The 115,343-nt window shown below is 36.0% G+C and carries 112 protein-coding genes and 2 tRNA genes (1 of these 114 running past the window's edge); 41 read left to right on the top strand and 73 right to left on the bottom strand.

Annotated elements, in window-relative coordinates; translation table 11 throughout:
* On the bottom strand, positions 1–550 hold the 5' portion of the coding sequence (gene dprA / locus PKC21_04550) for a DNA-processing protein DprA (protein HMR24608.1). 530 nt of this gene lie to the left of the window's left edge; 550 of the gene's 1,080 nt are visible here — the first part of the coding sequence; it begins with the start codon at positions 548–550; its stop codon lies off the left edge, out of view.
* 128 nt (positions 551–678) lie between these two features.
* Between dprA and PKC21_04545 the strand changes: the two genes are divergently transcribed.
* On the top strand, positions 679–1,563 hold the full coding sequence (locus PKC21_04545) for a hypothetical protein (GenBank protein HMR24607.1): 885 nt from the start codon (positions 679–681) through the stop codon (positions 1,561–1,563).
* A 13-nt stretch (positions 1,564–1,576) separates the two neighbouring features.
* Here PKC21_04545 and PKC21_04540 read toward each other — a convergent pair whose 3' ends face one another.
* The 6 genes from PKC21_04540 to PKC21_04515 form a co-directional block, all read right to left on the bottom strand.
* Complete coding sequence (locus tag PKC21_04540) at positions 1,577–2,809, bottom strand: LysM peptidoglycan-binding domain-containing protein (GenBank protein HMR24606.1); 1,233 nt, start codon at positions 2,807–2,809, stop codon at positions 1,577–1,579.
* Between the two features lie 41 nt (positions 2,810–2,850).
* Positions 2,851–3,645 (bottom strand): tol-pal system protein YbgF, encoded by a 795-nt coding sequence (gene ybgF, locus PKC21_04535; GenBank protein ID HMR24605.1) that lies wholly within the window; start codon positions 3,643–3,645, stop codon positions 2,851–2,853.
* A 14-nt stretch (positions 3,646–3,659) separates the two neighbouring features.
* Positions 3,660–3,926, bottom strand: a complete 267-nt coding sequence (locus PKC21_04530) for a hypothetical protein (GenBank protein HMR24604.1) — start codon at positions 3,924–3,926, stop codon at positions 3,660–3,662.
* Positions 3,927–3,944: 18 nt separating this feature from the next.
* On the bottom strand, positions 3,945–4,544 hold the full coding sequence (locus PKC21_04525) for an HNH endonuclease (GenBank protein HMR24603.1): 600 nt from the start codon (positions 4,542–4,544) through the stop codon (positions 3,945–3,947).
* A gap of 98 nt (positions 4,545–4,642) precedes the next feature.
* Positions 4,643–5,104, bottom strand: a complete 462-nt coding sequence (locus PKC21_04520) for a hypothetical protein (protein ID HMR24602.1) — start codon at positions 5,102–5,104, stop codon at positions 4,643–4,645.
* A complete protein-coding gene (locus tag PKC21_04515; GenBank protein ID HMR24601.1) occupies positions 5,094–5,924 on the bottom strand; it encodes a TIGR02147 family protein in 831 nt (276 codons plus the stop codon). Before PKC21_04515 ends, PKC21_04520 begins: the two co-directional genes overlap by 11 nt.
* Before the next feature lie 177 nt (positions 5,925–6,101).
* Here PKC21_04515 and PKC21_04510 point away from each other — a divergent pair, with 177 nt between their 5' ends.
* Both PKC21_04510 and PKC21_04505 read left to right on the top strand, forming a co-directional pair.
* A complete protein-coding gene (locus tag PKC21_04510) occupies positions 6,102–6,596 on the top strand; it encodes a hypothetical protein (protein ID HMR24600.1) in 495 nt (164 codons plus the stop codon).
* 128 nt (positions 6,597–6,724) lie between these two features.
* Entirely contained in the window at positions 6,725–7,312 is a 588-nt protein-coding gene (locus tag PKC21_04505) for a hypothetical protein (protein ID HMR24599.1), read from the top strand.
* Positions 7,313–7,394: 82 nt separating this feature from the next.
* Here the strand turns inward: PKC21_04505 and meaB are convergent, their stop codons facing one another.
* Complete coding sequence (gene meaB / locus PKC21_04500) at positions 7,395–8,324, bottom strand: methylmalonyl Co-A mutase-associated GTPase MeaB (GenBank protein HMR24598.1); 930 nt, start codon at positions 8,322–8,324, stop codon at positions 7,395–7,397.
* Positions 8,309–9,067 carry a phosphoribosylformylglycinamidine synthase I gene (gene purQ / locus PKC21_04495; GenBank protein HMR24597.1) on the bottom strand — a complete coding sequence of 253 codons (759 nt, stop codon included), beginning with the start codon at positions 9,065–9,067 and terminating at the stop codon, positions 8,309–8,311. The genes meaB and purQ overlap by 16 nt, the downstream gene beginning before the upstream one ends.
* 26 nt (positions 9,068–9,093) lie before the next feature.
* Here purQ and coaE point away from each other — a divergent pair, with 26 nt between their 5' ends.
* Positions 9,094–9,675 (top strand): dephospho-CoA kinase, encoded by a 582-nt coding sequence (coaE, locus tag PKC21_04490; GenBank protein HMR24596.1) that lies wholly within the window; start codon positions 9,094–9,096, stop codon positions 9,673–9,675.
* Positions 9,676–9,876: 201 nt separating this feature from the next.
* Complete coding sequence (locus tag PKC21_04485) at positions 9,877–11,106, top strand: hypothetical protein (protein HMR24595.1); 1,230 nt, start codon at positions 9,877–9,879, stop codon at positions 11,104–11,106.
* 80 nt (positions 11,107–11,186) lie between these two features.
* Here the strand turns inward: PKC21_04485 and PKC21_04480 are convergent, their stop codons facing one another.
* From PKC21_04480 to PKC21_04450, 7 genes are all read right to left on the bottom strand, one after another.
* Entirely contained in the window at positions 11,187–11,486 is a 300-nt protein-coding gene (locus PKC21_04480; protein ID HMR24594.1) for a hypothetical protein, read from the bottom strand.
* Positions 11,483–12,865: a sigma 54-interacting transcriptional regulator gene (locus PKC21_04475; protein ID HMR24593.1), complete on the bottom strand. Its 1,383-nt coding sequence runs from the start codon at positions 12,863–12,865 to the stop codon at positions 11,483–11,485. The genes PKC21_04480 and PKC21_04475 overlap by 4 nt, the downstream gene beginning before the upstream one ends.
* Before the next feature lie 72 nt (positions 12,866–12,937).
* Complete coding sequence (locus PKC21_04470) at positions 12,938–13,333, bottom strand: PilZ domain-containing protein (protein HMR24592.1); 396 nt, start codon at positions 13,331–13,333, stop codon at positions 12,938–12,940.
* Between the two features lie 86 nt (positions 13,334–13,419).
* On the bottom strand, positions 13,420–14,544 hold the full coding sequence (locus tag PKC21_04465) for a peptidoglycan DD-metalloendopeptidase family protein (protein ID HMR24591.1): 1,125 nt from the start codon (positions 14,542–14,544) through the stop codon (positions 13,420–13,422).
* Positions 14,541–15,434 carry a permease-like cell division protein FtsX gene (locus PKC21_04460; protein ID HMR24590.1) on the bottom strand — a complete coding sequence of 298 codons (894 nt, stop codon included), beginning with the start codon at positions 15,432–15,434 and terminating at the stop codon, positions 14,541–14,543. Before PKC21_04460 ends, PKC21_04465 begins: the two co-directional genes overlap by 4 nt.
* A complete protein-coding gene (gene ftsE / locus PKC21_04455) occupies positions 15,431–16,087 on the bottom strand; it encodes a cell division ATP-binding protein FtsE (protein HMR24589.1) in 657 nt (218 codons plus the stop codon). Before ftsE ends, PKC21_04460 begins: the two co-directional genes overlap by 4 nt.
* A 199-nt stretch (positions 16,088–16,286) precedes the next feature.
* Positions 16,287–16,559: a hypothetical protein gene (locus PKC21_04450; GenBank protein HMR24588.1), complete on the bottom strand. Its 273-nt coding sequence runs from the start codon at positions 16,557–16,559 to the stop codon at positions 16,287–16,289.
* Between the two features lie 134 nt (positions 16,560–16,693).
* Here PKC21_04450 and tolQ point away from each other — a divergent pair, with 134 nt between their 5' ends.
* The 4 genes from tolQ to PKC21_04430 are packed head-to-tail and all read left to right on the top strand — an operon-like array spanning position 16,694 to position 19,901.
* A complete protein-coding gene (gene tolQ / locus PKC21_04445; GenBank protein ID HMR24587.1) occupies positions 16,694–17,377 on the top strand; it encodes a protein TolQ in 684 nt (227 codons plus the stop codon).
* Positions 17,378–17,383: 6 nt separating this feature from the next.
* On the top strand, positions 17,384–17,806 hold the full coding sequence (locus PKC21_04440) for a biopolymer transporter ExbD (GenBank protein ID HMR24586.1): 423 nt from the start codon (positions 17,384–17,386) through the stop codon (positions 17,804–17,806).
* Positions 17,807–17,814: 8 nt separating this feature from the next.
* The gene (locus PKC21_04435) at positions 17,815–18,555 is read left to right on the top strand and encodes a TonB family protein (protein ID HMR24585.1); all 741 of its coding nucleotides are present in this window, start codon (positions 17,815–17,817) and stop codon (positions 18,553–18,555) included.
* Positions 18,556–18,575: 20 nt separating this feature from the next.
* A complete protein-coding gene (locus PKC21_04430) occupies positions 18,576–19,901 on the top strand; it encodes a hypothetical protein (GenBank protein ID HMR24584.1) in 1,326 nt (441 codons plus the stop codon).
* Between the two features lie 30 nt (positions 19,902–19,931).
* On the opposite strand, the gene PKC21_04425 is transcribed toward PKC21_04430, so the two are convergent.
* Positions 19,932–21,158 (bottom strand): Nramp family divalent metal transporter, encoded by a 1,227-nt coding sequence (locus PKC21_04425; protein HMR24583.1) that lies wholly within the window; start codon positions 21,156–21,158, stop codon positions 19,932–19,934.
* Between the two features lie 203 nt (positions 21,159–21,361).
* Between PKC21_04425 and PKC21_04420 the strand changes: the two genes are divergently transcribed.
* Positions 21,362–22,306, top strand: a complete 945-nt coding sequence (locus tag PKC21_04420; protein ID HMR24582.1) for a hypothetical protein — start codon at positions 21,362–21,364, stop codon at positions 22,304–22,306.
* On the opposite strand, the gene PKC21_04415 is transcribed toward PKC21_04420, so the two are convergent.
* A complete protein-coding gene (locus PKC21_04415) occupies positions 22,294–23,022 on the bottom strand; it encodes a hypothetical protein (GenBank protein HMR24581.1) in 729 nt (242 codons plus the stop codon). The two genes, PKC21_04420 and PKC21_04415, sit on opposite strands and share 13 nt — an antisense overlap.
* A 46-nt stretch (positions 23,023–23,068) precedes the next feature.
* Here PKC21_04415 and PKC21_04410 point away from each other — a divergent pair, with 46 nt between their 5' ends.
* The gene (locus tag PKC21_04410; protein HMR24580.1) at positions 23,069–23,725 is read left to right on the top strand and encodes a hypothetical protein; all 657 of its coding nucleotides are present in this window, start codon (positions 23,069–23,071) and stop codon (positions 23,723–23,725) included.
* A 47-nt stretch (positions 23,726–23,772) separates the two neighbouring features.
* Here PKC21_04410 and dxs read toward each other — a convergent pair whose 3' ends face one another.
* Positions 23,773–25,767, bottom strand: a complete 1,995-nt coding sequence (dxs, locus tag PKC21_04405) for a 1-deoxy-D-xylulose-5-phosphate synthase (GenBank protein HMR24579.1) — start codon at positions 25,765–25,767, stop codon at positions 23,773–23,775.
* A gap of 46 nt (positions 25,768–25,813) precedes the next feature.
* On the opposite strand from dxs, the gene PKC21_04400 reads away from it, so the two are divergent.
* Positions 25,814–26,050 carry a hypothetical protein gene (locus PKC21_04400; GenBank protein HMR24578.1) on the top strand — a complete coding sequence of 79 codons (237 nt, stop codon included), beginning with the start codon at positions 25,814–25,816 and terminating at the stop codon, positions 26,048–26,050.
* Between the two features lie 119 nt (positions 26,051–26,169).
* Here the strand turns inward: PKC21_04400 and PKC21_04395 are convergent, their stop codons facing one another.
* From PKC21_04395 to PKC21_04385, 3 genes are all read right to left on the bottom strand, one after another.
* Positions 26,170–26,826: a hypothetical protein gene (locus PKC21_04395; GenBank protein ID HMR24577.1), complete on the bottom strand. Its 657-nt coding sequence runs from the start codon at positions 26,824–26,826 to the stop codon at positions 26,170–26,172.
* Positions 26,827–27,017: 191 nt separating this feature from the next.
* The gene (locus tag PKC21_04390; GenBank protein ID HMR24576.1) at positions 27,018–27,656 is read right to left on the bottom strand and encodes a LysE family translocator; all 639 of its coding nucleotides are present in this window, start codon (positions 27,654–27,656) and stop codon (positions 27,018–27,020) included.
* The gene (locus PKC21_04385; GenBank protein ID HMR24575.1) at positions 27,649–28,923 is read right to left on the bottom strand and encodes an NCS2 family permease; all 1,275 of its coding nucleotides are present in this window, start codon (positions 28,921–28,923) and stop codon (positions 27,649–27,651) included. The genes PKC21_04390 and PKC21_04385 overlap by 8 nt, the downstream gene beginning before the upstream one ends.
* Before the next feature lie 89 nt (positions 28,924–29,012).
* Here PKC21_04385 and PKC21_04380 point away from each other — a divergent pair, with 89 nt between their 5' ends.
* The 7 genes from PKC21_04380 to PKC21_04350 all read left to right on the top strand — a co-directional run bounded on the left by PKC21_04380 (position 29,013) and on the right by PKC21_04350 (position 32,685).
* Positions 29,013–29,312 (top strand): hypothetical protein, encoded by a 300-nt coding sequence (locus PKC21_04380; GenBank protein HMR24574.1) that lies wholly within the window; start codon positions 29,013–29,015, stop codon positions 29,310–29,312.
* Positions 29,313–29,525: 213 nt separating this feature from the next.
* Positions 29,526–29,602: transfer RNA gene (locus tag PKC21_04375), tRNA-Arg, on the top strand.
* A gap of 132 nt (positions 29,603–29,734) precedes the next feature.
* A tRNA-Leu gene (locus PKC21_04370) sits at positions 29,735–29,819 on the top strand.
* Positions 29,820–29,952: 133 nt separating this feature from the next.
* Positions 29,953–30,222 carry a hypothetical protein gene (locus PKC21_04365; protein ID HMR24573.1) on the top strand — a complete coding sequence of 90 codons (270 nt, stop codon included), beginning with the start codon at positions 29,953–29,955 and terminating at the stop codon, positions 30,220–30,222.
* Between the two features lie 303 nt (positions 30,223–30,525).
* On the top strand, positions 30,526–31,071 hold the full coding sequence (locus PKC21_04360) for a hypothetical protein (protein ID HMR24572.1): 546 nt from the start codon (positions 30,526–30,528) through the stop codon (positions 31,069–31,071).
* Positions 31,072–31,175: 104 nt separating this feature from the next.
* Entirely contained in the window at positions 31,176–31,544 is a 369-nt protein-coding gene (locus tag PKC21_04355) for a hypothetical protein (protein ID HMR24571.1), read from the top strand.
* Positions 31,545–31,578: 34 nt separating this feature from the next.
* Complete coding sequence (locus PKC21_04350) at positions 31,579–32,685, top strand: endonuclease/exonuclease/phosphatase family protein (protein HMR24570.1); 1,107 nt, start codon at positions 31,579–31,581, stop codon at positions 32,683–32,685.
* Positions 32,686–32,934: 249 nt separating this feature from the next.
* Here PKC21_04350 and PKC21_04345 read toward each other — a convergent pair whose 3' ends face one another.
* From PKC21_04345 to PKC21_04260, 18 genes are all read right to left on the bottom strand, one after another.
* Complete coding sequence (locus tag PKC21_04345) at positions 32,935–33,327, bottom strand: cytochrome C oxidase subunit IV family protein (GenBank protein HMR24569.1); 393 nt, start codon at positions 33,325–33,327, stop codon at positions 32,935–32,937.
* A 15-nt stretch (positions 33,328–33,342) separates the two neighbouring features.
* Entirely contained in the window at positions 33,343–33,981 is a 639-nt protein-coding gene (locus PKC21_04340; protein ID HMR24568.1) for a cytochrome c oxidase subunit 3 family protein, read from the bottom strand.
* Positions 33,978–35,594 (bottom strand): cytochrome c oxidase subunit I, encoded by a 1,617-nt coding sequence (gene ctaD / locus PKC21_04335; GenBank protein ID HMR24567.1) that lies wholly within the window; start codon positions 35,592–35,594, stop codon positions 33,978–33,980. The genes PKC21_04340 and ctaD overlap by 4 nt, the downstream gene beginning before the upstream one ends.
* Before the next feature lie 10 nt (positions 35,595–35,604).
* Complete coding sequence (gene coxB / locus PKC21_04330; protein HMR24566.1) at positions 35,605–36,555, bottom strand: cytochrome c oxidase subunit II; 951 nt, start codon at positions 36,553–36,555, stop codon at positions 35,605–35,607.
* Positions 36,556–36,681: 126 nt separating this feature from the next.
* On the bottom strand, positions 36,682–37,485 hold the full coding sequence (locus PKC21_04325; protein HMR24565.1) for an SCO family protein: 804 nt from the start codon (positions 37,483–37,485) through the stop codon (positions 36,682–36,684).
* Between the two features lie 17 nt (positions 37,486–37,502).
* Positions 37,503–37,784 carry a hypothetical protein gene (locus PKC21_04320; protein ID HMR24564.1) on the bottom strand — a complete coding sequence of 94 codons (282 nt, stop codon included), beginning with the start codon at positions 37,782–37,784 and terminating at the stop codon, positions 37,503–37,505.
* Between the two features lie 10 nt (positions 37,785–37,794).
* Positions 37,795–38,970 carry a hypothetical protein gene (locus tag PKC21_04315; protein ID HMR24563.1) on the bottom strand — a complete coding sequence of 392 codons (1,176 nt, stop codon included), beginning with the start codon at positions 38,968–38,970 and terminating at the stop codon, positions 37,795–37,797.
* A 19-nt stretch (positions 38,971–38,989) separates the two neighbouring features.
* Positions 38,990–39,607: a cytochrome c gene (locus tag PKC21_04310; protein ID HMR24562.1), complete on the bottom strand. Its 618-nt coding sequence runs from the start codon at positions 39,605–39,607 to the stop codon at positions 38,990–38,992.
* Complete coding sequence (locus tag PKC21_04305; GenBank protein HMR24561.1) at positions 39,585–40,133, bottom strand: DUF3341 domain-containing protein; 549 nt, start codon at positions 40,131–40,133, stop codon at positions 39,585–39,587. Before PKC21_04305 ends, PKC21_04310 begins: the two co-directional genes overlap by 23 nt.
* A complete protein-coding gene (gene nrfD / locus PKC21_04300; protein HMR24560.1) occupies positions 40,133–41,446 on the bottom strand; it encodes a polysulfide reductase NrfD in 1,314 nt (437 codons plus the stop codon). Before nrfD ends, PKC21_04305 begins: the two co-directional genes overlap by 1 nt.
* Before the next feature lie 80 nt (positions 41,447–41,526).
* On the bottom strand, positions 41,527–44,499 hold the full coding sequence (locus PKC21_04295; protein HMR24559.1) for a TAT-variant-translocated molybdopterin oxidoreductase: 2,973 nt from the start codon (positions 44,497–44,499) through the stop codon (positions 41,527–41,529).
* Positions 44,487–45,134: a cytochrome c3 family protein gene (locus PKC21_04290; protein ID HMR24558.1), complete on the bottom strand. Its 648-nt coding sequence runs from the start codon at positions 45,132–45,134 to the stop codon at positions 44,487–44,489. The genes PKC21_04295 and PKC21_04290 overlap by 13 nt, the downstream gene beginning before the upstream one ends.
* A 255-nt stretch (positions 45,135–45,389) precedes the next feature.
* Positions 45,390–45,941, bottom strand: coding sequence for a response regulator (locus tag PKC21_04285; protein HMR24557.1), 552 nt, complete (start codon positions 45,939–45,941; stop codon positions 45,390–45,392).
* A gap of 3 nt (positions 45,942–45,944) precedes the next feature.
* Entirely contained in the window at positions 45,945–47,204 is a 1,260-nt protein-coding gene (locus PKC21_04280; protein HMR24556.1) for an ATP-binding protein, read from the bottom strand.
* Between the two features lie 7 nt (positions 47,205–47,211).
* Complete coding sequence (locus PKC21_04275) at positions 47,212–47,643, bottom strand: Fur family transcriptional regulator (GenBank protein ID HMR24555.1); 432 nt, start codon at positions 47,641–47,643, stop codon at positions 47,212–47,214.
* Position 47,644: 1 nt separating this feature from the next.
* Positions 47,645–48,124 (bottom strand): 5-(carboxyamino)imidazole ribonucleotide mutase, encoded by a 480-nt coding sequence (purE, locus tag PKC21_04270; protein ID HMR24554.1) that lies wholly within the window; start codon positions 48,122–48,124, stop codon positions 47,645–47,647.
* Between the two features lies 1 nt (position 48,125).
* The gene (locus tag PKC21_04265) at positions 48,126–49,262 is read right to left on the bottom strand and encodes a 5-(carboxyamino)imidazole ribonucleotide synthase (GenBank protein HMR24553.1); all 1,137 of its coding nucleotides are present in this window, start codon (positions 49,260–49,262) and stop codon (positions 48,126–48,128) included.
* A 170-nt stretch (positions 49,263–49,432) separates the two neighbouring features.
* Complete coding sequence (locus PKC21_04260; GenBank protein HMR24552.1) at positions 49,433–49,948, bottom strand: hypothetical protein; 516 nt, start codon at positions 49,946–49,948, stop codon at positions 49,433–49,435.
* A gap of 115 nt (positions 49,949–50,063) precedes the next feature.
* On the opposite strand from PKC21_04260, the gene PKC21_04255 reads away from it, so the two are divergent.
* On the top strand, positions 50,064–51,260 hold the full coding sequence (locus tag PKC21_04255) for an alpha/beta fold hydrolase (protein HMR24551.1): 1,197 nt from the start codon (positions 50,064–50,066) through the stop codon (positions 51,258–51,260).
* A 72-nt stretch (positions 51,261–51,332) separates the two neighbouring features.
* Here PKC21_04255 and PKC21_04250 read toward each other — a convergent pair whose 3' ends face one another.
* Genes PKC21_04250 through PKC21_04230 form a run of 5 tightly spaced genes read right to left on the bottom strand, consistent with a single transcriptional unit; the run spans position 51,333 to position 57,134 of the window.
* Positions 51,333–52,298 (bottom strand): dipeptide ABC transporter ATP-binding protein, encoded by a 966-nt coding sequence (locus PKC21_04250; protein ID HMR24550.1) that lies wholly within the window; start codon positions 52,296–52,298, stop codon positions 51,333–51,335.
* A gap of 31 nt (positions 52,299–52,329) precedes the next feature.
* A complete protein-coding gene (locus PKC21_04245) occupies positions 52,330–53,304 on the bottom strand; it encodes an ABC transporter ATP-binding protein (protein HMR24549.1) in 975 nt (324 codons plus the stop codon).
* A 2-nt stretch (positions 53,305–53,306) separates the two neighbouring features.
* Positions 53,307–54,218 (bottom strand): ABC transporter permease, encoded by a 912-nt coding sequence (locus PKC21_04240; protein ID HMR24548.1) that lies wholly within the window; start codon positions 54,216–54,218, stop codon positions 53,307–53,309.
* Entirely contained in the window at positions 54,211–55,134 is a 924-nt protein-coding gene (locus PKC21_04235) for an ABC transporter permease subunit (protein ID HMR24547.1), read from the bottom strand. The genes PKC21_04240 and PKC21_04235 overlap by 8 nt, the downstream gene beginning before the upstream one ends.
* Complete coding sequence (locus PKC21_04230; protein ID HMR24546.1) at positions 55,131–57,134, bottom strand: peptide ABC transporter substrate-binding protein; 2,004 nt, start codon at positions 57,132–57,134, stop codon at positions 55,131–55,133. Before PKC21_04230 ends, PKC21_04235 begins: the two co-directional genes overlap by 4 nt.
* Before the next feature lie 198 nt (positions 57,135–57,332).
* Between PKC21_04230 and PKC21_04225 the strand changes: the two genes are divergently transcribed.
* The gene (locus PKC21_04225) at positions 57,333–59,300 is read left to right on the top strand and encodes a M3 family metallopeptidase (protein HMR24545.1); all 1,968 of its coding nucleotides are present in this window, start codon (positions 57,333–57,335) and stop codon (positions 59,298–59,300) included.
* Positions 59,301–59,351: 51 nt separating this feature from the next.
* On the opposite strand, the gene PKC21_04220 is transcribed toward PKC21_04225, so the two are convergent.
* The 6 genes from PKC21_04220 to PKC21_04195 form a co-directional block, all read right to left on the bottom strand.
* Complete coding sequence (locus PKC21_04220; GenBank protein ID HMR24544.1) at positions 59,352–60,428, bottom strand: hypothetical protein; 1,077 nt, start codon at positions 60,426–60,428, stop codon at positions 59,352–59,354.
* 70 nt (positions 60,429–60,498) lie between these two features.
* Positions 60,499–61,041, bottom strand: a complete 543-nt coding sequence (dcd, locus tag PKC21_04215; GenBank protein HMR24543.1) for a dCTP deaminase — start codon at positions 61,039–61,041, stop codon at positions 60,499–60,501.
* A 340-nt stretch (positions 61,042–61,381) separates the two neighbouring features.
* The gene (locus PKC21_04210; GenBank protein ID HMR24542.1) at positions 61,382–62,050 is read right to left on the bottom strand and encodes an OmpA family protein; all 669 of its coding nucleotides are present in this window, start codon (positions 62,048–62,050) and stop codon (positions 61,382–61,384) included.
* A 177-nt stretch (positions 62,051–62,227) separates the two neighbouring features.
* Positions 62,228–63,118: a polyamine aminopropyltransferase gene (gene speE / locus PKC21_04205; protein ID HMR24541.1), complete on the bottom strand. Its 891-nt coding sequence runs from the start codon at positions 63,116–63,118 to the stop codon at positions 62,228–62,230.
* 11 nt (positions 63,119–63,129) lie between these two features.
* The gene (locus PKC21_04200; GenBank protein ID HMR24540.1) at positions 63,130–64,047 is read right to left on the bottom strand and encodes a hypothetical protein; all 918 of its coding nucleotides are present in this window, start codon (positions 64,045–64,047) and stop codon (positions 63,130–63,132) included.
* 41 nt (positions 64,048–64,088) lie between these two features.
* Positions 64,089–64,874, bottom strand: a complete 786-nt coding sequence (locus PKC21_04195; GenBank protein HMR24539.1) for a SpoIIE family protein phosphatase — start codon at positions 64,872–64,874, stop codon at positions 64,089–64,091.
* Between the two features lie 135 nt (positions 64,875–65,009).
* Between PKC21_04195 and PKC21_04190 the strand changes: the two genes are divergently transcribed.
* A complete protein-coding gene (locus PKC21_04190) occupies positions 65,010–66,095 on the top strand; it encodes a DegT/DnrJ/EryC1/StrS family aminotransferase (protein ID HMR24538.1) in 1,086 nt (361 codons plus the stop codon).
* Positions 66,096–66,100: 5 nt separating this feature from the next.
* On the opposite strand, the gene PKC21_04185 is transcribed toward PKC21_04190, so the two are convergent.
* Positions 66,101–67,279 (bottom strand): thiolase family protein, encoded by a 1,179-nt coding sequence (locus tag PKC21_04185; protein ID HMR24537.1) that lies wholly within the window; start codon positions 67,277–67,279, stop codon positions 66,101–66,103.
* A gap of 41 nt (positions 67,280–67,320) precedes the next feature.
* Here PKC21_04185 and PKC21_04180 point away from each other — a divergent pair, with 41 nt between their 5' ends.
* Genes PKC21_04180 through PKC21_04170 form a run of 3 tightly spaced genes read left to right on the top strand, consistent with a single transcriptional unit; the run spans position 67,321 to position 69,451 of the window.
* Positions 67,321–67,908: a hypothetical protein gene (locus PKC21_04180; protein ID HMR24536.1), complete on the top strand. Its 588-nt coding sequence runs from the start codon at positions 67,321–67,323 to the stop codon at positions 67,906–67,908.
* A gap of 34 nt (positions 67,909–67,942) precedes the next feature.
* A complete protein-coding gene (locus PKC21_04175) occupies positions 67,943–68,941 on the top strand; it encodes a beta-ketoacyl-ACP synthase III (GenBank protein HMR24535.1) in 999 nt (332 codons plus the stop codon).
* Positions 68,942–68,944: 3 nt separating this feature from the next.
* Entirely contained in the window at positions 68,945–69,451 is a 507-nt protein-coding gene (locus PKC21_04170) for a methylated-DNA--[protein]-cysteine S-methyltransferase (GenBank protein HMR24534.1), read from the top strand.
* On the opposite strand, the gene PKC21_04165 is transcribed toward PKC21_04170, so the two are convergent.
* Together PKC21_04165 and ald are read right to left on the bottom strand one after the other, a co-directional pair.
* Positions 69,448–70,620, bottom strand: coding sequence for an acyl-CoA dehydrogenase family protein (locus tag PKC21_04165; GenBank protein HMR24533.1), 1,173 nt, complete (start codon positions 70,618–70,620; stop codon positions 69,448–69,450). The two genes, PKC21_04170 and PKC21_04165, sit on opposite strands and share 4 nt — an antisense overlap.
* A 48-nt stretch (positions 70,621–70,668) precedes the next feature.
* A complete protein-coding gene (gene ald / locus PKC21_04160; GenBank protein HMR24532.1) occupies positions 70,669–71,781 on the bottom strand; it encodes an alanine dehydrogenase in 1,113 nt (370 codons plus the stop codon).
* A 200-nt stretch (positions 71,782–71,981) separates the two neighbouring features.
* On the opposite strand from ald, the gene PKC21_04155 reads away from it, so the two are divergent.
* Positions 71,982–72,758: a hypothetical protein gene (locus PKC21_04155; GenBank protein ID HMR24531.1), complete on the top strand. Its 777-nt coding sequence runs from the start codon at positions 71,982–71,984 to the stop codon at positions 72,756–72,758.
* Positions 72,759–73,021: 263 nt separating this feature from the next.
* On the opposite strand, the gene ftsZ is transcribed toward PKC21_04155, so the two are convergent.
* From ftsZ to mraZ, 13 genes are all read right to left on the bottom strand, one after another.
* The gene (gene ftsZ, locus PKC21_04150) at positions 73,022–74,227 is read right to left on the bottom strand and encodes a cell division protein FtsZ (GenBank protein ID HMR24530.1); all 1,206 of its coding nucleotides are present in this window, start codon (positions 74,225–74,227) and stop codon (positions 73,022–73,024) included.
* An 81-nt stretch (positions 74,228–74,308) separates the two neighbouring features.
* Positions 74,309–75,544: a cell division protein FtsA gene (ftsA, locus tag PKC21_04145; protein ID HMR24529.1), complete on the bottom strand. Its 1,236-nt coding sequence runs from the start codon at positions 75,542–75,544 to the stop codon at positions 74,309–74,311.
* Complete coding sequence (locus tag PKC21_04140; protein HMR24528.1) at positions 75,531–76,394, bottom strand: cell division protein FtsQ/DivIB; 864 nt, start codon at positions 76,392–76,394, stop codon at positions 75,531–75,533. Before PKC21_04140 ends, ftsA begins: the two co-directional genes overlap by 14 nt.
* Positions 76,391–77,329, bottom strand: a complete 939-nt coding sequence (locus PKC21_04135; GenBank protein HMR24527.1) for a D-alanine--D-alanine ligase — start codon at positions 77,327–77,329, stop codon at positions 76,391–76,393. Before PKC21_04135 ends, PKC21_04140 begins: the two co-directional genes overlap by 4 nt.
* The gene (gene murB / locus PKC21_04130) at positions 77,326–78,267 is read right to left on the bottom strand and encodes a UDP-N-acetylmuramate dehydrogenase (protein HMR24526.1); all 942 of its coding nucleotides are present in this window, start codon (positions 78,265–78,267) and stop codon (positions 77,326–77,328) included. The genes PKC21_04135 and murB overlap by 4 nt, the downstream gene beginning before the upstream one ends.
* A complete protein-coding gene (gene murG / locus PKC21_04125; protein HMR24525.1) occupies positions 78,260–79,336 on the bottom strand; it encodes an undecaprenyldiphospho-muramoylpentapeptide beta-N-acetylglucosaminyltransferase in 1,077 nt (358 codons plus the stop codon). The genes murB and murG overlap by 8 nt, the downstream gene beginning before the upstream one ends.
* Positions 79,333–80,487, bottom strand: coding sequence for a putative lipid II flippase FtsW (gene ftsW, locus PKC21_04120; protein ID HMR24524.1), 1,155 nt, complete (start codon positions 80,485–80,487; stop codon positions 79,333–79,335). Before ftsW ends, murG begins: the two co-directional genes overlap by 4 nt.
* A gap of 3 nt (positions 80,488–80,490) precedes the next feature.
* Positions 80,491–81,564, bottom strand: coding sequence for a phospho-N-acetylmuramoyl-pentapeptide-transferase (gene mraY / locus PKC21_04115; GenBank protein ID HMR24523.1), 1,074 nt, complete (start codon positions 81,562–81,564; stop codon positions 80,491–80,493).
* Positions 81,564–83,036, bottom strand: coding sequence for a UDP-N-acetylmuramoyl-tripeptide--D-alanyl-D-alanine ligase (gene murF / locus PKC21_04110; GenBank protein ID HMR24522.1), 1,473 nt, complete (start codon positions 83,034–83,036; stop codon positions 81,564–81,566). Before murF ends, mraY begins: the two co-directional genes overlap by 1 nt.
* Complete coding sequence (locus tag PKC21_04105) at positions 83,033–84,922, bottom strand: penicillin-binding transpeptidase domain-containing protein (GenBank protein ID HMR24521.1); 1,890 nt, start codon at positions 84,920–84,922, stop codon at positions 83,033–83,035. Before PKC21_04105 ends, murF begins: the two co-directional genes overlap by 4 nt.
* Positions 84,923–84,962: 40 nt before the next feature.
* On the bottom strand, positions 84,963–85,262 hold the full coding sequence (gene ftsL, locus PKC21_04100) for a cell division protein FtsL (GenBank protein ID HMR24520.1): 300 nt from the start codon (positions 85,260–85,262) through the stop codon (positions 84,963–84,965).
* A complete protein-coding gene (rsmH, locus tag PKC21_04095; protein HMR24519.1) occupies positions 85,259–86,185 on the bottom strand; it encodes a 16S rRNA (cytosine(1402)-N(4))-methyltransferase RsmH in 927 nt (308 codons plus the stop codon). The genes ftsL and rsmH overlap by 4 nt, the downstream gene beginning before the upstream one ends.
* Positions 86,186–86,187: 2 nt before the next feature.
* Complete coding sequence (gene mraZ / locus PKC21_04090; protein ID HMR24518.1) at positions 86,188–86,628, bottom strand: division/cell wall cluster transcriptional repressor MraZ; 441 nt, start codon at positions 86,626–86,628, stop codon at positions 86,188–86,190.
* 377 nt (positions 86,629–87,005) lie between these two features.
* Between mraZ and rplU the strand changes: the two genes are divergently transcribed.
* The 6 genes from rplU (at position 87,006) to PKC21_04060 (ending at position 91,265) form a co-directional block, all read left to right on the top strand.
* Entirely contained in the window at positions 87,006–87,332 is a 327-nt protein-coding gene (gene rplU / locus PKC21_04085) for a 50S ribosomal protein L21 (GenBank protein HMR24517.1), read from the top strand.
* Between the two features lie 154 nt (positions 87,333–87,486).
* Positions 87,487–87,744 (top strand): 50S ribosomal protein L27, encoded by a 258-nt coding sequence (gene rpmA, locus PKC21_04080; GenBank protein HMR24516.1) that lies wholly within the window; start codon positions 87,487–87,489, stop codon positions 87,742–87,744.
* 73 nt (positions 87,745–87,817) lie between these two features.
* The gene (gene obgE, locus PKC21_04075; GenBank protein HMR24515.1) at positions 87,818–88,846 is read left to right on the top strand and encodes a GTPase ObgE; all 1,029 of its coding nucleotides are present in this window, start codon (positions 87,818–87,820) and stop codon (positions 88,844–88,846) included.
* 5 nt (positions 88,847–88,851) lie between these two features.
* Positions 88,852–89,277 carry a ribosome silencing factor gene (gene rsfS, locus PKC21_04070; protein ID HMR24514.1) on the top strand — a complete coding sequence of 142 codons (426 nt, stop codon included), beginning with the start codon at positions 88,852–88,854 and terminating at the stop codon, positions 89,275–89,277.
* A gap of 122 nt (positions 89,278–89,399) precedes the next feature.
* A complete protein-coding gene (locus PKC21_04065) occupies positions 89,400–89,825 on the top strand; it encodes a 23S rRNA (pseudouridine(1915)-N(3))-methyltransferase RlmH (GenBank protein ID HMR24513.1) in 426 nt (141 codons plus the stop codon).
* A gap of 96 nt (positions 89,826–89,921) precedes the next feature.
* Entirely contained in the window at positions 89,922–91,265 is a 1,344-nt protein-coding gene (locus PKC21_04060) for a sigma-54 dependent transcriptional regulator (GenBank protein ID HMR24512.1), read from the top strand.
* A 24-nt stretch (positions 91,266–91,289) separates the two neighbouring features.
* On the opposite strand, the gene PKC21_04055 is transcribed toward PKC21_04060, so the two are convergent.
* Positions 91,290–94,460: an ATP-binding protein gene (locus PKC21_04055; protein ID HMR24511.1), complete on the bottom strand. Its 3,171-nt coding sequence runs from the start codon at positions 94,458–94,460 to the stop codon at positions 91,290–91,292.
* Positions 94,453–97,545 carry a PilZ domain-containing protein gene (locus PKC21_04050; GenBank protein ID HMR24510.1) on the bottom strand — a complete coding sequence of 1,031 codons (3,093 nt, stop codon included), beginning with the start codon at positions 97,543–97,545 and terminating at the stop codon, positions 94,453–94,455. The genes PKC21_04055 and PKC21_04050 overlap by 8 nt, the downstream gene beginning before the upstream one ends.
* Before the next feature lie 23 nt (positions 97,546–97,568).
* Here PKC21_04050 and PKC21_04045 point away from each other — a divergent pair, with 23 nt between their 5' ends.
* Positions 97,569–98,213, top strand: a complete 645-nt coding sequence (locus tag PKC21_04045) for an isoprenylcysteine carboxylmethyltransferase family protein (protein ID HMR24509.1) — start codon at positions 97,569–97,571, stop codon at positions 98,211–98,213.
* A 42-nt stretch (positions 98,214–98,255) separates the two neighbouring features.
* Here PKC21_04045 and PKC21_04040 read toward each other — a convergent pair whose 3' ends face one another.
* Both PKC21_04040 and PKC21_04035 read right to left on the bottom strand, forming a co-directional pair.
* The gene (locus tag PKC21_04040) at positions 98,256–100,544 is read right to left on the bottom strand and encodes a sensor histidine kinase (GenBank protein ID HMR24508.1); all 2,289 of its coding nucleotides are present in this window, start codon (positions 100,542–100,544) and stop codon (positions 98,256–98,258) included.
* A 113-nt stretch (positions 100,545–100,657) separates the two neighbouring features.
* The gene (locus PKC21_04035) at positions 100,658–102,730 is read right to left on the bottom strand and encodes a PilZ domain-containing protein (GenBank protein ID HMR24507.1); all 2,073 of its coding nucleotides are present in this window, start codon (positions 102,728–102,730) and stop codon (positions 100,658–100,660) included.
* A 169-nt stretch (positions 102,731–102,899) separates the two neighbouring features.
* On the opposite strand from PKC21_04035, the gene PKC21_04030 reads away from it, so the two are divergent.
* The 3 genes from PKC21_04030 to PKC21_04020 are packed head-to-tail and all read left to right on the top strand — an operon-like array spanning position 102,900 to position 106,622.
* Complete coding sequence (locus tag PKC21_04030; GenBank protein HMR24506.1) at positions 102,900–104,150, top strand: TonB-dependent receptor; 1,251 nt, start codon at positions 102,900–102,902, stop codon at positions 104,148–104,150.
* A 20-nt stretch (positions 104,151–104,170) separates the two neighbouring features.
* Entirely contained in the window at positions 104,171–105,229 is a 1,059-nt protein-coding gene (locus tag PKC21_04025; GenBank protein HMR24505.1) for a glycosyltransferase, read from the top strand.
* Positions 105,222–106,622, top strand: coding sequence for an FAD-dependent oxidoreductase (locus PKC21_04020; GenBank protein HMR24504.1), 1,401 nt, complete (start codon positions 105,222–105,224; stop codon positions 106,620–106,622). The genes PKC21_04025 and PKC21_04020 overlap by 8 nt, the downstream gene beginning before the upstream one ends.
* A gap of 4 nt (positions 106,623–106,626) precedes the next feature.
* Here PKC21_04020 and PKC21_04015 read toward each other — a convergent pair whose 3' ends face one another.
* Positions 106,627–108,072 (bottom strand): glycosyltransferase family 39 protein, encoded by a 1,446-nt coding sequence (locus PKC21_04015; GenBank protein HMR24503.1) that lies wholly within the window; start codon positions 108,070–108,072, stop codon positions 106,627–106,629.
* A gap of 132 nt (positions 108,073–108,204) precedes the next feature.
* Between PKC21_04015 and PKC21_04010 the strand changes: the two genes are divergently transcribed.
* From PKC21_04010 to PKC21_03990, 5 genes are read left to right on the top strand one after another with little or no spacing between them, the layout of a single operon-like run.
* The gene (locus tag PKC21_04010; protein ID HMR24502.1) at positions 108,205–109,194 is read left to right on the top strand and encodes a glycosyltransferase; all 990 of its coding nucleotides are present in this window, start codon (positions 108,205–108,207) and stop codon (positions 109,192–109,194) included.
* Positions 109,195–109,227: 33 nt separating this feature from the next.
* Positions 109,228–109,998 (top strand): ABC transporter permease, encoded by a 771-nt coding sequence (locus tag PKC21_04005; protein ID HMR24501.1) that lies wholly within the window; start codon positions 109,228–109,230, stop codon positions 109,996–109,998.
* Positions 109,995–111,404, top strand: a complete 1,410-nt coding sequence (locus tag PKC21_04000; protein ID HMR24500.1) for an ABC transporter ATP-binding protein — start codon at positions 109,995–109,997, stop codon at positions 111,402–111,404. The genes PKC21_04005 and PKC21_04000 overlap by 4 nt, the downstream gene beginning before the upstream one ends.
* A gap of 53 nt (positions 111,405–111,457) precedes the next feature.
* Positions 111,458–112,855 carry a radical SAM protein gene (locus PKC21_03995; protein HMR24499.1) on the top strand — a complete coding sequence of 466 codons (1,398 nt, stop codon included), beginning with the start codon at positions 111,458–111,460 and terminating at the stop codon, positions 112,853–112,855.
* A 45-nt stretch (positions 112,856–112,900) separates the two neighbouring features.
* A complete protein-coding gene (locus tag PKC21_03990; GenBank protein ID HMR24498.1) occupies positions 112,901–114,811 on the top strand; it encodes a hypothetical protein in 1,911 nt (636 codons plus the stop codon).
* Positions 114,812–114,813: 2 nt separating this feature from the next.
* On the opposite strand, the gene PKC21_03985 is transcribed toward PKC21_03990, so the two are convergent.
* Positions 114,814–115,116 (bottom strand): DUF4286 family protein, encoded by a 303-nt coding sequence (locus tag PKC21_03985; protein ID HMR24497.1) that lies wholly within the window; start codon positions 115,114–115,116, stop codon positions 114,814–114,816.
* Between the last annotated feature and the right edge of the window lie 227 nt (positions 115,117–115,343).

The raw sequence follows: 115,343 nt of genomic DNA, 5'->3' as shown, positions 1-115,343 counted from the left end.
AAACTTCATTTTGTTGGGGGTAGCACATGCCTAAGCCATGCCCTAAAACAGCTACCGTTGGTTGCGCCTGGTCAACGGCATTTTGATGGGCAATGGTGTCTATCCCTGCTGCCAACCCACTAAGCAATACCAAGCCATGCTGGCTCAACTCTCTACATAAGCTTTTAGCAACACGTTGACCGTAGCTTGATGGACGGCGGGTACCAACCACTGCAAAATAATGCTTGTACTGTTTTGGCAAAACACCTTTACCAAATAAAACCAAAGGCGGATCGGCAATTTGCTTCAAGCTCTCTGGATAAATATCATCCGCATAACTCATCAACCAAGCACCATTGCGCTTAAGTTTCTCCATCTCTTGTTTGGCTTGATCTAAAGGTAAATCCGGTAAATCTTTTAAGATTTTATCAATCTGTTCATTTGGATGCTGTTTAGATCTTAAATGTTGCAGCAAAACATCCATCCCTCCACAATGCTGCAAAAGCTGGTGTTTTTTAAGCAAAGATAACCCAGGCAATAATGAATACGCTAACCAATAAACATGCTGCACATCCGATAACTATGCTTTATGTTATTATTGGTCAAGTTCAGGGTCACAAATCTTAACTTGACGACCCATAGCAAAACAAACTATACAATGCTATGCGTTATTTATTGATATTGACTTTTTTTATATCCTTGAAAAATATCTATGCTCAAAATTTACAGCAATGGCCTAAACTTTTAGTTGATGCCATTACGGAGCTTAGATCTAATATAAAACCTGAACAATATGGTTTTGCTTTAAATACCCATGACATTTCTATTCATAACAATTATCGTGGCAATTACTTTACAGTTCATGATGATTTTTCAGAAGTTATTGACGGATATGAGTGTTATGGACAAGCCGTATATATAAAAAATTATTTAACTGATTTTTTATCAGATCACCCTAACAATCATAGCATTCAAATTAATCTGGTTGCAGGGAAAGATGAATTAAATCTATGGTCAAATCACAGTTTTGTTCAAATCAACTTTGATGGAGAAGATTATATCATTGATTTTACCCCGCCTTTTCATCTACGAATGCCCTCTACACAAGAATCATTTACTTTACCTTTACAGCATCAAATCAATGAATCTTTAAACAACGGTGAACTTTTTTTTAGAAATCACCAACAAGAAAGAAGAATGCAGATTGAAGCCTTGGGAGCGCTCTATCAACACACTTACCCCTATAAATACATAACCATAAATCAACAAAATTTTCTTTTTAGTCTATCTATGCTCAGGGACACTGAATTAGACACTTACTATATTATACTCAAGGCCGTTACACTTCCTAGACCAGATTATAAAAACATTCAATCCAAAAAGCAGTTGAACCTTATTCAAAACACTTCAAATCAAAATGTATTAAGCATAAGCAGACAAATTGATTTTTTTAATCATGAGATATTCTCTGGCCAAGTTAAAATTTTAGAAAAAAATTTAACCTTGGTTGATAACTTTGATGATTTATATTTACAGGCAATAGAAAGCTTAGATCTCTTTATAAATAAGCTCTATATTAATTAATGCAAAAAATGGATTACTCAACAAAGGTTTTTAAAATTTCACCCACTTCAAGTGCGTCTCTAACATCTGTTACATAAGCCATTGAACTATTTTTATACACTTCAACCACAACAAGCTTTCCATAGGTCAGTTCAGGCAAGTCTGCATTTTCTTTTGCTGAAATCAAAGGGTCACCCTTTCTCACAGCATACAGTATTGTCCCAGGTTTTAACTGACTTTTTTCTCCTTCATCTATAAAAACATAATCGCCATCTCGAATCATGATTTGTTGATCCGTTACACCCAATATTTTTGATTTAACTCTGTCATTGCTTGTTGTAATATCAAAACTTATAATTTGTGGCTGATACGCAATCAACTCAAAGTTACGTCTCACTTCATTATCACTGCTGATAATAACTGCCTCAATGGTGTTTGAACCTACAGAATTCACTTCAATGACCGCATTTTTGCGAATAATTTTACCGTACAATCGTCCCGCATGCGCATTTTGACGGGCATGCAATTCTGAGATTTCTTCTATAACATAAAAACGATCGCCTTTTTTAGGCATGGCTACCCCAGGTTTCATTTTGATATATACAATGTCACTTTCTGTTAACTCTTCTTTATTGGCCAAAGCATGGCTGATATGGCCTTGAGTTTGTAATGTATTTTCTGTTAAGAAAAAGATGGGCCTAAGAACCATTTTTGAACCATCATTGTACACAATGGTACTTCCAGAAAAACCTCCCTCACCTGCATACGTACTGTTATCATAGTCATTACTTCCATCATTATCATCAAAGCCATCTTTATTGCTAAAACCCATATCAGGGTAACTACGGTTAGAACCTTCATCAAAATAAAGTTTATCCCCAGGATAGATTAAATGCGGATTCTCAATATAGGTATTCAATTTCCAAAGCTTTGGCCAATACCAGGGATTGTCTAGCAAACGATCACAAATATCCCAAAGCGTATCTCCTTTAACAATAATATATTCCCCTGTTTGATTAGGAATATTGCGCAAAGTTCCTGGGCGTTGGACAGAAGATTCTCCTTGAGGACCTATCACTTCAATATCAGAGTATTCAGGAATACTGTTAGTTTGTTGTTCTTGTTCGTCTTGTTGAATTGATCCCAGTTCCTGTTCTTCTTGTTGTTCAGGTTGACTTTGTGGAAGTGGAGAGTTTAATGCTTGGGCAAAAAGTCCAAATCCAAAAAAGACCAGCCCAACTAAAATAGTTTCAAATGTAAGTTTCATGCCTCATACAATTGTCTCTTAAAGCGAAAACTTATACAAGTTTAGTTAACAAGTTTGGCTAAAAATTTTTTCTTTGCTTTTTGGGTACTGGGATGTCCCGGAAAAGTTTTAATCAAGTTCAACAAGGCTTGTTTGGCTTCATCTTCTTGCGATGTTTTAATCAAACAAGATGTTTTTTTATACAAAGATTCAGGAATTTTATTCTCTTGCGGGTATTCCTTAAGAACACGTTCATAATAAAACAAAGCTTGTGGACAGTTGCTTTCATTGTAATAAGATTCAGCTAACCAAAACAAAGCATTATCAGCATACGTATGTTTTGGATAATCTTGTAAAAAGTCTAAAAAACTTTTTCTTGCCGTTTTATACTCTCCTACCTGATAGAGCTTGTAGGCTGAATTGTATAAATTGATGGCTTTATCTGTTTTTTTAGCACTGGTTTTTACTGTTTTACTTTTTACATTTGAATTTTTATTTTTTAAATCCGCATTGGTCCACTTGGACTGAGTCGCAGTTTTTAATTCACCCACCCCTAAAAAGTTTTCTGATGCCACTTTAAGTGATGCATTGGTTTGGCTATTGTTCAGGGGGACATAGTCAGATTTTTCTTGTTCTGACTTTACTTGCAAAGTCTCCATGGTGTCGCGCATAATATTCATTTGATCTGTGACATGATCTAAACGATTTTCTAAAACTTTTATCTGGGTTTGCAAATCATCTATTTTTTTTGCGTCTTCAATCCCGCTGACAGCAACTGTTTTTTGTGCACATGCGCTCATAAAAAATAGCATTGTCGCACTTATGATGGGTAGAGTTTGATTAATTTTTTTCAACATGCTGCAATCTCAAACTACCAAATACGTGACTGAAGATGACCTTCTCGTCGAATCAAAACATCAACCAATGCTTTTTCAAAATAATTGGAACTCTGTAGAATTTCAGGGTCAACTTTGCTTTGGTAGTGTTTACGGCCTTCTTCAATCTCTTCATTTAAAACTTCAAATAAATTATCTTCAACAATGCCTTTTTTAATTTTATCTTCATTATATAAAGCAATGTCTGAAGCAATAGCTCTAGCCAAACGATTGGCTGCCTCGTTATCTTTAATTAAACTCATAATGCTACTGATCTCCGCTTAAGCTTGTTCAAGTTCTGTATTCCAATAACTATAATCTACCACATTGAGAAAAGGTTTCCACTCTGCATAAACTTTTTTACGCATTGAAAAAAACAAACTTTCTTTCCAGTTAGGCGCTTTAGGTTGTTTAAGTAGTTTCATGCCAGCTTCACTTGGAGTGCGACCTCCCTTTTTTAAATTACACTTGATACAACTACAAACAATGTTTTTCCACGAGGTAATACCTCCTTTAACCCTAGGAACAACATGATCTAAATTAAGTTCTGATTTAGGAAGAACTTTGGCACAATACTGACAAGTGTTTTGGTCACGCACAAAAATATTATGCCGACTTAACTTAACTGTATTGCGGGGCATTTTATCATAGACTTGCAAAACAATAACGCGTGGAATTTTAATCACCTTATCCACCAAACCCAAACCAGATTCATCTTGGGCAATACTTAATTCTGCCCATGACTCAAAATCAAAGGTCTGAAAATTTTCATCAACAATTTTAGCAACATCCATGTAGATCATGCAAATTGCACGTTTTAAGGAAGTGATGTGAATAGGAGAAAAGCAGCGGTTTAGCACTAAAACTTTAGACTCTGCCAAAACCCCAGTCAAACCATAAACTCCATAATTATAGAGAAATTTAAGACCATATACCTCTATTGTCCCTATTTTTACGCTTTAGGTCAAGTTCTAGACAATTAAAGGTTGCAGACTTGATATGGTTCAAAAATAGAATTGTAGTTTACGCTTGAAGTGTTACAGGTCATATCAGCCTCACCAATAAAAAAGTTTGAATCTATAGATACTATTCTTACTTGAACATCACAGTTGGCTTTGCCTTTAACGTAGGCCATAAATCGCTGATCTGTAGCATTATTTAAATCTATAAAATAAAGTGTTTCCTGACAGGTGTTACCGTTATAATGATTAGTAAAAAAACACTCTTTTGCATCATCTCGCTCGGACTGGTTACTGGACTGGTCTACAACACCACAATTAACTCCATCAAGATTTTCTAAATCCATTTGGTAATTGTTCAATAGATTATTGAAACTACGAATTGGTGAAAAAAGACTAGGATTTCCTGTCCCTGTCCCACAGGAGTAAATATAGGCTACCAATGTTATACTAATTATTTTTGCTATATATCTATTCATCATCCTTATCCAATCGAAACAGTTGTATAGAAAGCTGATAAACTGCATCATATTTTTTTGATGCGATAAACATTTTATCTAAATGATCCCTAAACTCATGAATCATATCAAATGCTTTAGGTAAATCTTGCTTATTAACGGCGACAGTTAATGTTGAAAAACAGCGCTCAACATCACTTTGCTCTTTAAGCGCATCTGAAGCAATTTTCAAGAGATGTTGATAGTAATCATAGACTCTACTTGATTTTATTAAATTTGGGGTTTGCATGCTTTGCTGAACTGATTTGTAGTCTCCGTCACTATTTTTCTTAATCAGGTTAAGGTCTTCAAGCTTTTTTAGTGCAGTTTTCACTTGCTCTGGACTGAGGGCATAATTTAGTTTTTTTGCAATTGACTTTGGACTTTGTTGTTTAAAGTTAAGCAAGATAAGTTCTTTAATCACTAGGGTATAAAAAGATGCATAAACACCGTATTGATCTTTTTGCAGTAAATTTTTTTGGTTCAGATCAAGAACAGCCTGCATTTGTTTTTGATAAAAAATAATATCTTTTTCAGTTTTAGCTTGATTGAACAAAACTAGATTTTTAAAAAACTCAGCTTGTTTTTCATCAAACTCTAAAGCTTCACAAAAACCTCTTAAATTCTTGTATGTAAGATTCCGCCGTCCATCCATAATTAATTTCATATAATTGGGTGAATTTAGACCTGCTTTTTCTGCAAAAAGTTTATACGTAAAAGCTTTTGAATTTAGTTTTTTGAGTTGATAGAAATCTTGTAAGAAGTTTCTATAATTTGTATATGCAAATAGGTTGATATCTTTCATAGTAACTATTGTCTTAGTATAGCAGCAAAAACCTTCTTTTATGTAATATCTAAAGTCTATTTTTTAACATTTGTTAAAAAAAGCTCTCAAAACGGTTAATTTAATCACAAACCAAGCTTAATACTATTTATAATCTTAGACATGAAACAATCCTCAGAGATGGAAAAGGAAAAAATTATGAAGATAACTTTAACTGTTTTTTTAAGTTTTATGTTTTTGGCATCTTGTTCTGATCAGTCCACTTTTAGTATCAATACTGAAGAACTCGATAGTTTTGAATATTATAGTGGCGGTGGATTTATCCCTTTTGGATTTGTAAACCATAACAATATTACAATTAATCTTAAAGAATCTATAATTACTGGAGGTATTCATAACTCAGACAACACTGAACTGTGTTCAATCAACTATGCCTTAAATATGGATATGATTCATAGCTTAATTGCTGCCATTGATTCAGCAAACTATGCAACAGAGTATGGTCCCGTATACTCTGCTGATGGTCCAAATGCTTATGTTATCGTCTCTGGGCAAAAAATATATTTTTTTACTGGCTCAACACCCAATCAGACATATTATAAATTTATAAACGGTAGCGGACAAACCATGCATGATCTAATCAAGACCTTCATTGAAAATGCTAGAAATGAAACTCCTGGATGCGATCCTTAAAAATTTCATTTCATTAAAATAACAAAAAAAACAACACACTCATTTTTCACATTAAAGTTTGTTGCAAGACTTCACAATGAATCAATATTTTAATGTGTTTCAACCAGAATGAGAAGGGAAAGGAAATAATGAAAAAAACAATACTTTATATAATAACATTATTCTTAATAAGTTGTGGGCCAAAACAACTGAAGCTCCCAGATAAAATCTTTTCTATCTCAGCTCAAAGATACCCAGGTCCATTCAGTATGCTTGATGAAATCTATTATTCAATTGATTTTGATTTAGAACACAATCAGATCTTATTATCAGGCTACAGGTTTGAGCGCATAGATGGTGGAGGATTCCCTGGAAATCAAGTGAACATATGTGAATATAGTATTGAAATGCAACCTCAAGCAAAAACAACACTCAATACATTATTACCAAAAATAAAATATCAAATATTCAAAAGCAATGAATCTTTTATAGCTTGTGATCCTGGCTCATCAAATAGTCTTTCTTTTAATGGAGACTTGTATATTGACAATGATTTGGGTTGCGGCGGAGGTGGTACAGTTTTCGTAGAAAGTGATTTTGTCTGCGATCTATACAAAACGCTCATTGAAGCATCCAGTGAACTGATGAATCAATGCCAAAATAATTTGTCAGGTCAAGATCAAGCCATGTTTATCCAAGCCAGGTCAGATTTTCACAAACCAAATTACTGTCAGTAAACCTAAAACTCGAGGTGTTTTTTTTAGATGTATTGTATCAAAACACAGCCTTGCACCTAAAAAATAGGTCTGGAATTTATACTTATATATTTTTAATTAGGTCTGATGCCAGCATGTATAAATTGGGAGCCTTTGGTTGGATCAGTTTTTCTTTGAGGCTTTTGTCATTGTCCAAGATATTTTGCGTTCTGTACAAGAGCAACATCTCCAAAAGCTCTCTAAGCTCACGTTTACGACTGCGTAAAATCTCTTGTTCTGATTTTTGTTCCTGCTGTAAAAAAACTCTGTGTTCTTCAATGGCTGTCCATAATTCATCTACGCCTTCACCATTGGTGGCTTGGGTTTGAATGATTTTTGGCTGCCATGCGCTTTTATTGGATCCCATTGAAAGCATGGATTCAATATCAAACACCACTTGGTCTGCGCCGTCTCTATCTTTTTTATTCACCACGTATACATCTGCAATTTCTAACATCCCTGCTTTAAGTGCTTGAATGGCATCTCCAGCTTCAGGGACCAAAACCACAACCGTGGTATCCACGACTTCCACTACAGAGGTCTCACTTTGGCCAGCGCCCACGGTCTCCACCATAAGTTCTTCTAAACCAAAAGCAGATAAAATATGAATAAAGGCACGTGTCGCAAAAGAAATACCCCCGGTTTTACCGCGGCTACCCATACTTCTGATGTAGACATTTTCATCGCCACTGTGGCGTTGCATACGGATTCTGTCGCCCAAAACCGCTCCACCGGTAAAAGGGCTGGTTGGATCAACCGCAACCACACCCACTTTTTTATTTTGATCCCGCAAATGTTTGATGGACGCATCTACCAAGGTGCTTTTACCCGCTCCTGCTGGACCGGTTATCCCAACACTAGGAGCTTGTTGACTTTTACCCCATAATAACTCCAAAGCGTCAAAAGCTTTTGGACTTTGTTCTTCTACAATAGATAACAAACGCGCTAAAGCCCGTCTGTCACCCTCTAATAATTGCTTTACGAGTTGTTCCATAAGCTATGAATAGAGTCAAAAAACGCTTTACCTTGATCACAGCCTAAAACAGCTTCACAACAGCGTTCTGGATGCGGCATCAAACCCATCACCTGTTTATTTTCACTGATTAAACCGGCAATGGCATGTTTTGAACCATTGACATTGCTTGCTTCATTGAGCTGACCATCTTGATCACAGTATCTTAAAACCACTTGTCCTTTATCTTCTAAAATTTTTAAGGTTTCTTCATCTGCATAGTAACGACCATCCGCATGCGCAATAGGCAGTTGCACAACCTGTTCTTGCTGATATTGATTTAAAAAAGGGTTATCATTATGTTCAACCTTAAGATAAACCTTGTCACTGATAAATTTTGCTTCCTTATTGCGTGTCAAAGCACCTGGCAACAACCCTAGCTCCAATAATATCTGAAAACCATTGCAAATCCCTAAAACATGACCTCCAGCAGCAATAAAGTCTTTAATATTTTCTAAGGCCGGTGAAAATTTGGCCATGGCTCCAGAACGCAAATAATCACCATAGGAAAAGCCTCCTGGTAAAACCAAAAGATTGTAATCATCTGCTGCCAAACTTTCATCGTGCCAATGGTACTTGGTCTTAAGACCCATAAGATTTTCAAAAACATGATGGGTTTCTTGATCACAGTTGGTTCCAGGAAAAACCAAAACCCCTACCTGCGCTTTTTTTGCTTGCAGTATTTCCATACCCGGCAATCTAGAATCTTTAACCGTTTTGGTCAAAATATATTGGAGCTTTACCGCATTTTATGTACAAATACTGCATGTTAATTGTTGGCATCACTGGCGGTATTGCTTGCGGAAAGAGTATGGTTTCCAATTACTTGCTGTCTTTGGGTTACCCCGTGATTGATGCGGATGAAGAAGTCAAGGCTCTCTACCAAACTCAAGAGACCAAAGATTTTATCCTCAACACTTTTGGAACCCTTGATAAACGAGAACTCAGAAGCATTGTTTTTAATGATGCTAAACTCAAACGAGTGCTTGAACAGCATTTACACCCCAGGGTTTATCATAATATTTTGCTTAAAATTCAAAAGCAACAACGCCAAAATCAGGCTCCCTTCTTGTTTGTGGTGATTCCTTTGCTGTTTGAATCCAGACATCTTTACCCCTTTGATCACGTTTGCTGTATATCCTGCAGTCCACAAGTGCAGTTACAGAGATTAATGGCAAGAGACTCGCAAACTGCGCAAATGTCACAAAAAATCATTGATCAACAACTTCCCTTGGCTTACAAAGAATCCCAATCTAATTATGTAATTCACAACAATCAGTCCCAGGATCAGCTTAAACAAGACATTGACTCTTGGCTAAAAAAACTAATGTAAGATTGATAGGCTTTTTTTTGATACCAAACTACCAAAAGGTACCTGCTACCTTTTGGCTAAACTGGATGAATTAAGCTTGAATGTCCCAGCAAAAAATAACAGCGCCTAAATTTTGCACAACAAAAGCACATGTTTTTTCTTTATAATTTTAAATACTTACACTCAATAATGCTTGGCATGCTTCTTGTTATATAGTGGGGTATGGATGAGAAAATGACAATGAATGCTAAAATTAAAACAATACTAACTTATGGGGTGTTGGCTATTTCTATTTTAAGCCTCAATTTTTGTGCACCACCTGTTCCCGATTATGGTTCAGGTATTCAAAAGCTGTATGGCAATGCTAACCCTTCAGATGCATGGAACACGTACAATGCCCAAGTATGCGCTGACATGGGTGGCTTTGTTGAAGCAGATGGTAGTTGCTCTACAACTTATACTGCTGCTGGTTTTACCGATGAATGTGAAAGTCCAAGCTCACAAGCACAAGTTTTGGCCTGTAACGAGCAAGACGGGGTTAAAGACAATGGTGGTCAATTCTGGGGGGCTGTATTGGCCGTAATGGGAAAAGAAGTCCTCAATGTTGTCCAAGATTTAAAAAATGAAAATATTCATGGTCAATGGCTAAAAACCTACACCAAAAAAGTTTTAAATGTAACCAGCCCCAATGGCACCCCATTAGATGGTGAAAGTAGCCTTAACCCTGGTGCTTTAAAAAAACATCGTTTGTTTTTTAGAAAGTACCCCAGCCAACAAGGCGTGGCTTCTTTACAGTTTGAGTTGGAAGCCAAAGGGGATAGCATTGCCACTTTAAAAAATATTGAATATGGCAAAACCTTATTAATGTGTTTAAATGCCGCTTATGGCCATGATGCCAGCAATGATAACAGCGTAAGTGATACACGCATTGCACTTCAAATGCGGGCCAAATACAACTCACATGAAGCCCCTGTAAAAATCAGCCAACAAGATTTTTACAATAACTGTAATCAACCTTCACAAGAGCAATCTTACATTGCATTCCAATTGCATGGCGCTACAACCTACCATGTTTTTCCATTCAACCCTAAAGACATGGGATTCAGTAAAGCCGGCAACAACAATAATATTGGTTCTAGCAACAAGTACACCATTGAGGTGAATGGTCAAAGCAAAGAAATGCGCTACTATGCTGCTCAAAACCAATTAGATTTAGGCATGAATGGCAACAACGTAGCCAGTGCCATGTTTACTGATGCTGAATTTGGCACCACAGCCACCAACAACCAAGTATTAAATAATATCTCTCAAGGTACGAGCTCTTCAGAAAACAACTACAGCTCATTTAGTAACCGACAAGAGTTTCAAAAACAATATTTGCATATCACCACTGGCACTGACAACAATGAAAGAAAATTTTGTAATGCCAACAGTGCGCAAGTAGGCTGTTAAAAACTATTCATAAAACTTTTATCAAGAGGGGTATACCTATAAGGCATACCCCTTTTTTATAGCTGCCTACCAAAAACCATCTAAAACCTTTGCAAAATTGATTTTGAAAGATTATTTAACTTTATAAAATAGTTGATGGTTGCTGATTGAAAAGTTTTTTCTGTGTGAAGGATATTCAGCCAAGACTCTAATTCACCCGCTAGCTGTTCCAATAAAGCTAAATCTTCACGATCAAACTTTGATTCTATATATTTATCAACCAAGCCTGCAATATTTGTATCTAAACCAACCAACTCACCGCCATGATAATCAACAATTTCTTCAGGAAATGGAGTTTGCCTTAAAACAAACCATTCATGCTCAATGCTTGCTTTTTTCATAAATCCTTAACATTAAGATCGTATTTTTTGAGCAAGCGTTGCACGGATTTTCGATCAATGCCAGCTTGTTTGGCTGCTTTGGAAATATTTAAATCATTCTTTTTAAGCAAATCAATCAAATAATCTTTTTCAAAGGATTCCACCCAACGTTCTTTGGCCTCTTTAAACGGCAAATCACTATCCACAGATGATCCAGAAGCAACAGAAAATCCGGTATTGGTATCCCCTCCTGCACTGCCGCCCGTAATATAATCTGGTAAATGCTCAACCATGACTTCATGGCCTTCACAAAAACTCATGGCTCTATCAATGGCATTTTTCAATTCCCTGATATTCCCTGGCCAAGCATAATTTTCTAACAACTGCTTGGCATCATGACCTATGGATATAATTTTTTTGTCTGGATTATCAGATTTGGCCAATTCAAAAAAATGGTCAATCAACAGTTTGATATCATCTTTGCGCTTACGCAAAGCTGGTAAATGTACTTCCACAACCGACAACCTAAAATAAAGATCTTCTCTAAAATTCCCTTTTTTAACTTCTTCTTTTAAATTGCGATTGGTTGCTGCCACCACTCTGACATTAACTTTTTTGCTTCTATCCGCACCCACTCTTTTAATGTCACCACTTTCAAGTGCTCTTAAGAGCTTAGGTTGTAAATCAATAGACAATTCACCCAGCTCATCTAAAAATAAGGTTCCGCCATCTGCCAGTTCAAACGCCCCTTGCCGGGTTGCCGTGGCACCGGTGAATGAACCTTTTTCATGGCCAAACAATTCTGACTCAATCAAGTTTTCTGCAACCGCGCCACAATCAAAAACAATAAACGGTGCTTTATTGCGTTTGGAAGTGTCATGAATGGCTTTGGCCACCAGCTCTTTACCGGTACCGGTTTCACCGGTAATCACCACTGAGACATTGGTGGGGGATACTTTATCCAAAACTCCAAAAATTTTACGCATACCAAGAGACTTACCAATAAGACCGGCATAATGATCATTTTTGGAAGGATAGATTTCTAACTCTTGATCTTGCGGGGTAAATTGAATACTGCTTTTACCAATTTTAATAATAGATTGTGGTGATAAATACGCCTCTTTAATTTTTAATCCCCCCACATAGGTACCATTGGTAGAATCCAAGTCACGGATGAGGTATCCCTCTTTCATTTTAATAATTTCTGCATGCTGTCTTGAAACTGTATCGTCTTTAATCTGAAGGTCACAAGTTTCAGCTCCACCAATCAATATCCTACCTTTGTCAATCTCATGTGTAGATGCTTTTTCATTTTTATCAGTTACAACAATTTTACACTTGGGTAGCATGAGCATGGTGGGTTGCTCACCAGAACGAATAATTTTTGTATCATTGGCCATACCCTTCAGTGTACACATTTTTTTAAAAGAAGAAATAAAAAAGTGGGGAATAGATGTCGCACAGATAAAAAGCTATAAAACCAGCTTTTTAATTTGGACATTGGCTGAAGATGTTTGCCACATGCTTTGGTGCTTTTCATTCATTAAATACAAAATAAGGTCATCTCTAAGACGTTTGGCCATGGGACTTAATTTTTCAGAAAAATCTACGGCCAAACCAGATTGCCCACCTTCAAATAAGCTGTCTTTTACTCTAATAATTTTTGCTGTCACAGGTGCTGAGATCACACCATTGGAAAAAACAAAATGATAATCCATTCCCACATTTTTTAAATTGTTGGTTTCTATATAGGCTCCGGATCGCGACAAATCTCTAATCATACCAAAGTTTAAACCTTTGGCATCTTTGGTGTACACTCCAATTTTACTTGGAAATCGACGAGATAATCTTTTTTCATGCGTAAACATTGCCAGAGCATCCTACCATATTGCAACGCAGTGATGCTACATTTTTTCTGTTTTTTTTGGAGCAGAATTTAACACCTTGAGAATAGTTATTCTAACCAATCTAAAGGATCTATCGTTAAACCTTTTTGTCTCAGTTCAAAGTACAAATGGTCACCATAAACTGTGCCAGTGTCCCCTACATAACCAATAACATCGCCAACAATGGTCATTTGGTTTTTATCTTTAAATACTTTACCCAGGTGAGCATACAAAGAAAAGTAGCCATCCCCATGATCTAAAATAACCACCCTACCATAGCCATCAAACCATCCAGCATAAACCACTCTACCGTCATGAATGGCTGTTACTTCTGCATCTTTTTTTGCTCTAATTCTAATACCTTTGCGGTATAACTTAACTTTCAGTTTTTGATCAAAGTAGGCCCCATATTTTTCAAACACTTTTCCGTCCGTTGGCCATGGCAAATCACCTTTTAATTTAGCAAACTGGCTATCCGCAGTGTTTTTTGACTGTAAAGATCGCATCAAGCGATTCATTTTTTTCTCAGCAATTTTTAGCTCAGCGATGTTTTTTTCATAAAATTCTTTTTGACCTAAAACACGTTTAAGTAAAGCATCTTTTTCAGACCTTTGTTGTTTTAGTTTTTTCTCAGTTGCAGCCAACTCTCTTATGCTTGCTTGTTGTTTATCTTTTTCTAGTTGCAACTTATTTTGTTGTGATTGAAGTTGCGCTAAAAGGGCTTCACTTTGCAAAAGCACGTCATAATTATGTTTGTACCAAAGCTTGTAAACTCTCTCATTTCGCCTTGCCCATTGAACCTCATCAAAATTAAATACATCTAAGGCCTCTTGTGGTTTGCCATATTTATACGTATTCTTGAGCTGTTTGGATATTTCTTGATCCAAAGCAGCTTTTTTCTGTTCTGTTTTAACAATATCATTGCTTATATGATTTATTTTCTGATTGATTTTTCTAAGCTTACTTTTTTCTTGCTTTACTTCAGTTTGTAACTCTTCTAAACGCAAGTCAAAACGTTTTAATTGTTTTAAAATAGAGCTCTCTCTGGTTTTAACTTCAGCAAGTTTTCTTTGCTCTTGTTTAATTTTACCTTTGATTTGTTTTATTTTACTTTCTTGAGCAAAAGACTCACTTTGAAAAAAAAATAAGCTCACCATCAACAACAAACAATATTGTTTGCTCAAACAAATCATTTTAAGAACCTTTTAACTCCAAGGTAACCACCAATGCTACCAATAAAAAAAGCAAAAACTGCCATAAACAGTAATACCCAGGTATTAAAATAACTCAAACTGATCCAAGGCATGTTTAAAGCATTTTGCAAATAGTCTTGTAGCCACGTTACCAATAAAGCAAAGCTAAGCAGCGCTAAAAATAAAGCAATCAAACTGTTCATCACTGCACACGTCATAAATGTTATGGCAACCATTGCATCTGTTGCACCAATCAAACTCATGATTTCTATTTGCTTTTGCTTCATGTAGGTTAACAAACCCACCACATGTGAAGTAATTCCTAACAACACTAAAAATGAAAAACAGATCACCACAGCCAATGCCCATTTTAAAATCTTTAAAATGGTAAACCATTTTTTAGCTAAGACCTGGTCACTAACAACTTCTTCCACCAAGGATAGCGTTTCTAAATATTGAATTTTGCGCTGCAAGGCTGTTTCATCACTAAAATCTTTTTTGATTAAAATTTCAATTGAACTGGGGAAAGGATTGCCTTGTAGATGTTCTATGGTGGCTTTTAGGTTTGGGTTGCTATCTAAAAACCTTTTCTTAGCCTCGTTTTGACTAATAATATTACATGTATCAATAAAGTCATCTCTGCATTGGGCTTTTTTCATTTGCTCAATGTCATCTGAACTCGCTTTTTCATCCATATACACTGAGATTTGAACTTGCGATGCCATATTGGCAATGGTTTGCTGTAGGTTTTGACTTAAAAACAATAAAGATAAAATACACATTAAAACCAGATACAAAGAAAAAATAGATTGAAAATGTACGCGTCTATCTTGCCAAAGACTTTTAAAGGCCAGACCAATAAAATATCTCAATGAACCTGAAATATTCATGGCAACCCCACTCTACCATTATGCAAGTGAATGTGACGTTTATGAATCATATCAATCAAAGCATGGTTGTGTGTAACCATTAAAATGGTTGTTCCACGCAAGTTAATAAACTTTAATAACTCAATAATATCTTTAGACTTTTGCTCATCCAAATTACCTGTTGGCTCATCTGCTAAAAGAATTTTAGGGTGATTGACCAAAGCTCTGGCAATGGCAACTCTTTGCTGTTCTCCTCCAGACAAAGCTGTTGGCAGATGATGACTTCTGTGTTCTAAGCCCACCATGGATAAAATTTCTTCAACTTTTTCCTTAATACTATCTTTTTTTTCACCTAGGATGCGCAAGCGTAAAGCAATGTTTTCATACACGGTATATTCATCAATCAATTTATAATCTTGAAAAACAACGCCAATACTACGGCGTAAACGAGCAATATCTCTTCTATTGATTCTAGAAATATTACGGCCATCAATGATGACCTGGCCGCTATCTGGAAAATCTTCGCAGAAAATCATTCTTAGTAAGGTTGTCTTACCTGCCCCACTTTTGCCAGTTAAACAGATAAACTCTCCTTTTTGAATATCTAAACTAAGTCCATCCAAAACTTCTTCACCGGGCGTATACGCCTTGCTGACCTGAAATAAATTAATCATCTTTTTACATAAGGGAGAATCTCTCCCCCCTTCTTTGGTGGCTCTGCATAAACAACAGTAGTTCCTGTGTCACAACTGTTGCTAAAAAACGCGGTTTCCACCAAATTCAACCCACCCGGGGAAAATTCGGTATAAAACCTCTTTTCCATTATTTTAAAATTAAACAAACCCATTTTTTATCTCTCTACTGCCTCCCTAATTAACTCCTAAGATATCTTTCCATACCAGGAATTAATTTCTGAGATAATTTTTTTAGTACTGATTTATGCTGATTTTGCATCAAACCAATAATCTCATCTCGATTATTACCAACATTATTGGCCGGATAACTGTTTTTTTCTACATGAATAATGGCTCCTTCAACAAACACTTGTGTTTCAATATATCTTGCACTGTTTGTCTCTCTGTCTTCTGTTTGAACATGAAAAACAACGCCATCAACATTTAGATTATGGTTATACCCGGGTAGCACGTTCAGTATTTTACACAGACTTTTAAAAAGTGCCAGGCGTATTTTATATTTGCAGTAAACAACATACTAAAAATACGCTTGGCACTAGCTTTATTTTTTGACAGTGCCCTCGGGTTTGGTACCCTCATTAGTCTATGGAATTTAATATTACGCACCTTATTTTAAATGCTGGGCCAGTTGTTAAATTGGTCATGCTTATTCTACTTATTTTTTCTATTGTTTCTTGGGGGATTATCTTTAATAAACGATCTCTCTTAAAAAAAACATTGGCCAAATCTAATGATTTTTCTAAGTATTTCTGGGATGGCCCCAGCTTAGATGCAGCCTACAAAAAAGCCCATCAATTATCACACAGTGCAACGGCAGCCCTTTATATGCAAAGTTACACTGAATATAAAAAACTTCAACAGAGCTATGGTGAACAAAAAATGCATGCCTTACCTTTTTCAGAAATAAGAGAAAGTTTAGAGCGCAGTATTGAAAAGTCTATTTCACAACAAACCGGTGACCTTGCTAAACGTTTAAGTTTTTTAGCCACCACGGCCAACTCTGCACCATTTATTGGTTTATTTGGAACAGTATGGGGAATCATGAACTCATTCTTAAACATTGGAGCCAAAGGTGCCACAAATTTAGCCGTGGTAGCTCCAGGAATATCTGAAGCTTTGATTGCAACTGCTCTTGGTTTATTTGCTGCCATTCCAGCTGCCATTGGTTACAATTACTGTAATACTTTGCTTGCTGAAATCAAACGCAGTATGCAGCATTTTGGTCTGGATTTTTTAAATGCTTTAAAACGTGCCAAAGTTCAAGAGTAACCCATTATGGCATTTAATAACGATTCCAATAACAATAACAATGTTTTAGCTGAAATTAACGTCACGCCTTTGGTGGATGTGATGTTGGTTTTGTTAATCATTTTTATGGTTGCAGCTCCACTCATTCAACAACAAGTTGATGTTGAACTGCCCGAAACACAAGCTAAACAAAGCATTGGTGTTAAAGAAAATGATGTTGTCTTGATTGTCGATAAATACAAAAAAATCCACATTCAAGGGCAAAGCATTGCATTAGAAAACTTAGAAGCCAAACTCAAAGCAATTTATAAAACCAAAGAAAAGAAAGAAATTTTTTTACAGGCAGACAAAAGCATTCCCTATGGTTTTGTTGTACAAATCATGGCTCTGGTTAAAAATGCCGGAATCAACAAGATGGGTATGGTAACGGACGGGCCGCAGCAATCTTAATTGTATTTATGCATAGTCAACTTGCCAAAAAAGATTCATTTCATTCAATGTTAGTGCTTTCAGCTGCGGTACATGGTCTATTGTTTTTCACTTTATTTGTATCAAAGTTTAAAAAAAATAGTTTTGAAATTGAACAAAGTATGGGCATGAATGTCATGTGGTCTGAGGTTGTCATGGCGCCACCCAAAACCGCAGAAGATAAACTGCCCGGCCCCATTATTGAACAACCTAATATTCAAAAAAATACTGCTGAAGCAGACAACTTAACCAGAACTCTCAAAAAAGAAACTCAAACCAAACCTGAAAAAGCTAAGGTTAAACAAAACCAATTGCAATCAGCCTTAGATGCTCTAGATTTAGAGGAGGACATCAAACCTACCCCTAAGCTTGACAATTTTGCTTCAGACCAAAATACTGAAAAAAAAGGCTTACCCTCCGGCCCCAGCGGCCAAGGAAGCTTGATGGGCAACCCTCAATTTAGTCGCTACAAAAAACAAATTGATGATCATATATATCCCAATTTTTATTGGTTAAACAAAAACGACACCTACAAAACATCCATTAGCTTTTATATTGATCAACAAGGATCAATCTTAAACCCTAAAATCAAGCAATCTTCAGGCAATCTTGCATTTGATAACGCTGCACTGCGCGCGGTCAAAAAATCTAATCCGCTTCCACAACCTCCACAAGAAATTGCCAAACCCTTGTCTGAACAAGAATTTATCGTTAATCTAAGTTTAAAATAATAAAACAAAGGCTAAATATTATGATTAAAAAAACACTAGTACTTTTCTTATTAATGACTTCTTTACTGTTAAGTGACCTTGGATACAGTCAGGTCATTATTGATATTACCCGGGCAAGCAAAGCATCTTATCCCATTGCTATTGATACACCCTTCACTTCCACTAGAAGGTACAAAAGCTTAACTGTAGAAGATACATTTAACAATACCTTGCAATCTGACTTGATGACATTAAATGTTTTTCGCTTTATACCTAAACAAGCATTTTTAGAAAAAAACTCAGAAAAAAAATTTACTGCTCAAAATATTGATTTTGCAAACTGGGCCGTCTTAGACGCTCTTGCTTTAATAAAAACTGAATACAGCAAAAGAAGTGATGGAAAATATGTTGTGCATGCCAAGCTATTCAATATTTTATCCAAAAGTTTATTGCTAGAAAAAAAATACGCTGGCTCAATTGTAACCATTGACAGCATGGCCCATAAATTTGCGGATGAAGTGGTTGAAACCTTAACCGGTGAGTCTGGTTTTTTTAACAGCACTATTGCCTTTATATGTAAACCAGGACGTCACAAAGAGCTGTGCACCATGGATATTCATGGAAAAAACGTTCAACAGATAACAAGAGACAATTCAATTGTTTTATCGCCTTCATGGGATAAGAAACGCAACAAATTGTATTACACCGCTTTTAAAAATAAAAACATCCCAAGAGTATACGGTTATGACTTTGCCACCAAGCGCCACACGCCTATGGTTGCTCCCAAAAAAGGTATGATGATTGGTTTAGATATTGATCCTTGGGGTCAATTTTTAGCCACAACGCTGACCAAAGATGGCAACCCTGAACTTTATCTTTTAAGTCTAAATGGAAACATTGCTCATCGTCTTACCACGCATTGGGCCAATGATGTAAGCCCAAGTTTTTCACCGGATGGTAAAAAAATTGCTTTTATTTCTAACCGCAATGGCAGTGTTCAGGTTTTTGTTATGCCACGAAATGGTGGAACCATAAAACAACTAACCTTTAAAGGTAAAGACAATACATCTCCGGCTTGGTCACCAGATAGCAAGTATATCGCTTTTGCCGGTATGGATACAGATGGTCATTACGATATTTTTACTTTTGATGTAGAAAATGGGACTTTACCTATTCGTAGAACGTATGACTCAAAAGACAACATTGATCCAACCTGGTCACCTGGAGGACACTTGATTGCTTTTGCATCCAATCGTTCTGGAACATACCAAATATGGACCATGCGACCGGACGGCACCAACCAAAAGCAAATTTCTAAAAACTCATCTTGGCATCATAGCATGCCCAAGTGGAGCCCAAATAACTAATTTTACTTTTCCTAAAGGCTACTGAGTAAACTATAGTTTAGAAATTTCATACACTGCCATTGCAATAAAAATAAATAAGCAAAACAATAATACAAAGTTACTTATAAATTTATTGCGAGCTTCTTGCATTAAATTTTTCCTGTTATTGAGCAAAAACAAACTAAACGCTAAAAAAGGCATAAACAAAGCGCCAACGAGTGTATAAATAATAACCACCCAAACAGGTTTATTAAAGAGCAAGAGTAATAAAGGTGGGAAAGCCAAGTAAAGCAAGTAAATATGGTAAGCGTGCTGTTTGATATAATTTTGAACAGCATTGTTATCATTATTTTTTGTATATTTGAACTGTAGGTAGTTTTCAAAAATATAAGGAACACCTTGCCATACACCTAAAACCGAAGAAAAAACAGCCGCCCAAAAACCCCATATAAACAACTTTTTTCCGAGCGGGTTGCTGGCTATCTGAATTTGCTCTGCCAGTAAAATCACAATGTTCCCACCTTGCAAAGCGCTGCTATCAACTCTACTGGCAATCACAACAACTGCCGCACAAAAACAACCGGTCAAAGCATAGGCCACAAACAAATCTAATCTTACCGCACTTAAATATTTTATGCCTTGCCACTTTCTTTCCTGCATCCAATAACTGTAGCTTAATAAAGTTACGCTTCCACCCACTGCCCCAATAATGCTAAACACAGAGATCATATGTTTTGCATTAAGTGTTGGAAAAAATCCTTGCATTGTATTCCATGAAATACCCAAACTCCAAGCACAATAAACAATAAGAACAAACATCCCAGCAATTAAAATTTTCATAATTTGTTCAAGAAAATAATAGCTCCCCACTCTCACTAAAACATAGGCCACAATACTATGCAGTATTGCCCACTGAGCTACACTTAAACTAGGAAACAAAGTATGCGCCGCTAGACCCGTAGCTGAAATAGTCGCTGCCGCAACAATAAAACTCCATAACAGCAAATAAATTAAAAAAATTATACTCACTGAACGATGCAGATACTTCATCCAAGCTTCTAAAATAGTTTCTCCTGTTGCCAACTGAAACCGTGCCATAGACTCATTTAAGGCAAACTTTAAAGTCACTCCCAAACCAACGCTCCACAAAATACTGGTTCCAAAATTTGCTCCGCCTACCGCAGTAGCAATCATATCACCAGAGCCAATACCGGTTGCGGCCAAAACAATCCCTGGACCAATAAAACTTAACCATTGCCTAAAGCTATTTTCATTCATTGAATTAGTCTTAGCATATTACTAATCGTGCAAATAGGGATAATTTTAATTATTCTTATTTGCTTGTGGTAAGTTATGCAGAGGGGACAATCATACTCTTGGTTATTGCTCCCCGTAGTAAATTTTATTTTTTACTATTTTTAGGAATATATATACATAGTACGTTATTGAAGACTAAAATAGATAATCAAAAAAGCAACACAATGAAACAACTTACCCTAAATAATCATATTATTGCCACCATTGATATTGGAACCAACTCCATGTTGATGTTAGGCGTTGACTATTATAAAAAAACCACCCATTTTTTATTTGATCACTATTATATGCCCCGTTTGGGTGAAGGTTTGGCGCAGAGCCATTGCATTAATCAAAAGGCACTGGCACGTGCATATAAAGATCTTCAAGCATGTAAAAAAACTTTAGACGGCTACCAACGTCCATATCACATTTTTATAACTGCCAGCAGTGCAATTAGAGAAGCAGAAAATCAAAAGGATATTGTAGCAACTCTAGAAAAAATTTTTTCGCCGGGCTCAATAGAAATTATTTCTGGACAAGAAGAGGCTCGTTTAAGCTATTTATCGTTAAAGGATTGTTACTCTATAGATAGCAAAAACATATTATTTGATATTGGCGGAGGTTCAACTGAAATTGCATTTGGGAAAAATGATACATTAATAGAAAGTCAGAGTATTAAATTTGGTACCGTAAAATTATTGGATATGTATTTTAAACCTAAACATTCCTTTGATAAACTGGACCAAGCTCGTGAATATATTTTACAACAGCTCAGTAATTGCAGTATCCTGCCACCAAAAAATACACAGTTTTTTGGCACCGCCGGTTCCTTTACCCAATGTGCTTCCATGTTATTGCAACTTGAGACATACCAGGCAGATAAAATCGATGGTTTTAAATTATCAAAAAAAAATATAACTGATAAAATCAGTCAGCTCTCTAATTTATCTATCAAACAAATTAAAAACCTTGCTGGCATCGATCCAAAAAGAGCTGACGTAATCTTGCCCGGTTTGATTATTATAGAATGTTTGATGCAATTTTTTAAAACTGACAGTATTAAGGTCTATGATCGTGGTATTCGTTTTGGAAAACTATTTGATGTTATTTATCGTTATTCAGGTTGATAAACAACTCCTTGATAAGGTTTTAAAATTTCTTCAACCACTTGTTTACGCATAATACCTGCACTCACATCTACTCCCCAGTTGTTGAGTTGTGCTACCCATGATTCTTGTTCAGGACAATCTTGACTTAACCGCAAGACCTTCAAGCCTTCATTGCACAAACCTTCATTAAAGCAAGTATGCTCATAGGTATCCAAACGAGAACCCCCTGTAATTATTTTTTTAGGTTTTAACCACTTAATCACATTAAGACACATTTCACAGGGAGCGCTGGTTGTAGCCAACAAGCAATGATTTTTTGAAAAGTCATACGGCTCTATAAAGTTATTATCCTTAAAATACTGCCCCGCCAGCATTGCTGCGACCACTTCTCCATGTAAAATTGCTTGCCCAGTTATAACCACTTGATTACATCCCAAACTGATAGGTCTCCATGACAAAACTTTCTGTATCCCTTGTCTTTCTTCTTGCAAAAAGAATTGATTATCAATTGTTTTTTGACTTCCATCTAAAAAAACAACTTCTCTTGGAATTGCTACCATAGCCGCAAAGGGCCCATAAGCCAGTTTATTTTGCTCGCAAAATTTTTTTTCATTTTGCATAAACTCAACTAAAATTTGTATAAATTCTACATCATCTAAAATTTTTTCACTTTTATTTAAATATTGATTCCAGCGTTGCGGTGTATTTATTTTGAGATTAAATTGATCATCCATAGCAATTGTTGAGTATATCAAAAAATTAATGCTATAGTTAAGAACAATGAAAATACATCAACATAAATATCTTGGTTTAACTTTGGTTGAACTAATGATAACGCTATTGATTGCAACCATAACTATTTTATTAGGTACTCAAGCTTACTCAGCCATGCGAGCAAAACAAAGTTTACGCCGTTCAATTATGGACCTAGAATCTGCCCTTATTAAAGCGCAAAATGAAGCCCAACGAAGAGGCTTATGGACATGCTTAGACTTCTCTGACAAAGAAAGTATTGTTGTTTATTTAGATGACAATGAAGACCATGGCCAAAACGCTTCATCTTGTGGGGGAACAGATTCTTTATTGGGAACGTTCAATCAATCCATAAAATCGCCTCTTTATATAGCAAATTGCAGTCTTAATATTGGTTATGATTGCAAGCTATGGATTGATGAAAATGGCGCCCCCATGTTATGTTCAAATTCGGGCAGCTGCGGACAGTCTATTTCTGTTCCCTCTGATCAATCTTTCAATTGTATCCCTTGGCATTATCAAGTGGTGATCAGCTCCAGTTATTTAGATAGCAACGCAAAGGCACGAGAACTTGAAATCAGTCCAGATGGACTCATCTATCAACCAAAATTAGGAGAAAAAGGAGAAAAAGAAACTTTGTGGGCAAAATCAGGCATCCATAGCGGCTTGGGAGCATGTGAATAATATAAAAAAATCATATGCTTAATAAAAAACTAATGAACTGTCTAAAACTATATAGCTTCACTCATGAGCAATTGTTTTTTTGATACAACACTTGTTTTTGGTTCTTTATTATTTTTAATTTGAGACAACTCTAAACAGGCTTGTACAATAGCATCAGCATCGTAGCCACATTCTTTATAAAGTTCTGGTTGGGTGCCATGCTGAATATAACGATCAGGAATACCCAAACGCACAACCTTAGCCTGATAGTCATGGTCGGCCATAAACTCAAGTACTGCCGAGCCAAAACCACCTTGTAAACAGCCATCTTCTAGCGTTAAAACTTTATCATGGTTTTTAAAGACCGTGTGTAAAAGTTCTTGATCAATCGGTTTAACAAAACGCATATCATAATGCGCAACGCTTATACCTTTATGCTGTAAATCTTTTACCGCTTGTACAGCTTCTGTGCCAATTGCACCTACACTTAAAATAGCTAGATCACTGCCTTGTGTCAGTTGCCTACCCTGGCCTATTTTTAGCGATGAAAATGGCTTTTGCCAATCTGCTATAAAACCTTGACCTCTTGGGTAACGAATAGAAAAAGGACCATGATTTTCTTCTTGCGCTGTGAACATCATATTCCGCAGTTCAATTTCATCCATAGGACAAGCAACAATCATGTTTGGTATACAACGCATATAGGCAATGTCATAGGCTCCATGGTGAGTTGCACCGTCCGCACCCACTAAACCGCCTCTGTCTAAGCAAAAAATGACCTGCAAGTCTTGCAAAGCAACATCATGAATCACTTGGTCATACGCTCTTTGCATGAAACTAGAATAAATATTACAAAACGGAATCATGCCCTGCGTGGCAAGTCCAGCTGAAAAAGTAACTGCATGTTGCTCGGCAATCCCAACATCAAAACTTCTTTCTGGAATTTCTTCCATCATAAACTTTAAAGAACAGCCTGTAGGCATGGCAGGTGTAACTCCTGCAATTTTTTTATTGTTTTTAGCAAGCTCAACCAAAGTATGTCCAAAAACATCTTGAAACTTAGGTGGTTGCGGCTCTGATTTAACAGATTTTATAATTTTACCGTTATTTTTATCAAATAAGCCTGGGGCATGCCACACAGTTGCAGAACCATCCTCGGCAGGTTGATAGCCCTTACCTTTGGTAGTAATGCAGTGCAACAGCTTGGGTCCAGGAATATCCTTTAAGTCTTTGAACATGCGCACCATTTGCTCAACATTATGCCCATCAATTGGACCAAAATAACGCCACTTTAAGGATTCAAAAAAGTTACTCTCTTTTAAAACAGAATTTTTCAAAATATCGGTTAAACGCTGTACCACTGCTCTTGGGTCTGGTCCAAAATTAGAAATTTTACCCAACAAACTCCAAACTTCATCCTTAATCCTATTGTATGTATGACTGGCCGTGATATGGGATAAGTATTCTTTTAAAGCGCCTACATTGGGATCAATACTCATACAATTGTCATTGAGCACTACTAAAATATCAGCTTCCTCTACACCACCATGATTTAACGCTTCAAAAGATAAGCCGGCATTCATAGCGCCATCACCAATCACAGCAATACATTTGCGATTATCTTCTGGTGTTAATTTACTGGCAACCGCCATGCCCAATGCTGCTGAAATAGAGGTTGATGAATGCCCTACACCAAAGGTATCGTATTCACTTTCACTACGCTTAGGGAAGCCACTGATACCACCATATTTACGATTGCTTGGAAAAACATCTCTTCTTTCCGTCAAAATTTTGTGGGCATACGCCTGATGTCCAACATCCCAGACCAATTGATCGTGTGGGGTATTGTAGGCATAATGAAGCGCAACCGTCATTTCAATGACACCCAGACTGGCTCCAAGATGACCACCTTGTTCGGAAACAATATCTATAATATACTGCCTTAACTCCTGACAAAGTTGCGGCAATTGTTTTACCGAAACACTTTCTCGCAATTGTTTAGGATTATCTACACGATTTAATAAAGGCCCTGCTTTGTATTCTTTTTGATCGATTAAATCCACGCTATTGTCCTACCATGTTATTTCCCCAAGAGCAATATGTAGCTTTTTGCCAATTTTAACTCAAGGCTTGGCTCGCAATGCAAATCATTCAAGTGGCGCCGAATCATTATTAAACGTCCTCACTCAAAAGCATACCGGCTCTATCAGCCAAGCCACTGAGCAAAACCCTAGCAACATGGGCTTAATCAATCAATTGCTTGATCAAGATGGTGATGGTTCCATCAGTGATGATCTTGCTAATACTGGATTAAATATGCTTAAAGACTGGATGAGCAACAAGTAACATTTTTTATTAATCAATTTACAAAAAAAGGGAACACTTTACAAAGCGTCCCCTTTTTTTGTTTAAACTATTTTATAAAGCTATTCAATTTCAATACAGATGAATAACACTATGTAATTTTAGTTTCTGATGATTGAGCATCTTTTTTCTAATTTTTCATATGCTAAGCCAGCTGCTTTATACCGTAGTTCCTTCTCATTTTCATTAGTAAATACTGGATGTTCAATAACTTCTGGAACTGTATATGTTGTATCTAAATCACTAAAATCACCTGTGCCACTGATGTGAAGTTTATGAAATACGGTGTCCTGAATAATTGTATCAGCATGAATTTCATTAATCGTAAAAGGCGTCAGCTCATAAACAAAGTAGGCATCATGTAAAATATCACAAAATAGGCTCTGAATCTGCGATACCTGATCCATATTAAAAACCTCAATGGTTATATTATTTTCACTACTTAAAAAAAGTTTAGCAACATGATGGTTTGTAAAGTAATCAGAAAATTGAGCCTCATCCTCAACAATGACTGCCTGAGCAATTTCATAAGCTAAGACGGCGTTAAGCTCCTGTATTGCACTAGCTGCACTGGACATATCCTTTTCAGATAGTTCTCCAGCACCTTCAAGACCAGCCTCCATATACTTTATAGCTGCTAAAAAACCATCGTTACTTGGTAACAGGGGTCTTTGGGTTTGTTGACTAAACGCAACTTGGCTGTGGGCTATAAACACCATTAAAAATAATATTACTAAATTAAAATACATTTTTTTCACCTGATCCTCCTAAAATTTTTCTTGCTCTAAGTTAGTTTGCCAGGGCAATATGCTATAGTACATATTGCTCCTGGTAATAAAATAACTCTGATGATTTCACCGCTAGCATGATTTAAGCATTGCGTCAATTTTATAGGACTAAGACATAACAACTAAGTAATTATTTTTGAGCTTGCTTCATAAGCATTCTCTCAAGCTACCGTTATAATTTGTCTTAAAATTAAAAAAGCAAACACGACTAACATAAAAGCCATTAATTTTTCTATGGCCGGCACATTTTTTAAAAAAATGACCCTGATGTAAGAAATATTTAAAAACAAGGCTACCGTTGAAAACCATAACCAAGAACTGATCAGAATAAACGCTGCTAAAATTAATTGCAATTGTAAAACTTTACCTGAATTGGCCATTTGTGCAAATAAACTCATGATAAACATACCCGCTTTTGGATTAAGCACGTTGACCCAAAAACCTTCTTTGAATCCACCTACTGATGTTTTTTTTTGTGTCTCTGAATTTGTTATTTCATTGATTGTTGTCTTGTTTTTTGGTTTTGATTTTAAAAAAATTTTCACCCCCAAATACCCTAAGTACAAGGCCCCTATTGCTTGAATGGTTTGGCTTAACCAAAAAGACTGCTGCAAAAGCACACCCAACCCCAGCACAGAGACGGTAACATGCCCCATCAAGCCGCATGCTATGCCTAAAGCCGTAAACAAAGCTTTTTTTTGTGATTCAAAACTGTTTTTTAGGACCACCGCAAAATCTGGTCCAGGACTAAAAAGGCCCAATAAATGAATTAAAAAAATAGGCGCTAACTCTTTAAACACCCATTTGCTCCATCACAATCAAAGCCGTGGCAATCATGGCTAAAATATACATGGTGAACGAAACTTCTTTTTGTCTACCTGCTAAAACAAACAATAAGGTATGGCTGATAAAACCCCATAAAATGCCATGTGTGATAGAAAAAGTTAGAGGAATCAATAAAATAACCATAAAATTAGGGATGGCTTCTTCATAACGAGCAAAGTTCATGCCCTTAACCGATTGAAACATGGCCATGCCTACCAAAACCAAAATAGCTCCTGATACATAGGCGGGGATTATTGCAACCAATGGCGCAATAAAAAAACATGGCAAAAAACAGACTGCTGTTACAATAGCGCTTAATCCAGTTTTTCCCCCAGCTTTAATTCCCACTGCACTTTCCATATAAGCTGTGCCTGAAGAAGTTCCAAAAACACCTGCAAATAACGTGGCCAAGGCATCTACAATCAAACCTTGTTTTAAGTTTTTAGGCTGGCCGTCTTTATTTTCCATGTTTGTGGCTTTTGCAACACCAACAAATGTAGATAAGGAGTCAAACATATCTGTAAAAAATAATGAAACAATGGTGGGCAGCAAACTAAGTTTTAAAGCTTCCAGAGGTTGAAAGGCTAAAAAAACTGACTTGAAATCTGGCATACTAAAAAATTGTTCAGGCCACTCTACCAAACCCAATAAATTGGCTAAAATTGTAGAAAACACAATGGTTAACAAATAAGCACTGTTCCAGCCGCGCATCAGCAAAAAAGCGGTCAAAATCATGGCTGCAAGCGCTAAAATAACTTCTAAATTTATTTCACCCAACTTTACAAACGTAGCTGGATCTGGCGCAACCACTCCCATATTTTTTAGGCCTATAAAAGCCAAAAATAAACCCAAGCCCACTGCCAAAGCTTCTCGGATATTTTGTGGTATGGCCATGACAATTTTTTCTCTAATATTAAAAGCCGAACAAAGCAAAAACAGCACCCCAGCCCAAAACACTGCCCCTAAAGCAACTGGCCACGCAACACCTTTACCCAATACAATAGTATAGGTAAAAAATGCATTCACCCCCAAACCCGGTGCAACTGCAAAAGGTAACTTGGCATACAAGCCCATCAATAAGGTCATGGTAAAAGCCAACAAAACTGTGGCCGTCATGACTCCAGAAAAGCTCATTCCTGTTCCTGGCTGAGCAATAACACTGGGATTGACCACCACAATATATGCCATGGTTAAAAAAGTAGTTACCCCACCCAGTATATCTTTCTTGCTTTGTGCATGCATATTTGCTAGTTGACTTAGCACAATTGAGTAATTGAACAAGAAACTTTTTAAGCATTTATTGATTAAATGTTCAAAAAAAAGGAGTACTTATGAATAAAGTAAAAAAAACCAAAGAATATACAGTCTATAAAAAACGTTCTGGTCGTTTTGGTGTTAAAAACAAACAAAACCAATGGGTTAACGGTGATGATAAAGTAAGCATCTTATTAAAAGAAAAACTCATCAAATTGGTTGAACCTAAAAAAGCTCCTGAACCAGAAGCTCCAGCTGAAGAAGTAAAAACTGAAGCCAGTGCACCTGAAGCAACTGAAGCTCCGGCACAAGAAGAGCCTAAGGCAGAAGCAGCTCCGGCTACAGAAGAAGAGAAAAAAGAAGAAAAAGCCGAATAGTTTTTTCATTTTATACCCACTCCTTGACTTAAGGAGACAAGATTTTATATCGATGTCGACCTGGGTGGGATGGCCGCAAACTGCGGCATAAGTTATACTAGATCATCGCAAGGCAAAGCCTTGCTCTTCACAAGTATAGCTTTAAATTGACCAAAAACGACGTTTTTTGGTCAAGAAGGGGGGAAGATCCCCCTTAATAAAAAACAAGCGGACGGGTCATTAGCTCAGCTGGATAGAGCATCAGGCTTCGAACCTGAGGGTCGGGGGTTCGAATCCCTCATGGCCCACCATTTTTTTATTCCTAACGGGATCAAAAAATGGTGTTTAGACTAAATCTCAAAAGTAAGGCCGTACCTTTTAAAATAAACGCGATTAAAAGCTTGAGTTTTTGGGTGAAACATACTAGAAACTGCATTCACCGTGCCGATGTGGTGGAATTGGTAGACACGCTGGTTTTAGGCACCAGTGGGGCAACCCGTGGGAGTTCGAGTCTCTCCATCGGTACCATACAGCTAAATCATTAACTGTATTGCAATTTATATCTAGATAATTCCTAAAATAAAATTCATTGTGAAACGTACCCTTACGTTTGTTGTTGTATATTGATTTGCATACAATCTTTTTATAAACTGCTAATACAATGAAAAGCGTTCAATTGGCCCAAAAAATCAATCAAATTATTAAGTTACTTAGATCTTGCGACGAAAAAAAATGGTCTAAAAAATTAAAAGCTATTTCAGTAACTTTAGAAAATGAAGGCCACGGACTACAAACTTTCTTAAGCTGTTTTGGTTCAATGGGAAGTTTAAACGACTTTAGCCTTTTACAATATGAAAATGCTTCAATTGATGATGAAAAAAAATTTAGAAGGCTCATTCATGAGGCTTACAGCATTACCAAAGAAAAATAATTGAACACATAAACTTTTACCCTGTTTTGTTTACTTACTTGTACTCAAGGCCTCTTCAATTCACAAGCATGGAAGAAAAATTAACAGCTACAATACCCTTAAAAACCATACTAGACACTATTAAGTAAAATCAATCTGTCAAAGACTCTGTCTTTAGCAACAATTCCTTAACAATATTAATTGTTATAGACATCCATGTCTCAATTTTAGCTCAAAACTAGTGTTTCAAGTATGCTAAGTACCTGATATCTATCAAAAATAACTCTTGGCATATATTTTGAAATAATGTTAATAAATGATACAATGCATAAAAATATTAGTTCCAGTTTAATGAAAAAAAATAGTTTATTCCTTACTTTAATTTACCTTATTTTAGGTTTAACAAGCTCTTGCTCAAACAATCAGTTTGGCTCAGTCAGAATGGTTTTAAGTTCTGGTGAAGAGCAAGAAGTGAGAATTGATAAGGTAGATTGTTTTAATGTATTTTATGGTGATGACAACAACGGTGGCACCGTTAATGGCATGACATGCGTACTCCAATTTAAAAACGGAACCGATCTGAATAATACCATTACCTTCAAAGTCTATGATTTAATTCATTTACATGACACTTACCTTAATGAGAACCTAGATCCTTTTGTATATCCTATGGATTCTGTTGATGTCATTATCAACGGCAATACCAATGGCGTTCTCAACTCTAGCATTGTTAATTTTTCTAAAATCACCAACACCCTTGGTGGAGAAGTGTGTATGAAAGATTTTTACCTAAACTTAGGCTTTGGCGGAACAACGGGCTTTATTGAAGGAAACTTTTGTACTCAAGTACAAACCAATATTCAACAGTAGCTATAGCCATTTTAACTTACTGTTAACAAACTTTTTAACACCGCAGTCTAGATCAGTTTTCTTCTTGGACTGTATCTTGCAATCTTTTTTAAAAAGGAGATTGCATGTTCACAAAAAACAACCAAACCATATCTGTTCTTTATCTAGATACCCAGTTAGAGTTTGCTAAGATCTTTAGCCGCTTATTGGAAAAATCCAGTTATACCGTAACCCACTATTCAAATTTGGAACACCTGTCTAAAAATTGTACAGTTTATGATTTAATTTTATGCGACCATAAATTATTCAGACATTATTTATTTTCTACCTTAAGGACACAACAATTCCATCAAAAACCATGCTTGGTTTTTGCCTCTCACTTATCAAATCAAGATAAACTTGCTCTTCACCGTCATGGTATAGAATATTATTTTGAACGTATTGATAATTTTAAAATCATTCTTGATAAAATTAATTCAGCGATACAACAATAGAATGCTTTTTATTCTACTGTGCTATGATAGCCCTATGTTGAAACAAAAAAAAATAAGTCTTAGCACAAGTTTTATTTTATGCTTCTTTTTATTATTTTGTGCATGTAAAAATCAATTGTTAAAAACCCAGCATCATAACTCAAATAAAAAAACCAACTTATTCATCATGACATACAACGTAGAAAATTTATTTGACATTAAAGATGACCCTAAAAAAGACGATGAAACATTCCTACCTTACGCTTTAAAGAAAAATAAAAAGCATCATGCGCATTGTGCAAAAATACGTAACTATAAATGGAAAAAACAATGTTTTGATCTTAACTGGGATAAAATAGCTTATGAAACCAAATTAAAAAATATTGCACACGTCATTGCCTTGCAAAATAAAAATAATGGGCCTGACATTCTGTTTTTACAAGAAATTGAAAATATAAATGTTTTACAAGATCTGAATCAGCTTTTACCTAAAAAAGTGCAGTTTCAATCTATTTCATTGATAGAAGGCCAAGATACTCGTGGGATTGATGTTGCTATTATGAGTAAACTCCCTCTTAAACAAGCCCCCCAACTGTTTCACATTCCCTTTGATAATATTTCTAATGAACGCAAAAAAGATACTAGGGGCATCTTACATGCTCAATACACTTTACCCGATGGCAAAAGCTTAGGCACCTATAGCATTCACTTTCCTGCCCCCTACCATCCCAAACAACTAAGACAACAAGCTTTAACTTTCCTTAATCAATTGCAAAAAAAACATCAGCATTTAGATTATCATATTGCTGCTGGTGATTTTAATGTTAGTCGCGAAGAAAGTGATAAAACTTTAATTTTTCAAAAAATTGCACAAAAACAGTGGTTAACCCCACACCTTAGCGCAAAAGCGTATGTAAACAAAAGCAATGTTGGAAGCAATTATTATGCAAAGAAAAAGTCTTGGTCGTTTTTAGATGTTATCTTATTGAGTCAAAACTTCACGGACAACCAACAGTGGGAATATACAAATGATAGCTTTCATATCTTAAATAACGCTTTTATCATGCAAGATCAAAGCAATAAACCCAAAAGCTATAACTTTGTAAGTAAGCAAGGAGTTTCAGATCATTTTCCCGTAGCTTTAAATATAGAGTTACAATAGTATTTACTGTTCTATCTAAGAAATAAACAGTGTTTTGTTGTTTTTACTATACTTAGTGTTTTAAATTGAAGTGGTAACAAGAAAAAAATAATCCCTACCAGCTCAGATAGTTGTTTTACTTTGTTAAGCAAAACTCGCTACACGAAATCTGTTTTTTTTAAGTCCTTACTATGTAAACTTAAAATACTACAATAAAAAAGGCAGCTGATGTAGCTGCCTTTTTTATTGTTAAATTTTTAGGTTTAAAAATTAATGCTGTTCTTGATGATGGTCATCCGCCTTTTTATACTCCACTTGCTCAACAATAGGCTGATTGAGCCTTTCATCGTAAGAACCTGCTCTTTTTTGTTCATCCAACACAGTAATGGATATAAAAATACCCAAAATCAATAATCCTACCACAAAGGCTAATGAGTATAATTTATCATCAAACCACAAGTGCATAAAAATAAGTGCCACCAAACTACCTTTAATGGTAGCCACCAACATGGCAATTACCAAGTTAAGATTACTGATACCCGTCATTGCATTAAAATCTACATACGACACAGCAACTGTTATAGCGGTTAGCACAAACAGTGCCCCTGCCACTGCAAAATATACTTTTAAAGGTAATACATGATGTTCGTGTTTTGTACTCATAACTCTACGCTCCTCTTATCCAATTAAATACAATAAAGGAAATAGGAAAATCCAAATCAAATCCACCAAGTGCCAATACAAGCCCCCCATTTCAACAGGGACATAATATTCACCTGAAAAATGACCTTTATGGTTTTTAATCATAACCCAAGTTAAAACAGCTATACCAATGACGATGTGCAAGGCATGAATACCTGTTAATAGAAAATAAAGAGAAAAGAACAAATGTGGATTGGTGCCTTCAATACCTGTGTAGGTAAAGAATTTTCCTGGCAATAAACCCGCGTGAATCTTATGGCTGTACTCAAAGTACTTGATCACCAAGAATACTCCAGCCAAAATAATTGTTGTCAACAACAGGTATGTACAATTTTGTCTACGATCCAGTTGAATTTCTCTTATAGCCAAGGCAACTGTTAAAGAGCTGGCAATCAGCACCAAAGTATTGATGCCTCCCAACATTACATTCAAATGTTTATGCGCATTGATGAATGTTTCTGGGTACAAAGATCTAAACACGGCATAGGCTACAAAAACACCACCAAACAATAAAATCTCAGTTAACAAAAAAAGCCACATACCTAATTTTGCTGATTCTTTTTGTTGATCCAGCTCAGCAAAATGATGCGCTAAATATCCTGTTTTTCCGCTCATGCTTCTACCTCTACTTTTTCAAAATCATACGGACCGTGCTTTAACACTGGCTGCTCTCTAAAATTTTCATGGTATGGAGGAGAACTTGATTCCCACTCTAAAGTCAATGCACCCCATGGATTGTCTGGCGCTTTCGCTGCTGATTTTTTCAAGCTCATCAATAAATTAATGGCTACAATAAAAAATCCAATACCCAACAAGGTTGAACCAATGGTTGAAAGCTGGTTATAAATTTCATAACTTGCATCATAATTATAATAACGTCTTGGCATACCTTTGAAGCCAGCAATAAACTGCGGCATAAAAGTAAGATTAAATGAGAACCAAACCAACACTGCACCAATGCGTCCCCAGCACTCATTGTACATTTTACCTGTCATTTTTGGCCACCAGTAATGCAAGCCACCAAGAAATGCTACCACTGCTCCACCAAACATAACATAGTGAAAATGCGCTACAACAAAATAAGTGTCATGCAAATGCACATCCACAGCAATGGCTCCTAAAAATACCCCGGTCAATCCGCCAATGGTAAATAAAAACAAAAATGATAGGGCATAAATCATGGGTGTTTTTAAATCAATGGAACCTTTGTACATGGTTGCAATCCAGCTGAACACCTTAATAGCTGTTGGTACAGCAACTGCAAACGTTAACAAGCTAAATAAAATGGCAGCATACGATGACTGACCACTGACAAACATATGGTGTCCCCAAACTAAAAAGCTAACTCCAGCAATGGCCACACTTGAGTAGGCAATAGGTTTGTAACCAAAGATTTTTTTATGGGAAAATACTGCGATCAACTCACTGACAATACCCATGGCCGGTAAGATCATAATGTACACTACGGGATGCGAGTAAAACCAAAAGAAATGTTGGAATAAAACGGGATCTCCTCCCATTTGTGGATCAAATATCCCAATTCCAAAAGCTCTTTCAAAAACCAATAACAGCATGGTAATCCCTATAACCGGTGTTGCTAAAATCTGTATCACAGAAGTTGCATACATTGCCCAAAGAAATAAAGGCATATCAAACCAAGTCATGCCTGGAGCTCTAAGTTTATGGATGGTCACCACAAAATTTAAGCCTGTTAGAATGGATGAAAAACCCATAATAAACACTGCCAAACCCATGATAATCACGGGACCAGCAATTTGAGAGCTGTAAGGTGTGTAAAAAGTCCATCCCGTGTCCAAACCACCAAAAATAAGCGTTGATAATGCAAGTAAAGCTCCAGCAAGATAAACATAAAAGCTAAGTAAATTTAACCGCGGAAAAGCCACATCTTTTGCGCCTACCATCATCGGTAAAACAAAGTTCCCTAAAGCTGACGGTGTAGAAGGCACAATAAATAGAAAAACCATAATCATACCATGCATGGTAAAAAACTTGTTGTAAGTATCCGCATCCATCAATTGTTTGCCCGGAGCAAACAGTTCTAAACGCACACCTAAAGCCAACAATCCACCCAGCAAGAAAAAGCTTAAAATGGCTCCTAAAAACATTAGACCAATGCGCTTATGGTCCAGCGTGAATAGCCATGACTTTAAACCTTTGTGATGACTTAGATAATTTTGATTTTCTTCTGTTATTTTTGTTGTTCTCATTACTTTATCCTCACTCTTGATTGAGTTCCTTAATGTAGGCAATCACACCCTCAATTTGAGTTTCATTTAAAATACCTTGATAGGTGGGCATCACAGGCTGATAGCCTTGGGCAACTTTTGCCATTGGATTTAAAATTGATTCACGAATGTAGTTTTCATCAATAAGCACTTCAGAACCATCTGCTAATTTGCGTTTGGTGCCATAAATACCTACCCAAGTAGGACCAATTTTATTTGAGCCATCCAAACTATGGCAGGTAAAACAAGCATTTTTTTGATAAATTTGTTTACCTAATTCAACCGGAGACATGCCTGCACCCGCTGCATTTGCTTGCTCTTCTTTCCAAGCAACATATTCAGCCTGATCTACCACCTTAACATTGGCCACCATCGATGAATGTTCAGTTCCACAATATTCTGTACAATACATGGGATATTCACCAACTTTTGTTGGCGTAAACCAAAGCGCTGTATACCTATTGGGCAAAGCATCTTGCTTAACACGGAAAGCAGGCACAAAGAAAGAGTGTAAAACATCTTTTGAAGATAATAATATCTTAACTGGCTTGTTAACCGGAACCACCATTTCTCCAGTACTTACAAAACCATCGTCATATGCAAAAGTCCAAAACCATTTTTGACCGGTTACTTTAATCTCCATTGCCCGCTGGGGAATGATTTGTTGCTTTAAATAGGCTTTAACACCCCACACAAAAATAACAACTAAGAGAATTGAAGGTATAACTGTCCAAACCAATTCTAGCGTTTTGTTATCACTTAATGCTAGCGTGTACTTATCTTCTTTTTTTCTCTTAAACTTAACAACAAACGCTAAACCAACAAATACAATAAGAAAAAAGAAAAACGCAGATAGTAAAAAGATAAAAAATATCAGCTGATCTACATCTGTTGCAAAGCTAGAAGCCGCATCAGGCATAATATATTTTAATAGACCATTCATGATTGTACTCCTACAAAACTATTTAAAACTTGTCTTTTATGCTGTTTCATTTTTGCTATCCCTATACATCAATTTTAATTTAATATTAACCAAATTCGCTTTATTGGACGTATTGCCACATTAAATTTAAATCTTTTCCCTTCTCTTTAAGCCTAATAACAACAATGCAATGGCAATCACTGAAATTAGTGCTGAAATTCGCATCACTCTCCATGCCATCAAAACATAGCCCTTAGAATCAGGGTCATAGCGATAGCAATAAAGTAAAAACTTATCAAATGCTGAACCTACTTTACCTTCACTGGCTTCAGTCAAAGCCAACTGCAAATTGGCTGGCTTATGTTGTACACCATAAAAATAACGTGAAACCTTACCTGACGGACTGATAATAAAAAACACAGCGGGATGGGCAAACTCATCAATGGATTTATCATATTCAAAATTAAAGCCTACGGAATCCGCTAGAGCCTTAATATTGGTCTCACTCCCTACTAAAAATGGCCATGCTTGGGCATTTTTAATTTCAGCTTCTTGCAAATAAAGTGTCTGCTTGGTTTTTGCAAGATCAGGTGTCTCATCTGCATCAATACTAACACTGACTAGATCAAAATCTTTTCCAGGTTTAAATTTTAACTTTCCAAGTACTTCGGTAATACCATTGAGAACAAGCGTACACAGCATTGGGCATTCATAATAAACCAAAGAAAGAATGGTTGGCTTATCTTTTGAAAAAACATCTTTAAGCAGAACTTTTTGACCATCCTGATCAACAAAAGCTAAGTTGAGATCAATGCTTTGCCCCAACTTTTCTTGAATTTGAACGTTTTCTAATTCAGTAACTGAATCTTTGATCTCTTGCGCAAATAGTAAAGAACATGATGCAAAATAATTACTCAGAGAAAATATTAAAATTAAAAAAAATCGTAGCATTGAACACCTACGTTACATTATTCCGCGGTGTAAATTTCTATGGCACGATCAATAGGGATAATAAACGTACCATCATCATTTTTAATGTAAGATCTTAACTGACGATTGGCATCTATTCTCATATTATCAATTTCACTGCGGTCTGCTTGGTTAACCATCAAAGATGCCTTGAACTGGGCTCTTTGCAAGTAATAATGAACACCAATAATACTCAAAACCAAAAAAACCACCGGCAAAAAGCTGTACAATGCTATTTTACCAACGGATACATCTTTTTTTTCATAACTCAACTGACTCATTATTCTCTCCTTAGCTCATACTGTGTATGGATTCTTGCAATAAAGGATCATTGATGGGATAAATGGATGCTTTTGATAAATTAGAAAGTACCCTTCCCACAAAAAGCAAGCCAAATCCTAGCATTAGAGTTACATCGTACCAATGAAAGTGATAACCATGATGGTATATATTAGGGTAGATCAACCAAATCAAATCAACCAAATGCATAAAAAGCATCCAAAAAGAAAAAGCCATTAATACTTTTCTGTTACGTTTCATCGGACGCGGCAATAAAAATATAAACGGAACAATAAAATGCCCCAGCACTAAAAATAAGGACATCCATTTCCAACTGCCAACCCAACGGTGAGCATACCAAACGGTTTCTTCAGGAATGTTACCATACCAAATCAAAACATATTGTGAAAAAGCGATGTAGGCCCAAAAACAAGTAAACGCAAACAACAGTTTACCAAGATCTTGGTAATGTTCTTCTGTAATCATGTTTTTCATATAACCTTGACCGTGCAAATACAATGTAATGATTGATAAAAAAGCCATTACAGCTACCAGGCAACCTGCAAAAACATACACACCAAAAATTGTAGAATACCAATGTGGATCCAAAGACATAATCCAATCAAAAGCTGCAAATGTTGCAGTCAGCGCAAACAATAAGGTTCCTCCAGCACTCAAGCCTTTCATTTTTTCCATAAGCTTATTTTGACCCGTTTCATCATGTTTGATTGAAAGTTTAGCAACAACCGTGGCTAAGCCAGTCCACACCAAAAAGTAGATCACCGCTCTTACATTAAAAAATGGTAAATTAAGGTATGCTTGCTTTTTGTGAATCAAATGGTCATGCGCAGCTTTGTGAGCATCTGCCCAGGGAAACAAATCTTTTGCTCCATACAAGAAAACTGGCACTATGATTAAACCAAGCCAAGGAATAACTTTCATGGTCTGTTCTGCAAAACGTCTCACCACAACACTCCATTTGGCACTCACCAAATGATGTAAAAAAACAAAGAACAAAGACCCCAGCGCAATGCTCAACCAAAAAAAGCTACTGGTTAAAAATGAAAACATAAACTCTTTAAGATGGGCACGGTTAAGCAAACCTACCCCTGATAACACCAAAAAAGCACAGCCAAAAATTTCAAACAATCTGGCTTTTCGAGTATTTTTATATTTTTGAATTTCCACTTTATTATCCTTCCTAGAGTTATCTATTCTCGCTTAAATACTTTTCTGGAACATTCTTACTGGATGACTTTTGGCTTAATTGTAATGCACGAACATAATGTACAATTGCCCATCTTTCTTGCGCAGTAGTGCGAGAAGCGTAAGGTCCCATATTCCTAATGCCATTGCTAATCACATCAAAATAATGTGCATCGTTTCTTTCTCTGACTGTAGGGTCATGTAAACTGCTTGGGGCTACATAACCAAATTTTGCGCCTCTTTTAGCAATAATTCCTTTGCCATCTCCCACCATACCATGGCAGGGAGAGCAATAAATGTTAAAACGCTCTTGTCCTAACAACAAAGTATCTTTATCCGCTTTCAGTGGATTGTTCCCATTAATTGAAGACCAATCTTTTTGCATAAACTCACGTGTTCCTGTGACTGGTTTACGCATTGCCGAACCATCAACAAAAAAATCATTTTTTTCATACGCTTGATATTTAGGTTGATCATCCATATCTAAAAAAACATGCAGAGGTGGTTTTTCTGAAGGTTGACCTCTTAAACAAGCGCTCAGGAAACTTGCAGTAAGCAATAATAGAACTAAGACTACGCTTTTTCGTACAAGAAAATTATTCACTTTCTTCTCCTTCATAAACATGCTCTACAAAATCTGCACCTAGATTTTTCAGAGTATCCGCTGTTTCATTTTCATCAAACATTGGATCCAGTGCATCAATACTGATTGCAAATTTATCATCGCCTGTTTGGGCAATAACATCTGAGTGAAACAGTGGGTGATACAACATGGGAAGCTGATTTAAAGCAAACATACCCAATACTGTAAAAATCGCGGCTCCTAAAATTGTTATCTCAAAGGTAATGGGCACAAAAGCTTGAAAACTTAATAAAGGCTTACCTGAAACTACAATTTTATAATCCACAGCACTGGTATAGGCTTGCAGGGCAAAAATAGATATCCCTCCACCTAAAGCACCAAAGGCTGCAATCCATCCTAAAATAGAAGGTTTTAAACCCATAGCATCATCTAAACCGTGCACAGCATAAGGCGTATGTGCATCAAACTTAGTATAACCCTTGGTTTTGACCGCCTTAACAGCTTTAAGCAACTCACCGGGTTTTTGAAACCGAGCAACAATACCTACAAGATTTTTAGCCATTACGCTTCCTCCTGATGCTTTTCATGGTGTTCATCATGATGATGATGCGGCTGACTATCTGGTAAAGTTCCTTTCACCTCAGCCATAGCCACCACCGGCAAAAAGCGAATAAACAATAAAATTGCAGTAAAAAACAACCCAAAGGTTCCAGCAAAAGTAGAAATATCCCAAATGGTAGGCTTAAAGAAACCCCAACTGGACGGTAAAAAGTCTTGAGACAAAGAAGAGATAACAATCACAAAACGTTCAAACCACATGCCCACATTAACCAAAATCGATGCTACGAACATGATTGGAATACTCTGACGCACTTTTTTAAACCAAAAAATTTGCGGCACAAACACATTACAACTAAACATAATCCAATACGCCCAAGCATAATGACCAAAAGCACGTTGTTGAAAAATGAACGATTCATATTCATTGGCACTGTACCAAGCAACAAAAAACTCTATGGTATAGGCATAACCAACCATTAAACCCGTAGCTAAAAGAATTTTACAAATTTTATCCAAGTGACCCATGGTGATAAAAGATTTAAGGCCCAACAATTTACGCGCCAAAATCATCAATGTCAGCACCATTCCAAAACCTGAAAAAATTGCCCCTGCCACAAAGTAGGGCGGAAAAATAGTTGTATGCCAACCTGGCACCTGACTGACGGCAAAGTCAAAACTCACCACTGAGTGCACCGATAAAACCAAAGGTGTCGCAATACCAGCTAAAATCAAATAGGCTTTTTCATAGTTTTGCCAATGTCTATGACTGAATCTCCAACCCAAAGCCAAGACACCAAAAATTCTTTTCTTAATCATGTTAGTGCTACGATCACGAATGGTTGCAAAATCTGGGATAAAACCAACAAACCAAAACATCAGAGACACTGAAAAATAAACACTGACCGCAAAAACATCCCACATCAATGGACTTCTAAAATTTGGCCACATGCTCATTTGGTTTGGAATTGGCATGGTCCAGTGCAAAAACCAAACCCTACCTACGTGAATGGTTGGAAAAACCAAGGCACAAATAACTGCAAAAATAGTCATCGCTTCTGCTGAGCGGTTAATGGATGTACGCCAATTTTGTCTGGTCAAAAACAAAATAGCTGAAATCAAAGTTCCGGCGTGACCAATACCAACCCAAAATACAAAGTTAATAATCGCCCAACCCCAAGCATTGGGTGTCTGCAAACCCCAAATTCCTGTACCTTTAAAAATAAGATAGCCAATAGACCCAAACAACACCAACAAAAACGATACTGTAAAAGCCAGTGCAAATGGCCAGTATTTTGGCACACCCACACCGTCCATCAAGGATGTGATTTTTTCAGTAATATACTTAAGCGTTAGTTTTTGCTCAGCATCTGTATTTTTTGCCAACTCTTGCATACTTAAATCCCTTCAAGCTCTGGGTTAGGGTTTCTTAGTTTAGCTAAATAACTTGTTCTAGGTTTTGAATTCAATTCAGCCAACAATGCATAGTTTCTTGGAGAATTTTTTTCTTTAACCACCTGACTATTTTTATCAAGAATATTACCAAACGAAATAGCCTCTGTTGGGCAGACCTCTTGACATGCGGTTTTGACTTCACCGTCATTTAACTCTCTGCCATCAACCTTAGCTTCAAATTTTTTCTCATTGATACGCTGCACACAGAAAGTACATTTTTCCATCACCCCTCTGGTACGTACAGTCACATTAGGGTTAAACGCCATTTTTTGTAATTCAGGTGTATCTTTGGTGTAATTTAAAAAGTTAAATTTACGCACTTTGTATGGACAGTTATTTGAGCAGTAACGTGTACCAATACAACGGTTGTATACCATGGCGTTGAGGCCTTCATCATCATGGACAGTAGCATTAACCGGACATACCTGTTCACACGGTGCATTTTCACAGTGTTGACACATCACAGGCTGATGCACAACTTGCGGGTCTTCTGGACTACCTTCAAAATAACGATCTATACGCATCCAATTCATATCTCTACCGGCAAGAACTTGATCTTTACCTACAACTGGAATGTTATTTTCACTCTGACAAGCCAAAGCACAAGAAGTACAACCAATACAAGCATTTAGATCAACACTCATCCCCCATTGATAACCACTGTTGTAATCTTTTTCTTTCCACAAAGACTCAAGCGGTGGGTGCTCTACCATTTCCTGGGCAAACTTAGGATGTTCTAGAAACTTTTGAATATTAGCAGACCTAACAATTGGCCGACCTTCCATACTGCCATGGTTTTGTGTTGTCGCTATTTTTTCATTACCGGGTACAACTTTCACATCAACACTTGACACAAACTGTCCCAAAGGCAGAGCAGATAAAACATTTACCCCTACATTTTTTCCAACACAGCCAGACACTTGCCGGCCATAGCCCATGGTTAAAATAATACTATCCTGCGCTGTTCCAGGAACAATCATTGCTGGCAAACGCAATGTTACACCATTAAGTGCAAGCTCAAGCAATTGACCATCTTTAACGGATAATTTTTTTGCCAATTGCGTAGAAATTAATGCTGGATTATCCCACGTTACTTTAGTGATAGGGTCTGGTGTCTCTTGCAACCAAGCATTGTTGGCATAACGGCCATCATAAGTTGATGATGATGGAACTACATAAACAGACAAAGCATTTTTTTCTGCTCTTGTGGCATTGTTGACTTGAACTGAACCAATTGCGCTCACGCCATTAGCATTACTCAACAAACCTGTATTAAGAAGTTCATTCCATTTTTTTTCAAAGCCATCAGAGTAAATTGCTTTAGCATCTCTGTTTTTACCAATAAATTTATCCGCCCATGTTTGCTTAACTAGGTTTAAAGCATATGCGTCTTTTTCTCCGCTTAAAATAGCCAAAAACTCTAATGAAGATTTTGAATTAAACAAAGGCTCAATTAATGGTTGAACAACACCTTGCTCTCCAGACAAAGACTGTGCATCAGACCATGCTTCTAAATCATGTGAAAGAGGCAACTGCCACTGCGCCCAAGCTTGGGTTTCATTAATATCATAGCTTAAAGCAATTTTGTGTTTGGCATTATTAAAAAAGTTCTGAACTTCTTTTTGTCCCGCAAAAGCATAAACCGGATTAGCATCAATACTAACCACTGTGTAATCGTTTTTACCTTTAGTTTGCACCAACCATTGACCTAACACGTCTTCAACGTTGTTTTCTTGATCAGCTTGAGCAACATAACGCACAGTTTTTCCTGCATTGTTCAATGCCTCATTAATTTTATAAACCAAGGCATGCATATTTGCACTATGCTGAGGACCAACAATTAATACGCTTTGACCTTTGTTGGCATTAAGATCTTTCAAAATGGCTTCTAAATATTTTTTAGCTTTTTCACTCAGAACAATTGGAGCACCTTTTGCGCTGGCAAGATTGAGCTTGTTTGCTAAAGTCCAAATACAATCTTCAACTTCTGCAAAAGAAAGCGCCAAACGATGATCTGCATTGCTACCCGTCAAAGTCATGGCTGTTTCAACAACATACAAGCGGTTCATATCATTGTTGGTCTCTTCAACCTTACGTCCTTTTGCATAAGCACGACTCATGCTTAAACTCTCATCATGAAATTGCATAAAGTCTGAGTTAAAACTCACAATCACCTTAGCTTTTGATAAATCATAACTTGCTTTATGACCGTTTAATGCTTCTAGCTGATGAGCATCATGCATGGCCTCATGGTTTAACCAATTGATTTTTGGCAACATTGCTTTTAATTTTGCTTTTTGTCGCCACACACTTGGGGAGCTTGATGTACCTGTAACAACATACAAATTCTCACCTTGGCTTGCTTCATGATCTTTTAATAAATCGCTCCAGACTTTTGAAAAATCATTCCATGACTTTTGCTCACCCATATACTGCGGAGTTTTTAAACGATCTTGATCAAACATAGATAAGATAGCAGCTTGAGCAAATGCATTGGTTGCTTTGCCTGTTTGTTTTGATAGCGGATTACCTTCAATTTTTGTTGGTCTACCATCAGATGATTTTGCTAAAATTGGCCAAGACTTATTGCCTTGTCTAAACCAAGTGGCATAATACTTTGCCTTTCCAGGGACAACCCCTTCTGGGTCATTGACATAGGGAACAATTTTTTCTTTTGGCATTCTACAACTACTTAAACCAGCAAAAGCCAAAGAAGCTCCAATCAACTTAATAAAGTTTCTTCTCGATACAGCATCCTCTAGATATGCCGCTCCTTCAGGAAACTCATTATGAAGAAATTTCTCAAACTCAGGGCTCTGAGCATACTCATCTAAACTTTTCCATTGTTTAGGCTCATCAATAAAATCAACGTTAATGTTTTGGGCATTGTCTGCCATATGTTTTAGTAGTGACATGCTGTACAATTCTCCGGACCTTTAATGTTGTTTTCTTTTACAAATTTCTCAGCCCATTGCTGATGATCTTTTCCAGGCTTCCAGCTGGTATTGTATATTTCAGATTTTGGCCGCACATGTTTTTGTGGATTTCTATGACAATCCAAACACCATCCCATGCTTAAAGGTTGTGCTTTATAGACAACCTCCATATTTTGAACATCGCCATGACACGATGCACACCCGATTTGCGCTTTGATATGCACTGCATGATTGAATTTTGAATAATCTGGCAAATCATGCACTCTTACCCATTCAACAGGTAGGTTATTGTCATAGCTGTATTTTAATGGAGCAATTTTTTCACTGTCAGATTTAATCAAGGTATGACAGTTCATGCAGGTCGCTGTTGAGGGTATAGATGCGGTAAAGTCTTTATCAACCGTAGCATGACAGTACCTACAATCTATTCCTAATTCACCCGCATGCAAGGCATGACTATACTGAATAGGTTGTTTAGGAACATAGCCTACCTCATAATAATAAGGCGACATATAATACCAAACAAAAAATGTAACAAAACCGCCGCCTATTGCAATCACAAGGGGGATAAACATCAATAACTTATTAATATTTTTCGAAAAAATTGGTTTCACGCAGCCCCTGTTACAACAAAACTAAAAAGAGGTAAAGCATTTAACACCGTGGCATAATGTTCTTAAAATTATCTTTTTTATTCAATAACTTACGTTGAATAAAAACATTAAATGACGCATTTAGTTTAGCCAAAAAACAATGTAAAACCGTTTATGAGAGAAAAAACAGTCTATATGTATTAATGGACCCAATAAACCTAATAAAAACAAGAACAAGGCCACCAACAAAGCTTCACTGCCCCTATTTAAAATCTATTAGATATCTCTTTTGGTTGGTGCGTATTTTTTTAGCTTTCTTTGCAAGGTACGACGGTGCATACCCATTTTTTTTGCTGCCTGAGTGATATTGCCGTCACAATCTTCCAAGACTCTTTGAATATGTTCCCATTCTATTTGTTCAAGCGATGGGGTCTCAATATCTTGCGGTCTGGGTGTAATTTTCTGAAAATCTTCATTAAAGGCTCTTAAGATATCATCTAAATCTACTGGTTTTTGCAAATAATTAACTGCTCCAAGGTGTATGGCTTGCGTTGCTGTGGCAATACTGCCATACCCAGTTAAAATAAGAATTTTACAAGCATGCTTCATGCCTTGTATTTGCTTCAAAAAATCTAACCCTGTACCTCCGGGCATTCTCAAGTCCACCACGGCATAACGAATTGGATGGCGACTTATTATCTTTACCCCCTCATCAACATTGCGGCCTTCATAAACCTCAAAACCTCGGTCTTCTAAGCCCACGCGCATACGCATTCTAAAGCTATCATTATCATCTAGCACTAAAAAGCTGATCTTTTTCTTGTCCATCGCTCACCCCTGTATCATGTTTTGCGGAAGTTTCAATGTCACTTTTGTACCTTCTCCAATAATAGAATCATAAACAATTTCTCCACCAATACTATCAACATAGGCACTTGCAATATAAACTCCCAAACCCATCCCTTGGCCCGGTTCTTTTAATGAAAAAAATGGTTCCCCTATTCTCTGCAAAACTTCTCCACTCATCCCTTCCCCAAAATCTTGAATTTCTAATAAAAGATGGTTTCTTTGTTTATAGGCTCTAAACAAAACTTTTTTAGACCCTTGGGCTTGGACAGCATTTTTTAAGAGTGACGTTAAAACCATGGTGCAAGTTTTAACTGAAATTCTTATTTTTGTATCTTTTGGCAAATCACAATCTACTTCAATTTTATCTATATATTCTGATGCAGACTCAATCATCATTTGTTCCAAACTATAATCTTGTATACTTTCTCCATGCAATTCACCTGACTTGGTTGACATGTGTCGCAAAATGGTTTGACATTTCTTCACCTCATCACGAATTAAACGTGCGTCCATTTTCTCTACTTTAAAACCATCATATTTGGCCAAACGCTTCTCTAATTCTTTAGCTGATATTGCTATTGTGGATAAAGGTGTCGCCAACTCATGGGCAGCACCCCCGGCCAAAGTCGCTAAAGAATTTAATTTTTCACTCTGCCACTGCTTCTCCCGCAAAGTCTGCATCACTTTTTCTCCGTAAAGCAAGGACTGCGTTAATTTAAAAACAGAAGAAAAAATAAATCCAACCGCCACTAAAAAGGCAGCCACTTCTCCAATTGGTTTGGCTCGCATATACGCAATAAAATCATCGGGTACTGGTGACCAATATAAAAAAGCATAACACCCGACACTTGTAGCAACCAAGAACCATTTCCACCAAGATCTAAGCATTAAAGCGGAAAGTGCTACATATATTAAATACATGTATTTAAATGGGTTATATAAGCCTCCAGAAAACCATAACAGTGCGGTTAAGGACAGAACATCATACAATAACAATGCTTTAAGAATAGAGTTCCTATTTATAAACTTCCTATGCATTAAGAGCATTGCCAAAACATTACTCATGGTGGTTAAGGCAAGAACACCCAAAAAAAACTCTACCGGCAACAATATACGCCAAACAAATAAAACAACCCAAGTCACTGTTGCTTGACCTAAAATGGCAAACCAGCGAATCCTAATCAACCAACGCAGCTTTAATAAAAAGGGCTCCGTTACAGGTATAGGCCGTCTAGGGATCATGGATGACTCACGATTGACATGCAGGGCATATACCGTAAAGCTCCATCTTGTGAAAGGTCAATTTAAACCCATGCTCTACAGCGACTTTGTCTTGCAAACGTTCTATTTTATCTTCTTCAAATTCAATGATTTTTTCACACTCAATACAAATCAAGTGGTCATGGTGCTTTTTTTGTGCCTTCTCATAAACAATAATACCGGTATCAAAATCTCTTTTGATGGCTAAACCACATTCTTTAAGCAAGTTAAGTGTCCGGTATACCGTTGCAATCCCAATTTTTGGATCTTCTTTTTGAATCCTAGCAAATAAATCTTCTACTTCAATATGATCTTGTGACTTAAAAAAAGCTTTTGCAATCACTTCTCTTTGCTTTGAGTATCTTAAACCCTTTTTTTTGATGTATTCATTAAGCAGATCTAAGTTACTTTTATCAGGCATATTAATAATCTCCCATTTTTTGAGCTTTCGCTAAAACTGTTTTTTTCATATCTTCAGTATATTTTTCCAAGGCCTTTTCAATTTTATCATCACTTAAGGCAATAATTTTTGCTGCAAGAATAGCAGCATTCTTTGCATTATCCACCGCTACCGTTGCCACAGGAACCCCACCGGGCATTTGAACAATAGACAGCAGTGCGTCTAGTCCCATCATATCTGTTGCTTTAATTGGTACCCCTATGACGGGCAATGAAGTGATTGAAGCAACCATTCCAGGCAAATGTGCAGCTCCCCCTGCTCCAGCAATAATAACTTTTAAACCTCGTTTTTTTGCATCTTTTGCGTAATCAAACATTCTTTGCGGTGTCCGATGTGCCGATACAATATTCACTTCGTAAGCAAGGCCTAACTCATCTAAAGCATCTTTGGCGCCAGACATCACTCTTAAATCAGAGTCACTGCCCATAATTATTCCAACCATATTATATCTTCTCCTTACCTCTCACATTGATCACTTGTTTTAATTGATCAATCCTTTGCATAAGCTCCTCATAACTGTCGGCCAAAACAGTGACATGTCCCATTTTTCTCCCAGGTTTTGCTTGTCGCTTACCATAGATATGAAGAAATACATTTTGCATGGACATCGCTTGTGAAAAACCCATTATTTCCACTTCACCTTTATAGGAAGGATCGGCTAACAAATTTAAAGCACCACAGTAGGCTTTATTTGCAACAGGCTGGATAAGTGGAACCCCACACACAGCCCGCAAATGCAGCTCAAACTGAGAGACATTGAATCCTTCAATTGTATGGTGTCCAGAATTGTGCGGCCTTGGAGCTATTTCATTAATAAATATTTGATCGTTTTCATCCAACAACAACTCTATTGCAAATAAACCTACGCCTTCAAGCTTCTCAACAACTTTAAGCGCAAGTGCAATTGCTTGAGAAGCAATCTCATCATTGATCTGGGCTGGACTGCAAGAACGATCAAGAATGTTTTTTTCTTGATCAACCAGGATTTCTACCACCGGATAGTAAACCATTTGACCATCTTTTCCTCTTGCCACCACCACTGAAAGTTCTTTTTGAATGTTTATTTTTTCTTCAAGCAGGTAGGGCACTTTATCTTTAAGATTTAAAAAATCTTCTTTAGATTTGAGCTGAGCTACGCCATATCCATCATAGCCACCTTTGCGTGCTTTCCATATGCATGGATATTGAATATCTTTTACTTGCAACAACTTTGCTGTAGGCAAATCATGGGAAAGATAAAATTGTTTTTGAACCAACTTATCTTGTATGAGACTAAGTGTTTCTGGCCTGGGGAAAAACTTTTCTTTAACTTTGGAGCCTTCATTCAACAATTGACTGACATCAACATGCTCCAGATCATAAGTGACAAAATCAAAATCATTTGCAAACTCTAAAATTGCCTTACCATCAGAAAAACTAGCCTCTGTGTATTTATGCGCCACAGAAGCTGCCGGGCAATCTCTACTGGGGTCTAAAATTCCAGCATACAGCCCCAAGCGCTGAGCAACTTGCAGCATCATTTTTGCTAACTGCCCGCCACCAACAATACCAAGCTTGAGGTTTTTTTGCAGATCATTCATAGTATCATTGCTTCATAACGTTGACTGGGTGTGATTGCAACGTAATTTTAAACTTTATAGCATCCAAGTTACCCTCTATTAACTATAGATTGTGACTTTATCAATACGTCCATAAACAAAAAGGTGCTATAAACAGCACCTTTTTACTTTATGTAGCCATTATAAAAATATTATTCATTCATATACGTTTTCATCTTGGTACGAAGCGCCTCTCGCATTTCTTTAAGTTGTTCACGTTCTTTGTCATCTAGCTTATTATCATTTTTCATGAATTCATGACGCTTATCCTTAATTTTCATGTTTTCATCTTCAATCTCTTGCACTTGTGTCGCTGTTATTTTACCTGAGTTAAGAGCTTGCTGCATTCTCTTTTTCTTGGCCTTGCTTAAGGTGTATTCATTATCATGTTTTTCTTGATAAATTTTCTTGGAACGCTCTTGACGCATTTCTTTTATTTTAACTTTTTCGGTTTCATCAATTTGACCATCAGCTTTTGCAGCTTTTACTTCTTCTCTAATGACTTTTCCATCTTGCCGCAACTCTTGCGCTTCTTCTTGCGTAAGCTGTCCACTTTTTACACCTTCTTTAATTCTTTCAGATTGTTTTTTACCTCTTTTTTTAGCAAAAACCATGGATGGAGCTGCTAAAGCTAAGCATAAACACAAGACCATTAACTTTTTATTCATAAAATTGTCCTTTCTTTTGAAGTAAAGAGAATAAGGTTGTATTAAGAGGGTATCCTAGCAAAATGACTTGAAAATGAATAGCTTTACAAAGGAATTTCATTTCTTGGAGACCCTTATGTTGACGCAAACAAATGACGTAACCTTTACCAACATACAAGAACAAACCCTCAGTGCAAAAATCGATTTACCGCTTATCACTCCTCCGCGCAGTTATGCACTTTTTATCCATTGCTTCACTTGCTCTAAAGATATTGCGATAGCCGCTAGAATATCTAAAGAGCTTGCTGACAAAGGCATAGCCACTTTACGTTTTGATTTTACAGGCTTGGGTGAAAGCCAAGGTGATTTTTCAAAAACTAATTTCAGTTCTAATCTACAAGATTTACAGTCCGCTGTAGATTTTATGCAGGCACACTACCAGAGTCCTTCTTTAATTATTGGTCATAGTTTAGGCGGAACAGCTGTATTGGCTCTAGCCCATAAACTTCCGCACCTTAAAGCCATGGTCTGTATTGGAGCACCAAGTCACCCCTCTCATCTAAAAAAACATCTTGAACAGCAAGATGGGCATTATACGTTTAATCTGGGACAAAAACCTTTTGTACTTTGTAATCAATTCATGCATGACATTCAAAACATTGATTTGGAACACCTTGCTCCTCAGCATAAAGTACATAGCTTAATTTTACATTCACCCATTGATAACATTGTTAGTATTAAACATGCACAAACACTTTATGAAAAACTCAAGCATCCCAAGAGTTTTATAAGCTTAGACCAAGCAGATCATTTACTCAGCAAAAAAGAAGATGCCCTCTACGTTGGACAACTTATTGCCAGTTGGTTTGATCGCCATTTACCTATAGACAATACAAAGCTTGATATTGAACATGGAACAGTTATTGTCGAGGAACTCAAACAAACGCTGACCCAAAAAATAAGTACTTCCTCTCATACAATTATTGCTGATGAACCTCAAAACCTTGGAGGAAAAGATCTTGGCCTTAATCCTTATGACTTGCTTTTAGCATCTTTAGGTGCTTGCACTTCCATGACGTTAAGAATGTATGCTCGTCATAAACAAATTAACCTAAACTCTATTAAAGTTGAGCTAAAACATGAAAAAATCCATGCCAAAGATTGTCAAGATTGCAAAACCAAAACAGGAAAAATTGATTTTATTCAAAGAAAAATTTATCTTGAAGGCAACCTAAGTCCAGAACAAAAACAACGTTTTTTAGAAATAGCCAATCGCTGTCCAGTCCATAAAACTTTGCACAGTGAAAACAAAATTACCACCGAGCTAGCTTAAACGTATCATTTATTATGTTAATTTCAGTAAAGATCTAATTTTTTAATTCCTGTGATTCTTCTCTTTATTTTATTACACAAGATGACAAGCAACCATACGTTGTACTTTATGCTCTAATAAAGGTATTTCTTGTTTGCACACATCTTTGGCAATTGGACATCGCGTATGAAACCTACAGCCTTTGGGTGGGTTTAATGGGCTTGGCACATCCCCTTGCAAAACAGTTTTTTGTTTATTTTTTTCAACTTGTGGATCTGGAATTGGAATTGCTGAAATCAAAGCTTTGGTATAAGGATGCTGTGGATTTTTAATAATTTCATCCGCAGTTCCTATTTCAGCCAATTTACCAAGATACATCACGGCAACTCTATCACTGATATGTCTAACCGCAGCCAAATCATGCGCAATAAAAACATAGGTTAAATTTAATTCTTTTTGCAAATCTTGCATTAGATTTAAAATCTGGGCTTGAATGGATACATCTAAAGCACTGATCGGTTCATCCGCAATAATCAAATCTGGATTAAGCGCAATGGCTCTAGCAATCCCGATTCTTTGGCGTTGACCACCAGAAAATTCATGCGGATAGCGTCTGATATACTGAGGTCTTAAGCCCACCATTTCCATCAACTCTTGCACTTTTCTGGTTAGTTCTGAACCTTGTGCTACATTGAATGTCTTTAGTGGTTCTGAGATAATACTTTCAACCGTCATTCTAGGATTTAAAGAAGCATATGGATCTTGGAAAATAATTTGCATCTTCCTACGCATTTTTTGCAAATTTTTCATAGCGGTAATTTCTTGATTTTCAAAAAATACTTTGCCGGATGTTGGTTGAATCAACTGCAAAATAGCACGTCCCAATGTTGATTTACCGCAACCACTTTCGCCTACTAAGCCTAAAGTCTCTCCTTTTTTTACTTCAAAACTTACCCCATCCACAGCTTTCACAGTTTGTACTTCAGACCCAAATATACCTTTTTGTCTTAGTTTAAAATGTACTTTAAGATCTTCAACTTTTAAAATATTTTCACTCATCACTCAATCTCCACCAATCTAAAAACTTATCTTACTTAATTTCCCAACATGTTGCCCAGTGACCATCACTGATAACTTTTCTATCAGGATAATTATGCTCACATTTTTCCACTTTTTTTGGACATCTGGGATGGAAATAACATCCACTGGGTAAATCTTCTAAACTTGGAGGAAGCCCAACAATGGGTTTAAGAGAGCTGCCTTTCTCTTCATCCAATCTTGGCAAACTGGCCAACAAGGCTTTGGTATAAGGATGTTGAGGATTTTTAAATAATTCAAAAGTTGACGCAGTTTCAACCACTCTGCCTGCGTACATGACCGCTACTCTATCAGTCATACCTGCAACAACGCCTAAGTTGTGACTGATAAAAATAACACTGGTGCCAAAGTTGTGATTTAGCTCTTTAATTAAATCAAGTATCTGAGCTTGGATGGTCACATCCAAAGCAGTCGTAGGCTCATCTGCAATCAAAACACTGGGTTCATTCAATAATGCCATGGCAATCATCACCCTTTGCCTTAAACCGCCTGACAACTCATGTGGATACATATTCATTCTTTTATCTGGCATAGGGATACCCGTTCTTGCCATCATCTCTACGCAACGTTTAAACGCAGCATCTGAGCTCATTTTTTTGGTTCTATGCCTTACCAAAACTTCAATCAACTGCGTACCAATTTTTAAATATGGGTTCAAGGCTGTCATTGGATCTTGGAAGATCATTGATATACTCTGCCCCCTGATATCACGCATTTGTCGCTGAGAAAGCTTAAGCAAATCTTTGCCTTCAAACATAATTTCTCCGCCAGCATAATATCCCGGAGGTTGTGGAATCAACTGCATAACCGACATAGCGGTGACCGACTTGCCACTGCCACTTTCCCCTACTACACCTAAAACTTCACCTTTTTTAAGCTCATAGGAAACCCCGTCACAGGCTTTAACCACGCCACCTTCGGTTTTAAAATATGTTTTTAAATTATTGATACTTAGTACATTTGACATGATTAATCCTTCCTCATTTGAGGATCTAAAGCGTCTCTGACCCCATCACCTAAAAAGTTTAAACAAAACAACAAGATTGCCATAAACATTCCTGGAAAAACCAACTCCCACCAAAAGGCTATCATGTGATTGGCACCATCATTAATCAATGAACCCAAACTTGGTTTTGGTGGTTGGACCCCCAAACCTAGAAAAGATAAAAAAGCTTCTTGCAAAATCATGGTTGGTACGGTCAAGGTAAAGTAAATAATAACAGGACCTAAGGTATTAGGAATCAAGTGTTTAAAAATAATTCCGGCAGAACTAACACCAACACTTTTTGCCGCCAATACAAACTCTCTGTTCTTTAACCCTAAAACCTGCCCTCTAACAATCCTAGCCGTAGTCAACCACCCCACTAGACCCAAGGCAGCAAAGAGCAAAACTTCACTTTTACTATCTGTCATGGTGATAAAAATAATAACCAAAAACATGTAAGGCAAAGAGTACATCACATCTACAAAGCGCATCATAAGGTTATCCACTCTACGTGAAGCATAACCAGATATAGCTCCATAAACTGTACCAAAAATGGCTGCCACAATTGCTGCAATCAAACCAATTTTGATACTGATCTTACCGCCCATCAAAACCCTAGAAAACAAATCTCTTCCTAAAAAGTCAGTTCCAAACCAATGCTTTAATGATGGTGGCTGTGCTTTAAGGACTAGATCTGTTTGCCTATAACTGTAGCTTGGGAAAAATGTATCAATCACCCATGGACCTAAAAAGCAAAGCAGCACTAAAAACAAAACCACATAAAGACATACCATGGCTGGTTTATTTTTTTTCAAGCGTCTATAGGCATCTTTCCATAAAGATGTACCTTCAACAATCACTCTTTCTTCTTGTTTTTTTTCTACTGTATTAGCCATTGAACTCTACCCTCGGATCTAATAAACGGTAAGCAACATCCACCGCCAAGTTTAAAAATAAAAGAAATGCTGAGTAAACAATCACAACTCCCAAAACTAAAAAGTAATCCCGGTTAAAAGCAGCATCAACAAAGTATGGGCCCATGCCAGGTAGATTAAAAATCTTTTCTACCACAACACTACCCACCATAATGTTAGCAATGGCAGGCCCTAAATAACTAACAACTGGAATAACACCTCCCTTTAGCGCATGCTTCCAAATGATATAGGACTCTTTTAAACCTTTTGCCCGCGCTGTTCTGATAAAATCAGAACGAACAACCTCTAACATTCCGCTTCTAGATAAGCGAGCAATGTACGCCGCTCTGAGCGTTCCCAATGTAATCGCTGGTAAAACTAAATGGCTGAATGTTCCCCAACCACCAGCAGGAAACCACAATAGACTTAACGCAAAAATCAATGCCAGAATCGGACCCAAAACAAAGCTTGGCAAACTAATACCAACCACAGCCAAAGACATGGCAGCAAAATCCCATTTGGTATTTTGCTTCACTGCCCCAATAATTCCGGCCGTCATCCCCACTAAAATAGCCCAAAACAAGGCAAACATACCTAAAAGCATGGTTTTTGGTAAACTCATGCCAATAATTTCATTGACGGTTCTGTCTGGATATTTTGTAGATAAACCAAGATCAAATTCAAAAAACACTTTTTTCATGTAGTTTACATATTGAACACTTAAAGGCTTATCAAAACCATAGCGTTCTTCTAAAGCCTGCTTAACTTCTGCGGTTAAGGCTCTTTCAGAAGTAAAAGGCGAACCTTTAGCATAACGCACTATAAAGAACGATAAGCTGATTGCCACAAAAAATGTAATAACAATGCCGACCAAACGTCTTGCAATAAATCTAATCATGCGTCCACCTTACTTGTTTCATTTGAGTTGTCATCTTCTGTTTTTTTAATACCTTTAATTTCATCTAAAGTTATGGTTTGAGTCTCTTTGGATGGCGGCCACACTGGGCTTCTTCTTAAAGGATCATCTTCCTCTGGTAATTCTTTATGGTACTTACCATCATAGTAGCGCTCATCAATGTACATGTATCTCCAGTGATGGTGACCCTGATAATCAAAGTAAAAGCCTTTTAAGTATGGCTTTTTAATATGATTTCTTGTGTACAAAAACAAGGGCATAAACGGCATTTCTTGGGCATGAATTTTTTCTGCTTCCCGCATCATTTCCAAACGCTTATCATAATCACTCATGATATTTGCTTCACGAATAAGCCTGTCATATTCTGCATTTTTCCAGCCTGTTCTATTATTTCCTGAAGTAGATAAAGCCAACTCTAAAAAAGTATAAGGATCAATAAAATCACCAATCCAACCTCTGCGGATGATATCGTAATTTCTTGCAGTCATATCATCTAAGTAAACTTTCCATTCTTTGTTCACCAACTCAATCTCTATGTTAAGATTTTCTTTCCACATTTGCTGAACAGCTTGTCCAATCTGCTTGTGTTTTTCTTGAGTATTGTAAACAAGGTTTAAATTTGGAAAGCCTTTACCATCTGGAAATCCTGCTTCTGCCAATAGCTTTCTGGCTTCTTCTGGCTCAAACAATGGTGTCCCCAATGCTTCATACCCAGCCAAGCCATCCATGACCATATCTGCATAAGGAATCTCTCCGCCCCCTAAAATCTCAGACAAGGCTTTTCTATCAACTGCTTTACTTAAAGCTCTTCTCACCCGAGCATCATCTAAAGGTTTTGAATCAACATTAAAACCATAGAAATAAACTCCTAAATAAGGATCAATATGAAAATCTTCTTGGTGTTTAAGTTTCTTAATATATTCCAAAGGCACATCGGTATTGGCTCCAGTCCAATCAACCTCACCGGTTCTGTACATAAAGATATTGGTATTTGCACTTTCAATTGAATAGGCCTTAACCGTGTCAATTGTTACGTTTGCAGCGTCCCAGAATAAAGGATTCTTTTTAAAGATTTTATATTGTCTAAAAGCTTCCTCCTCTAAACAATAAGCATAATTACAGACAATATTTTCTGGTCTAACCCACAAACTATCATCACCATCACGCGCTTTAACTTTTTCAATGACATGTTCAGGAACAATGGCAAAAATATAAAACTCAATCATTGCTAAGAAGTACGGTAAAGGACCGTTAAGTTTTACCCAAAATCGCTCATCATCTAATGCTTTGACTTGAACATGTTTTTTTGCAGCTGGCTCAGCAGAAATTGCTGCACCTAATTTTTCATCTTCGTTGACGGCCTTCAAGATCGCTTTTCTGACTGCATCTTTATCATCACCCTCAGGATAGACCATGAAGCCTTCTGGGTATTTAGAACGTTTAATATCACCAAGTTCTATACCTTTAAGACCCTCTTTAATTTTTTCAACACTGGCCTGAGCACCTTTAATATAAATTGCCCCCAAGTTGTAGGCATCACCATTAACAATATCAAAACCCAAACTGGCATAAACAGAGGCTGTTTCTGGGTCCAAAAGACGCAACCATGAATATTCAACATCATGCGCAGTTAAGGGCTTACCATCTGACCATTGCAAACCTTTACGCATATAAAAGGTAAACTCAGTTCCATCTTCTGAGATTTCCCACCGCTCAGCCATATCTGCAATAGGTTTACCGGTTTTTGGATTGATTTCCGTTAGCCTCCCAAACATATTTCTAACGATCTCACCATCAGGTGCACCGGAAGCTTTTTGTGGATCCATATACTGTGGTTCTGAACCATTGTTAATCCACAAAACATTGGGAGCGTGTTTTGGCTTTGTTGTACCAAAAAACTTCTCTTTTTCTGTAGAAATACAAGAGCTTACAATTAAACTAACCCCTAAACTTAGCGCGAAACGCAAAATATTTTTCTGCATAGTGGTGTCTTGTTAGACAACATCAACAAAAATTACAACAAAAAAATTCTTTTTCCCTAATATTTTTATTAGAAACATTTATTAATTTAATAATTTAGCTTGTAAAAAAAAATTTCAGCACCATCATTTATCCTTTCTAATGCTTGGTAGAAGTGTTTTTTATTTGCTTTTTTTTGGATATGTCCCATAAAGAAAAACATGGAAAATTCACCCATCAATTTCAATTTAAACGCTGAACAAATAACTCAACAATGTGAAAAGAGTCTAAAAAAACTTGAAGAGGCTTTATTTGCTATAGAGAACTTGCGTCCTGAAACAGTCAATTTTGAAAATACTTTTGTTGCCTTAGATCAAAGTCTAGGAGACTTTGCTGACAGCTACCTTCCATTAATTTTTTTCAATAGCGTCTCAGCAGATAAAACATTGAGAGATGCTGCCTTTGCTTGCCAGCAACGCATTGATCAATTTTATGTAGACCTATATACTAGGGAAAAGCTTTATACCGTCTTAGCAAGCTTTAAAGATAAAATATCTTATTTGAATCTCAGTGCAGTTGATAAACGTCTGGTTGATAAAACCCTTCTGGCTTTTGAACGCTCTGGTATGAAACTGAATCAACATAAACGCTCTCGTTACAACACCTTAAGCAAAGTTTTAAACGAATTACAATCACAGTTCAGCAAAAATATAGCCGAGCATTCCGATCAAGCTGAGTTTACAAAAAGTGAACTTGATGGCTTACCTGAGTCTTTCTTAAATCAATTAGAAAAAAACGAGGATGACAAATACATCGTAACATTGGCTTATCCTCACTATTTCTCAGTGATGGAAAACGCCAAAAATGCAGCTACGCGTAAATATTTACAAGAAAAATTCTTCAAACGTGGCGGTGAGCAAAACGTAACTTTATTTAAAAAGGCTTTACGTTTACGCCATATTTTAGCCAAAATCATGGGCTATGAAAACCACGCAGCTTTTATCTTAGAAGAACGCATGGCTAAAACGCCTGACAATGTTAATCAATTTCTCACTGACCTTGGACAAAAATTACAACCAAAACTCAAACAAGAGCTAGCAGTCTTGCTTGAGTTAAAACAAAAAGATTTGGCACAAGCAGAACACTTAGACGACTGGGACTGGCGTTACTACATGAATCAACTCAAAAAAGAAAAATACCAAGTTGACCAAGAAATTATCAAAGAATATTTTCCGACAAAAACTGTCATCAAAGGTATGTTTGAAATCTATCAAAACTTATTCAATGTAGAATTCAATGAAATTGAAGACCATTCTACTTGGCACAACGATGCGCAATTGTTTAGCATTCGTGAAAAAAACAACTCTAACATTCTAGCTTACTTTTACATGGACCTGTACCCTCGTGAAAACAAATATCCGCATGCGGCCGCTTTCACCTTAAAGTCTGGGAGACTTTTACCAGATGGCAGCTACAACAAACCTGTTTCTGCTATTGTGGCCAACTTCCCCAAACCCAGCCAAGACACTCCCTCTTTGCTGCCCATCAATCAAGTAGAAACATTGTTTCATGAATTTGGCCACATCATGCACCAGACCCTTACGCGTGCTCCATACCTTACATTTTCAGGGACAAGAGTAGCCAGAGACTTTGTCGAAACCCCATCACAAGTCTTAGAAAATTGGGTATGGGATGAGGGCATGCTCAACAAGTTCTCAGGCCATTATAAAAATGCTTCTGAAACCTTACCTAAAGATCTTTTAGACAAAATTTTAGCCTCTAAACTGTGTGACACGGGCTTACATTATTGCAGACAACTGATGTTTGCCACTGTTGATTTAAACTACCACACAAGCAATGGTAAGATCGACCCAATTCAACTGTGGAGCTCAGTGCAAGAAAACATTTTTAAGATTGCCATGCCAGAAGATTCACTGAAAGTTGCCGGCTTTGGCCACCTTATGGGCGGCTATGACTCTGCCTATTATGGCTACCTATGGGCAGAAGTTTTTGCTGCCGACTTATTTACCCGTTTTGAAAAAAATGGTCTTCTAGATCAAAATACTGGCCTTGACTATAAAAAATGGATCTTAGAAAAAGGCGGCAGTGAAGATGCTGAAATATTGATTGAAGGCTTTTTACAAAGGCCCTCCAACAATAATGCATTTATTCAAGGCTTGGGATTGTAACCATTAAGTCATAGAAACAAAGCTAACAAAAATAGTGTTCTGACTAAAATATCAGGGCACATCATTTAAAAACCACATGGGCTGTGTGTAATCATAGTGATTAGAACCAGCCCAATGGTAAAAAACTTCACCCATCTTATTATTGATTCGATCGACTTGCACTTTTAGCATTTGGGTAAAGTTTTCTTTTGTCCAATATGCCCCATCAATACTTTGCTGGTGAAAGCGACCCTTGCTATAGATTTCTGTTTGCTGAATAGATAATCCATCCACTAAATATTGATAGGCAATATGTTCTGATGTCCAAGATTCACCAAACATCATCCATAAATAATCTTTTACAATTTCATCATAGTTGTATTTTGTATCATGGCTCCAAGACTCAAAAACCCTAGGTGAACATGCTTGATACTCTAAATAAACTTGATATGCTGGCATTGCCGGCCCATCAAACACCCTATATTTATACACAATAACATTATCTTTAATATTTTGAGGAACCTTAGAACAGTCAGCCCCCCAATTATCCCTGTACCAAGTACTCTCAATGTTTATAAAATTCACATCTGGTCTAACTTTTAAACGAAGCATCACATCACCGTAGGGAAAGGTGCTGGCAGGAGTCAAACCCATATACAAAACTCTAATATCTTGTTCAGATAAAGCATCTGAAATTGAAGGAGCAAACCCATGCGCCCACTTACCTTTTCCAGCAACAGATTTTAGCTCTTCTAACTTCTTTTCATTCCCCCAAGAGTATAAAAATTCTGGTCGGCATTTATCGTCTAACTTTGCAGTTCCTGCAAGGGTGACTTCTTGTATTGGATAGTAGTAAAAATCTTTATTACGGCACTTTCCATACCAAGAGTTTTTAAGATTCTCACGATAGGCACTGACATCAAATTCATCATTCCATGGCCTTGATAGATCATCGGTAAGATCCGCGTTCCAAAAAAACAATAAGTCCTTTAATGATCGCGCTGAACCACTGCTATAATTCTGCCTTACTTCACCAGAAAACAAGTTTTCACTGATACCTTGTTCACTTTGCGCATAAACAACTTGTTCAATGCCTAAAGTAAAAACACCTATTAATAATAATAAATTTTTGTTGATCCACTTCCCCATGTTGGGAAACTACTCAATTTGAGCAAAATTTTCAAGCGCAAAAAATCAACCTGCGGCTAACTGCCTTTATTTAAGAAACTTTAAAATTTTTCCACATCATGGAGCCCATAGGCTTAACATCTTTTTGATTGTATTTGGCTGATGCTTTTGTAGCATAACTGGTTCTGACTTCTCCACTCACTTCAAAATAAATCAGCTGTCCAATAGGCATACCTGCATAGACCCTTACCGGCATTTGTGCAGATATTTCTAAGGTCCAATAATTACAAAAGCCAACGTCGCCTTTACCAGCAGTAGCATGAATATCTATGCCTAAGCGTCCAGCACTAGACTTGCCTTCTAAAAAAGGCACATGTTTATGGGTCTCTGTATATTCTTCCGTAATCCCCAAATATAAAACGTTGGGTTTTAAAACATAACCTTCTTCTGGAATTTCAAAGTAATGCACACTGTTGTCTTTTTTACTATCTAAAACAGCATCATCATAAACACCCAAAGTTTTACCTAGATGAACATCATAACTGTTTGACCCAAGACATTTTGGTCTAAACGGTTCTATTTTTATCGTTCCTTGTTCAATTTCTTTTTCTATTTGGGTATCGCTTAAAATCATACCCTTGCTTTACGAAGAAACATGCCGCAAAGCAAGATTTTTTCCCGCTTCGCTCTTTTTTTAAGAAGGTCTCACGACCCTCTCTAAAACGCAAACGCGGTTTGCGTTTTATCACTCCCGTGCGCTCGGCCATATAAAATTGCCTCGCAACTCTTCATCTTAAAATTATTCTTTATGAAACGCGCTGGCCTTGAGCGCGCTAGCCCGATCAGCCATGCGTTCATCAATAATTTTATCTCTTGAACATTGCTATGCAATAAAAAAAGGGGGCACGTAACAAATACATGTCCCCTTTTATTCTTATATACTCAACCACATAAAGTGGCTTCGCAAAATTGTATTAGCCTTTGTTCATTTTTTCAATGGCTGCTGCATCAGGAATAATCTTAACCACAACGCGTCTGTTGGCGGCTTTTCCTTCTGGTGTACTGTTGTCAGCTACTGGCTTAGATTCACCGGCGCCTACTACAGTCATTCTGTTCATTGGAACACCTTGACCAGACAAATAACTGCTAACACTTTGCGCTCTATTTTGTGACAAAGATTGGTTGTAGCTTGCTGAACCATCACTGTCTGTATGACCTTCAACAATAAGGTTGGTTGTATTATCTTCTGTCAACACAGCTGCAAAGTTACTCAAATCACCTTGAGAATCCGGTTTTAAGGATGCCTTACCAGAGTCAAACAAAATGCCAGAAGGAAAACGTACAATCAACTCATTGCCAACACGTTCAATATTTGCACTTTTAACTTGTTGTCTTAGTTTAGCTTCTTTTTTATCCATGTGACGGCCAATTGCTGCTCCAGTAGCTGTACCAGCAACTGCACCAATAGCAGCACCTGCAAGCGCTCCGTTTTTACCACCAATCAATGCTCCAATACCAGCGCCCGCTGCTGCACCACTGGCACCTCCAATAGCGGCACCTTTACCTGTTTTTGTTGCACATGATGTTTGAAATAGTGCCAACGCTGCCACTAAAACAAAACTGATCATTCCTTTTTTTAACATTTGTATCTCCTCAGATAGGTTCATCTACAATTCGTTTACTATTTTATCCTGCAAACGAGAAAACTTAATATAGGGTAGACATTAACTGAAGCTGAATTTTTTGCAATTTTTTTCCAATCGCTAAGCAATTAATAATCAACACAAAAAATCGCTAAAATAAACCCAAACAACAAAATTTTAGAGCAAAATTTGCTTTAAATAGTCTCTTTGAAATCTTGGTAAAATAAAGCTGCTTTTATGCATCTCTAAACTGTAATACTGGGTAAACAATTCTTTTGCCTCTTCTTCTCTAACGATTGTCTTTGGATTTAGTTTACCATCACCGGCTATAGAAAACGAATATGGCCCTCCAGGGTAAATCATATTACAGTAGTTGTAGATATGAACGGATTCAAATGTATCTTTTAAGATTGTTAATAGATGCTTTTGTTCTTCTTGCAATAAAAAAGGTGATTCTGCTTGCGACACAACCACGCCACCCTCATTAAGACATTGTTTTACATTCTCATAAAAAGAATGATTAAATAAAGGCGCTGCTGGACCAATAGGATCTGTTGAATCAACAATAATCACATCAAATTTTTGTTCTTGTTGGGCTATATGATTTTTAATATAAGCAACCCCGTCATCAATCAGCAGTTCAAATCTCGGATCATGCTGGTTCAAACAATCTCCTGTTTGAGGAATATGCAGTCTACATGCCTCTACAACTGCTTCATCAATTTCAACCATAATTATTTTTTCTAAACAGTCATGTCTTAAAACTTCACGAGCAGTGCCTCCATCACCACCACCGATAATTAACACTCTTTTAGGTTTAGGGTGAGAAAACAAAGCTACATGACTAATCATTTCATGATAAATAAACTCATCTTTTTCACTGAGCATAAAAATACCATCGTTGAGTAATACCTTTCCCACTTCATAAGTGTCCACAACATCAACTCTTTGAAAAGATGATTGCTTAGAATACAAAATTTCTTTTACTCTCAACGATAATTGAAAGTCTTTATTTAGAATATCTTGAACCCAAATACTTGGATAATTATTTTGTTTATTGTGCTCCATTACAAATACCTTTATTTATTTTTAACATAACGTCTACACATTAAGTGATATTGAGATTGAATCAAATGTTCTTGCTGCTTTTCAACAATATATGACTCAGACAATTCATTTTTCCAATTGATTTCTTTAGTATCAAAAACCACCACATCAAATGTATTGGATTGGAAAATCTCTACACAATCTAATACAATTTGATTTAAACGCTCCCCTCTGTGCAACATATTGGTTTCAAAACTTACATAAGATCCTACTTTTTGTGGTGTAACATGAACGGTTGCATACTCTTTACCATGAATTGCATTAAGCGAATAACCACATGGATCAAAAAAGTATTCGTCAATGATAAAACCTTCAAGCAGTTTTTTTATCTTTTGATAGGCATTGGAATCATGAAAGTTATTTTTTTGGTCATTAGAAAATAAAGAAAAAACTTCCGGATTTAAATCATGCATCAAAATTTCTATTGTTCCATCTTCTTCAGTTTCAAAATTTGGTTTTTCATAAGAAAAAAAGTGAATCGGTGAAATTTCTTCTTGATTAAAAACTTTTCTTTCTAATTTAAAATGATTGCTCAATAACTTATAATCATCTTCAATTTGATAAGGATGCTGCTCAGGAAAATGCCCTATTTTTCTTTCATAGATAAACTGACTAATATCCTCTTGACCCAAAAAAAGAACAAGTTCATTCATTGCTTTGGCTAAATCTGTTTGGCCACAGGTAATCATTAAGCATTTGTGATCATAGATAAACAAACTTGACTCAGACAACAAGTAAGCGTCGCAGCTAGCATTTGTAATATGTGATAAAATTTGAGCTCTGGCCTGATGAACAATGTTTTCCCAAAAGTCATAGCCTAAAGCCCTTAAACTTTTTTTGTTGGGTAAAAGGCGTAGCTCACATTTTTTTTCAGGTCCATCAAAGTTCATAACTACTGTACATACCCTTATTAGAAATAATCCCCTAAGAACTATTTGGTTTGATAAGCAACTACTGTCAAATCATCTGGGCCGCCAAATTCCCGCTTTTCAACTGACAGCATTCTTTCTAAAGTCTCGTTTTTCAAGTCATCTAATAAAGACCTTAGATCTGTTGCTTTTGATAGCTTTTTACAAAGTTTTGTAAATTTATAATTGTCACTTAATCCATCACTCATTAGAAAAATACGGTCATTTTTTTCAAGAGGAATTTCTGCGCTCATCTCTATTCTTAAATCTGTGCTTCCTACAACGTTATTAACCAAATTTTTTATATGTTGCAACTGTGACCGCTCAACACCCAATTCAAGACCATATGCTAGGGGAGCATGAGAAACAGTATAATATATCAACTCTCCCTGCTCATTTAAAATCAATCCCATAGAATCACCACAGTGATAAAACCTTACCCAAGTTGGATGAATTTCCGCCACCACACAGGTACTTAAACTACCATCATCATTTTTTAAAATAGCGTCATTGGCATCTTCTATAGCATCCAAAATTGCATTTCTAATTTTCTGCTTTTTTTTACTTAAACAGGCGGCTTTTATTTTTTCTACAATCAATCTACTTGCCTTATTGCCATTTGGACTGCCCCCCACTCCATCGCAAACCACCGAAATATTTAACTTTGATGACACAGAAAAAAAACAACATGCATCTTCATTAACTGTTTTTTTGGCAGGAGACTGCATACTGGCCAGAGCATATGAACCTGTCTTTAGGGTATGCACTTCACTAACAAAATCTTTACTTTCAAAAATATACTGATCCATCAACACACTCCTATAACATTTGTTCTCTAAAAAATAACGAATTAAATTTTTAACTTATAAAAAAAACCTTAAGTTTTTTTTAAAAACAGGCTCTAAGTCTTTGTAACCAATAGATTTTGGTGTAATATCAAGCCAATGCCAACTTTGAGTTCATTAAATTCGTCTGCTGCAAAAAATACTTATTTTTTAGACTTGTTAAAAAATATTCATAGCAGTGATGCTTACTTCTTAGGTAATTATGCCAAACAATATGAATACGAACTCGCTCAATACTTTGGTTCATTGTATGCCATCAATATTGATTCTAAAGTAACGTCTATAATCAATGTTCTAAAGGGACATGAGATTGGTGTTGGTGATGAAATCATCTGTACATCATTTGGCATGTCAAAAACTGTTAATGCCTTGCTACAAAAAAAAATTGTCCCTGTACTGGCAGACCTCAACCCCAGCCAATACAGCATGTCGTTTGAACACTGCAAACGTTTAATTAACCCAAAAACAAAAGCTATTATTCTTTCATATCCTTTTGGAATTCCTAATCAAGCCCATCTTTTTAAAGATTTAGCCCGTCAACACAAGATCTTGCTTATAGAAGATATTCAATCCTCTTTTGGTTCTTTTTGGCGTGATCAAAAGCTGGGAACTTTTGCTGATGTTGCTTTTTTTGACTCTCATCCCAAAAATCAACTTTGTCCCAGTCAAGCAGGATTATGTGTCACCGACCATACTCACATTGCAAAAATGGTTCGCCCAAACATTGAACAACCTTATTCGGTTTTGCATGAGCTGAGTGAATTTCTTGGTGCTTTAGGCTTATCTAATCTTAATGAACTAGATAATAAACTTTCTCATTTGCAACAAATCCATACTGTATATAGCAATTATTTATCTGGCACACCTAATATCACTATATATCAAGATGACTCACAATCCATTGCTAGCAAACACGTCATACCACTGAGAGTTCACGCCGAAGAAAGAAACTTTTTTTACAATAGTTTAAAAAAACACTGTCACTTTATCTATAAAGATTTTGAAGCTGCCCACAACAATGCATTAATCAATGTCATGCTTAGACCCCCACATCTACCCAACACTGAAAAAGCTTTACAGGAAATAGTTCTGCTGAATATTACTCAAGAAGAAAGTCTACTTGAGCATGTAGCTGTAGCAGAAAAAATTCAAACACTCTCTGAAACCTACAGTTTAAGCGCATAAAAAAACTAAGAAATGTTTTGCAATAAGGTTGCAATCCCTTGTCCACCACCAATGCATGCTGAGGCAATGCCATAATTTTTATTTTTTTCTCTAAGAGCATGAGATAAGGTCACCACGTTTCTATTGGCACTGGCTCCCAAGGGGTGCCCCATCGCTAACGATCCACCATGAATGTTTAAACGGTGCTTAGGAATACCCAAGTCTTGCTTGACCGCCATCACTTGTCCTGCAAAAGCTTCATTTATGTCAAACAAAGAAATATCACGCATGGACAATTGCTGTTGGTTCAATACATGTCGTATAGCTTCAACAGGTCCTAAGCCCATGGTTTTTGGGTCACATCCCGTTACTGCATAATCTTTAACAATTGTATGATAAGTAATACCCTTTAAATCTGCTTCATATTTGTCCATTAACACAATGGCACTTGCCCCATCAGCCAAACCACTGCTAGACGCCGCAGTATGCACTCCTGTTTTTGAGAACACAGGTGTAAGTTTTTTTAAGTCATTTTTATTAGGCAATCTAAAAAATTCGTCTTGTACAGGTTGCCCTTCAACAGCAATCATTTCATGCTGATAAAACCCTTCATCCCATGCTGCTTTATATTTTTTATGACTTTCATGCGCGTATTCATCACACTGTTCTCTAGAAAAATTATATTGTTTTGCAATCAGTTCCGCAGTTTGACCCATGGGCAAATCAATCCATTGATCATGCAAAATACCCGCAACACTATCAATCAAGTTTGTATGCCCAAGCTTTAAACCTACCCTATTGTCAAAACTGTAACTGGCGGCTTGACTCATGCTTTCAACTCCAACCGCTAAAACACATTTCGCTTTATTGACTTTTATCATCATAAAAGCTTCAACCAAGGCTTGCATACCAGAACCGCATAAACGATTCACCAAATAAGAAGGACAACCCAGATTAAACCCAAGTGCTAAACTAAGATGTCTTGGCAAATAAGCATGATTTTGCCCTGAAACTAAAACGCTGCCCACAACACAATGATCAATCATACTCGGCTCAAGATTTGCTGTTTGGATGGTTTTTTCTGAAACCATTTTAGCTAAATCTAATGCTGAAGTTGTTTTGTACAAACTCTGAATTTTAGCAAAAGGAGTTCTTTTAGCTGCTACAATCACTACATCCGGGTCTCTATAAAATCTGGCCGACATATTGTTTACAATAATGACATTGCTTGATAAATCAACTTTACGTGAACAATAAATTGCCCTCCATTCCATTACCCAAAGATATTATTGCTAGCATTGAACAATCTTTTGTTTCAGCTAAAGCTTACGGTCAAATTGCAACCCTGCATGACCAAAAAATTTTTCAAAGGACTGTTCACATCAACTATCATCCTGAGTTAAAGGTTTTTTTTATCAACGCACATAAAAGCTCAAGAAAATATGACTCAGCTTTAAAAGGAGAACTTTTTTCTGGCTGCTATTGGGACCTGGCTGCTTCTACACAATATATATGGCATGCTAGACCACAAGTTTTAAGCGCAACCGACAGCAAACCCTTTGATTTACAAAAAAGTGCCTGGCAATGTATGCGCAATGAAGTTCGTCTAGCTTATTATCTTGATGCTGAAAATATTGACCTTCATAGCAATACTATTAAAAATTATCCTTTAGATCAGCCCGCTCCCAACCATGATGTCATCCTTTTCACACCACATTACTGGGATATTTTTCAAGTTTCACAACAAGAACATCGCTTCAGTACCAGAACTTTATACCATTGGGAGGCAAAACAATGGTCCAAACAAAATACATCTATTCTTCATACACCTTGAACTTTATGCCAATATACGTTAGTGCAAATTTCTTATGAGTCAATATCGATCAACCATTACTGCTACTGCTCAACATTACCCAACTAAAGTTGTTACCAATGACGACCTTGCAAAAATTGTTGATACTTCTGATGAATGGATTAGAACCAGAACAGGTATTCATGAACGCAGAAAAGTTTCTCCAGGAACTGGTTCAAGTGATCTGGCAACCAAAGCCATAGAAAAACTTCTCAAACAAAAAAAAATGAGTGCCGAAGAAATTGATTTAATCATTTGTGCCACCATTACGCCTGATAAACCAATCCCAGCAACTGCTTGTATTGTTCAAGCTAAAATTGGAGCTAAAAATGCCTGGGGTTTTGATCTTAATGCAGCCTGTTCTGGATTCTTGTACGCCTTAACAACTGCTGACCAATTCATCAGAGCTGGCAGTGTTAAAAAGGCTTTGGTTATTGGCGTAGATGTCATGAGTGCAATCATCAACCCTCAAGACCGCAATACCTGTGTTATTTTTGGTGATGGTTGTGGTGTAGTTCTATTAGAAAGAGAAGATAAAGCCTCTGAACTTGGAATTTTAGATTACATCCACCATGTTGATGGTCACGGTGAACAGTTTCTACAGATGCCCGCCGGTGGGAGCGTTAAACCCGCCAGCATAGAAACAGTTGAAAATAAAGAACATTACGCTCAACAAGACGGCAAAGTTGTTTTTAAACAAGCTGTAACAGCAATGCCTGATGTTTCTTTAGAACTTTTAGAAAAAAATAATCTAAAACCCAGTGATATTGATTATTTTGTCCCGCACCAAGCCAATATGCGCATCATAGATATGTGCCAAAAAAAATTAAAGCTCAAAGACGAACAAGTTATTACCAATATTGACAAATTTGCCAATACTACAGCTGCCACAATTCCTACATGTATTGCTAAAGCCAGTGAAGAAAAAATCTTTAAAAAAGGTGACCTGATTGTTTTAGCGTCTTTTGGCGCTGGCTATACTTGGGGTGCTTCTTTATTACGTTGGAGTTATTAAGGTATGCCCTATTACCTGGCACAGCATCAAAGTGCCTGGGGGCCTGTTTTTCTATTGCATGATCAAAACTCTATTTTTGCTTTATCTCTCCCTGGAACGGATAAACAAGATTTTTTAGCTCGTTATAAAAAAGAAATCATTACACAAGAAACAACTCCCTCAAACTTAAGTCAAAAGTGTTTTTTTCAGCTTGATGAATATTTTTCAGGTAAAAGACAAAGTTTTGACTTGGTTACCCAACAAGCCGGCACAGCTTTTCAGCAAAAAGTCTGGAGGGCACTAACTAAGATCCCACATGCTAGCACTGCCAGCTATAAAGATATTGCAGAAAAAATAAAACACCCAAAAGCCTATAGAGCTGTTGGCATGGCCAACAACAAAAACAATATCCCCATCATTATTCCTTGTCACAGGGTCATTGGTCACAATAAAAAGTTGGTTGGTTTTGCTGGTGGCTTAGCTTTAAAACAAAAACTTTTAAGACATGAACAAGATGCTTGCTTAGTTTAGTTGTAGGCAGGTATACCTGTTAACTCATGTGCAACAATCAAGGTATGGATGTCATCTGTGCCTTCATAAGTAAACACTGATTCTAAATTCATCATATGGCGCATGGAACAGTACTCATCCAACACACCATTACCGCCCAGTATAGAACGCGCTTCTCTGGCCACTTCCAAAGCCATTTTAACGTTATTCATTTTTCCCATAGAAATATGCGCAGGCTTGATTTGACCTTTATCTTTAAGCTCTGCCAATTGATTGGCCAATAACTGGGCTTTGGTAATTTCTGTAGCCATATTGGTCAGTTTACGTTGGACCAATTGAAATGAGGCAATGGGTTTATCAAACTGAATTCTATTTTTTGAATAAGACAACACTTCAGAGAAACAGGCTTTAGCAGCACCTATTGCTCCCCAAGCAATACCGTATCTGGCTTGACTTAAACAGCTTAAGGGGCCTTTTAGACCTTTTACTTCTGGCAACATATTTTCTTCAGGTATTTCAACTTGGTCTAAACTTAACTCAGCCGTATCTGAGGCACGCAAAGAAAGTTTACCGGTGACTTGTGTAGCTTCAAAGCCTTCTCTATCAGTTTCAACAATAAAGCCACGAATTCCATCTTCAGTCTTGGCCCAAATAATGGCAATATGAGCATTGCATCCATTGGTAATCCACATCTTGGTGCCATGAATAATCCATTTATTGCCTTTTTTTTCTGCCCGGGTAATCATCCCGGCCGGGTTAGAACCAAAGTCTGGTTCCGTTAATCCAAAACAACCAATGACTTCACCTGCAGCCATTTTAGGTAACCATTGTTGCTTTTGCTCTTCTGAACCAAAAGCATAAATAGGATACATGCACAATGCCCCTTGCACTGAGGCAAAACTACGAATACCCGAATCACCTCGTTCAAGCTCTTGCATAACTAAACCATAGGCTTTAGATCCCATGCCGGCACAATCATAGCCATGTAAGTTAGCACCTAACAAACCCAAGTTGGCCATAGGCTTAACCAGCTCTTTTGGGAAACTACCTGCACGATAATGTTTTTGGATGATAGGTAGAACTTCTTGATCAACAAAATCCCTGACCGTTTGCCTTACCATTTTATCTTCATCAGACAACAAAAGATCTGCATTAACAAAATCTAAATCTCGAATATACGCCTCACTCATAGAATACCTCTACTTAATGTACCAAAAGGTACCGGCTACCTTTAGTACTTATATTAAATCTGCAAGTGGAGTATAATCTTGATCCAAAGCTTCTGCAACTGCTTTACATGTTATTTTACCTTTATAGGTATTCACTCCCGGTGCTAAGCAAGGATCAGTCTTCACTGCTTCTAATGCGCCCATAGATACAATTTTTTTAGCATAGTCTAAAGTTGAATTGGTTAGCGCAAAAGTTGAAGATCTTGGGACTGCACCAGGCATGTTGGCCACACAATAGTGAATCACATCTTCTACAACATAGGTAGGGTTGTCATGCGTGGTTGGCTTGCAAGTTTCAACACAGCCCCCTTGATCAACAGCCACGTCAACAATCACACTACCTGCATGCATGTCTTTTAACATCTCTTTGGTCACCAAACGCGGTGCTTTGGCACCAGGAATAAGTACTGCTCCCACCAATAAATCAGTATAAGAAATTACTTTTTGAATGTTGGCTGGTGTTGACTTTAATGTTGTAATTTTATTAGAAAAAATATCATCCAAATACTCTAAACGATCAACATTCACATCTAAAATAGTCACATTGGCTCCCATACCTACAGCAATTTTACAGGCATTGGTTCCTACAATACCACCACCAATAATGGTAACATTGGCTCTGGATACTCCTGGGACTCCACTCAATAAAACACCCCTGCCACCATGCTCTTTTTGCAAATAGGTTGCGCCAATCTGCACAGCCATTCTTCCAGCAACTTCGCTCATAGGTTTTAAAAGTGGTAGACCTCCTTTTTTACCTTCAATGGTCTCATAAGCTATTGAAAAAACATTTTTATCACACAGTACTTTAGTCAACTCTGGAAAGACGGCCAAATGCAAATAAGTGTAAATAATTTGATTGTTCTGAATCAAGGCATACTCTTGTGGCAAAGGTTCTTTAACCTTAATAATCATGTCTGCTTGCTGCCAAACATCTTTGCCTGTTTCTATAATCTGTGCACCTGCAGTTTGATACATTTCGTCGGTAATACCACAACCCGCTCCAGCATTTTTTTGAACAATAACTTTTGCCCCCAGCTGCGATAACTGCATGACGCCATCATCTGTCAAGCCAACTCTATATTCGTGATCTTTAACTTCTTTAGGTACACCTATAATCATGCAAGCTAACTAACTCAAGCCTGCATGAAGATCAAATTCATTTTCTTTTTTGAGTTAAAATTTCCTAGACCCAAAATCATGCTTAAACCAACCTAATAGTGCTAACGAGCAATCCTATTAAAATGTTATGCATATAAATAAACTAGAAAGGTAAGCTTCAATTTTTTGTCTTAACACTCAAAACATGGCATAAATAAAGCATGAACCGCGGTGAAAATGGGTCTTTATCCTTAATGCTATGTTGCAATGCTTGCCAACACAATTATACGCATAAAAACATCAACTTTGAAAAACCCAATGATTTTATTACATGCCCACATTGCAAAAAAAAAAGTTTCCTGCATAAATCTATTGGCAATGAACAAGAAAAATATTTTGAAATTTTAGGCAGTGATTTCAGTTTACAAAAACCAGAAAAATCTTTAGCTGAAGCAGAACTGTCCGCTATCGATGGTAATATATCAGAAGAGAATTTACGCTTATGGATTAATGACACATTATCAAAAACCCCAGACAAAGATCTCCCACAGCCAGAAAAAACCTACAATAGAAAAAGCAGTGTCTTATCCAATCTTTTGGATAACATGTTCACTCACCCACGTGTGACCTATAAAAATGGTCAACAGAGAGATTTTGATTCATTTAAAGCACTCGAACTTGCCATTAGACAAAAGCAAGTCCAGGCCAATGATACCTTAGACTATAAAAATGAACGCGCAATTTTAGCCAAGCATTCTAAAACAAAGATGTTATTCATGGATACTTCACAAAAAGAGCTCCTAGAATCTTTAAAACATTCAAAGACAGAAGTTTTTACCGGTGATCTTCAAGATTTAGACAAATCAAAAACAGGCTTATCCAACCTTTCTGCGTTGACCAATGTTGGCGATGCTTCACTCTTGGTCAAAGTCATTATAACTTTATTGGCTTTGGCTGTCAGTATTGTCATTGCCTTCTTTGCCTATAAAACGCTTTAGTCAGTAGGACTTTAAAATACCAACTTGAATTGCAAAAAACTTTTAGTTTTTCCAAATATAAAACTGATGCAAACTCAGCATTAACATTTTCCAAGCATTAAACTCGGGGCTGAATATGTCTTGTCTATTATATACAATTTGTGAACAGTTATTATTTTCCTTTCACTTCAAACATGTTGCTTTTTTATCAATTTTTCTGCAACAGCTTAAGCTTCAGGGCAATACAACGCATAAAGACATAGACTCAACCTAGCCCTTTAAAATCAATCCACTTGCTTACGTAAAAAAGTTGGAATGTCGTATTCACTTTCTTCAAAAGCATCTGCACCTAATTCTTTAATACGTTTTCTAAACTCTAAAGAATCGATATCTCGCAACTTTAGCAATGAATTTTCAACCGGTATATCTTTATCTTTTCTTGCTTGTGGAGCAGATGAAGGTAAGCCTACACCCACTCTCTGGTTTGAATAGACTCTGGTTTTTTGCGGACTAAACGCATGATCACGTTTACTGTCTTGATTTTCAAAACCAGTTGCAATCACTGTGATTCTTAAATCATCACCCATACGTTCATCTATAACAGCACCAAAAATAATATTGGCATCTTCATGCGTCGCCTCTTGAATCATCACTGCAGCTTCATTCACTTCATGTAAGGTCATATTCGAGCTGCCTGTAATATTTAATAGAACACCGGTTGCTCCATGAATATCAATATCTTCCAATAACGGTGAAGAAATAGCTCTTTGAGCAGATTCAAGAGAACGTTTCTCACCTGTTGCTTGTCCAGTACCCATCATGGCCAAACCTTGACCATCCATGATGGTTCTTACATCAGCAAAGTCCAAGTTAATCAATCCTGGAATGGTAATCAAATCACTGATACCGCGCACAGCTTGCAATAAAACTTCATCTGCTTTTTTAAAAGCATCCACCATAGATGTCGATTCTCCAGCAAGATTAATCAAGCGTTGGTTAGGAATCGTGATCAAGGTATCTACAGTACTTTGTAAAATATCAATACCTTCTTCAGCATGACGTTTCCTACGCTTACCTTCAAAAATAAAAGGTTTGGTTACGACCCCGATGGTTAAAGCTCCACTTTCTCTGGCAATTTCAGCAACGATAGGTGCTGCACCGGTTCCTGTTCCTCCACCCATTCCGGCGGTGATAAATACCATATCTGCGCCCTTAATATGTTCTGCAATTCTATCCCTATCTTCTAAAGCTGCTTCTCGTCCAATTTCAGGATTGGCTCCAGCACCCAAACCCCGGGTTAAGGTTTCGCCAATTTGCATTTTATGATCAGCCCTTGAAGCATTGAGTGCTTGCGCATCAGTATTAACAGCGATAAAGTCAACATTAGATAAACCTTCTTCAATCATTGTGTTTACGGCATTTCCACCGCCACCACCAACACCAATGACTTTAATTTTTGCTACATTGCTTACTTCTTCAAACTCAAACATACACTGATCTCCTCTGCTTTTTTCTTTATTACTGCTATCTGTATTTTTTGTTGCTTTTGTCATACTGTTTCATACTTAAACTTAAAAAAACTCTCCAAACCACTGCTTAACTCGATCAGAAACTTTTAAATACGGACCAGAACTTTTTTCCCGATAATGTTTTTGATGACCACTCTGTGATTGCTTTGCCCCATATAAGACAAGACCAACAGAAGTAGCAAACCGTGGACTTGCTACAACATCAACCAAACCACCAATATGTTGAGGAACACCTAACCTAACTGGTAAATCAAAAACTTTTTCAGCAACATCACTCATGCCTTCTAACATTGAACTACCACCGGTGATAACTATACCTGAACCAAGTAGATGAGAAAAACCACTGCGGTCAATTTCTCTTTTTGCTAAAGAAAATAACTCTTCTGCTCTTGGCTCAATAATTTCACTTAATAAATGTTTTGATATTTTTCTTGCACTACGTCCACCAACACTAGGCACATCAATCACTGTATCCGTAGCTAATTCTCTTGCCGCGCAACCATACTCACATTTAATTTTTTCTGCTTCTATTGTAGGTGTTCTAACACCAACTGCAATGTCATTGGTAAAATGTTGCCCACCTAATGCAATCACTGAAGTATGTTGAATTGCTCCTTGTGCAAACAAGACAATATCTGTCGTTCCACCACCAATATCAATTAAAGCTACACCCAGTTCTTTTTCATCCGGGGTCAAAATAGCTTCAGCTGATGCTAACTGCTCTAAAACAATGTCCTCTACCGTTAAGCCGCATTTATTGGCACATTTCACAATGTTTTGCGCTGATGTGACTGCTGCTGTAACAATATGAACTTTAGCTTCTAATCTAACCCCTGACATGCCCACTGGATCTTTAATTTCATCTTGATCATCAACAATAAATTCTTTGGGCAAAACATGTAAAACTTCTCTATCCATAGGTATGGCAACTGCTTTAGCTGCATCAATCACCCGATCCACATCTTGGGTTCTTACTTCCCTATCGCCAACAGCAACAACACCATGACTATTAAAACCTCTAATATGACCTCCAGCAATACCGGCATATACAGAAGAAATCTCACAGCCAGCCATTAACTCAGCTTCTTCAATAGCTTTAGCAATAGCCTGAACAGTTAAATCAATGTTAATGACCACTCCTTTACGTAAGCCTTTTGATTCAGCGGTGCCAATACCAACAATATCTATACCTTTGTCACTTTTTTCCCCGACAATCGCACAGACTTTGGTTGTCCCAATATCCAGACCAACAATTAAATTGTCTTTATGATTGGCCATGCTGCTCTCCTTTTCTTAATTTTACAATTGCTAATTCACTGTAATCTAAATCTATACTTTTTACACTACCTACATTGCCATGATACTGATCCATAACACGCAGTAAACGTTGTGCTTTTTCCTGAAAATCTTTTCTACCTAAAGTCACTGTCATACCTGGTGCTGTTGAAAACAAAACCCAACCATAGTCTGGATTATAATTAACTTCAGATAAAATCGTACTTATTTTAGGGTATTGGTTAAACAAAGCCAATAACTCTATTCCTTGCTCTAAAATACGTCTATCCTCTTCAGTTAAAGAATGGCTTTCTTTCTGACTCCAAGGACCAGATAATATGGGGTACACACCCAAAAGCTTTTTAGGTGTTTCCGCCAGAATATATGCATTTCTGTTTACCTGATAAAATCTATTTAACTTAACCGTAGCAAAATCAGTGAGCTGATGCTTTTCAAATAGTTTTTGTCCTACCCAACTTTTCCCAAAAACAACTTTAGATAAGTTTTCATTCTCAGAATACTCTTGCAAAATAAAATCTAACTCTTGTTTTTTAAGTTCCTGCTGCTGTTGATAACGCTGTTGAATACTTGTATACACTTGTCCAAACCAATCCTTTGCATGCTCTAAAATAGTGACCACATTTTCTTTTATCACCGTCAAAGTATTGCTACCTAATGCTATTCCTTGCATATCAGTCTGTCTATTTGCTTGAATTCTATATACACTTAGGCCACCAATAATGATGAGAATAGCAAAAAAAACGTATAGTTTCCTCTTTTTTGACGCAGTTTTCAAAAAAATTTTCTTATCCGATGCACCAACATTTAAGACCGGCCTATGATAACGATTCATGTCTTTTCCTTTCTTTGCAAAGCCTGAAAAATCAAGACTTGTAAAAGATCAAAAAACGACATCCCTGCTGCTAGGGCCGCTCTTGGAAATAAACTGGTTGGAGTCATACCAGGTAAAGTATTCACTTCCAAAACAAACGCTTGATCATTATCAAGCATCATATCTACCCGGCAAAAATCCAACACTCCTAAAATTTGTGCAGATTTATAAGCAAGAGTCTCTGCTTGCTGCTGTAAGCTTGAACTTAATTGAGCTGGACATGCAAACTCTGTTTTACCTGGTGTATATTTTGCCTCATAATCATAAAAACCACTTTTTGGGCTAATTTCTACTATGGGCAAACACTTGCCATTAAGAACAGCAACTGTTATTTCTCTGCCCGATATATATTTTTCTAAAATAAATGTTTGTCCATAAGGTTTACACCATTCATAGCTGTCTAAAAAATCTTCTGCTTTTTGAACAACTTTTAAACCATATGTAGAACCTTCGTGACATGGCTTTATTACTAAAGGATAACCTAAGGCATCTGCCTTAGCCTCAATATCTTTAAATGCTTCTTCTATTCTTATATATTGATAATCCGCAGTCGCTACTCCGTTGTATTGCATGAGTAGTTTTGAAACAAATTTATTCATACATAAAGCAGAAGCCTCCACTCCCGCTCCAGTATAAGGAATATCTAAACTTTCTAACAAACCTTGAATAGTACCATCTTCTCCATAATTTCCGTGGAGGGCGTTAACTGCCACATCAATATCTTGGGTCAATAACTGTTTTACAAAACCTTGTTTGACATCTACTGTAGCAACATTTTTAAACCCACCTTCTTCTAAGGCACTTACAATTGCTTTTGCAGTCTTTAAAGAAACTTCTCTTTCTTTTGAAAATCCACCTTGAAGAACTACAATTTTTAGATTTTGATCTAATTTCACGATGCATCCCCCATCACAATCACTTCTTGTTGTAAATCAACATTAAATTTTGTTTTTACAGTTGATTTCATTAAAGCTATCAAAGCTAAAGCATCCGAGCACTTTGCATGTCCTTGATTAATAATAAAGTTAGCGTGCTGTTCTGAAATCTTTGCATCCCCTATCACTGTTCCCTTTAATAAGGCTTTTTCTATCAACTGTCCGGCGAACAAAGGTAACGGGTTTTTAAATACCGAACCAAAGTTTGGTTTGTCTAAAGGCTGGTTTTTTCGCTTCTCTTTTGCTTGTTTGATCTCTTGTTCAATAGTTAAATCATCACTGGCTTGAAAAAACATTTTAAGTTCAGTCACAATAAAGTCTTTTTTCTTTTTAAACGAACGGTACTCAAAATCTTTCTCACTTACATCCCATTTCAAATATTCACCATTAACATGGTAGCCCTCAACACTAATCACATTTTGCCCAAACCATCCCAAAGGTGTTCCTGCATTCATGATCAGGCCGCCTCCTATGCTTCCAGGAATACCAAAAACATAACCAAAACCCTTTAATTTTTCTTTTCGTAAATGATTGAGCAAAACTACATTAGAAAGACCCGCTCCAACTTTATATGTTTTACCCTCAGCACTGTTACTTATACATTCATAACTGGCAAAAGCTTTTGATAAGTCAACAATACATCCAGCATAGCCTTCATCCTTAAAAAGCGTGTTGGACCCTTTACCCAAAACATCCCAATCTTTTTTCCAATCAAGGCCGCATTCGTTAAATAAAACAATCAGTTGCTTCAAAGCATTTTTTTGTTCAACAACAACATACCACTTGGCAGAAGACATGTTGGAAAAGCTAGTTTTATTTTTTAAAGATGCATTTTTATGTACAGATAATCCAGCAATCTTCTTTAAAGACTTTTCCCATTGTTGCCAATTTTTATGCATGCTTACCCTCCTGCATCAAAAGGTTAACAATGGTTTGCGCAGCTTGATCATGCCTTAAGCGTAAAGCACCCTTTTTCAACATTTCTCTTTTTTCTTGGTTAACGATTAAATCTTTTAAACAAGAAACAAACTGATGAATATCAATTTTTTCCCCGGTTAATACATAAGCAGCATTATTTTTTTCCATCACTGCCGCATTCTCTTGTTGGTGATTATCCGCTGCATAAGGATAGGGTATTAAAATGCTAGGCCGCCCACAGGCTGCAATTTCAAGAACACTAGAGCCTGCTCGCCCTATAATAATATCCGCTTGAGCATAAGCTTTAGCAATATCATAAATATACTCATGCACTTCATGTTCAATATTATATTTTTGATATGTTTTTAATACATCTTCATAACCATGCTTACCTGTTTGATGAACAAAATAAACTTGTTCTTGATTTTCATCTAAATGAGGCATGGCTTCAATCAACAAATCATTGATTTGTTTGGCCCCCTGTGAACCACCAAAAACCATTACACAAATCTTTTTTGTTTTATTTTGAGGTGGTGCAATATTAAGAATGCTTTGTCGGATTGGATTACCACTAAAAACACAATTTTTTTTGTCTAAATATTTTTTACTTTCTTCAAATGCAAAAAAAACTTTATTAACAAATGAACTAACCCATTTGTTACTTAATCCAACAACAACATTAGGCTCCAAAGTGGCTGTGATTTTTTTCGCTAAATGCGCTGCCCATAAAACTGGCGCAGACATATAGCCTCCTGTGCCCATCACACAATCAAATTGATGTTTTTTAATTAAATGTCTGCTTTTGAAAAAAATTTTTGCAAAGCCAAGTAAGGACTTTAATTTTTGTAAGATGCCTGCTTGGTTAAATCCAGATCCACTCATAGGATAAAAGGTATAGCCAGCGTTTTTTATAATTTCCTGATCCAGTTTTTTTTCCGTTGTTAAAAATACAATGTCCTGAGCCAGTTGATTGCTCCTTAAATAGTCAGCAATTGCAATAGCCGGATAAATATGCCCGCCGGTTCCTCCTGCAACAAAAGCCCACTTCATACTGACACCTTTTTTGCATTACGTTGAATTAGACCAACCGAAGAAGAAAGTGAAAGTAGCAGTGTTGCACAAAAGAGACTGGCCAGTAAAGATGATCGTCCATAACTTATAAAAGGAAGCGTTAAGCCTTTTGTAGGCAACAATGCCATAACAACTGACATATTCAATACGGCTTCTAAACCAATGAGTGCCGTCAAACCAAAGGCCATATAACGAGCAAAATCATCTTTAAGTTTAATTGATAATTTTAAACCCTGGACAACAAAACAGACAAAAAAGAAAATTAATAACAATGATCCAATCAACCCCAACTCTTCACCAACAACAGAAAAAATAAAATCTGTATGTGCTTCTGGCAAATACAAAAGTTTCTGCGAACCATCTCCTAAACCTTGGCCATAAACTCCACCTCGCTGAAAAGCTACCAAGGATTGTAAAATCTGAAAGCCTTTACCACTAGGGTCATTCCAGGGATTTAAAAAAGTAGTAAACCTATCTAATCTATACTGTGCACTTGCAATTAAAACCGCTGCACCTCCAAGCCCTAAAACCAAAAGCGTAAACAAATACGATAAACGAACGCCACCAACAAACATCATCAACCCACAGCTTGCTACGATAACTGCCGTTGAACCAAAATCTGGTTGTTTCATCATTAAAACAACAATTAAACCTAAAATAATTAACAATGGTAGTAAACCATCTGAAAAAGAATGTAGTTTATCTTTTTTACGTGAAAGATAAGATGCGAGATAAATAACCAAGATAGGCTTTAAAAACTCAGAAACCTGTATACGCATAAATCCTAGATTAAGCCAACGTTTGGCATAGTTCATGGTTACACCTAAATCAGTAAATACTGTTAAAATAAGCCCTATGATTGCCACCAAGAGCATTAATGTTGCTGTTTTTTTTAACCAATGAATTTTTATAAAATAGACTGCTGGCATCAGTATTAGAGTTAGCAACAAAACAAAAATATGCCTGCTTAAAAAAAATGCACTTGAACCATATTTTTCAGCTGCTAATAGAGACGAAGCACTATAAATCATAATTGTTCCCAAAGAAACCAAACTCATAATACTGATTAACAAGACATAGTCCATACTGGATAATCTATTTGATATATGTTTTGTTACTCTACTTGCCATTACTTACCTTAGTTTCAATGTTGTTAATGATAATAATGCTAAAACAATTGCAATAATCCAAAACCTTACTATCACCTTTGGCTCCGCCCAACCTTTAAGCTCAAAGTGATGGTGCACAGGTGCCATCTTAAAAACTCTTTTTCCAGTTAATTTAAAAGAAACAACTTGAATAATGACACTCACCGTTTCTAGTACAAAAATCCCTCCAACCAAAAATAAAAGCAACTCTTGTTTTACAATAACCGCTGCTAAACCTAAGCTTGCACCTAAGGACAATGAGCCTACATCTCCCATAAACACTTGTGCAGGGTAGGTGTTGTACCACAAAAACCCCAAGCCAGCGCCTAGCATTGCTCCAAAGAAGACACATAGTTCTCCTGCTCCCTGGACCGGATGCAAATTCAAATAACTTGAAAGCTCATCATGCCCAGCCAAATATGAAAAAATCAAAAAACATCCGGCAGCAACCAAAATAGGCCCAATAGCTAAACCATCTAAACCATCCGTTAAATTTACTGCATTAGATGTTGCCACCACAACTAAACAAGAAAACAAAATAAATAGAACAACTGGTAAAATAATATTTGGGTCTTTGATAAATGGAACTTGTAAATTTAAATCAAATCCTTGCTTCCATAAAATAATTGAAAAAACAGATCCTAGTAGCACCTGAAAGACAAACTTTACTTTTGCAGTCATCCCTCTGGTTTTATTTACTTTAGATGTATCATCAATAAAGCCAATCAATCCAAAAGACAGTACACAAGCTAACATTAACCAAATGTAATAAACATCTAGCCTTGCCCACAAAAGGCTTGCACATACAATTGATAAAATAATCATCATTCCACCCATGGTAGGTGTACCACTTTTTTTCTGGTGACTTTGTGGGACATCTTCACGAACATTACTAGCATGGCCCTGTTTACGTTTTAAATAACGAATAATGGGCGGTCCTAAAAAAAGAGAAATGCTTAAGGCAGTCAAAATTGAAAGAAATACTCTAAATGAAATATACTTAAACACTCTAAATGCAGTTTCATGCAACTCAAACCAATCAACCAAATGATAAAACATTACCCTACCCTCCTGTACTCAGGACTTTTTTGTAAAGCTTCAACAACTGTTTCCAAAGCATTACTTCTTGAACCTTTAAATAAAACAGCCATATTCGCTTTAATTTCTTGTTTTATTTTTTTGAGCAGTAAATCTTTTTCACTAAAATGAAAGCATTGTTTAGAACTATTGTTTTGTAAAAAATCAACAATCACTTTAGTTTCACTACCAAAACATACCACTGTATCTATGTTATTTTCTTTTTCAATTGCTTTAGCCAATAGTAAATGATTTTCTTTACTAAAATCACCATTCTCAGCCATATCGCCAATAACCAACAGTTTGTTTTTTTGAGGCATGCTGCTTAATGTTTTGATTGCAATCAATGTAGAATCTAAATTAGCATTGTAACAATCTGCCAAAAGCACAATATTATCTGCTAATGCAATGGTTTCTTGCCTTAAAGCTGGCAGATAAAGATCTGGTAAAACTTTTTTGATAGTATTGATATCAAGGTTTAAAGCATCACCAACGCAAAGAGCAAACAAAACATTACTCAAATTATGCTGACCCAATAAATTAATTGTATTGTCTAGCTGACCATTTTTCCCATATTGAATAACTTGTCTTTCACCTTGTTTAACTGTATGCACATCGGCCAGAGTCTGATCAATAGAAAAACTTTTGCATTTAAACTGATACTCCTTGCTATGCAAAACAGAAGAAAGCCTTGAATCATCAAGATTTATTATTGCTGTACCACTCTGACTCTTGTTTTCATTTAACCAACGTAAAACTTCTTTCTTCTCTTGCGCAATCCCTTCAATGCTTTCAAAAAAACCTATGTGAGCTCTTCCAATATTGGTAATACCTACAATATCAGGCTGGGCAATTGAACACAGTGGATAAATCTCACCAGGATGATTCATTCCTAACTCTAACACATGAACATCATCTTGTTCCTGAATAGATAATAAAGATAAAGGTACGCCCAAAGCATTATTCCAAGAGTTTCTAGGGGGTGTAATTTTAAATTTTGTTTTTAAAACTTGAAAGCATAAGTATTTTGTACTGGTCTTACCGTTGGAACCGGTAATTGCAATCACCATTTTACCCCAAGCTTTTCGCCACGCACTTGCAAATTTTTGTAAACTGATAAGTGTATCGTCTACCAGCAACTGTAGTTTTGAATCTATGTTTTGATTTTTTTTTGCAACAACTGCGGCACAAGCGCCTTTATTTAAAGCATCTTGTACAAAATCATGTCCATCGACACCTGAATCACCCTTGATAGCAAAAAACAAATCTCCCGGTTCAATCACTCGACTATCAATACAAACCCCTTGTATTTTATCAGGAAGGTTACCATGAAAAATGTTATAAACAGATTCACTGTTTTTAAAATTATCCGTAAAGTTAATATCCAAACGTAAACGCTTATCATTCATTATAGCTTGATCTTGTTCATGTAAATATGAAGCTTGGTTCATCATATTTTGGTTTCCCCTAAGCTTGATGACAAATAAACTTTTACTTTATGTAAATCTATAATACTTGATCCAGGATCAGGACGTTGTGAATAAACATTCCCATTGCCTATTATTTCAACATCAAAACTTTGATCCGATGCCCAAAATAAAACTTCTCTTAATGATAGGCCTTTTAAATCCTGTAAATTATCTTTATCTATTTGACTTGCTTCTTTTTTCAGGTCAGCTCCAGATTTTTCTTGCGCCAACATAAAAGTTTGTTCTTTTTCTTGAATTGAAGGTTTAATCCCAGCATACTGTAAAGACTCTGCCATCACTGCAGAAAATATAGGCGCTGCCAGCTCTCCCCCATGACGATATTGCTTTGGTTTTTTATAACCAATAAACAAAACATACTTTGGCTTCTCTAGCGGCGCAAAACCTATGAACGAACTAAACAAATCTGAATTTGAATAACTACCAGTTGTACGATCTATGATTTGTGCTGATCCAGTTTTTCCAGCCACATTAAAGCCTTCAACTCTGGCGCGATAACCTGTTCCACCTTTTTGAGTAACAGCAAACATCCACTTATGAATGAATTCCAAAGTTTTATCAGAAACTATTTTTGTTTTAGATAGCGTGACTTCTTCTTTAGATCTTTGCAACATGCTTGGTTGCACCGCATAACCACCATTAGCAAAACTAGCTGCTGCTGCTGTCATTTGAACCGCTGTCACTCCAAGACCTTGGCCAAAAGATATATTTGCAACATCCATGGGTTGCCAAGATTTGTATTGTGATAACAATCCTTTAAGTTCACCAGGGAAATCCAATCCCGTTTTTTGGCCAAAACCATAATTAACTATGGCCTTGTATAAATTATGTGCCCCTAAATCCAAACCTATTCTGGCTGAACCCACATTATTTGAATATTTTAAAATACCTTCAGGATCTAGCCACGTTTTTTGAATTGAGTTACGGATTGCTTTTGAGCCAAAATTCAAACTCCCCTCTTCACAATGAAAAATTTGATCTGGTTTTAGTGCTTTTTTTTCCAGAGCTGCTGCCATGGTAAAAATTTTAAAGGTAGACCCAGGTTCAAAAATTTCTTGAACTGCACGATTTCGCCAGTGCTGCATAGGGTATTGAGAATATTGATTAGGATTAACTTCTGGATAAGAAGCCATTGCTAATATTTCGCCACTGTAAGGATCCATCATTACCCCTACTGCAGATTCACTTTTTGTCTCTTCTGCTCCAATGGCCAGTTTTTCTTCAAGAATATATTGTAAATTGGCATCCAAGCTTAAATTTAGATGGGTACTTCGTTTTTTTGTCCTTACGGCAGCAACCTCAGAATAAATTGTACGGCCCTTGCCATCTTTCTTGGTTTGAATAGATCTTTCTTCTTGAACCAATTGATCATTATAATAGCGTTCAATTCCTTCTAAACCTTTGCCTTCATAACCTACAAAGCCTAAAACTTGTCCTGCCAACTCTTTATCTGGGTAAAAGCGTTTCCATTCACTAACGTAATGTAAGCCTTCAATATTAAGTGCTTTAACTTTTTCTTCTATCTGCGGGTTGGCAAAACGATTAACCCAAGCAAAACGCCTAGAGCCAGACTTCACTCGGTTTAAAAGTTTTCTTGAGCTTATATTAAATAGGCTGGCAAGCTGTTCAATTTGTGCTTGCTTTGGTTTAAAAACATGAGGATCTACAAAGTAAGAAGGGACTTTTAAACTTAAAGCCATTGTTCTACCTTTACGATCCAAAATAGTGCCTCTTTTGGTTGCCAAGTGAATGGTTCTATTATTTTGCTTGCCCATATTGGCAATTCTTTCATCTGCAAACAAGTGCAATTGAACACTTCTTACAACCAAACTCATGAATGAAAGCATAAACATGCTCAAAACAAACAAAACTTTGATTTTGAAAGTTTTATTCTCAAAAGTCATGCACGCCACCGCTGTTTTTTATGGTCACAGATATAGGATGAACGGAAGGGTTAAGGTTAAGCTTTTCTTTGGCAATTTTAGCTATCCTTTTTGGATTTTTAAGCACCGCCAACTCAAGTAAAAGAATATCCCTTTCATTTTCTTTTTTAGATAAAGATTGCTCCAACTGCCCAACTTGATAACTTAATTCCAGTAGCAAAAAACGAGAACGCACATATAATAGAGAAAAAGATAAGGTCATCAATAGTGCTGCTAAGGCCAAAAGCTTTTTGTGTCCTAGGAACTTCATGACACAGCCCCTCCCAGACACTCAACCACACGCATTTTTGCACTTCTAGACCTTGGGTTAAACGCTATCTCTTCTTCGCTTGGAACAATGACTTTTTTATTAATTCGTTTAACATAACCATGCTTTTCTTTTTCTTTAAATAACTGCTTAACCAGTCTATCTTCAATGGAATGAAAAGTAATGACAACTATTCTTGCCATGGCTTTAAGGTTTTCACATAAGTGTCCCAAGACAAGCTCAATTTCACGCATCTCCTCATTTACTGCTATACGAATAGCCTGAAACACTCTAGACAAGACTGCTTGCTTTTTTTTCCCTTTAACAAAATCTGGGATTGCGCGCACGATACAATCCACTAAATCTTGTGTGCTAATTAACTGCGCTTGTCTTTCTTTAATGGTTCTTGCAATCCTGCCAGCAAAGTTTTCTTCACCATAATCTTTGATAATTCTTTTTAAATCTTGTTCAGAACTTTTTAAAATCAACTGCTTAGCCGTCATTCCGCTCTGATTATCCATTCGCATATCCAAAGGGCCATCATGCATATATGAAAACCCACGTCCAGGATGATCCAACTGAAAAGATGAAACCCCACAATCAATCAAAGCTCCTGAATATTTTGACCAACTTTGCTGTTGATCAAGCCAATGCGGAACTTGACTCATTGTTTGATGATGAATAAATAGACGTTTTCCTAATAAAGCATCATTGTTATAGCTGGCTATGGCTTGAGCATCTTTATCAAAAGCATCTACAATTCCTAATGGTGCTGTTTGTTTTAAAATTGCTTCACTATGGCCCCCACCACCAAAGGTAAAATCTAAATAGTGCTGCCCAGATTGGCAATTTAAATACTCAACTGCTTCTTTGAGTAAAACTGTAATATGTTGGCTTTGATATGTATGTTCTAGGTGCCTATCCATTTCTATATCCCCAAATCAGATAAAACACTGCTCATTGCACTAAACTTTTCTTGTGACTCAGCAAAAGCTTTTTCCCATCTATCTTTAGACCACAGCTCTATTTTTTTAAGCATTCCTACAAAAACAACTTCTTTTTCTATACCGGCATGCTGACGTAAAAATGCAGGAATTAGAATTCGCCCTTGTTTATCAAATTGACAATTGCTGGCTCCAGATAGAAAAAACCGCTGAAAGACTTGAACTTCCGGCTTTAACTGTGGCAATTGAGCTATTTTCTTCTCCAAGGCATCCCACTCTTCTTGTGGATAACAAACAAGACAGTCATTAAACCGCGTTAAAACCAAGGCCTCACTGTAGTTTTCTTGAATCAGTTCTCTAAAGTTAGACGGCACACTGACACGACCTTTAGTATCAATTGTATGTTCATATTGCCCTCTAAACACAGTTACGTTTCTCCAAAAATAATGTTACACTTACTACCACAAAGCAGAGACTATACTCCACTTTGTCCCACTATATCCCACTTCCTATGTCTTCGCCAACTTTTTGTCAAAGAGAATTTTCTCAAATCCAAGATGCAAACGGAATTTCAACTGCTTACACAATAATGTTCATTGCTTATTCACAAAACAAGATTATATGAGTACAGCTTAATGAATTTGACTGAGTCCATGTTTTTAAATACTCATCATGAGAGCCCTCAGGGCATTTTATAAAAAGCCCGTTAAGAGGGGTGGCTTTTCATAAGTAACCGTTACCAAAAGCGTTTTGCCAACATAAAAAAATATTAAATCCCTTGACAAGTCACAAAAAGCCTCATATGTGTCGCGTGATTATGTCTAAATATGCAATAGTACAAGTGGGTAACCATCAATTTAAAGCAACACCTGGTGAAATCGTCACTATTGAGAAGCTAGATGGTGAAGTAGGAAGTGAAGTAAAATTCAATCATGTCTTGGCTGTATCTGATGGTGCAACATTAAAGACAGGTGAAGGCTTAAAATCTACTGTAACAGGTGAAATTCGTGCTCAAGTCAAAGCCAAAAAGATTGTTGTCTTCAAAAGAAAAAGAAGACAAGGCTACAAGAAAAAACAAGGGCATAGACAAAACTATACACAAGTAGAAATTAAAACAATTGAAGGGTAACAAGTAAGGTTATACGGTGTTAATATATACCCCCTGAATTTTTTCAGAAGCGAGGAAACGAGATTTTATATCGACGTTGACCGCAAAGGGGTGAATTGACGGAAACCGCGTTTCCGTCAAAAGGGGAAAAGCGTTTTTCCCCAAGGAGAAGCAGATGGCACATAAAAAAGCTGGTGGTAGTTCTAAGAACGGTCGTGACAGTCATGGACAGCGGCGTGGCGTTAAAATTTATGCTGGTCAAAATGTAAAAGCAGGCAATATCATTGTAAGACAAGTGGGCACTAAGATCCATCCTGGCGACAATGTTGGCCTTGGTAAAGACTACACAATTTTTGCAAAAACTGACGGTGTGGTAAAATTTGACCGCTTAGGAAAAGATAAAAAGAAAGTCAGTGTTGTTTTAGCCTCTTAAAGTTAAGCAACCAATAAAGTTAAAAAGCCTGACTAGACCAAGTCAGGCTTTTTTTTTACACAAAATACAAGTTATGGGAAAAAGCAGCACATTTTTAGATCACGTTAAAATTTTTATTAAAGCCGGCGATGGCGGCAATGGCCATGTTGGTTTTAGACGTGAGCGCTATATTCCTAAAGGTGGCCCTGATGGGGGTGATGGCGGCAAAGGTGGAGATGTATACATGGTAGCATCTAAGCATTTAAGCACCCTTTTGGACTATAAGAAAAAGCGCCATCATAAAGCAAAAAATGGACAACCTGGAGGCACCCGACAAAAAAATGGTGCTCAAGGCAGCCCAATTTACCTTAAAGTTCCCCCTGGGACATTGGCTTATCACTCAGAGAGCAAAGAAAAATTAGGTGAAGTTTTCACGCATGGTGAGATCTGTCTTTTACAAAAGGGTGGTAAAGGCGGTTTAGGCAATATTCACTTTAAATCATCAGTTAATCAAGCTCCGCTAAAAGCCACTCCCGGCAAAACCATTGAGGGCATGTGGATCTACCTTGAACTAAAAATTTTAGCTGATGTTGGTATTATTGGCCTTCCAAATGCTGGCAAATCTACATTACTCAGTCATATCACCAATGCAAAATCAAAAAGCGCTGACTACCCTTTTACAACGATTCATCCTTTTTTAGGTGTTGTTCATTTTGAGAACGAAAATCTAACATTGGCAGATATACCTGGTTTGATTGAAGGTGCCAGTGAAGGTGTGGGTCTGGGTCATGATTTTTTACGGCATATTGAAAGAGCCAATAACCTGATTCACTTAATTGACGCATCCTCTAATGATGTAGATCAAATTGTAAAAAACTATCACATCATTGAAAACGAATTAAAAGAATATGACCCTTCACTCCTTAATAAGCGCAGTTTATTGGTGTTTAACAAAATGGATTTACTTACACCCCAAGAGCAAGAAACTCTCAAAAAAGCTTTAAAAAGCAAGTTTAGTGAGGCCTGCTTTATTTCTGCAAATTCGGCAAAAACCTTCCAAGAACTAAAAGAGAAAATGCAAGCACTCTTTTTAAAACCCAAAAAAAAGAAGGATATTATTTGATTCATATGCGTCATTTTTGTTATAATAAAGATATTCTGAGTAAAGCAACAACAAAACAAAAACAGTCTGTTCTTTCACCCGACCTCGCATCCAAAAAAGTCTTGCAAATAGCCTCAAACCAAAAAGCATTGGATCTTAAAATATTCAATGTTCAAGGTCATTGTGCCTATGCTGATTTTTTTGTGGTGATGAGTGCCACATCTACAACCCATGCCCAAGGCTTGGCTGATGCTATTCTAAAACAATTTCCAAAAGGAAATCAGCATTTAGAAGGCTATAAAAACGGCCAATGGATTTTGCTAGATGTTGGAGATGTTGTGGTTCATATATTTCTTGAGGAAGCACGTGAGCACTACAATTTTGATAAATTGTGGGGTCATGTACCTTATGAAAATATCCGCGATTCGGTGCGCCTTGCTACTCACCAGTAGTTGTGTAACAACTTACTAAGGCAGCCAAAGAACAAACTGCAGCTTTCAATGATAAAGTGCTGTGTGCTTTTATAGTACATCAAGCTACTTGATTTTTGTATACGGCTAGGTATACCTTGCTAGTGCGTATTTCAATCATTACATTTTCAAAAAAACTTTCTTCAACAGAACAAAGCTGGATTAACACCTATGAAAAGCGGCTAAAACATTTTTGCAATTTTGAGATTCTACGTTATTCAGAAAATAAAAACTTAGAGGCTATTTTTAAAAAAAAATCTGCTCAAGCGTACATCATTGCCCTTGATGAAAAAGGACCCCAGCTTAGCTCAAAAAAACTTGCGGATAAACTCAACCATCACTGCCAACATGATCTGTATTTTATTATTGGTGGATCTTATGGTTTACCTAAAGATACAGATGCGTTTGCTCAAGAACACTTAAGTCTATCCAAAATGACCTTACCCCATCGCATTGCTCTTCTTGTCTTAACAGAACAAATTTACCGTGCATTCACCATCCAAAAAAATTTACCCTACCACCATAACTAGCAAGCGCTCTAAGATATAGAGCCTCTTGCAAAAAAACACACGCCCCTTCAAAAAAGTGAGTTGACAAACACTTCTTAAATAATATATGTCCAAAAAATGGACAAGAAAACTATCCTTCTTATTGATGACGATAAACTCATTTATCATGCTATAAAAATAGTTTTAGAGGCTCATTATGTCGTTGAATGGGCAACCAGCTTTAATGAATCCGTCCATTTTTTAGACAAAAATATGCCCCATGCCATCCTTTTAGATATTCAATTAGCAGAAGACAATGGTCTTGAGATTTTACCCAACTTGATCAAACTTACGCATGGCTGCCCTATACTTATGCTCACAGGCTCAACCAAGCCTGAACAAATCTCGCATGCACTTAAAGCAGGAGCTTTTGATTATGTTTCAAAACCTTTTCAAAGTGAAGATCTTTTATTTACTTTACGTAAAGCCATGAATCATTGTGAAAATGAACATTCCTTACCTTATGAGTTTATTGGTCGATCACAAAGCATACAAAGAATTAGAAGGCTAGCAGAAAAAGCAGCAAAAACATCTGCCAACATCCTCATTCAAGGTGAAAGTGGCACTGGTAAAGAAGTAATGGCAAGAATGATCCATCGTATGTCGGAAAAAAAAGCTTTTGTAGCTGTTAATTGTGCTGCAGTCCCTTCTGAATTAATAGAGTCAACTTTTTTTGGACATGAAAAAGGCTCTTTTACTGGCGCAACTGATTTAAAACGAGGTAAATTTGAAATGGCTGACCAGGGTGATCTTTTTTTAGATGAAATCAGCTGCATGCCATTAAACTTGCAAGCTAAACTCTTACGTGTACTTCAAGAAAAAGAGTTTGAGCGTGTTGGTGGCAATCGTATCATTCATTCAGATTTTAGAGTCATCGCAGCCAGTAATGAAAATTTGCATGAGATGATTGCCAAAAAAGCATTCAGAGAAGATTTATTTTATCGTCTCAATATTATAGAAATTGATATTCCACCTTTAAGACAAAGACCGGAAGATATACCCTTACTCATCAATTACTTTTTAGATCAAGATGATAAAAACCCTGATGGTAAACGCATAAACCCTGAAGCCAAAGGCATGTTGGCGGCATATCCTTGGCCAGGGAATGCACGGCAGCTCTTTCACACCCTTGAACAAATGCTTTTACTTGCTGATGAAGAAGAATTAGGCATAAACAATATCCCTCAGCGAATACGAAGCGAGTTAATGATGGGAAGCAATCGGGCACAAAACCCTAGACCTGTTAATGAATTTAAAGATGCCTTAGATGACTTTGAACGCAATTTTATAGAACGTGCAATTGATACAAGCAATCGCAATTATTCTGAAGCAGCAAAACTACTCAACATTTCAAGATCCAGTCTATATTCAAGAATGAAACGTTTGGGCATGGGCAGTGATTCATTGGAACAGCTAAATTAAATTTCAATAAAATAACTACGCTGATTAAACCTCATGTCCATGCATGACAAAACTGGCGTCTTGAGTGGCTTCTTTGGCAACTTTAGGAATTTCAATAACAAACTTTGCTCCCTTGCCTTCACCCTCTGAATAAACATTAAGCTTACCGCCGTGTTGTCCTTGAATAATATCTCTTACAATATACAAACCCAATCCTGTGCCTTTATCTGGGTCTTTAGTTGTAAAGAAGGGTTGCCAAATTCTATCTAAAGTGTCTTTATTGATACCACTGCCGTTATCTTCAATTTCAATTTTAACTTTTTCACGATTTTCTTTTGCTTTTAGTATAATTTTACCCGTACCATCGTGTTTGCATGCATCTATGGCATTAACAAAAAGATTAATAATCACTTCATGAAATGAAGAGTAACCAAAAAACTTAAGGTTATCTTGAATATCCAATTCTATGGTTACGGCTGAACTTTTAATTTTGTCGGCTAACAATTCTTTCATTAAGGTTAACGAATCTTTTAATGTAATTTCTATCACTTGCTTTGAACCTAAAGCGTAAGAATTAACTGATGATGTAAGAGAATCTATTCTGTTTAAAGCTCGCATCATCATAGCATTACATTGATCTAAACGTTCTTTAATTTTAAGCCTTTGCTCCGCGCTAAGTTCATGTATATTTTGCTCAATTCTTTGCGCAGTTTTTTCATAATAAGAGATTTGATTTTTCATGGCATGCAAACCATTTCTTATTTGATGTGCAATACCACTGGCTAGCATACCCAGCTCAATAACTTTTTCATTTTGAGCTATCCATTGTGAACTTTTATGTTTTTCAATTTGACCATAAACTCTAGCCAACAACACTTCTCTTTTAAATGGCTTAGTAACATAGTCATTTGCTCCTTCTTTAAGAAGTTCCACCACTGTGTTTTCATCACTCTGAGAACTAAGAACCAATATAGGCAAATCTTTGGTTTTATTATATGCCCTTACTTTTTTAACCAGCTCTTCACCGCGCATGACTGGCATTACTATGTCTGTTACCAAACAATCAATAGTGTTATTTTGGATAAAATCAAATGCTTCCTGACCATTCTCAACCATATAAACATTAAATTCTTTTTCAACCGCCGCTAATGTAATATTAGCTACTTCAGGGTTATCCTCAGCAATCAAGATAGTAAATAAACTCTCATTAATTTTTTCTGGTGCTCGTCTAGGAAACTCAACACTGTAGACTTCGTGTTCATTACTATCACTTCCAACAAAATAATTACCCGTAACTTCAACATTTTGCTTTAACGGCAAGGCAATAACAAATTTAACGCCACCATAATCAGAATCTTTAACGGTAATGGTTCCATTATGATTTTCAATCATTTCTTTTACAAACGACAAACCTATTCCTGATCCCCCATGATGTTTTAAGGACGTTTTTGTTGTTTGATAGTAACGTTCAAAAACCATCGGTTTTTCATCATCGGGTATCCCCATTCCACTGTCATGAACCTCAATATAATACCAAGCTTTATCTGACCTTAGCTGAATTTCAATCAGATTTTCTTTATTTTTTGCATAGTTGGTAAACTTCAGTGCATTGGATAATAAATTTTGAATAACTCTTTCAAATTTATTAACATCTAATGGAATTTTAATATCTTCTTTAACATCGTTTTTTATATTTAATTTTAGACTTTTCTTATTTGCTAGAACTAAAAATGGCTGCATCCATTCTTTTAAAATTTCAACAGGATTAACGCTGGTCCATTCCATTTTTAATGCTCCAGACTCTGCTTTAATTACATCCAGAAGATCCCCAACCATAGCAAGCAATTTATTGAGGCTACTCTCAGCAGCAATAACGGCTCGCCGTTGAACAGTCTCTGTGGGCAAAGTTTCTCTTTTTATTTCTTCTAAAGATCCCATAGCAACTGCAATTGGCGTTTTAAAATCATGCGAAATATTTGCAAAAAATTTATCTTTCATTTCTTCTAAATCTTTGAGGCGTTCAACTGCAACAGATAAATCTTTTGTACGATCCTCAACAAGATTTTCTATATTTACATAAGCATCAGTGAAATCATAAGCTAAAGCAACTAAAACACCTACATTAAGCAGAAAAAACCCAACACCAGTAATTTGATAAAATGAAAATATTCCTATAGTGCTTAAAATATCCACTATCACTATTAAAAATAGCCCGAGGATCGATAGTAACATTACAAAAAGATCATTCCTCTTTTCATAATAGTAACGTTTGAAAATATTTAATCCCCCATAGGCAATTGTAAGGAGACCAACTAAATACCAAATATTATAATACGCAAATGCTCTAGAAAACCTTGGCTCTAAAACAATAATAGCTGCAAATAATATATTTAGAGCAATAAAGATTTTATGAAATAACTTATAGTCTAAATTAAGAAATTTTTGTGTAAAAATAAAATACGTTACAGCAGTAAAGATACCCAACAATGAATGAATAATAACAACCCACCATGAACTTTCAATGTAATTGCCAAAAAATAAACCTAAAGACAAAATGAAGAGAGATGAAAACGTTGAAAAAACAAAATAAATTAAATTTTGATGCTTAGTAGGTATTCTATAATATAAGTATAAATGGTATACACCAATAAAAAAACTAAAAAAGGCCAATATAACATTTAAATCAAAAATAAAAAATTGTGCATTTCTTTTTTTTGATATTAGCTCACCGTATTCACCAAATTGCACTTTACCTAAATGTATACCTGCATTTACAATAGACTGTTTTTTTGCTTTTATATAAACGGTGTTTCTTTTTTTTAAATATTCTTTTGAAACTCTATATAGCCTTGGCACATGAAAATATGACGGAGATCTGCCGTCTATTTTACCTGTTGATCCTACAAATTTTCCATTAATGTATACCTCATCCACATCGCCAATTAAACCTAAATAAATAGATGGATCTTTATAATTCAAACTATCTAAATATAAATCAAACTTGATCCAATATTTATATTCATCCTTATTAGGATGCTTAAAATGTTGATTAGGCACATATTTCTTCCAATCATTTTGATCAGAATCTTCTAATATAAAGTTTTTACTTTCATTAAAACTATATTGAAAATTTACGTATATAGGCTCACCAAATGCTATACATGTATTTAAAAAAACAAACAGAACTACAAATAAGTTAGTTAAAACTTTAGGCATTCTTACGTCTCAGTAGTCTTTTTTCAAAACGTTCAAATCGATTAATAAAATAATTCATAGTAACTAAAAACGTATCCCTATTAGCTGTTAACCGCCAATTTTTTGCACATGAATGGGCATTTAAACCTTCAAAAAAATCTTTTAGTTCAGGTTCAAATTCTAAATAAACTTGAGACCTCCCAATATTATTATAATACTCAGCACACTTATATGCTAAATATTGATAGGATAGCTTTTCAGGTTGCACCCCGTACCACGGAACATCAAAAAATCTAATACTATCAACTGCACCAATTAAATTAATCCCCTGTGGACTAATATTTAATATAGCAAAATGCAAGATAGCTCCCTGTTTATTTTTTAAAAGGAGAGCTTTTCTTTCTCGCTGAAATTTTCTTTCTTTCCACTTTAAATTGAATTTTTTCTGTTGTAAATCTCCAAAATCATATGCATCATATTCGATCTTAGGAACCAAAGACTCCAAATATCCTTGCAAAATTTCATAATCTTTATCATTTGCTTCAGACACAACATATTCATCATAATCTTTAAATTGTAACGCTTGTAAATCATTAAACAGGTAACAATAAAATGCATTAAATGAGCAGTCACTTACTGAGTGCACATGATTTCTAACATCAAAATATACTTTTGCTATAGCTGCAGTATCAGAAAAATAGGTTACAAAATATTCCGCTGTTTTATCTAAAGAAAGATATTCGAATGAACTTTTTAATATAACTTTAGTAGGAATACTTTCTTTATACAACTGCATCGACTCATCAACCACAAGCTGATGTAACTGCCATGTATGCCAGGCCCTTCTATAAAAGGAATGAGTACCTATAACTTTACTATCTTTTTTTAAAACTGTTACTCTTGCTAAATCTGGGAAAATTTCTGAAATTTTTTCGTATGTACTGTATGATTCATCTGTTAACTTTTTTTTTCTAGATGAGTCAAAATAATCTAAATAGTTTGACCTATCTAATAAGTTTATAAACTCATCAAATTCATCTTTTGAAAAATAATGTAACTCTGGATTAGCATTTTCAAACAAGTACTCTTTAATTATTTCATGATTTTGCTCATCAAGCACCTCAAAAACAAAACCTATAATCCAAGCATTTTTTTGATATCCAGATAAAGTTTGATTAAAAATATATTTTATTTCACAAGAGAGCTGAATTACTTGCTTACCTCCTAGGACCATATCAATTGTTATACGATCACCCTTTTTTGGAGATTTAAAACCTTCATAGCTTAGCCTACCTCCGAAAGTATCAAAAGAAATAATTTTAGCAGGCACATTAACATCAGAAAAATTAACCCTAACACCAGAAATACCATCTAGAGGTTTTCCTTCAATACGAGCACTTTGTCTTCTCAAAAGATCCTTAACATGTACTCTTAATTTTTTAACAAGTGATGGGCTTAGAGAGTCTTTGTGTTTTTCAAAAAATGCAACTTCAAACTCAACATTTCTTAAAAAATTTAAAAATCTTTTTACCAAAGTACTATTAAAAATGAGATAATTGACATCTGGGAAAAAAGCTTCTAACCGTGCACCCTTACTATTCAAAGAACCTTTTCCAAAAACTGTAAAAGTACTTTGCTTCATGACCTGATAATATTTAGACACGTTATAAATCAACAAACTTTGTATTGCTTGCTTATTAGCAACTTTACTTTCTAAACAAATCCAATTTTGATTCGCTAAGGTATATAAATCAGGCGTTAGCATATTATTAACTGATAATATTAAACCAACAATTTTATTTTTTTCTATTGCCAAGTGAATTTTAATAGAATTATTATTTCTATTTGGAAACAAATAATCTTCTAGTGCAAAAGCATTAATAAAAGAGTCTTGAAAAGATTTTTTAATAAGTTTTAGTACTTCGTTAAGGTATTGATAATTATATTCAACAACTTCGACTTGGGTATCAATTGCTGGCGCACTAACTTCGTCACAAGAAAAAACATGGGCATTGGTAACACTATAAAATCTGTCTCTTGCAGACGACAATGACTTAGCAAATGCTGTGTACGTTCTATCTAATAACTTATCATGCGATGGCCAAATACCAATAATATATCCTCGATCCAACTGGTTCAAAACGTCATCTGCAATCTTATCAAAAAGATCTAGAGGCAGTTTTTTGGGCGAATCTTTTGATATGCCTAAGGTATTAATAAAGCAAGTTCTATCATTCACTAAATGTGTAGAAATTGATGCGATGGTATCTTGTTTATCTCTTAATAAATATGTTTTACTGATAGAATTTTCTTCTATAGCCTTATCTGCTAGCGTTTTAATTTTTTCTGGCAAAGAAGGAAAAACAGAATTTTCAAACAATTTTATAAGTTTATCTTGATCTTTTTTTTCAGATAATAAGGTTACTTTACTAAAATATAGATCTGAAAACTTTTGATAAAATTTTATATAGTCCTGATTACGAATAATAGATAGTCCTATTTTTTTTGTAGTTTCATCAATATGAACATACTCCCCTTCGAACTGATATTTTTCTCCATCATAATTTAGACTGAGCTGAACATTAATATAAAGTTCAACATCTTTTTTTTCTGTCGACAATAGCAAACCATGATTACATATATTAATAATATTGTAAAAATCACCATCGCCATCTTTAACCGTAATCAAATCTCCTACTTCTTTAGAAACTTCATAACGGTACCAAAAACGTCGTGATATGTTATAAATAACTTTTGGAATAATTAAATTCTCTGATGAAGCTTCTTCTACAAAAAAGCAATGTGTTCTATTTAAAAAACAAAAAAATACTGTATCTGACTTTTGGACACTATACTGCTTATCTAGCTTAAAAGCCGACTTATCTTCATTCAGACCAGTCAAAACAATCTCATTTTTTTTACCCTTTTGATCTATATGAAATACGGTCAAATTTTTTGCTGACGATAAAAGAACTTCAAAAAAGTTCACTACTTGTTCTGGATCGGCAATTTGACTAACAGTTTTTTTTGATAAGCCATTAATTTCATTATAAAAAGTTCCCGATGTCAGGTCAGATTGTGTTTTTAAGTTTTCTTGATCTATCATTCTGTATACTCAATATTATTTGTATGTTAAATAAGTTAGCTATGGGTGATTTACTAATCTCTATTGCGGTATTATTCGGACCTTCTATTATATATAAATTTATTCTCACAGATGCAATCATCTGGACATTTTTTATTGTTTTACAAATTCTCATTTTTACTCACCCTAAATCCAAACTACAAAATACAAACACTAAAAAAGCCGATCAAAAGTCATTAATAATAATCAATATTGCAGCTTATATTATTATTTTACCAATATATATTCTTTACATTCAAAGACGATCTCACTCAAACCATCAAGAGATTATGCCTATTCAATATATAGGGCTAATAATTGCATTATTCGGGGTATTATTCCGATGGTATGCTATACGATATCTTGGGCAGTGGTTCACTTCTGAAGTAGTAATACAAGAAAACCAAACAATCATTAAAACAGGACCATATAAACTGATTCGACACCCAAGTTATACAGGGGCAATTTTATTTTGGGCTTCTACGCCGCTAATTTTTAACATTATATACGGTTTTTTATGGGCTATACCTATTTTAATTGGAGCTTACGCTTGGCGGATATATGTTGAAGAAGGTCAACTAAGTAAAAATCTTAAAGGCTACAAAGATTACATAAAAAAAACAAAAAGATTGTTTCCATACCTATTTTAATAGATTTTTAGCAGCCCATTAAAGGGCTACTTTATATGCCATTTATTCCTTAACTGTAAATGGCACTAAATCTGCCAATGTCTTGGGAATCAACTTTATACCTAATTGGTTACATTTTTTTAACACGGCTTGATCAGAATAGCGGCTGGTGACCAATATTGATATAGTTTCTAAATTATTTCTTTTTATAACATCTAAGCCAGTTTCTTCAAACCCCAATAGTTCATAGTCACATAGACACAACAACCCTTTCCTTTTACCTACAAGCTTATCAAATGCTTGTGGGCAATTTGCATGTCTTAAATCAATATTCTGTTTTTTTATATATGGATTTAAACGCTTTTCCCATACCTTATGAATTGACTCGTCATCATCTAAAACAACTATGTTTCGTATACCTTTTAAGTTGATTATTGGGACAAACCAAGTTGGTACTTTTGCCTTTGGTAAATACATCTTTACTTCAGTACCTTCACCTTCTTTAGATTCTATAGAAAAAATCCCTTCCCATAATTCTATATTACTTTTAGCATGATAAATACCCAAACCTGAACCAGACTCTTCATGTTTATCTTTTCCAAACGATGTCCCTTTTGCACCCAGTTTAGGTAATAAATTTTTTGGGATACCTTTGCCATTATCTTTAACACTAATTAAAATTTTATCTGTAACACAATTTTCTAATATTTTAACAACTACTTTTCCAGAACTTTCAAACGCTTCAACACTATTGTTGATCAAATTAGAAATAATTCTTTTTAAAATATGCTGGTCTATATTGGCAAATAGCCCATAAGATTGTTCACTCTCTAAAATTATCTCTAAATTCTCTTTCCCACTTAATTGATGTCTTTTTTCTGATATGATCTCTTCAATAATTGGTAGCAACAATGCCGGCTCTAGATTTCTTTGTTTAATTTGCTTATCACTATCTTGAACGTAGCCCTCCCCTTCACTTACCAAATTATTGGCAATATCTTGTATTCTTTGTACAGAAGATCTCAATAAAACGCGCGATCCTTCTGGTAATCCAGATAAATCCTTAGATACCACGTTTAATGCTGTCAATGGAGACCTTATATCGTGGGCAACTTGAAGTGCAGTATCGTATATCTTCTGAGAATACCCTGCGACTTCTCGTTCAATCTTTATATAATTTAAAGTAAACTCGCGTAACAAGGTTACACAAATTCCCCCTAAAAAAGCAAACATGCCATAAATTGAAATAAGATTACTCCTGAACAAATTTAACATAACTAGAATATCATGGATAATTGTAATACATAATATTAACAAACCAATCCGTAACACAGAATGCGAAATAGTTTTCCAAGATTTTTTATTTTTCCAAAAAATCCATGGGGTCCAGAGACAGAATAAAACTAAATATAAATACCACACTTGCATTACAAGTAACCCTTGATCAAAATCTACAATTAAACTGCTTATTAGTACGCAACAGGTAGTAACAATTACATTAAGCCATTTCGTAAGCTTATCCTCTATTAAAAAGTATTCTCTAATAAACGCAACAAGAAATCCTATTGTCAAATAGGCACTTATTGCATGAATTCGAAATAATGACCCTGGTTCTGATGTATACAAATAAGGGATAAAGCTAGAACATGTACCATACACTCCAGCAAAAACTAAAGTTAAAGCAGCATAAAGATAATCTCGCCTTGCAACTAATTTTTGGTACAAAATAAAATAATATATACCAAAAACAAAAAGTATCGTTGCCCCCACCCAAACACCTGTAATACTAATGAAGTCTCTAATTTTTTTATGTTTGTATAAAAAACTCGACTCCCCTAAATAAGGATCAACACGGTAGGGACCAACACCTGGCCCTGCAACTTTTTGTACCCTTAAAATAAGCTCTTGATTATCGTGTTCTAAAACAAAATGACTTGGAATATTGTAAACTCTACTTTCATGGTGATTAAATTGTCCTTTAGGGAAAAAATCTCCTGTTTTACCTAAAAAATTACCGTTCCAATATGCTTCATCAATATCACCAATTGGCCCAAGAAAAACTGCTAAACTATCTACTTTTTTTGGTATTTCTGAATTTTTTACTTTAATCCTAAAGCCAAGAAAACCTCTATATTTTTTAAGCTCTGTTTTAACAGACTCATTTAAAACAAGCCATTTACACTTATATTTACATTCGATAGGATCTGAGAATGTTATTTCCCATGTCGAAAACAGTTTTTTCCCAGGAACGCTTATACTATACTCAAGAAGTGGTCTAAAAAGAGTTAAAATAAAAAAAAAGCTTAATAATAGTACAAGCCAAGAAAGAGCTTGATATAAAGTTTTAGTCAAAAAAAATTTTCCTTATCAAATATTATAAAATACAAAGTTTTTATACCCTAGTATACTAAACCTATTAATAGGATGTATGCAACTTGAATAAGCAATAAACCTATCACAACAATTTAAACTTGATTTTTGCAATTTTTTTTCTTCTCAGCTAATTTCTCTCTTATTTTTTCTTTATTAAGAATAATGTGACCATAAAGCAAATGGCTGAATGAGCGGTAACGTGGAAGAATATCTTTTTTAGCAATCCATCTAATTGCCTCTGTTAAAAACATATGCTCACACTTAATAGCATTTAAATCTAGACCTCTTTCTATATTAACTAGAAAATTATACTTTCCTAATCGCTTATAAAATTGAGCAGCTTCATATATCATAGAGTCAAGAGCTTTATTCTTACTAAAATCATCGGCAAAACCTAAATTATAAACATAAAGTGTATCTAAAATACCTACAACATTAACTCCAGATGTACCATGTTCTAAAGCGCACAAACCTATTAATTTATTATTTTTATAAGCTACTATAAACTCTCTACCACGCTCTAAACCATAAGGTTGCCAAGCGCTTTCAATTGTTTTTAAATGGAGGCCTTTTCTATTTAATGAGCATGCTTTTTTTTCTAAATCACTAATATACAACGATACATAACGTAATATTCTTTTATGATCATAAGCATTGGCCATACGGCAAGTAATTCCTAATTCATTGATAGGTTGTGGTGGCTTTAAATCAGTGTTAACTTGCAGTACTGTAAATTGCTTTAACTCATTATGATCTTTATAACGATAATCCTCTACAAAATCATAATAGCTTCTTTGATTCCATGACTTACCCGCTTCTGTAAAACTGACCAAGTACTCTCCACCTTCAGCCAACAAGACATCTGTGGTTAATGCGTAAATATCTTTGGCTACCAATTTTGAAAGTTTTGGATCTAACGCTAGATGGTGAATACACCAAGTATCTTGGTAAATCCTATCCATTTGGATATGGCCCACAATCTGTCCAGCTCTCTTAATCATAGCTTTTTTAGACCATTTGGTACCAATTTCAGAAAGCATTTCCCAAGCATTTTTAGTTAAATCTAAAATATGTGTATAAAAAGGATCCTCTTTATCAACACTTAAGTAACCACTATTTGAAAACAAATCCCAAATTTTCTTGTGATCACTTTCGCCTTGGTAGTCGAAAGTCATTTGGGGGTAACGTGACTCCAAAATAAAGTTATGCCACTTGGTGGTATTGGCATCGTTGATAGGTTTAAAACGAAATCCAATAGCATAACATTGCCTGTCTTCAATCCACTTTGAACCTCTAACCTCTGCATGTCCCTCAATAATTTGATCATTATCTAGCTTTAATTGGATATCGTGCATTTTGTAACCCATTGGCAAAGACAATACACCGTTATCTTTATCTAAAATACTTAAACCATGTTCTGATATATCGTAGATTTCTCCTTTGTAAGCCTTAGGAAAAAATGCGTTGTTGATTTCTACTTGTAAACCTACTTTAAACTGATTGGGCAAAATTCTTTCTGTTTCTCTACGTAGCATTCTTGCAATGGTTCTAGGTAGCCTTACCTTGACCATAGACTGATCCATTTGCAAAACTTGCCCTTCAAAACTATGGAAAGTCTGAAATAAGTGAAAGGTAAAATTACCCTTACCAAAGGAAATTTGACCATGACTGTTCTCTAAACATTGAAATAGCATGCTATGCTCATCTTGGTTGTACTGATGCGGCACTAAAACACTTTGTCCTGAAACTTGCTTACTGGTAACCAGAGCATTAACGCTCTTAAAAGCTAAGTCTGAAAAAATATTTTGTATGGTTTCAGGGTTTTCTACCAAATCCCAATCAGATTGATTATCTCTAAAAGATAAACTTTTTTCTTCTGAAAAATCCAATAATTGAAGCCCATAAATATAACCGCTCTTGTCGTTTCTATAATTTTTTATAGCCGCTTTAAACGCCTGGTCATGGTACTCAATCAATAACTCATTTTGATAAAGTCTGGCTTTTTTTAACAATTCTGGCTTGGCCAATAATGAAAATCCACCCAATGACCTGTCTATTATGTTAGCCATATCTGAATCAGGTCCAACAATAATTTTACCCTGCACATTGTCAGGCAATTTTATTCTGGGATGATTTCTAGAATCTGATTTAACAAGCTTAATCACAATACAATTTTGTCATTCTAACATATTTTATAAGCGTTTTGTGAACGAATATTAAATTGAATAAAAATTCATAATTGTTAAAAATACTTGTTTGAATTGCCATTTAACGCCATCATAACTTTATCTTTTATTATTGGATTTCAAACATTGCTTTTTTGGAGGTTTTTTCATGCATTTTACCTATACATCATTGAAATACTTTATTGTGGCTTGCGTATGTCTATGTCTGTTTACTGACGCTGGATATGCAACAGGCCTATCAAAATCTGTTAATGTTGGACCCAAAGCCATTGGTATGGGTGGTGCCTTTGTTGGTATTGCTGATGATGCAACAGCCATTTATCACAACCCAGCCGGGATTACCCAGTTGGATGGGCATCATTTTTATATTGGCGCAGACTCTCTTCTTGCTAAATCAGACTTTACTCCAGAAGGTGATTCTACTGAAAGTGCTAAAAAAGAACTTTTGCCTGTGCCCAGTTTTTCTTTTGTTAGTAGCATAGCCAAACCCCTGTATGTGGGTGTGGGTGTGTTTTTTCCACATGGTAACGGTGGCAAATTTCCTTCTGATTCAGCTGTAATATCTCATCCCAATGAAGGCAAGATTTATTCTATGGAAATCATCCCCACAGTGGCGTATAAATCTGACTTTGGCTTAAGCATTGGCGCTGGCTTCCGTATTGTTAGAATACAAAATGAACTCAAAGGCCAATTTGTTGACCTTGATCCAAATAACCCCGGCACCGTCATTGACACCATTGAAAGTTTAGATGTTAATGGTTGGGCTATGGGGGCCAGTTTTGGTGTATTTTATAAACCCATCAAACAATTTTCTGTGGGTGCAAACTTACGCTCTATTGTAGAAAAAGGGATTGACGGTACCATCAAAACTACCAGCGGTGGTCCAATCAATGGCTTAACTGGCAGCACCAACAACGATGTCAGCATAAATCAAACTTTACCCATGACTCTAAATGCAGGTTTTGGTTTTTACCCAACGGATAAGTTAACCCTGGGTTTAGCCTACCAATTTGAAAAAAATGACGCCATAAAAGAATATACCGTGGATATCAACGACGGCGCTTTAAGCCAAACATTTGCACAAAACTGGGAAAACACCCATACCATTCATGTGGGTGCTGATTACAAAGCAACCGATGCTTTATCGGTCAGAGCAGGTTATGCTAAGGACTTCAATGATGCAATCCCTGATGAAGTTATTAACCGTATTATTGCTGACATAGCTGCGCATGAAATTTCTGCAGGTGCCGCTTATCAATTAAAAAACCTAAACATTGGCTTAACTTGGAACGGTCGCTTTGGTGAAAGAGACACCACTGCAGCAGGAAATAACCCAGTTGATGGCAACTACAAAGCTTTCATCCATTCTATTTCATTAGGTCTTGGATATAAAATATAACGCTTCACTGGAGTCTTGTTGTGTCTAAACTACGGATTTTAGCTCTTAATAGTTTAAGCCCACAACATGGCTCCACAATAAGATTTAATCTTATTGTTCAATACCTCAAGCCACACTTTTCAAACATACGCATTCCTCAAGCGCAAAATAAAATACTCAAAACCTTTGCATATTTTTTATGGCAAAGTCTTAGTGCACCTTATGACATCTTGTTTATACAAAAATTTAACCCCATTACACTTGCTTGTATCTTAATTGCTCGTTTAAGATTTAAATATGTTTGGGTTGATTGGGATGACTTAGATCATGATATGCAAAAGTCTGAGTTTTTTGAATACATGGTCAAAACTTCAGAAAAAATTGGTCCAAAACTAGCTCATCTTATTACATCACACAGTAATTCAATCTTAGGCTATGCCCCCTATAAAAAAACTTATTTTTTACCTCAAACCATTGATGATGAGTTATTTCAGTTGCAACATAAACCAAAAGACAACCCTTGCTTTATAAAACTTGGTTATCATATTAATCCTAGTGCAAAACTGATTGGCTACATGTGCACCTTCACTCACGGTGGAATGCTAGATTTACCCAACATTTTAGATGTGTGGCGACAAATTCACAGTTACAATAAAAATGTTTATTTTATTTTGTTGGCGGGTGGTCCTTTTGAAAAACTTGCTAAACACTTAATTAATATCAGTGGTTTATCAGAAAAAGTTATAGTAACCGGGTTTCTTGAAAAAAAAGATGTTAGCAAATGGCTAAAACAACTGGACATGGCCCATATCTACTTATCACCCCGCCCAGCAAACTACGCTAGAGTATCTTTAAAACTATGTGAATATCTAGCATTGGGCGTCCCAACTTTAGGTCAATGCCTGGGTGAATCAGAAATCCAGTTGGGTAAATGGATCATGCTGTGTAACAAAGAGGATATGGCCCAAAGAAGTTTACTTTATCTTGGTGATCCATCTTTAAGCACAAAACATTTACAATTCACATGGCCAAGTACACAACAAAATGTTGCAAAATTAGCAGAATACATAAAAACCAAGTACAACAAACCCAATGACTGACCTATCTTCCGCTTCAAAACCATCTCAACAAAAGACCATTGCTATTTTTGGAGCTGGCATGGCTGGTCTTTCTGCTGCAAGCGAACTGGCAAAAAAAGGTTACCATGTGGATGTCTATGAACAAAACCCACAAATTGCAGGCTTAGCGGCAACCTTTAAGGATGATGATGGTTTTATGTATGATAATGGCCCACGTTTTATTTTTTCCAGCCTGGCCAAAAAAATAGGCATTCTAGATCAATGTTTTAAAGTAAAATATTATGAACACCTTTATGTAAAAGAACGTTTTTACGAATTTCCATTTGGTTTTGTTAAAAACCCTTTGTATTGCCTCTCCGCTGGTTCAGCCATGGTTTTAAGAAACTTTAAACCCAGTGCAAAAAACCTACAACAATACTTGTACCAATACTATGGTAAATATTTCTCAAAATCTGTCTTACAACCCCTAATAGAAAAATGGGCTGGTATGCCAGCTCAAAATATGTCCCTAGATTTTGCTTCCAGGCTTTTGCCCACCAATATTAAATATATCTTGCATCAAATCATGCGCAAAGTAAGAAAGGGCATCACCAAAGACTACTTTAGGGAAGATCGTTACATTGTTTATCCTAAACAAACCAATGCCCTTATTTTTGAAACTTTAGCCAACACGCCAGGCGTTCATGTTCATCTCAATCATAAACTAGAACATTTAGAAATTGATAACAAAAAAATCACTTCCGCTACTGTTAATGGTAAAAAAATTACTGCTGATGCCTATTTAAGCACCATTCCCATCAATCACTTGGCTCATCAGCTTAAAAAAAATGGTATTGATAGCGCGTGGGACAAGCTTCATTACCGAGGCATTGTAATTTTATTCATTAAACTTAGACAAAAACAGGTTTTGCAAGGTCTTTGGTCTTGGTTTCCAGAAGATAAGTATGCTTTTTACAGAGTTAGCGAATTTAAAAATGCTTTGGCACATATGGCACCAAAAGATAAAACTCTTATTGCCGTTGAGTTTGCTTGCCAGGAAGAAGATCAACTTTTTAACATGAATGCAGATCAACTTTTGGACCAGTGTTTTAATGATTTAAATAAAATCTATGGTTTAGACCGAGAAAAAATCATAGGCTTATCCTTAAATAGAAGCCCACAAGCATACCCTGTTTTAAGTCAAAAAAATAAAGAAATCTTTTCTTATATTGATCATGTCACCCCAGTAAACAATCTTTTTATTGCTGGCAGAACGGGAACCTTTCAATACAGAATGTTGGAACGTACGCATGAAAGTGGTTTAGAGGCGGCAAAATACCTTGAAAACTTCTTGGAAGAAAAAAACATCCATACGCTAAAGAATAGCAAACAAAGCTATGATCAATATGGTAGGCCCAACATTATCCCTGAATAACAATCTACTCTATTGAGTGCACTAAAACTGAAACTCCTTTAAATTTTTTTTCATCTGTCAGACGCGCATATTGATTCATTGTATTTATGACTCTTTGTTTGTGTTTTAAACTTTCATAATAAAGAAGCGTATAAATTTTTTGATAGCCCTCTGCTTTTAACTTATTGATCATGCTCTCTGATTGACTTTGGTTGTTGATGAAATCCACTAAGCTCAATGCCAAACTTTTAATAGCAATCTTTTTTTGTGCTTGATAATAGTAAATACCCCAACGACAACATTCTGGAATAAATATAATTTCATTTGTAGCATTGTTTTCAAAACTATCCTTTCTTACAAAGTTCAAGGCTGAATCAAAATCTTGGTAGTTTTGTCTGGGTAAGTTTTTATAAGCATCGTAAATAAATAGCCCAATAACCAGTGTACAAAAAATATAAGCAAGATGTTTTTTTTCAAAACTCATGAATAAAAATGAAAATAACAATACAATACTTGGCAACAAGGCTATGTAATAACGCTCATTACCAGAAACTTTCCAAGTAAATATTCCGGCAACAAAGACCGTTAATAACATAATGCCATTCAATGCAATCGTTGAATAACTTAATACTAGATTTTTAGTCTTTTTTTCTAGGTATTGTTTTCTAATAAGAAGACCTATAACACCAGATAAAACCAACCATGCAAACACATCTTTGTACAAAATAAGATTACTAAAAACCGCTAGACTATTTTTATTTTCCAACCCAATCCACCAATGATTGCCTTTGGCAATGACAGGATTAAACAAAAGAAGCATGGGTAAGGAAGCAAAAACATAAAACAAACAAGGGTAGATCAGTTTATTGACAATAAGCTCCCAGTTGCTTTTATACAAAAAGAATAAAAAAACTACTGTTTGTGCAAACACAAAAAAATAAGAAAAATAATGAATATTCAACAAACACATATTAATCAGTACATGTTGCATGCTAAAACCATATTTTTCTGTTTTTATGGCATACAAAAACTGTCCCGTAGAAATCACGGCAAAAAATTGTACAAAAGCATATGGCGTAATATCATAACCGTAGCGAACCGAAACAGGAGAAAAGCACAAAAGGAGTGCCGCTACGATACTGATACTTTTTTTATCAAACAATTTATAGGCATATCCAGCAATCACTGGAATACTGATGGATGAAAAAAACACAGAGAAACAACGCATGGCCACTTGACTCCAGCCAAATATGTTTTTCCATAAATACAAAGCCAAATACAAACCAAATGGTTGATCGTGGGCTGTGGTTTCATAAACTTTTCTCATTTCATACCAATGGTTGACCCCCACTATCCAGACATGTTGACCTTCATCCGCCCAAATACTTGGATCAATTGACATAAAAAATCGCAGCAAAAACCCTAAAACACTGACTGCTCCTATAGCAATGATGAATAATCTTTTTGTCATACACCAAAACTAACTCTATTCTTGTTTTTATGCAAAACCTGAAAATATATTTCTTAAATTAAAAATAGAAGACTTGAATTGAATATTTTTATTCACCTTAAGTTGATACATATGTTAATAACTTTTTAGAACATGTATCAAAATGCAACCACACCCAATATTGAACTCTCAGTTATTATACCCAGCTATAAGCGTTGTCATTTGCTAAAAAACTTGCTCAAACAAATCATTGAACATGCATCTGAAAAATCATCTAAACCTTTGCCTCTATTTGAAGTGATTGTTGTCGACGACGGCTCCCCTAATCTTAGTGAAAAAGAAACCATGCTTAATGAGCTCGATTTCCCTTTTCCTTTTACTTTTTTAAAACAAAAAAATGCGGGCCCAGCATCTGCCAGAAATCATGGTTTAAAATATGCTAAGGGTAAGTTTATTGCTTTTTTAGATGATGATGCCATACCTGAAAAAAATTGGTTTTATGAAATCATTCAAGGCTATGAAAAGAACGATAATATTGCAGGAATTTCCGGAAAAAACATCACCTTAAACCCTCAAACCATAACTGAAAAATTTTTAGACCATATTCAACACCTTAATCAACATCAATATAAAGAAGATGGCAGTGTTGCCTATATGTGCACCGTTAACTGTTCTTTTAAAAAATCTGTACTGGATCAAGTCAAGGGTTTTGATGAAAGCTTTAGATATCCGGCAGGTGAAGATATGGATATATCTTTTAGGGTTAGAAAGTTAGGCTATATTTTTCAACACAATGAAGATGCTATTGTTTTTCACAAACACCGACAAAGTTTATTCCAACTGTATAAAATGTTTTTCTTAACTGGTAGAGGCACCTATAAATGTGTTGCTCACAACTCAGATTTTGACCAAAGCTTCACGGATGAATTTTCTTTTAAAATTGTTAAAGTTTTAAGAAGTTTAAAAAACACCCTGCTTGATGTTATTAAAACTTTTGTTAAGAATACGCTCTCATCAATTAAACATAGAAAATTAGAATTTCACCCCACCTTATTTTTAATCATGAATATGATCAGTCTATTTTTTTATCAAATGGGCCGCTTTTATGAAAAAATTTTTGGCTCTAAGCCATCAATAGATTGAATATGTCTTCACATCTTATATAATCATCAGACCTTGCTTAACAAACAACATATTCAACTGCTTTATTACCTCTCAATAAAAGAACTCAAAGAAAAATACAAACAATCTTCTTTGGGTATGATTTGGATGCTTGTTGTACCCTTTGTGACCATGAGCACTTTTTATATAATTTTTAGCTTTTTCTTTCCTATTGCTATTGAGCAGTATCCTTTGTATCTCATCAGTGGGCTTATACCTTGGTTTTTTATTTCTTTTTCTGTTCAACATGGTGTGTATGTGATGGCCAACAATGGCAATCTTATAAAAAAAATTGCCTTCCCAAGGTTTTTACTCCCTTTATCCATCACCTGTTCCAATGCCATCACTTATCTTATTTCCATGTTAATTTTAATTATAGCTGCTTACGCATTGAATTATCCCATTATGCTTAAAAAAATAGTGTTTCTCCCCGTTTTATTTCTGTTAACAACATTGTTTTGCGCAAGTTTGGCTATGATTTTAGGTTATTTGTATGTGTTTTATCGTGATCTTGGACCCATCAGTGAACTCTTTATTTTTATATTATTTTATGCAACGCCTATTTTTTACAACCTTGATATGATTGCAAAAGAACTTCACCCATTCATTTACTTAAATCCAGTTGCTGTATTTATTGATTTACACCACAGTGTTTTCTTAAATGCTTATGCAATCTCTCCGCTTAAATTGTGCATTGTATTGTTTTGGACAGTATTGTTTTTATATCTTGCAAAACTGGTTTACACCCATAAAAACCCTATCATTGCTGATTATTCAAAATCATGAACACATCTATTTCAAATAAAGTTGCTATTGCTGTCAACCAAGTATCAAAAAGTTTTGGCTCCCAAAACAGCAGTTACTCTTTTGTAATTAATGCTCTTAAAAAACTGTTCATGCGTAAACAAACACTTTTTAATGTGCTGGATGACATCTCTTTTGAGGTTTATAAAGGCGAAAGTTTTGGCATCATAGGAAAAAACGGCAGTGGTAAAAGCACCTTATTAAAAATTATTGCTGGCGTTACCAGTGCAGATAAAGGAAACATAGAAACTCACGGTAACATCATCAGCCTTTTAGAAGTAGGGGCAGGCTTTAGCCCACTATTAAGTGGATTAGAAAATATTTATCTTAATGCCTCTTTAAATGGCTTGGAAAAAGGCACCATAGACTCAAAACTCAATGCTATCATTGAGTTTTCTGGCATTGCTGATTCTATCCATAAACCCCTTTATCAATATTCTAGTGGTATGGCTGTGCGTTTGGGTTTTTCTATTGCTGTTCATTCCAACCCTGACATTCTTATTGTTGATGAAGCTTTAGCTGTTGGTGATACCAATTTTCAGGGCAAATGTATTGATAAAATACTGTCTCTAAAACAATCTGGTTGCACCATCTTATTTGTTTCACATGATTTATCCATGGTCAGCGGTCTATGCGATAGAGCCCTATTTTTAAATGATTGTAAAGTGGCTGCTTTAGGGCAAGCCTCACAGGTAGTTTCTTCATATTTGCAGTTTTGTGGTGACGATCAATCTCATTATAAAATTGAAAAAGGTGACTTAAAACTTTATTTCAACGCAGGAAACATAGGCATTGCTTATAAAAATCAAATGCTAAGCAAAGCTTATGGTCTTTATACATCTATTTATGCTTATAAAACCTGGCATGATTCAGATCAAATGATATGGCAACTTGAAGAAAAAAATGACTCCCGCTTAAGTTTAATAGGCAAGATGCGTCGCTTACCTATTTATCAAATGTGGACCATTGACTTATTAAAGGACAATTGCTTTGAATTATCAATTTATTTAAAAAGTGATTCTAAGCAAGATATATCCGCAGATGAAATCCAAACCAGCATCTTATTGTTACCCAACTTTCAAAACTGGCAAATCCAAAATAAAACAGGTCAATTTATCTCATCTCAAAAAAACCTTAACCAATGGCAACAACTTGCTGTTGCCCAACCCAAGCAAAAACAATCTATTTCAGCCCATAATCCTGTTGAGAATATCACTGTGACTTTTTCACAAACAAAAGGCTTAGCAAGTATGGCTTTACCTCTTATTACCTCTAAAGAGTTAAATAGTTCAGTTTTACAGTATTTGCACTTAGAAGCTTTAAAACTTAACGATACTCAAGAAAAAGCCTTATTTTTTAAAGGTCAGATCAAAATTACAACTAAATAATTTTTATGCTATAAAATATTTTAATGCGCATCTATTTGTTATAAAATAGAGCCATGCATATCAATAACAGCTCCGCTGCAAGCCCCCTTAAAGCTAACAATACAATTTCAATGGAAGTCAGTCCTGATGAGAAAGATCCCCAAAGTGCTCTAAAAAAAGCTTTAAAGCTTGCTTTGACTGAGGAAAAAGCTGAAATCCCAAAATTGCAAACCACACGATACCGAACATTGACCAAAAGAGGTGTGATGTGGCTGGGACAAACTTGCAACTTACGTTGCCATTTCTGTTATTTCTTGGATCGCATTGAAATCCGTACCCATCCAGAACACCCTTTTATGAGCTTAGAAAAAGCTAAAAAAATATGCCACACCTTGGTGCATTTTTATGGCAACAATGCCATTGATATTCAAGGTGGAGAACCCACCATTTGGAAAGATATTTTACCTTTGGTCAGTTACTGTAATGAAATTGGTTTGTACCCCACCCTTATTACCAATGCTTTGGTTCTGGCCAAAAAAGAAAAATGCCAAGCCTTTAAGGATGCTGGCTTAAGAGACTTTTTGGTCAGTGTTCATGGGATAGGTGATGTTCACGATAGAGTGGTGCAAATGCCAGGTGCACATGAAAAACAAATGCATGCCTTAAGAAATATGCAGGAAGTTGGTATTCCATTTCGTTTCAATTGTGTCTTATCCAAACCCGTTATCAATCAGTTACCTCAAATTGCTGAACTTGCGGTTAAAACGGGTGCCAGTGTTGTGAATTTCTTAGCTTTTAACCCTTTTGAAGATCAAGCCAAAGACGGCAAGCGATCAGCTTACAATGTACCAAAATATTCAGACATCATGCCCAAACTTAATGAAGCTTTGGATATTTTGCATGAAAATAAAGTGGAAGCCAATGTACGCTACTACCCACTATGCATGACGGAGCGTAGACATTTAAAATCCATGTACAACTTTCAACAACTTCCTTACGACCACCATGAATGGGACTATGCTTCCTGGAACTGGACTGGCATACAAGAACAACGTATGAAAGGCGGGGAAACCACCCCGCCTTACAGTTTAACTCAAGAAAGAAAAGCTCCAAAAAATGAAAATTTAGCGCAAAAAGTCGTTTCAATTCCAGTATTTGGTTTTGTTGCACAAAAGCTTTATCGTTTGATGGTTCTGTTTAGTAAATCTGTCAAAAGCAAAGATTCAATGTACCGAGATAACGCTAGAGTAAGAGCAGAAGATCATTGTGGCTATCAATACAGCAAACGCTGTAACGATTGTTCAGTAAAAAATATATGTGATGGTTTTCATGGTGATTATGCTGATTTATTTGGAACTGAAGAAGCCAATCCAATTGTACTTGATCATGCTACGGATGATCCAAAAAGGTTTATTTCTGAACAAGACAAGTGGGTAGAACAAGAAGACCTGTCTTGGGCACTAAAAAACTGACAAAGTTCTCAATAAATTATTTACACTAAAGCTTATTGTTATTTTATGTCTAAACGTATTTATATTAAACCAAAAGACTTCAATAACATTAATGATTTTAAATCTATACGTTGGGATCAATGTCTAAAAGATTTTCAGAAAAAATACCATGTTAATTATATAGATTTTAGCATTGATGCCTTATCTAACAGCACCTTGGATCTACTTGAAAGTTTTTTATTTGCGGCAGAATTTTTGGGGATTACGTGCACATTTAACGTTAATACCCTTACAGAGTTAAACTTTATTGAAAATATCTCTAAATTTCACCGCTTTGCTATTGCATGCAACAATCAAAAAGAACTAACTGATTTATTTGCCAATACACTTTATACACAAAACAAAGATCAAATTATTGTGTTGCTTAGCAATACAATAATTAAAGAAAATAAAAATCTATTAAGTAATCCTTCTACATTTGTACACATAGAAAACAACAAAGCTCACGACACTTCTTATCAATCTCGATGGCCTTATGAACCACACAATGTCGATCAAAAAACAAGTACACTCTTCTTAAACCATATAACAAAAGCAAAGTTTCAATCATTGCGTATCGTTAAGCATCATAAAAAAAGATTTCGCAATACACTCATTAAAAATCTAGGTCGTTGGATTTATTTTAAGTTTGAAAAAATATGCAGGACCTTTCTTTTTAATGCTTATGGTATAAAATTTTTAAGAAAGATTGATTCTAAAGTGTTTTTAACACACTCATACCCGCTGGATTTGCAACATGAGTCTCACATTACAAACTTACTCAACAATCAATCTCAATTAAAAAAAATATCCTCATCTCAATATACAATTAAAAACTGTTTTTTTGACAAGATGAATGGATCTATTGAATGGCGTAGTATATTTTTCAACTTTAAAAAAAGTACTGTTCTAACAACACTCAACACCCCTTCATTGATAAAAGCACAATTTTCTGGCACCGCTAGACTTATTGGCTTTTATATCCATGATCATCAATTTGTTGTTTGTACAGCTGATAAACAAACCCATGATCTAAGTTTGTATATTGATAAAAATGGTTCTTATACCTTAATGAAAGATGGAAAAATTACACATCCAGTATTTTCCAAAAAATTTCATACCCCTGCTAGAATAAGCACACAAAGTCCAGTGGGTTTGGCTGCAAAGTCAGTTTTAGGTTCCTTAATTACCCAGCAAATTAGGTATTGGGACCAAAACAATGCGGTTTTTAATAACAATGAAATCAATTATTCAATAATAGTTGTTTGTACTCGTTTTTCACGCAGACTAGAACAACTATTAAAAAGTATTTGTACCCAAGACTATACCACTGAAAAACTTCAAATCATTGTTTGTTATGTGCCTGGTCTTGACGGAACAGATGACTTACTTGATTCACTTGAACTCACCTATCCAAAAATATCTATACAACGTTTACCATTTCATGCTTCTAAACAACATCACAAAGGCTTTATGATCAATCAAGCTGCTCTCAATGTACTTGGGAAAAAAGTTTTGTTAACCGATGCCGATATTGTTATGCCGCCCAATCTTTTTAAAATTTTGGATGAAAAATATAACAAAAAAGGTTTTGTTGGAGCTTATGGTAGAAAAATGCTTTCTCCAACAACAACCGCTAAAATTCTCTTAGGTGAACTCAATCCGCAACAAGAGTACAATGATATTATTGAAATAGATTCTGGAGAACTAAGAATTGATGAAGCAAAAGGTAGACCTGTTGGCTTTTTTCAATTGGTCAACACAGACTATCTTCATAAAGTACCTTATCAAGATTTACCTAACTTTGAAGGAGCGGATGCCTTTTTTGCTGAAGATATTAGCATGAACTGTGAGCAACCCACCATAGCTAAAGAAATTACCCTACTTCATTTAGATCATGGCGGTAGCCAGTGGTATGGCACCAAACGCCATATGTAAACTTACTTTTTTAAAACCAAATAACGTCTGTTGATTGTAAATTCCTGAGTAAATTTTTCTATTCCTTCAGCTCTCATTTTTTGGGCATACTCTGATAGATACAAATTATAGGCCTGTTTATCAACCAGTTGATAGTGTATGACCCATAATATTTCTGATGATGAACCATTACTTTTATCTAAATACCATTGAGCAGAAGAAAACACCGGTAATGCCAACATATCTTTAATATGCTGCTCTAACCATTGCTCAAATTCTGCGTGAATACTTTTTTGAATTGTTAAATTAACTTCGTAAATGTACATGAACAAAATAAATATAACATACACACAACCTTATTGAAGAAGTTTTTAAAAGATGTGATGCAAAAAGCCCCCAAGTGTACAAAGCACAAGTAAAAATACGACCAAAGGGAGCATTTGAACCCTGTGCTTGTAACGAAGCGAACCGCAGGTTCGATTCCGACTACCCACATTCACGGTAAAAACAAAAATCCAAATTGTGCTGAAATTCTAAAGAAATGGTGGTGCCC

The organism is Oligoflexia bacterium, from assembly GCA_035326705.1.
Taxonomy (GTDB): Bacteria; Bdellovibrionota_G; JALEGL01; order JALEGL01; family JALEGL01; genus JALEGL01.
Note: the sequence above shows the minus strand (reverse complement) of the source record. Positions and strands in the feature narration are given on the sequence as shown.

Bases quoted from the DNA above. Each gene is read 5' to 3' on its own strand.
- PKC21_04280 (HMR24556.1), bottom strand. From the start codon at position 47,204: ATGATCCCTAGACGGCCTATACCTGTAACGGAGCCCTTTTTATTAAAG.
- speE (HMR24541.1), bottom strand. From the start codon at position 63,118: ATGGAGCACAATAAACAAAATAATTATCCAAGTATTTGGGTTCAAGAT.
- ftsL (HMR24520.1), bottom strand. From the start codon at position 85,262: ATGAAGTTCCTAGGACACAAAAAGCTTTTGGCCTTAGCAGCACTATTG.
- PKC21_04225 (HMR24545.1), top strand. From the start codon at position 57,333: ATGGAAAATTCACCCATCAATTTCAATTTAAACGCTGAACAAATAACT.
- PKC21_04485 (HMR24595.1), top strand. From the start codon at position 9,877: ATGGATGAGAAAATGACAATGAATGCTAAAATTAAAACAATACTAACT.
- PKC21_04050 (HMR24510.1), bottom strand. From the start codon at position 97,545: ATGATAGATCAAGAAAACTTAAAAACACAATCTGACCTGACATCGGGA.
- PKC21_04460 (HMR24590.1), bottom strand. From the start codon at position 15,434: ATGAATATTTCAGGTTCATTGAGATATTTTATTGGTCTGGCCTTTAAA.
- PKC21_04350 (HMR24570.1), top strand. From the start codon at position 31,579: ATGTTGAAACAAAAAAAAATAAGTCTTAGCACAAGTTTTATTTTATGC.
- coxB (HMR24566.1), bottom strand. From the start codon at position 36,555: ATGAATGGTCTATTAAAATATATTATGCCTGATGCGGCTTCTAGCTTT.
- PKC21_04435 (HMR24585.1), top strand. From the start codon at position 17,815: ATGCATAGTCAACTTGCCAAAAAAGATTCATTTCATTCAATGTTAGTG.
- PKC21_04310 (HMR24562.1), bottom strand. From the start codon at position 39,607: ATGAAGGAGAAGAAAGTGAATAATTTTCTTGTACGAAAAAGCGTAGTC.
- rplU (HMR24517.1), top strand. From the start codon at position 87,006: ATGTGTCGCGTGATTATGTCTAAATATGCAATAGTACAAGTGGGTAAC.
- PKC21_04505 (HMR24599.1), top strand. From the start codon at position 6,725: ATGAAAAAAACAATACTTTATATAATAACATTATTCTTAATAAGTTGT.
- PKC21_03995 (HMR24499.1), top strand. From the start codon at position 111,458: ATGCATATCAATAACAGCTCCGCTGCAAGCCCCCTTAAAGCTAACAAT.
- ald (HMR24532.1), bottom strand. From the start codon at position 71,781: ATGATTATAGGTGTACCTAAAGAAGTTAAAGATCACGAATATAGAGTT.
- ftsZ (HMR24530.1), bottom strand. From the start codon at position 74,227: ATGTTTGAGTTTGAAGAAGTAAGCAATGTAGCAAAAATTAAAGTCATT.
- obgE (HMR24515.1), top strand. From the start codon at position 87,818: ATGGGAAAAAGCAGCACATTTTTAGATCACGTTAAAATTTTTATTAAA.
- rsmH (HMR24519.1), bottom strand. From the start codon at position 86,185: ATGGATAGGCACCTAGAACATACATATCAAAGCCAACATATTACAGTT.
- PKC21_04190 (HMR24538.1), top strand. From the start codon at position 65,010: ATGCCAACTTTGAGTTCATTAAATTCGTCTGCTGCAAAAAATACTTAT.
- murF (HMR24522.1), bottom strand. From the start codon at position 83,036: ATGATGAACCAAGCTTCATATTTACATGAACAAGATCAAGCTATAATG.
- PKC21_04195 (HMR24539.1), bottom strand. From the start codon at position 64,874: ATGGATCAGTATATTTTTGAAAGTAAAGATTTTGTTAGTGAAGTGCAT.
- PKC21_04255 (HMR24551.1), top strand. From the start codon at position 50,064: ATGTTGACGCAAACAAATGACGTAACCTTTACCAACATACAAGAACAA.
- PKC21_04480 (HMR24594.1), bottom strand. From the start codon at position 11,486: ATGAAAAAAGCAAGCATTGAGCATGAATGGTTTGTTTTAAGGCAAACT.
- PKC21_04240 (HMR24548.1), bottom strand. From the start codon at position 54,218: ATGGCTAATACAGTAGAAAAAAAACAAGAAGAAAGAGTGATTGTTGAA.
- PKC21_04015 (HMR24503.1), bottom strand. From the start codon at position 108,072: ATGACAAAAAGATTATTCATCATTGCTATAGGAGCAGTCAGTGTTTTA.
- ctaD (HMR24567.1), bottom strand. From the start codon at position 35,594: ATGAGAACAACAAAAATAACAGAAGAAAATCAAAATTATCTAAGTCAT.
- PKC21_04250 (HMR24550.1), bottom strand. From the start codon at position 52,298: ATGAGTGAAAATATTTTAAAAGTTGAAGATCTTAAAGTACATTTTAAA.
- PKC21_04365 (HMR24573.1), top strand. From the start codon at position 29,953: ATGAAAAGCGTTCAATTGGCCCAAAAAATCAATCAAATTATTAAGTTA.
- PKC21_04465 (HMR24591.1), bottom strand. From the start codon at position 14,544: ATGATTTGTTTGAGCAAACAATATTGTTTGTTGTTGATGGTGAGCTTA.
- PKC21_04230 (HMR24546.1), bottom strand. From the start codon at position 57,134: ATGCAGAAAAATATTTTGCGTTTCGCGCTAAGTTTAGGGGTTAGTTTA.
- mraY (HMR24523.1), bottom strand. From the start codon at position 81,564: ATGTTTTATCATTTGGTTGATTGGTTTGAGTTGCATGAAACTGCATTT.
- PKC21_04295 (HMR24559.1), bottom strand. From the start codon at position 44,499: ATGTCACTACTAAAACATATGGCAGACAATGCCCAAAACATTAACGTT.
- PKC21_04165 (HMR24533.1), bottom strand. From the start codon at position 70,620: ATGAGTGAGGCGTATATTCGAGATTTAGATTTTGTTAATGCAGATCTT.
- PKC21_04245 (HMR24549.1), bottom strand. From the start codon at position 53,304: ATGTCAAATGTACTAAGTATCAATAATTTAAAAACATATTTTAAAACC.
- PKC21_04345 (HMR24569.1), bottom strand. From the start codon at position 33,327: ATGAGTACAAAACACGAACATCATGTATTACCTTTAAAAGTATATTTT.
- PKC21_04475 (HMR24593.1), bottom strand. From the start codon at position 12,865: ATGGCCAATGATACAAAAATTATTCGTTCTGGTGAGCAACCCACCATG.
- PKC21_04220 (HMR24544.1), bottom strand. From the start codon at position 60,428: ATGGGGAAGTGGATCAACAAAAATTTATTATTATTAATAGGTGTTTTT.
- PKC21_04520 (HMR24602.1), bottom strand. From the start codon at position 5,104: ATGATGAATAGATATATAGCAAAAATAATTAGTATAACATTGGTAGCC.
- PKC21_04360 (HMR24572.1), top strand. From the start codon at position 30,526: ATGCATAAAAATATTAGTTCCAGTTTAATGAAAAAAAATAGTTTATTC.
- PKC21_04540 (HMR24606.1), bottom strand. From the start codon at position 2,809: ATGAAACTTACATTTGAAACTATTTTAGTTGGGCTGGTCTTTTTTGGA.
- PKC21_04420 (HMR24582.1), top strand. From the start codon at position 21,362: ATGAAACAACTTACCCTAAATAATCATATTATTGCCACCATTGATATT.
- ftsE (HMR24589.1), bottom strand. From the start codon at position 16,087: ATGATTAATTTATTTCAGGTCAGCAAGGCGTATACGCCCGGTGAAGAA.
- PKC21_04055 (HMR24511.1), bottom strand. From the start codon at position 94,460: ATGCCTAAAGTTTTAACTAACTTATTTGTAGTTCTGTTTGTTTTTTTA.
- PKC21_04260 (HMR24552.1), bottom strand. From the start codon at position 49,948: ATGAATAAAAAGTTAATGGTCTTGTGTTTATGCTTAGCTTTAGCAGCT.
- PKC21_04010 (HMR24502.1), top strand. From the start codon at position 108,205: ATGTATCAAAATGCAACCACACCCAATATTGAACTCTCAGTTATTATA.
- ftsA (HMR24529.1), bottom strand. From the start codon at position 75,544: ATGGCCAATCATAAAGACAATTTAATTGTTGGTCTGGATATTGGGACA.
- PKC21_04530 (HMR24604.1), bottom strand. From the start codon at position 3,926: ATGAGTTTAATTAAAGATAACGAGGCAGCCAATCGTTTGGCTAGAGCT.
- PKC21_04510 (HMR24600.1), top strand. From the start codon at position 6,102: ATGAAGATAACTTTAACTGTTTTTTTAAGTTTTATGTTTTTGGCATCT.
- PKC21_04105 (HMR24521.1), bottom strand. From the start codon at position 84,922: ATGTTTATGCTTTCATTCATGAGTTTGGTTGTAAGAAGTGTTCAATTG.
- purE (HMR24554.1), bottom strand. From the start codon at position 48,124: ATGGTTGGAATAATTATGGGCAGTGACTCTGATTTAAGAGTGATGTCT.
- PKC21_04385 (HMR24575.1), bottom strand. From the start codon at position 28,923: ATGCATGCACAAAGCAAGAAAGATATACTGGGTGGGGTAACTACTTTT.
- PKC21_04515 (HMR24601.1), bottom strand. From the start codon at position 5,924: ATGAAAGATATCAACCTATTTGCATATACAAATTATAGAAACTTCTTA.
- PKC21_04430 (HMR24584.1), top strand. From the start codon at position 18,576: ATGATTAAAAAAACACTAGTACTTTTCTTATTAATGACTTCTTTACTG.
- PKC21_04410 (HMR24580.1), top strand. From the start codon at position 23,069: ATGAAAATACATCAACATAAATATCTTGGTTTAACTTTGGTTGAACTA.
- PKC21_04265 (HMR24553.1), bottom strand. From the start codon at position 49,262: ATGAATGATCTGCAAAAAAACCTCAAGCTTGGTATTGTTGGTGGCGGG.
- PKC21_04305 (HMR24561.1), bottom strand. From the start codon at position 40,133: ATGGCTAAAAATCTTGTAGGTATTGTTGCTCGGTTTCAAAAACCCGGT.
- coaE (HMR24596.1), top strand. From the start codon at position 9,094: ATGTACAAATACTGCATGTTAATTGTTGGCATCACTGGCGGTATTGCT.
- PKC21_04020 (HMR24504.1), top strand. From the start codon at position 105,222: ATGACTGACCTATCTTCCGCTTCAAAACCATCTCAACAAAAGACCATT.
- rpmA (HMR24516.1), top strand. From the start codon at position 87,487: ATGGCACATAAAAAAGCTGGTGGTAGTTCTAAGAACGGTCGTGACAGT.
- PKC21_04340 (HMR24568.1), bottom strand. From the start codon at position 33,981: ATGAGCGGAAAAACAGGATATTTAGCGCATCATTTTGCTGAGCTGGAT.
- PKC21_04155 (HMR24531.1), top strand. From the start codon at position 71,982: ATGAACCGCGGTGAAAATGGGTCTTTATCCTTAATGCTATGTTGCAAT.
- PKC21_04275 (HMR24555.1), bottom strand. From the start codon at position 47,643: ATGCCTGATAAAAGTAACTTAGATCTGCTTAATGAATACATCAAAAAA.
- PKC21_04175 (HMR24535.1), top strand. From the start codon at position 67,943: ATGAGTCAATATCGATCAACCATTACTGCTACTGCTCAACATTACCCA.
- PKC21_04060 (HMR24512.1), top strand. From the start codon at position 89,922: ATGGACAAGAAAACTATCCTTCTTATTGATGACGATAAACTCATTTAT.
- PKC21_04210 (HMR24542.1), bottom strand. From the start codon at position 62,050: ATGTTAAAAAAAGGAATGATCAGTTTTGTTTTAGTGGCAGCGTTGGCA.
- murB (HMR24526.1), bottom strand. From the start codon at position 78,267: ATGCATAAAAATTGGCAACAATGGGAAAAGTCTTTAAAGAAGATTGCT.
- PKC21_04000 (HMR24500.1), top strand. From the start codon at position 109,995: ATGAACACATCTATTTCAAATAAAGTTGCTATTGCTGTCAACCAAGTA.
- ybgF (HMR24605.1), bottom strand. From the start codon at position 3,645: ATGTTGAAAAAAATTAATCAAACTCTACCCATCATAAGTGCGACAATG.
- PKC21_04285 (HMR24557.1), bottom strand. From the start codon at position 45,941: ATGGACAAGAAAAAGATCAGCTTTTTAGTGCTAGATGATAATGATAGC.
- meaB (HMR24598.1), bottom strand. From the start codon at position 8,324: ATGGAACAACTCGTAAAGCAATTATTAGAGGGTGACAGACGGGCTTTA.
- PKC21_04185 (HMR24537.1), bottom strand. From the start codon at position 67,279: ATGTCGGCCAGATTTTATAGAGACCCGGATGTAGTGATTGTAGCAGCT.
- PKC21_04045 (HMR24509.1), top strand. From the start codon at position 97,569: ATGTTAAATAAGTTAGCTATGGGTGATTTACTAATCTCTATTGCGGTA.
- nrfD (HMR24560.1), bottom strand. From the start codon at position 41,446: ATGGACGGTGTGGGTGTGCCAAAATACTGGCCATTTGCACTGGCTTTT.
- PKC21_04235 (HMR24547.1), bottom strand. From the start codon at position 55,134: ATGATTAGATTTATTGCAAGACGTTTGGTCGGCATTGTTATTACATTT.
- PKC21_04030 (HMR24506.1), top strand. From the start codon at position 102,900: ATGCATTTTACCTATACATCATTGAAATACTTTATTGTGGCTTGCGTA.
- PKC21_04170 (HMR24534.1), top strand. From the start codon at position 68,945: ATGCCCTATTACCTGGCACAGCATCAAAGTGCCTGGGGGCCTGTTTTT.
- PKC21_04380 (HMR24574.1), top strand. From the start codon at position 29,013: ATGAATAAAGTAAAAAAAACCAAAGAATATACAGTCTATAAAAAACGT.
- PKC21_04320 (HMR24564.1), bottom strand. From the start codon at position 37,784: ATGAGTCAGTTGAGTTATGAAAAAAAAGATGTATCCGTTGGTAAAATA.
- PKC21_03985 (HMR24497.1), bottom strand. From the start codon at position 115,116: ATGTACATTTACGAAGTTAATTTAACAATTCAAAAAAGTATTCACGCA.
- murG (HMR24525.1), bottom strand. From the start codon at position 79,336: ATGAAGTGGGCTTTTGTTGCAGGAGGAACCGGCGGGCATATTTATCCG.
- PKC21_04325 (HMR24565.1), bottom strand. From the start codon at position 37,485: ATGCTACGATTTTTTTTAATTTTAATATTTTCTCTGAGTAATTATTTT.
- rsfS (HMR24514.1), top strand. From the start codon at position 88,852: ATGCGTCATTTTTGTTATAATAAAGATATTCTGAGTAAAGCAACAACA.
- PKC21_04425 (HMR24583.1), bottom strand. From the start codon at position 21,158: ATGAATGAAAATAGCTTTAGGCAATGGTTAAGTTTTATTGGTCCAGGG.
- PKC21_04200 (HMR24540.1), bottom strand. From the start codon at position 64,047: ATGAACTTTGATGGACCTGAAAAAAAATGTGAGCTACGCCTTTTACCC.
- PKC21_03990 (HMR24498.1), top strand. From the start codon at position 112,901: ATGTCTAAACGTATTTATATTAAACCAAAAGACTTCAATAACATTAAT.
- PKC21_04470 (HMR24592.1), bottom strand. From the start codon at position 13,333: ATGTTTACGCATGAAAAAAGATTATCTCGTCGATTTCCAAGTAAAATT.
- PKC21_04415 (HMR24581.1), bottom strand. From the start codon at position 23,022: ATGGATGATCAATTTAATCTCAAAATAAATACACCGCAACGCTGGAAT.
- ftsW (HMR24524.1), bottom strand. From the start codon at position 80,487: ATGGCAAGTAGAGTAACAAAACATATATCAAATAGATTATCCAGTATG.
- dcd (HMR24543.1), bottom strand. From the start codon at position 61,041: ATGATTTTAAGCGATACCCAAATAGAAAAAGAAATTGAACAAGGAACG.
- PKC21_04140 (HMR24528.1), bottom strand. From the start codon at position 76,394: ATGAATCGTTATCATAGGCCGGTCTTAAATGTTGGTGCATCGGATAAG.
- PKC21_04440 (HMR24586.1), top strand. From the start codon at position 17,384: ATGGCATTTAATAACGATTCCAATAACAATAACAATGTTTTAGCTGAA.
- PKC21_04355 (HMR24571.1), top strand. From the start codon at position 31,176: ATGTTCACAAAAAACAACCAAACCATATCTGTTCTTTATCTAGATACC.
- tolQ (HMR24587.1), top strand. From the start codon at position 16,694: ATGGAATTTAATATTACGCACCTTATTTTAAATGCTGGGCCAGTTGTT.